The following is a 115,343-nucleotide window of genomic DNA, read 5'->3' on the forward strand; positions in this document are numbered from 1 at the left end:
AACCTTACTTTTAATCTCGTATCTGCGTTTGTTCCACAGAAAGCATCTACTACATAGATCTTTTTTGCATCAGAAAGTTGGTTCAGCACTAAATCTTTACAAGATTTAAAGATTTCCAGCGTAGTTGGTAAGTTAACTTTACCATCCCAGAAAATTGTTTCTCTTGTAACATCATCCTGAACTATATATCTATCTTTAGGTGAACGACCCGTGAAAATTCCTGTTTTTACCGATACCGCACCAGATTCCGTAAGCTCTGCTTTTTCAAACCCTTGATTTTCAGGAGAAACTTCAGCCTGATACAATTCTTCATACGAAGGATTATATATTACCTGATAGTCTCCTTTAATCCCTAATTTTTCTAAATCTTGGATGATTTTAGCGTTTTTCATTTTACTTATATTTTTCTATTTCTTTTTTTGTTCAACAAAATTAATATTAATTAATTGTTAAAAGTGGTCTAAATATAATGATATAAGTCAGAATGGCAAATAAAAAAACGAGTTTATAAAAAACTGCAAATCAGTTAATTAAATCAGAATACTCAAAAATTGTGTGAAAACCTTTTCCCCAAAAATAGTCCTTAAAGCCCTCAAATTTTGAGCTCATTACAAAATCTCCACCCCAAGCGCCTAAACTTTTGATAAATACCGGACAATCAGCGAAAAACCTCGCTTTAACTGTCGGAATTTCAAGAAAATTGGAGATTCTTTGCTCATGAATCAACATTAGTTCAGAAAAATTTTCCAATTCGCTACATAGTAAAATATTTCTTGTAAGATCCGAAAATTCATCGACCAGTTTTTGGGACTTTGTTTTTGACTTGTAAAGACTGATTCCTTCACGGCTATCCTGCTTCTGATTTAAGTGGATAAAAATTAGTTCATTTTTGAAAGGGGGATCAAAGTCCACCTTTTCATATTTAACCTCAGGAACGCTCTGAAAAATGATGGCAGATTTCTCTTTTGCTACCGCAATATCATAACCACTACCTCCCAAGCTTATCTTATTTAAATAGAAAGGATCAACTTCAGCCCATTCCGCAAGATTGTTCATTAAAGTAGAACTGCTACCCAAACCATAATCTGCCGGAAACTGAAGATTGGTTGTTAAGTGATAAGTAAAATTGTTTTTGAATTTAATAGTAGAAAGTGCCTGAACGTTCTTTAATGTTTTCAAGATAAATTCAGCACTTGAAGGAATATTGGTTTCCAGGATCTGCCAGTTTTGATAATCTATGACAGCTTTTAACCAAAGTTTATTTTGATGATAGGCTTCCCAGCATATAAGGGATTTTTCATCATTTTTTTCTTTAAAAGAAAACTCTTGTCCCAGCTTGGTAGGTACCGCTAAGACAAGAGCTCCGTCCATCGCGAAATATTCTGAAGTCAGCATTAGCTTCCCTGGTGAAAATATCTCGCCCATGATTTTTTTATTAGATTAGATTGCAGAAGCTACGTCCACAGAACCATCAATCTTCTTGATCAACCCTTGTAACGTTTTCCCCGGTCCAACTTCTACGAAATTAGTTGCACCGTCTTTAATCATATTCTGAACTGACTGCGTCCATTTTACAGGACCTGTTAATTGAGCAATCAGATTTTTTTTAATTTCATCCGGATCAGAAACTGAAGTAGTCGTAATATTCTGATACACAGGAATAGTAGCTTTTCTGAATTTTGTCTGTTCAATAGCAGCAGCCAATCTTTCTTGTGCGGGTTGCATCAATGGAGAATGGAATGCTCCGTTTACAGGTAACAACAATGCTCTTTTTGCTCCTGCTTCTTTTAATTTTACGCAAGCTTCTTCAACAGCAACTGTTTCTCCAGAAATTACCAATTGTCCGGGACAGTTGTAATTGGCAGGAACTACAATTCCACTAATCTGTGCGCAGATTTCTTCAACTTTAGCATCTTCCAATCCTAAAATCGCCGCCATAGAACTTGGATTCGCATCACAAGCTGCCTGCATCGCTTTTGCTCTTTCAGAAACCAATTTCAAGCCATCGTCAAAAGATAAAACTCCATTGGCAACCAACGCTGAAAATTCTCCTAAAGAATGCCCTGCAACCATTTCAGCCCCAAGACCGTTTACTGCTTTAAGTGCAGCTACTGAATGTATAAAAATTGAAGGTTGAGTAACCTCAGTTTTTTTAAGATCTTCATCTGTTCCATTAAACATAATAGAAAGAATGTCGAACCCTAAAATTTCATTGGCAGATTCCATCAAGTCCTTAATGTCTTTTCGAGAATCATACAATTCTTTTCCCATTCCTACGAACTGAGAACCCTGCCCAGGAAATACAAGTGCTTTCATGTATTGATTTAAAATATTTTGCAAATATAAGTATAATTAAGAATACCTTTAAGTGAATTAAATCATTTAAGGAACCAACCTAATAACTCTGTACCCAGTATTTACATAAGCTCCATTGGCTTTTGATTTTACAAACTCAAATTTGGTAGCCAGCTGGGTCTGTACTTTATTCATTTGTCTGAAGATCTCTCCTTTTCTGTTTTCTCTTGTCAACATATCATTTACAACATCAAATCCTATTACTGCATATTTTGGAGGTGTCTTACAATATTTGCTTTTGTATGCTGCTAAAATTTCTTTTTCAAAACTACCTTCTGCATTGATTTTTCTATCCATAAGGTAAACTAAGTTTGCCTGACTAAGCTCATCTACTTTTTTCTCAAAAACAGGAGCATAATACATACTGAACGCTTTTATTCCCTGCACATCTTTGGAAAGAGAAATCACTTTATTAGCAAAAGCTTCTCCCACATCATTGCTATCATTAGCCAAAACAGCAATCACAGGAGCAGACTGCCCCGTCATCATATTCTGATCTAACTGAATTTCGGAAGCAGAATTAACGATAATTACATTTGGTTTCTTAAGCGCTTTTTCTAAACCGCTCTTGATATAGTTTGCATTCGTTTTTTTAGCGTCTGCGACAATGTAAATCTTTTGATCAGAGTAAGAAGCTCTTACTTCATCCACAATTTTATCGGCATAGGTCTGATCGTTTGTTTCTACAATAATCAGGTTGCTATAGTTATATAATTCCGGAGAGTTGGCAAAAGGAGCAACAATCGGAATTTTTTGATTTTTTGTAAAATCTAAAACGTCTACGACATTCGATTTGAAGAATGGTCCAATAATCAAATCTGTATTATCAGGATTGATTTGTGTCAAAGAGTTTCTGAAAGTTCCTTCGTTACCGGAGTCCACAATTTTAATTTCTAGCTTCTGACCGTTTCTCGCGTTTCTTTCGATGGCTAATTTAGCTCCTGTCAAGAAGTCCATTGCCATAGACCTGTACTGGGTTTCGTTTGTACTATATCCAAAAGGAAGCATTAAAACAACGCTTAAAGCATCCCCATTTTTCTTTACATAAGCAGGATCCTGTTTTTTAATTTTCAAAACCATTCCTGCTTTTAAACCATGTGATAAATCAGGATTCAAAGCGATTAGTTCATCAATAGAGATTCCAAACTTATTGACAATAGAAAAGACAGTATCGCCCTGCTGAACGGTATAAGTAACAAAATCATCGCCCGCAACAGCTTCTGAAGTTGCAACAGTTCCACTTTCTGAATCCATTTTCTCTTTTGAGCTAACAGGTTCAGAAGTTATAGCTGTGTTTGTTTTTTTAACAATAATTTTTTCTCCAGGTTTCAGTCCTCTTTCTTCTAATCCCGGGTTTAAAGCAAATAATTCTTTTTGAGAAATATTGAATTGTTTTGAGACTCTGTAATAATTATCTTTTGCTTGTATAACATATTCCCCGTCTGCAATGGTATCGGAATCGGCAGATTTTTCAACAGCTTTAGGAGCTGCCACAGCAACTTGCGACTCACTTCCTCCGTATTTTTTGATGTTTGCAAGAGGTAAAGTGATTTCATCCCCAATCTTCATATGGGAATCAAGATCGGGATTAAGTGCTCTAAGATCAGTTTCGGAAATATGATATTGTTTTGTAATTCCGTAAATCGTTTGTTTAGGCTGTAAAATAATTTTCCCGGATTGAGAAGAAGTATTTGTTTTTGGCTTTTCAGCAACAGTTGTTTTAGAAGCTGAAGTTGTTCCGGATTTTACCGTTAAAACATCACCAATTGCCAGTTTCCCTTCTTTAAATTTAGGGTTCAGTTTAAGTAATTCATCAACAGTGAGCCCGTATCTTTTAGCAATATTGTAAGGAGTATCACCTTTTACAACGGTGTGTGATTTCTGAGCAGATGCTCCCAAAACCATACATATACTGGATAAAATAAAAAACCTCTTTATCATAATAGATCGTTATATTTACAAAAATACTTCTTTAAAATTAAATGGCAACAATAATCAATTTGGATTCCTGAACCACCATTTCTTCTAAACAAGTTTCAAGCCATGAATACCCGAAGTCAGCAAAAAATACACTAAAGTTATACACTCTTTCCTGCCAATTCTTGGAAGGATGCACATCCAGAAACAGATTTTCCAATCTTTCCAGCAATTCGCTTTGTTTAATTTTTTCTGCGTGAAGAAGGCGCTTTTTCATTCGGGCAAATGATTTCAGCTGTCTTACTTCTTCGGCTTTCACCATATTTCCAAAAGATTTTTCGGTGGTTTCCGCCACAGCTTTCAGTTCAGAAAAATTGTTCATTAATAGACTTTCTTTTTCGTCTAAAAGTTTTAAGATGCTATTATCCTCAACTATTTTATGATTGATAATTGTTGTAAAATTCTCAAAAAAATCTTCTATTCTAAGATTCAGCTTCTGAATTTTCCCTAATGTTTTCTCCTTTAAAAACAACATGGAATTTCTCGGAATCAGCACCGGGAAGGGAATATTTATTTTTTTGAAATAATCTTTAAGTTCCAGCCAATACATAATCTCGGCGTTCCCTCCAATATAAGCCAGATTGGGTAAAACACATTCCTGATACACCGGACGCATCAAAGCATTCGGACTGAATTTTTCAGGTGCATTTTCCAATTCATTTAAGATTTCTTCTTCTGTAAACGAGATATTTTTATCTACAATGAAATAGTTATTTCCGTCAAAATCAATTCTGTCTCTTGTTTCTGAAAGATAGAAGAGATTGATCTCACGAGGGTTTACTTGCACTTTTCCATATTTCTCAGTCAGAAAATCCACTTTTTCTTTTGAAATCTTATTCAAACTGAAATTAAGAAGCTCATCTTTGAAAATACCTTTAACCTGTTTTTTGAGTTCTCTTGAATCTCCATCCAAGATCAACAAACCGAATTCAGAGAACAATCTGTTGACTAAAATTCTAATAGCCTCCGTCAATGTATTTCCTGCTTTATAAGACTCTTTCAGCATCAAAATCAGTTCGGTTCCAAAAATAGAATCTTTGAATTCTTTTTCAAATTCGGAAATGAAATGCGTATCATGAATATGGATTCTTCCTACAGCACCTCCTGATTTTTCATTGGTCTCATAATAATTAGACTCAGTTTTAAAATGGTTGATCTCCGCAAAATCATGATCTTCCGAAGCCATCCAATAGACCGGAACAAAATTAAAATCAGGGAAATTTTCTTTTAAATAAGTACAGGTTTTAATTGTTTGTAAAATTTTATATACAAAAAACGCAGGTCCTGAAAAAAGGTTCAATTGATGCCCCGTCGTAATCGTAAATGTATTGGGCTGTTTTAAGCTTTCCAAATGTTCTTTCTGTTTTGAGGAAAGTACAACATCTGAAAGCTGATTTTCTAAAGCATTACATAAAATAATTCTTTGTTCTGAAGAGAACGCATCCTGCTTGACATGAATCTGATTTCTAAAATGATCTATAGAAAATGTATTTTCTTCAAATCCCTCAATTTTCTGATTCAAAAAGTCTTTTACTAACTGAGGAATGCTTTGTATATCTTGAAATGATATTTTATTAATAGTTTTCAACTTTGGTGTAAATTTTAGTTGAACAAATACCACACGATTCCAATATTTAACCTAAAATCATAGGTCGGATAGTGTGGAAATGCATATGCTTTGTTGTGGGAAAGGAGTGTTCCTACCTGCTGTCCTTCTATGAAAAAGAACATTTTTTTAACCTTCATATTAAAGTAGGCATCAATCATAGGTTGTCCTCCGATTGAAAAAGAATTTGCCGTAGGTAAAATATATTCGTTAAGTATCGGAAAATATTCTCTTGATGCGAATTTTGAGAAGTAATAGGCTTTTATCCCCATCTGAACTTCCGCAGCATTCTTAAATGCTTTTGCCTGATAAAATAAATTAGCTCTTCCAATAAAACTTGGCATAGGTAGAAGATCCTTATTAGTCAGTGCATTTTGGAACTGCAATCTTGTGTTCAAATGAAATTTACCATAACTGAAAGTAGCATCCCCTCCGATCTGAGAAATATTCAATGAGCTATTGCTTTGCTGAGGCTTTGCGCCGCTGTCAAAATAGGTATAATTATCTATTCTGAAATAATTAACAAACAATTCTGTTTTGAACCATTTCAAATTAATATTCCCTCCAATCTCTGTCACGGTTTGATTTTTAGCATCCTGGAGATAATAATTGAATTTTTTATACACAGAAGTATTCATCAGATAATTGAAAGAAGGATATACACTCTGGAAATTTACTTTAGCATTGACAAAGTAATCTTTTACCGGTTCAAATTTCAAATTATTTGTTGTTTTAAGATAAGTTCCGAATTGGCTTCCATTAGAAAACTCAAGGAATGAATTCAACTGGATTTTATCTAACAATTTAATCTGTAAATTTCCAACGGCTCCAATCCTGTTCTCTTTAAGCTCATTGGGAATCACCAAATCTGTCAGCGAAATTTCTGAAGCTCCAAATTTTAACATCTGATACCGGACTCCCGCATCAAGCTTGAATTTTTCATTATCAAAAACCAAACTGAACGTATTACTAAAGTTATCCGAATATTTTTTTGAAACATAGAGCGCTCCGGTCACAATTTCTGCAGGAAGGCTATACCAATAAGATTCTAAGCTTGTCTGTCCGTAGTAATATTTATTCCCTTCATGAGAAAGAGTATGCCTTATTTTAAACGGAAATTTTTCCGAATTGAAAGGTGTTAACTGATGAGTCAAGTAATATCTTCTATAGGAGAATTGAGAGCTTGAAGTTCCCAGATTAACCTGAACATTCTGTCTGTTGCTTGAATTGCTGTCACCATTTTGAAAAACACTGTCAATCGCAATTCCACCGTTTTCCTGATTGTTCACATTCTGGTGCAGATAGTGAGCAAACAATTCATAGTTTCCTTTTTTAGAAACATAATGCCCTGAAAATAATGTATTGTTATTTGCCGCTAAAGAATTTCTATAAAGCCCTTGAGAACGAAGCCCCATATATTCTAATGCAAAATTAAATCTCTTGCCTATATTTTGAGTATAAGTAGATTTCAAAGCTGCTCCATTTTTCATTGCATTATGATAAACAAATGTTGCAGTCGGTGTTTTCACGTCATAATAGTGAATATCTTCAACTCCTAAAATTCCATAGGATTTATTTGAGGGAAGTAAGGTTAGATTTTGTTCAGCATTTACCTCATGTGACAATGGATTGAATCCAGATCCTATATTTGCAAGCTGAGCCTTTCCAAAGTTATCTCTGTTATTATACTGTGAAAAAATATTTGTTTTATCAACCGTCAATACCGTATCAAAAATCTTCTTTTCACCATATTGCTTTTGATATAGATAATCATTAATGGTAGGCTTGAATATTTTTAAGGAGTCTTTCTTCCCTGAATCTATGATTAAAGAGTCTCCCTCCTTTTGAGGAGTCAGGCTTTTATCTTTATTATTAACTATTTGGGCCTGAGCTGTAAAGCTTAGAAAGAGTATGATAAGAAATATGTATTTCATTTATTGCTTTTGTGTAGCAAAAATAAGAAATAATGGGGAATAAAAAACCCCGTCTTTCGACGGGGTTCTTATTTTTAATTATTAGAATTATTAGTTACCAGTGAATACTTCTGTAGCTGGTTGGCCACCATTGTAATGTCCAACAAGTGTACCAGCAGCATTTCTAACATGCCAATATACTTTCAAAGTTAATACTCTTGTACAAGGATTAAAAGTTGAAGCCGGTCCAGTACTCGGATCACTAGCATAAGCCATTTGACCTGCAGCTGGCGCATAACCAGTTGGTTGTAATGGAATAGAAACTTGGTAAGTAACCGGATCATAATTTACTTTTAAATCACTACCATCGTCCATATATCCCTTAATAATAAACTGATTAGTTGATCCTGAACTGAAGTTCTGTACCTGATAAGTTGAACCAGCAGGAGCCATCCAATAAGCAACAGAATTAGTAAATAATCCAGTACCAATAAAATTACTAATAGGACAAGTTAAAGACATTCTTACAGTAAGCTTATTGCTAAAAACAGCACTAGGTAGTGTCGGAGATTGTACTTTGAAGACAGCAAATTTAGGAGATTCTGTCATTTTAGGAGTTAAAACTCTTATTGTAAACTGTCCATTTGCAGATCCAGAAGCTAACGTACTTGTATTATTATTAAGTATCTGAAAATCAACACCTTCAACTGCTGTTGAATTAGCCTGATCTAACACAAGCTTTACTTGGTGATCACCACTAACAACATGTGTTGTACCATAATCAATCTTAGCGTCTGCATAAGGGGTACCCGCTGTTGCAAGTATTTCTTGAGTGTCTACTTGAAAGTGTACATAGGAATCACCTTCATAGTAAGGCTGTTCAGCTTCACATGAATATGCTACCATAAGTAATGAAGCACATCCTAAGAATATATTAAATAACTTTTTCATAATGAAGTTTTAAAAATTTAAATTAATAACCAGGATTCTGCTGAATAGCAGAGTTAACATTTGTTTCGCTAGTTGGAATTGGCAACGCCCACTTATAACTAGTTAGAGGCAGATTTGAAGGGTTACCTGCTGGGTAATTTGCGGTCGCAGATTGATAATCTGCCGGATTTCTATCTATTCCTGAGTTTGCTAATGTTCCTAATCTTTTTAAATCTATGAAACGATATCCTTCAAAAGCAAATTCTATTCTTCTCTCATCAAGAATTGCTTTCCATGCAGCTTGTGCATTAGCAAAAACCGGCAAAGTCTGTGCAGTACTATATCTAGAATCTCTCAATGCTTTTAAAGCTGTTGCAGCACCTACCAAATCACCTGCAGCCGTTCTAGCTTCAGCTCTGATTAGATACATTTCTGCCAACCTCATTACTTTAACATCATTGTTATTAGCATTTGAAGCAGTTGAAGCCCAAGGAGCAGCACCTGCTGTCAATGTTCCACCGTGCTTATTGATTAGCAATCTATCTGAATTTCTAACATCAGCTGCCGTAGCATAATTTGGATCGATTGTAGAATTTGGATTCACTAATGTTCTATAACGTGTATCTGAAGTGTTCAATTTATTAAACAACGCTCTACTTATCTCATACCAAGGAGCTCCTGCTACAGAAGGCGAACCATTATACCAAGCATTATGAAGGTTGCTCGCTTGAGCATTTTGTGTATTTGTTCTCTTTAACTTAAAAATAACTTCTACATTACTAGCATTAGATTCAGTAAGGAAAACTGATGGATAAGTTGCATATGTTGATAAAGACAACCCAGAAGTACTGATAACTGTATTAGCCCATGTTTCTGCATTTGTATAATCACCTGCATAAGTATAAGCTCTCGCTTTTAATCCTTGTGCAAATGTTTTACTAGCATAAATATTAGAAAAAGCTGCTGCAGGTAAGCCATTATACAACGTAATAGCTTGATCTAAATCATTGTGAATAAATGAATAAAACTCTGCGTTAGTATTTCTAGGATAATCATTATCATCAATACCATAAATTTTATTTGAAATAATACCAGCAAGGGCTGACGGGTTTTTCATATCCGTAGTAAAATAAGATAAGATTCTCAAATGACAGTAAGCTCTTAAAGTTAAAGCTTCCGCCTTTATTTTATTGATCTTATTAATATCAGCCGTTGTTGTTGGTTTCAATTTAGTTGCTAGATCTAATACTCGATTAGTTCTTGCGATAGTAAAATAATTTACAGCCCAAAGATTATCAGGGGCAGTTGCCTGAGGAGTCATGAAAAACACATAGTCATCATTAATACCCTGCCCTCCATTTTCAAAACCAATACCCACTTCATCAGTAAAAATAGAAACAAATTCAGACTCACTTCTGCTTGTTAATCCATTATATGTATTGTTTAAGAATAATTGTAAATCATCTGCAGTTTGGATTGCTGTTTCCTCAGTTAAAGCACCAGGTGCATAAGTTTCCATCAATTCTTCGCTACACGAAGTCGCAGTTAATCCTAAAACTGCTATTGCTATATAAAATATCTTTTTCATTAGTTAAATTTTAATAATTAGAATTTAATATCAAACCCTAGTGTATAAATTCTTGGTGATGGATACCTTCCCTGATCAGAACCAATATTACTCTCCGCATCAAATCCTTTCCATTTAGACCAAGTTACAAGGTTTTCTGCCTGCAATGTAATAGAAAGAGAATTTACGAAAGTATTTTTAATCAATGATTTAGGAACATTATATCCAACTTGTACATTTCGAAGTCTTAAATAAGATCCGTCAACCAAGAACCTATCAGATAAACCGTCATAGTTAATATTCTGAGCTTTTAAAGAAGGAATATTAGTATTTGTGTTTGTCGGAGTCCAAGCATTTAATAAATCTGCGCTCACATTGAAGCTACCTAAGTTAGACGGATCCATTACAGAAGCCCAGTCATAATCGTATCTGTAAACTTTAGCTACATAAGTAAATGTTGTATTTACAAACCATCCTTTATAATCTAAGTCAAAACCGAAACCACCTTGGAATTTAGGATTGAATCCATATTTCAGTGGTTTTAAATCTGCAGTAGTTGGAGTCTCTGTAGGATTTCCGTTTGCATCTTCAAATAGAAGGTTACCATTGGATTGATTTACGCCTAAGTAATGATAAACATATGGAGCTTGATAAAGTTGTCCGTTCACACTATATTGCATTGGTATAGTACCATCAATCAAAGGTTCACTTGGTAAGTTGTAAACTCTTTCTTTATTCATTGCCCCGTTTCCTCTCAAGGTAAGAGTCAAATTACTGTTCTTAATTACATCATAAGCAAAGTTAATTTCAATACCATTATTTTTCAAATCAATAGGAGAGTTCATGTTAACAGCTCCAGTACCAATTAAATAACTTTGTGGCCAAGGATAGAAAATCTCTACACCTTTCTTTTCATATACATCGAAAGTACCTCTTAATCTTCTTTTGAACAATTCAAAATCTACCCCGGCATTCCATTGTTTAGTAGTTTCCCAGTGCAAATCAGGATATCCTAAGCTGATACCTAAAGCTTGAGTACCATTATAGCTATTAGATCCTGTTACATAAGAGTTTAAATATGCTTTTGGGTTAAGCCCTGCGAAAATTGTTCCATCTACAATTCTTTGGTTACCCGCCGTACCATAAGATCCTCTAATTTTAAGAATATTTACCCATTCAATATTCTTCATAAAGTTCTCTTCATTAATATTCCATCTTGCTCCAACAGACCAGAAAGTCCCCCATCTATTGTCTTTACTGAAACGGCTGGTTGCATCTCTTCTAACATTGGCTACAACTCCGTATTTAGATTTGTAATCATAGTCTAAGTTAGCAAAGTATGAATACATATTTAGTCTAGACTGACCTGCACTCACGTTAGGAACATTATAATTATCTCCGGCTACAAAAGCAGGGTAACCTGTCCCAGTTCCTGGAACCCACACTTTAGGATTTAAACCATTTTGAGTAAAACTTGTTGTTTTAATCATATAGTTATTGTATTCATATCCTCCTAAAACATCAATTTTGTGATCTCCTATTCTCTTAGAATAACTTAATTGATATAAGTTGTTAAAGTTAAATTGTCTTGAAGTAGACATGGTTTCCCAACCAATCCAAGTTTGATTAGAGGCTTTAAAATATACTGAATTCCAAGCATCTGGTGTTTGATAAGAATTCCCATCTAAAGATAACAACTGTGCATTAGCCCTCATTGTCGCTGTTAACTCATCTGTTATTTTATAATTTGCCTCAGAAGTTAAATCTAATCTTAAATCATCTGTTGCAGATTTATAAGTTCTTTCTTTATCCATCAAGAATAAAGGAGTATTAACTAAATTAGCAGAAATTCCCCCACCTGACACATAATCATTAGGTGAAATATAAGGAGCCCCTCTCAAACCACCAATAACTAAGTTTTGATTTACACCTCCTGTACCTAAGCTAGAAGCCTGAGTATTTCTAGAAAGACCAGCATAAACACCTACTCTATAAGTAAATTTATTATTATTTGTCTTACCATTTACATTGGTTCTTAAAGAGAATCTTTTTAAACCTGTCGTAGAAAGTACTCCTTGCTGCTCTAAATAACCAACATTTGTATATGAACTAAGGTTTTGACCACCTGTTGTTATTCCAAAATCATGACTTTGTAGTAAAGAAGGATTAAAGAAATAGTCTAACCAATTAGTATTAACATTAAAGTTTGCAATTTCATCATAAGTCATTCCAACTCCTTTACCAGCACTTGCCATTTTTTCTAAAGTAAGCAACTGCTTTGCATCAGCCATATTATATCTATTATTCTGCAAAGTTGAAACTCCAATCTGCGAACGATAGTTAAACACTGTTTTAGAAGCGAAACCGCCTCCTTTTGTTCTGATCACAATAACACCATTAGCACCTCTGTTACCATACATAGCTGTAGCAGAAGCATCTTTCAAAACCTCCATACTTTCCACATCATTTGGGTTCAAAGATCTAAAGCTATCGGCATTTGTCGGGAATCCATCAATAACGTATAATGGATCTGTATTACCATTAATTGTACTGAATCCTCTGATTACAACCGTTGGCTTCGCTCCCGGCTGACCACTTCCTGTTGAAATATTAACACCTGCCAACTGACCTTGCGCAATGTTCATCAAGTTCGAGTTTGGACGATTATTAATTTTCTCACTCTCAATTTTTGCAGTTGAAATAACAGCCTGTTTCTTAGTTGTAGATTTCAAACCAACAACAACAACCTCTTCGATGTCTTTTACATCAGCTGTATCTTTCTTACGGCGACCGTTTTCCTGTGCAAGTAAAGAAGCACTCCCTAAAAAGAAAAGAACCCCTGTGCTCAGTAACTTTAATTTAACATTCATATTAACAAATTTTAATATTATTTTGCTGCAAATATGTTAAAAAATATTAACACCACCAAAATTTTTTTAATTAGCTTTCATTTTTTTATAAAGCTATTCTTATTTTAATATATATTCTGAATATTTATTAATACTTTTTCAATATAAACCCACAGATTTCTACAACAGATAACATTCATTTTTTAATAATCTAAGGATAATATCAATTAAAAAAACAAATACAAATTCACAATTATTAAAAAAAATCTTTTTTTTATAAATACAAAGTTAATCAATGTTGATTAATTTTGTATTTTTGACAAATTTTTTTATGCAATGAAAAATAAATACTATTTATTATTAGGATTATTAATTCTACCTACGCTTTTTAGTGCTCAAACAGTTGAGGAAAGAAAAAAAATTGCTTCTTTTTCTAATAAATCAATAAATGAAAGTTTAGTAAACGAACTTAATAAAGAATACAAAGCTGCGAAAATAAGAGTTGAAAACTATCTTCACTCTAATCCTAATGTAAAAAAGAAAAATTTCATAGGTTTAGATAACGCAACGATGATAGAACTTATGGATGTAAGCCCTAACGGAGATTTAATATATGCAAAAACTCACAATCAGGGAGCGGCTATAACTGCCAGAGCAAACAAATTATATTCTGGAGGTGGACTAGGGATTAACATACAAGGACAAAACATGATTGCCGGTGAATGGGACGGAGGCAGTGCAAGGTTTAGTCATCAAGAATTCCTTGTAAATGGCTTCAGCAAGATCAACATATTAGATGGTGCAAGCGGAGCCGATCATGCCACCCATGTTGCTGGAACTATTGCCGCACAAGGAATTAATCCTTTAGTTAGAGGAGTTGCCTTTAATTCAAGCATCAACTCATACGACTGGAATAATGATTTATCTGAGATGACAACTGAAGCATCAACGGGTCTACTTACTTCTAACCACTCTTATGGCTTTGGATCTTTAAGTTCACAATGGTTCTATGGAGCATACGATAGTAGGGCAAGACAAATTGATATTATCTGTTCCAGCAATCCATATTATTTGCCTGTTTTTTCCGCTGGGAATGATCGGAATGAAACTACAGCTCCGGGCTCAACTCAAATCTCAGCAAAAGGAGGCTATGACATGATATTTGGTCATGGAAATGCAAAAAATATTATAACAGTTGCCGCAGTTAATCAGGTTACAACATACACTGATCCTTCAAGCGTAGTTATGTCAAGTTTTAGTAGTTGGGGACCTTCAGATGACGGCAGAATAAAGCCCGATATCTCAATGAAGGGAGTATCTGTGAGATCTACTCTTAATACTTCCGATACAGCAACTGGAATCATGAGTGGTACATCAATGGCATCTCCTGGAATTACAGGTGTCGTTTTGCTACTGCAGCAATATTACAATCAGTTGTATACTGGTTATATGAAAGCTGCGACAGCAAAGGGTCTCATTTTACACACTGCAGATGAAGCCGGAACAGATATAGGACCCGATTATTCATTTGGATGGGGACTTGTAAATGCCGAAAAAGCTGCGATTGCTATTAGAGATAAGAATAATACTTCAGGAAGTAAAAGTATTATAGAAGAGCTTACTCTTCAAAATGGAGGAACATACACTAAGACAATTACCGCAAGTGGAAGCAATCCTTTAAAAGTATCAATTTCTTGGACTGACCCTGCTTCACCTACATGGAACACCGGAACCAATGACCCTTCAACAAATTATTTAGTTAACGACTTAGATGTAAAAGTTGTCCAAAACAGCTTAACTTTCTATCCTTGGAAGTTACAAGGTATGTCATCTCCTTTTAGCCCTGCAACTAATACAGGAACAAATAATGTTGACAATTTCGAAAGAGTTGATGTTGACAACCCTGTTGGAAGCTACACTATTATTGTTACCCACAAAGGCACGTTAACCGGAGGGAGCCAAAATTTCAGTTTAATTACAACTTCAGATACTCTTTCCACGTTATCTACAAATGAGGTTGCGACCACTAATGATAAAAAAGTTGAATTTTATCCTAACCCAGCGAAAGATTACATCTATATCAATGAAAAAGATGCAGATTTGTTGATTAACATTTATGATGCATCCGGAAAGCTTGCCTTAACCTCCAAACTAACTGACAACAAAATAAATGTTACCACACTTGTGAAAGGAAACTACATTGCCAACTTTATTACTAAAAAGGGAGAAATTAAAACTTTTAAATTTATTAAAGAGTAAGAAATTAAATTCCTGAATGAATATGTATAAAAAGCTGCCCAATTAATGAGGCAGCTTTTTTAATTTTCAGGGTTTAGCACTTCTATATTTTTTATTATTTTGCTGATATATACATTGCGCTTCTTATTATTGAAACTTTTACCAAGCTTTTTTATTTCTTTTTTTAAGAATGATAAATCCCACTCAATTAAAAGTTTAACTTTCTTTCTCTTGTCATAAGGATTTATTATTAGGAAAACTGTTTTTGAAACATAACCTTTAGAAGTAGAAATATTTTTAGACTTTATAATTTTAAGAGGTCTCAACCAGCAATAAAAATCAGAAAAGGATTTATTTACAAAAATTGTTTTATTAAGATTTTGTAAAATATAAATATAAGGTTCTGTATCCTCATCAATCAACTTAGATCTGAAGTGTGTTACAAAAAACTCTCCATTGTTTTCTGCTTTTAGAGACTTTATGTAATATTTTTGATATTCTTTTGAAACATCATTATTAAGCTCATATAATTCATTTAGCCTATTAATCACCTCATTCTTATAAAAGCTAATATTATCCCATATTATGGTAATTTTATAATTACTTTTAATTGATCCAGAAAAATAGAATTGCGTAGCATAATTACAGCCACTTCTTTGAGTATAAAGAATTTTCGGCGGTAATTGATTCATTTCATGTAATAATTTAGAAAAAGGCTGATTGAGATAGAGGTTTTTATTCATCTCAAATTGCTTTATGTAATTGAGAGTATCTAGTTGAGCCAATACCTTTAGGTGTACTAATACAAGCATACAAAGGAGTATTTTATATAATATTTTCATTTATAAAATTTATGTTTTTTTCGATTTTACATCTTTAGAAGAAGAATTACTAAATAATTGAGGTAATAGTTCCTGAGATTATATACAGAGTATTAGGATTTTCTCCTCCTCCCGTGCTTCCACCGCCGCCGCCTCATGTTCCCTGATCATGATACGTCATTGATTTCTAAACACATTGTGATTACAATATATAGCAGTGTACCTGCTACTCTCATTGTAAATCAAGCAGCTTCAGTAGTTATAGAAATTAAATAATAACCTCGGAAAGACGTTTATTTACTGTTTTACTAAATGAATGAGTTGTTCATAAGGAATCGTAGGTTGAAAATTTATAGGACATTTTCCTTCTATTGTAGTATCATTATCTGGAATCATTATAATAGTCATTTGATCGGGTGTTGTAGGCTGTATTCTTAAATAGACGTCTCCATATTCTGCACACCCTATACTTGGACCATGGAAATATACTATATATGCCTTTAAGTCTGGTTGAAAATTTGTTCCAAAAAAATGAGTTTTATCATCATCTGCTTCTGCAAAACTATTATAAATAATATTTCCATTAGAATCTGTGATTCTAAGTCTTCCGATTAATCTATCATCTTTAATATCCTTACCTACATTTTCTTTTTTAATAAATTTAAACTCATAGTTTTTTCCATTTAAGTTTCCTTGCCAAGTTCCTACATATTTGTTAAGAGAATTATTTATATCTTTTACATAGGTAAAATTTGGGCAAGGAAAAGGAGGATTTTCCTGCATGCATTGGGCTGCGGTTTCTAAAGAAACTGTTTGAGATTTACAAGAAACTGTAAATAAAATAAATAGTCAATAAATAATATTTCAGAATAAATATATTAGTTCGGGCAGTTGATTTCATCAGTATCTGTTTTAGTTGCATTTAATTTTATTTCTGTAGTTGTTCCATTAGTATTAGTTCTGTATAAAGATATTCCTTTCAAATTCATTTTTTCGTCTATAAATTTAAGAAATCCAAACTCTCTTGCCTTTACATTTTCGTTGCGATATTTCATAAAATCAACAAAAAGATCTTTGTATGTTTCTGTTTGAGCGTCAGTAAAAGTTTTTATCTGATATTGATTTCCTGTAAAACGAATCTGATAATTTCCTAGACTGGAAACCATTACTCCATATACATTGTTCAATGGTTGTCCTGTAGTTTGAGCATTTTTCACTAAGTCCATAAAATATGCTATATCAGCCGGGGAAAACATTTTAATACCATTCTTATCTCTTTCATAGCCTTGGGCGTCAAGAAATTTATAATTATTAACATGGGTATGGATAAATCCTTTGATGTAAGTATTTGTCTCCACATTTGGTAAACTAAGTGTGTTAGCATTATTAGTTGCACCTGCATTATCTTTATAAATATAATCACCACTCCATTTTTGGATGTAACCTGTTTCTTTTTTAAGATTGGTTTTGCCTTCTAAATCTGTAATCTTGTTTTTGAACTCGATATCAGCTCTTTGCAATTTAATCTGTTCACACAAATCATTTTTAGGGGGCAAGTTTGGCAGACTCGGCAAACCGATAGGACAGCCGTTTTCATCGGTAAAGCCAGATTCAGGATTACTCGGGATTATAGAAGTATCACAAGGCGGATCATAAGGATTTTCTCCTCCTCCCGTGCTTCCACCGCCTCCTCCTCCGGTTCCCGGATCAATAGGAGTAATGATGTCATCATTTTGTTCCAGACAGGTCGTAGTGACAATGGTATACAATATAGGAGGCGTTCCTTGCTCCAGCCCGTTATAGATAGGACAGCTTTCATAACCGTGTTACGCCGTTGGGTTCCGTTACACCATCGATATTGTAGCCAAATTATTCTAATGTGAACGATAGACCTTTATATCCTTCACTATTTTATTACCATAATAATTTTTCTCATCATTAGTAAAAAAGAAACCGTTTTTATTCTCATAATAATCCGTCTCTGACACAGGTAAAGGAGTTTGCCATACAATAACTAATATTATATTACTCGAAAATGATTCATCCATTTCGCAGAATTTAAATCTTGAAAAAGGTATTATACTTTTATTTTTAAAACTCATTCCTCCCCACACAGACTTTGGTTGTATTTGTACCATATTATTTAATAGTTTGGAAAATGGTTGATTAATATACTCAACTTTATTAGCCTCAAATTGTTTTAAATAATTCAAAGTGTCCAACTGGGCAGAGATTTCCAAGCTTATCAAAAAAAATGAGCAAAAAAATATTTTATATAGTGTTTTCATTTTTCATTTTATTTAAAGGTTACAGTTTTCCGTTCTATTATAAATTTTCTTTTTTGGATTGTTTGAATCTTGTTGTTCTTCCACAAATATAGGCTTAAAGTCTCCGTTAGGATCTTTTTTGCTTAATCCTACTCCTGAGTTATACTTTTTCAAGATATATGCCATTGCCAATTCAAATGATTCATTTTTGGATTTCCCATCTTCTTCTTAAAATAATCAGAAACATCATAAAAGCTATCTCCTATAACATTTCCATATACCCAACTTCCATATTGATTATCAGTATATTCATTTTCGGGATAAGTAGTAGCAAAACTTTTGAATTGATTTGATCTATAATGCTATAAACATAATCATTTCCATCATAGCTTATTGTATAATATAAAGTAAATTCGCTATTGGTATCGTTAGCTTTCATGAAAGAATAAATATCAGTCGCAGAAGGAGGAGCCGCACCTCCCGGACTATGAGTATGTACTCCTGCTTTTACTGTAAAATAAGAACTTTTTGCCACAATATTTGTTTGTGTACCGGAAAAGTCTTCAAATATAGGAGTTACCTGCTCTATTCCATTTACATCTATGCCAAGAGAAAAAGATTTTTCATTTACATTGGTTGCGATTCCCGTTTTAACTTCAACAATCCTATCATTTGCTTTAGTCTTAGAAAGAAATTCCTTTGCCTTTATATTATTCTCCAAAATTTTATCACAAGGTTTAACTTTTGGATCAGGTAAATTCGGAATGGTAGGTGTCCCGATAAGACAGCCGTTTTCATCGGTAAAACCAGATTCCGGATTACTCGGGATTATAGAAGTATCACAAGGCGGATCATGAGGATTTTCTCCTCCTCCCGTGCTTCCACCACTACCTCCACCTGTTCCCGGATCAATAGGAGTAATGATGTCATCATTTTGTTCCAGGCAGGTCGTGGTTACAATGGATAGGAATTATTGAGATATTACTTCCTAAAACATAAATAGACGATTGTAATTTACACGAAATCATAACAAATAAAAGTGATAATAAGATTTTTCATCTTATCATTATTGTTTTATTAACTCAATATCTGTTGGTACTCTAACATCAGTAGCAGGATTTAAAGACATACCTGGAATACCTTGTGCTGGTACAATACCGGTTACTTTTAAATCCCAATGAAGTTTCTCAATACCGTTTTGATTAGAGTAAGTCAGAATAATTTTACTATGAATCCTTGGTCTTTCTGGGTCTTTAAAATATAATGTTACTTTATTTGTATTCCCTTCCCACAAAGTAAATCCAAAAATTCTTGATTTTTTCCCAGTAAAATTAGATGTATTGGTATTTACAACAGTATTTCCATTTATAGTATAAATATAATTACCTTGTAATTCATCAACATAATAATCTATAATTTTTACCATTTCTGCTTTATTGAGTATAATGGTAAATATTTTTCCGTTTTTATTATATGTCCATGTTCCTACAAATTTATTTAAAACATTATCGGTGTCTTTTAGATAACTGTTTTCGGGACTATTGACAGGGCTTTGCCCTAAAGTGTAAATAGGAGATTGTGATTTGCAGGAAATCATAACAAATAAAAATAAGAGTATAATAAGATTTTTCATCTTATCATTATTGTTTTATTAACTCAATATCTGTTGGTACTCTAATGTCAGTAGCGGGGTTTAAAGACATACCTGGAATACCTTGTGCTGGTACAATACCTTTCACTTTTAATTCCCAATGAAGTTTCTCAACTCCACCTTGGTTAGAGTATGTTAGGTCAACTTCACAGGAAACTCTTGGTCTTTCTGGGTCATAAAAAAGCGAACTTACTTTATCTAGATTATTTTCCCACAACCAAGCTCCTGATATTTTTGATTTATTAATAGGGTAATTACTTGTATCAACAATCGTTAAAGAACCATTTGTATATATGTAGTACCCTTTTAACATATCTTTGTAGTATCCATTCAGATCAGCTTTATATTTTTGAAGGGTTATAGTAAAGGTTTTTCCATTATTCTCATACTTCCAAGTACCTGAAAATTTATTCAAGATATTGTTTGTATCTTTTATATAAGCATTATTCGGAAGATTTGTAGGACTTTCTCCTAAAGTATAAATAGGCGATTGTGATTTACAGGAAATCATAACAAATAAAAATAAGAGTATAATAAGATTTTTCATAGTTTCAAATTTAATTAATTACACGGAATTGTATTTACCATATCTGTAATGGAATTATAAGTAAGCCTACTCCAACTGCCTAGGTCCTTATTTGCCTTATAAAGACCTATGCCGTGAGTGGGTAATGCTTTTGAAACTTGCTTAATGACATCATCATAAACAATATTTCCTTTTTTCTTAAGATCCCCATAAAATTTATTATATAATTCTTCTTCTTCCTCACCCCATATTTTATAGGTTTGAGTCAGAAATAAGTTTGGATCTTCCACTACCATTGCAAAAACTCCTGCTTTGGAGATTACCATCATCGTCAGCTTGTCTAAAGATTTGCCATTATATGACCTCCATTGATAAATGGCGGCAAAAGTTTTCAGATCATCAAAGCTGAATACTGGAAGCATATCCGAGCCTTCAAAGTGAGTGTGTAAAAACCCTGTAGTTTCACCCGTTTCTGAGACGGGAACATTAATATAGGTGTTTCCGGGACTTCCGTCTTTCGGAATTAACTGGCTTTGTCCTTGCCCATTGTCTTCAATAAGTGCTCCTTTTTCGTAATTTAATGCTAGATTTTCATCAGTATTAAGATTATCAATTTTATCTTTTAACCCTGTAGTGTTATTTGTAATATTCTTTATCTTCTCACACGGATTGTTTTTAGGATTCGGTAAATTCGGAATGGTAGGTGTACCGATAGGACAGCCGTTTTCATCGGTAAAGCCAGATTCTGGGTTACTCGGGATCATAGAAGTATCACAAGGTGGGTCATGAGGATTTTCTCCTCCTCCCGTGCTTCCACCACCGCCTCCTCCGCTTCCCGGATCATGATATCGTCATTGATTTCTAAATACATTGTGATTACAATGATATAGCAATGTACATGCGCACCCTCGTTGTAAATCGAGCAGCTTCAGTAGTTATAGAAATTGAATAATAACCTCGGAAAAACGTTTATTTTACTGTTTTACTAAATGAATAAGTTGTTCATAAGGAATTGTAGGTTGAAAATTTATAGGACATTTTCCTTCTTCGACAATATCATTATCAGGAAGCATCAGAATAGTCATTTGCAAAGGTGTCGAAGGCTGTATTCTTAAATAAACGTATCCATATTCTGCACAACCTACACTGTTGCCCACAAAATACATTTTATAAGCTTTTAAGTCAGACTGGAAATTAATTCCTTTAAACTTAGTTTTTAGATCATCTTGCTCATTAGAGGTATCATAAGTTATATTCCCATTAGAATCTGATACCTTTAATCTTCCTACTAAAAAATCCCAATTAACATCAAATCCTCCTACATTTTCTTTTTTAATGAAGTTAAATTCATAAGTTTTTCCATTCAAATCTCCCTTCCATATTCCTATATATTTATTTAATGAATTATTGACATCTTTTATATAGGTTGTACTTTGAGGAATACTGCCTGTTTGCTGCTCATAGATTACAGCTTGTTCCAAAGAAATAATCTGAGATTTACAAGAAATCATTGGAAATAAAAATATAATAAGAATTAAAAATACATTTTTCATAATAGTTGTTATTTACTGCGGACAATTTGTATCAATTTTATCGGTTTTATCATCATTTAATCTGATTTCTGTTGTGGTTCCATCAGAATTCATTTTATACAATGTTATACCCTTTAAGTTCATATATTCATCAATAAATTTAAGAAATTTCAATTCTAAACTCATTTTTTTATTTTTAGAAATAAAATCAATAAAAGGATTTTTATATGCTTCTTTTTGGGCGTCAGTAAAAGTTTTTATCTGGTATTGATTTCCTGTAAAACGAATCTGATAATTTCCAAGACTGGAAACCATTACTCCATATACATTGTTCAATGGTTGTCCCGTAGTTTGGGCATTTTTCACTAAGTCCATAAAATATGCTATATCAGCCGGCGAAAACATTTTAATACCATTCATATCTGTTTCATAGCCTTGAGCGTCTAAAAATTTATAATTATTAACATGGGTATGGATAAATCCTTTGATATAAGTATTTGTTGCCACACTTGGTAAACTAAGTGTGTTAGCATTATTAGTTGCACCTGCATTATCTTTATAAATATAATCACCACTCCATTTTTGGATATAACCTGTTTCTTTTTTAAGATTGGTTTTGCCTTCTAAATCTGTAATCTTGTTTTTGAACTCGATATCAGCTCTTTGCAATTTAATCTGTTCACACAAATCATTTTTAGGAGGCAAGTTTGGCAGACTCGGCAAACCAATAGGACAGCCGTTTTCATCGGTAAAACCAGATTCAGGATTACTCGGGATTATAGAAGTATCACAAGGCGGATCATAAGGATTTTCTCCTCCTCCCGTGCTTCCACCGCCTCCTCCTCCGGTTCCCGGATCAATAGGAGTAATGATATCATCATTTTGTTCCAGGCAGGTCGTGGTGACAATAGTATATAATATAGGAGGAGTACCTTGCTCCAGCCCGTTATAGATAGGGCAGCTTTCATAATTGGAACCGTTGTGCTGCTGGGTTCCGCTACAGGGAGCCCAATACGATTCTGTTTTTGTGGAGCATACCAGTCTTGCCAATTGACCGCTGCCGTTAAATGTTCCGTTTACCAGTTCCGTTACCTGGGTTTTTCCTTTTGTATCAACCATTAAACCTGCTTTCAGCCGTTCTTTTTCAGTGGAAGTAAGGGTATAAGTAATCAGCAATTCTCTGTAGCTGCCATCAGGAAGCGGAGATAACAGAAGGTTTTCCAAAGGGGCATCTTCGGGTGCATCATCTCTTTTGATGTGGAAAGTATAGGTGTGGTAATTGGGTCCGTTCTCAATATAAATGACATCATCGGTATCTATGGAAACCCCGTTTCCGTAATTAATGATCTTTCCGTTTACATTTACTTTAGAAAACGCCCTGATTCCTGCCTTCGCCTTTTCCAGCTCAAGTAAGATCTTAGTTTTGTGCTTACTGGCATCCAATGAAATCCTTTTTGTGGTAAGATGAAATGTGGGACTGTCGCTATACGTTTCATTTTCGGAGAACTGGTCTGTCCTGCAGGAGCAGATCATAAAAATTGCCATAAGGTTCAGGCAAAGCCGCACCAGTAATTTGTTCCTCATTCTATTGTGTCTTTAAGGTTAAAAATATAAAAAATTTATTACTCTACAAATATGTGACAAATATTGGAAGAACAGACGGAAGAAAATTACTGGTTTCCGTATTATTTTACTAAAAGAAAAAATATGTACTTTTGGAAAAAATACAGCACGCCATGACATTAGGTGATAAACTGAAGAAAGCGAGAATCGGCAAAAATTTTACGCAGGAATATCTTGCTGAGATGCTGAATGTTTCGCAGAAAACATACTCCAATTTTGAAAACGACAAAAGCAAACCCGATTTTCAGCAGGTAGAAGAAATTGCTAAAGCCCTGGAAGTAAGCGTACTTGACTTTTTAAGTGGAGATAATATTACAATTAATAGTACAAACGGTGATCATAGCGGTTTTATATATCAAAATCAATTTCCTGAAAAGCTGGTTGAGCAATATGAGGAGCGTATTAAAGAGCTGAAAGATCAGATACAGGAGCTAAAAGAAGAATTGAAAAGGATAAGGGAATAAAAAGATACGGACGTTCCAGAGAAAACGTCCGTATCTTTTACTTAAAGCGTCCGTATTTTTTTAGCAAAACGTACGTACGTTTTTTATAACTGCAGAAACAGGCTCCCATAAAGGTCTTTTTTTATTGTTTTCTTATCAATATTTTTTTATAATTTAGTTCTGTAATAAAATATTGTTTAACACAAATACCGAAAAAAAAATGCCTATCACATTCAATGTGGTTCCCAAGAAGAACCCACAGCAACCCGACAATCCCCTTAAATATTATGCCAATATCGTAGGTGAAGGAAAAACCACTCTTGCAGATCTTGCCAAATACGCAGCTACCGTTTCCACCGTATCAAAAGCCGACATCCTCGCCGTACTCGAAAGCACATTTTCTAAAATAGCCGATGATGTAGCCGACGGAAAGATCGTCTACGTAGGTGAATATTTCACCTTACAGGCAGGAGGCTCCAGTGAAGGAAAGGACACCCCTGACGAAGTGAGCGCATCAAGCATTAAAAGCGTAAAAACCATTTTCCGACCAGGGAAAATGATCAAAGATGCACTGAAGCTAGCCACTTATAAAAAGAAGGAATAAACTTTAAATATTCTGTTTATACGGAATAAAATGAATGCCGGCAACGGCCAGGCAACAATCACTCTGGATATAAAAAACTCCGCCCGCATCTTTGATGCGGGCGGAGCTTATATATAAATTAAATTATTTCAATTTTTTCTTCACTGCAACCTCTTCATACACCTCAAGAATATCCCCTTGTTCAATATCATTATATCCTTTCAGGTTCAATCCACATTCGTATCCTTTGGTCACTTCTTTTACGTCATCTTTGAAACGTTTCAAACTTTCCAGCTCTCCGTCAAACTTCACGATACCATCTCTCAATAAACGAACTTTAGAATTTCTGGTAACTTTTCCTGTAAGAACCATACATCCTGCAATAGTTCCCACTTTAGAAATCTTGAATACCTCACGGATTTCAACATTACCGATTACCTGCTCCTGAATTTCAGGAGAAAGCATTCCTTCCATCGCTTCTTTTACTTCATCGATCGCTTTATAGATTACAGAATATGTTCTGATTTCAATTTCTTCACGATCTGCAAGCTCTTTAGCATTTGCACCCGCTCTTACGTTAAATCCGATGATGATCGCATCTGATGCAGCAGCTAAGTTGATATCAGATTCCGTGATCTGTCCAACACCTGAGTGAAGGATATTCACGCTGATTTCTTCTGTTGAAAGTCTTTGCAACTGATCAGAAAGGGCTTCTACAGAACCATCCACGTCTCCTTTAAGGATAATATTCAATTCTTTAAATTCACCTAAAGCAATACGTCTACCCAATTCTTCAAGTGTAGTATGCTTCTTCGTTCTGATCGAAAGTTCTCTCTGAAGCTGTTCTCTCTTATTTGCGATTGCTTTACCTTCACTTTCATCAGCGTAAACACGGAATTTATCACCCGCTGTTGGAGCTCCGTCCAATCCTAAAATGGTTGCCGGAATAGAAGGACCTGCTTCCGCAAGATTTTTCCCTCTTTCATCAAGCAAAGCTTTTACCTTACCATGATTTTTTCCTGCCACAACATAATCTCCTACTCTTAATGTTCCGGTTTGAACCAACATTGTTGCAACATACCCTCTTCCTTTATCCAATGAAGCTTCAATAACAACTCCGTTGGCAGCACGATCCGGATTAGCTTTCAATTCTAGCATTTCAGCCTGAAGTAAAACTTTTTCCAGTAATATATCTACATTGTTACCGAATTTAGCAGAAATTTCCTGAGCCTGAACATTTCCTCCCCATTCTTCCACTAAGATATTCATCCCTGAAAGTTGCTGACGGATATTGTCCGGATTTGCATTAGGCTTATCAACTTTGTTGATTGCAATAATCATCGGAACACCTGCAGCCTGTGCGTGAGAAATCGCTTCTTTAGTCTGAGGCATCACATCATCATCGGCAGCAATTACGATAATTGCAATATCTGTAACCTGTGCCCCTCTAGCTCTCATCGCCGTAAAGGCTTCGTGACCAGGAGTATCTAAGAATGTAATTCTTTGTCCGTTCTCCAGTTTCACATTGTACGCTCCGATGTGCTGAGTGATACCTCCGGATTCACCTGCAATCACGTTGGTTTTTCTGATGTAGTCAAGTAACGAAGTCTTACCGTGGTCAACGTGTCCCATTACCGTAACAATAGGTGCTCTAGGCAATAAGCTTTCTTCAGTATCAACATCTTCCTCTGAGTCTGTATCTTCAAGATCCGCATCTGAGAATTCAATTTTATATCCAAATTCATCTGCTACCAATAATAAGGTATCAGCTTCAAGTCTCTGGTTCATGGTAACCATAACGCCTAAAGAGAAACAAGCAGAAATTACTTCTGTCGGAGAAACATTCATTAAGCTCGCCAATTCACCAACCGTGATGAATTCCGTAACTTTTAATGTTCTGTCTTGTGCATCAAGCTCTTGCTGACGCTCATCCTGTTCTCTACGGAAGTTTCTTTTATCTTTTCTGTGTTTAGCAGATTTAGATTTCCCTCCTTTATTGGTTAGCTTTTCAAGAGTTTCCTTGATTTGGTTTTTAACTTGTTCATCTGTCAATTCAACAGGCATAGTTCTTTGACCAGGTCTGTTGTTTTGCCCTCCTCTGTTAAATCCTCCTCTGTTTCCACCCTGTCCTCCTTGACCTTGCGGACGGTTTCCTTGATTATTGTTTCCAAAGCGGTTTCCACCCTGACCTCCCTGACCTTGTGGACGATTTCCCTGACCACCTTGCCCTTGAGGACGGTTTCCTTGATTATTATTCCCATGAGGGCGGTTTCCTTGACTTCCTCCCTGGTTGTTATTATTACCGCCTTGCTGATTGTTACCACCTTGCTGGTTATTATTATTCCCGCCAGGTTTCTCAATTCTTTTTCTTTTCTTTTTAGCTCCAGGACCTGTTTTTGGCGCAAATTGAGTTAAGTCGATTTTTTCACCAACAATTTTAGGTCCGTCCAGTTTTTGGTAAACCGTTTCAATTTTTTGAGGCTCCTGATTTTCTTCTTCAGCTGCTTTCGGTTCTTCTTTCACCTCAACAACTTTTTTCGGAGCTTCTTTTACAACAGGCTTAGGAGTTTCCTTCACCTCTGCAACCGGTTTTTCTTCAACAGCTTTTTCTTCTACTTTTTTCTCCTCCACTTTTAGCTTATCTTTTTTTACCGGTCTGTTTCTAGATTCAATTTGTGATAAATCGATTTTATCTAAAACTTTAAACTCTTGTTTTTCAGGAGCAGCTTTTACTTCCGGCTCTTCAACAACAGCTTCTTGTTTCTTTTCTTCCACTGTTGCTATAGGAGCAACCGGAGCTTCTTCCACTTCAGGTTTCGTAGGCTCTAGATCTATTTTACCTAAAATTTTAGTTTCTGGTTTGTTAGCTTTAGCTCTTATTACTTCAGGGGTTTTCTTCTCTTCAATTTCCAGCTTCTCTTCCGGAACTTTAGTGATCACCACCTCATGGGAAGCCTTACGCTGTTCACCGTCTTTGGCAAACTCAGCCTCCAATGCAGAATATGCCGCTTCTTCCAATTGAGCGTTAGGATTGCTTTCAACTTCAATACCCTTTGATTGTAAAAACTCTACTAATCTGGACATCGAAATGTTGAATTCCTTAACCGCTTTATTTAATCTAATTTTTGGCATTTATTATTTTTACTGTTTTTTTAATTCTTAAAATTAAAGTATTTCTTTTTTACTGTTTATTAAAATTTATTTACAAAATCTTAATCTTCGAATTCTTCTCTAAGAATACGCTTCACATCTTCAATTGTTTCTTCTTCAAGATCTACCATATTCAGAAGACTCTCAGTATCTTTATCCAACACCGATTTAGCAGTTGTAAGACCTACTTTCTTAAATTCATCCAAAATCCACTGCTCGATATCGTCATTAAATTCTTTCAATTCAACATCGTCATCTTCACTAGACTCTCTGTATACATCGATTTCGTATCCTGACAACCAAGAAGCCAGTCTGATATTCTGACCTTGTTTTCCAATTACTTTAGAAATCTCTTCAACAGGAGTATAAACTAATGCATAATTTGCCTCCTCATTGATGTCAATTTTATTGATGGTAACATTTCCTAAAGCTCTTTTCACCAAAATCTCAGGGTTTTTAGACCACTGGATTACATCGATGTTCTCATTTTTCAACTCTCTTACAACCCCATGAATTCTTGATCCTTTCACACCCACACATGCTCCTACCGGATCGATTCTGTCATCATAAGCATCCACTGCAATTTTCGCCTTTTCTCCAGGAATTCTCACTACTTTTTTCAGCATAATGGTTCCGTCCTGGATTTCAGGAATTTCCAGCTCCAATAATTTCTCTAGGAATTTTGGTGCAGTTCTGGAAATAATAATCTGCGGTTTTGACCCTTTAAAATCTACTGTTTCTACAATAGCTCTGATATTTTCACCTTTTTTAAAGAAATCAGAAGGGATTTGATTTTCTTTAGGAAGGATAAACTCATTTCCTTCATCATCCAAAAGAATTACGTGCTTGTGACGGATGTGGTGAATCTCTCCTACCACAATCTCTCCAATCTTATCTCTGAATTGCTCATAAAGCATTGCATTGTTGTGCTCCTGAAGTTTTGTTGCCAAAATCTGCTTTAGGGTAAGAATATTTCTTCTTCCCAACTGTGCTACAGGAATTTCCATCGTAAAATCTTCACCTACTTCAAAAGTAGGGTCAATTTTCTTTGCCTCAGAGATCTCGATTTCAAGATCATCATCTTCAGACATTTCGTCTTCAACAATTGTTTTGTTCAAAAATATCTGAAAATCTCCTTTATCAGGGTTTACAATCACATCAAAATGATCATCAGAATCATATCTTTTTCTCAAAAGAGTCTTAAGAGAATCTTCAATAATTGCCATCAGATCGATCTTACTGATCCCTTTTTCGTCTTTAAAATCACCAAAGGATTCAATCAACGCTATATTATCCATTTATCTTTTTTTCTTATTTAAAATTTAATTACTACTAAAGCTTTTTTAATCTCAGAGTAAGGAATTTCTTTTTCCTCCTCTACATCTACCTTTCCTTTACCAATATCTTTCGGTTTACGGTAACGCAACACCAAAGTGATTTTTTCTTCATCTACTTTTGCCAGCTCACCTTCAATTTTAGAAGAGTCATTTAATAATACTTCAATCTCTCTTCCGATATTTTTTGTGAATTGTCGTGGTGTCACCAACGGCTCGCTCAAACCAGCAGACATTACCTGCAAGCTAAAGTCGTGTTCCTCACGATCCATATTAAATTCTATGGCGCGGCTTGCATCCAGGCAATCCTGAAGAGAAACTCCATTATCCCCATCTAAAATCACCGTAATATCATCTCCTGCAGAAATTTTTAAATCTATCAGAAACAAATCCTTTCTGGTTTCAAGGAAATTGTTTAATAATTCTTCAATTCTTTTTCTAAACTCCATAACATTTTTATGATTTACTGTACGAAAAAAGGCTTTCGTTAGAAGCCTTCCCATTGTTTTTTCCGTAAATCTTCTGCAAATATAAGACATTTTTACTAAAAATACAAATTAGTCTAGTAATCAGATGGATAAGTTTTCTCACTAACGAACCAAAAAGCAAATCGTAATTATCGGAAACTGTGAAAGTATTTTTAGTATTTTTGTCCTGAATTATTAAAAACATATACTTTGAATATTACAATAGTAGGAACAGGATATGTAGGTCTGGTAACAGGAACTACACTTGCAGAATTGGGAAATTCGGTTTACTGTGTTGATATTGATGAAAAAAAAGTGGAGGGAATGAAAAACGGTATCGTTCCCATCTATGAACCGAACCTTGAGGAAATGTTCCTTAGAAATATACAGGCAGAACGTCTGTTTTTCACGACCGATTTAAAAGAGGCTTTAGATAAAAGTGAAGTCATTTATCTTGCTTTACCTACTCCTCCCGGCGGAGACGGCTCTGCAGACCTGTCTTACGTATTACAGGTTGCCAATTCTATCGGCGAGATGATGACCGAATACAAAGTAATTGTAAATAAAAGTACGGTTCCTGTAGGAACTGCAGATAGAGTAAGAAATGTTATTGCCTCAAAAACCAATCTTCCTTTTGATGTTGTTTCTAATCCTGAATTTTTACGTGAAGGCTTTGCTGTTGAAGATTCGATGAATCCTGCCAGAGTAGTCGTGGGATCCAGCTCGGAAAAGGCTAAAGAAATCATGGCAAAAATTTACCAGCCCTTTACCAACACCGGAATTCCAATTATATTCATGGATGAAAAATCATCTGAACTTACAAAATACGCAGCGAATTCATTTTTAGCAGTAAAAATTACTTTTATGAATGAAATTGCTAATTATTGTGAAAAAGTAGGTGCCGATGTTGATAAAGTTCGTCTCGGAATGGGAAGTGATGACAGAATTGGGCACAGATTCCTATTCCCTGGAATCGGATACGGAGGCAGCTGTTTTCCGAAAGATGTAAAAGCATTAATTAAATCCGGAAAGGAAGAGGATTTTAACTTTCAGATTCTTGAAGCGACAGAAAATGTTAACATTTCACAGAAAGTAATTTTAGTTTCCGAGATCGAAAAATATTTTGGCGGAAATATTGAGGGCAAAACCATTGCTTTATGGGGTCTTGCTTTTAAAGCGAATACAGATGACATCAGAGAAGCTTCTTCGTTAGACAATATTGAATTATTACTAAAAAAGGGGGCAAAAATTGTTGCCTACGATTCTATCGCTGAAAAAAATGTACAGAAAGTACTGGGCAATAAAATTGAATATGCAAAAACCATGTACGAAGCGCTTGAAAATGCAGATGCATTATTCATTGCGACAGAATGGCCGGAGTTTAAAAACCCCAATTTTAAACTGATGGGTGAGAAAATGAAAAATAAGATTATTTTCGACGGAAGAAATATGTATCCATTGGAGGTTCCTGCACAGAATGGATTTTATTATAAAAGTATAGGAAGAAAAACGATAAAACCTTAGTCGTTAATCTTACAGCAACTTTAACCAATAAACCAACACAAATGAATCCTAAAATAGCAGTTCTTGTTCCCTGCTACAATGAAGCTTTAACCATTGAAAAAGTGGTTAAGGACTTTCAGCATTATATTCCGGAAGCCGAAATATTTGTTTACGACAACAATTCAAAGGACGCCACTGTAGAAATTGCTACAAAAGCAGGTGCTATTGTTGGAAATGAGAAAAAACAAGGAAAGGCAAATGTTGTTTTCAGAATGTTCAGGGAAATTGATGCCGATCTTTATATTATGATAGATGGTGATGATACCTATCCTGTGGAATGCATTCGTGATATGGTCAATCAGTTTATTGAAAACAAATGCGACATGCTTGTCGGAGACCGGCTTTCCAACAAGAGTTATAAAAAAGAAAACAAAAGAGCTTTTCATAACTTCGGAAATAATTTAGTGCGAAACCTCATCAACATTTTCTTCGGTTCCGAATTGAGGGATATTCTTTCCGGTTACAGGATTTTCTCAAGAAAATTTGTCAAAAATTACGCAAGTTCCATTAAAGGATTTGAGCTGGAAACCGATCTTTCCATCTATGCCCTACATTATGGACTTACCATTGAAGAGTATTCCATCAATTATCGTGACAGACCAGAAGGAAGTGTTTCAAAGCTGAATACATTTACTGACGGGTTTAAAGTCATCAAGCTTTTTTTCAATCTTGTAAGACTTTATAAACCACTTTTATTTTTTGGAATGGTTTCTATTATTCTTTTTGTTTTAGGAATTCTTTTTATGATTATTCCGATCAGGGAGTATTTTGAATATCAATATGTTTATAAGGTTCCTACGTTAATTTTTTCAATCATGCTTATTATCGTTTCCATACTTTCTCTTGCCACCGGGCTGATTTTGGATAACATCAGTATTATTGATAAAAAGAATTTCAAAGTGCGGTATAATAACACCAACTAACATGAAAAAGGCGTTCTGGTTTTCATTTTTCACAATGCTTTTCTTTTTGAACACTCAGTTCAATACATTTCACCTGATTCCTGAAGAAAAATTTGAGTATAGTAAACTTGAAGAATCAGAGACTCTTGTGATTGGAAAAATCATGAATTCCGAACACGGAAAGATCATGGATGATGGAGGATTTACCGGAACCTATTATTTCAAAGGCAGCGGAAACGGAAGATCAGTCGTTGGAAAACAGGTTTATGAAAAGTATATCAGAAACGAAATTCCTGAGAAAACGGCTTATGATCCGTATAAAACACAAATTGGAGGCCAGGCAATTCTGTACAGCTTATTTGATAGAGCTTTCGGACTTGATAATGCTTTAAATCTTGATCTTTTCAGAATATTTAATTCTCTTTCATTGAGTATTTTACTCACTCTATTTCTTTATTGGATCAGTCAAAAATTTAATTTTAGAGTCTCAGTTATTACATTTTTACTTCTTTTGCCTAATTACTGGCTGTTTTTATATGGAAAAAGCAGCTGGTGGTGCAACTGGGTATATTTTCTTCCTTTTGTATATAGCTTACTGTTTTTCGAAAAGAATAAAAATCCGAGCTTTAAAAAATATATTTTCTCTCTTTCATTCCTTTTCTTTTTAAAATTTTGGTTTACCGGATTCGAATTCATTACCGTTTTTTTGATCAACTCTTCAATCCCATATATTTATTACCATTTTGAAAACAAAATTTCATTTTACTGGAATTTCATTTGGAGACATTTTATCATTTTAACGATTCCATTACTGCTTAACATCAGCTTTTTACTCTACCAGTTTTATCTTCTTACCGGAAGTGTTCAAGACGGAATTTATCATCTTAAAAATGCTTTTACCAGGAGATCTAGCAGTGAATATTTTTACGAACCCAACCAGCATCATTTAATTTTGCTAAAGAAATTTCACTTAGATATTATTACGCGCTATTTAGGCAACTCTTTCGTTAACGAAGATTTTACACTTATAAAAATACCTTTTGCTGTGATTCTATTGACAGGAATTATATGTTCAGTTTATTTATCCCTGAAAAGAATTGACAGAAAACTGGTTTTTACGACATGGTTTTCTATTTTAGCACCTTTCAGTTGGTTTATTTTATTTCAACAGCATGCACATATTCATAAACATATAGATTTTTTTATTTGGTATTGCCCTTTTCTTATTTTGGTAATACTTTTAATATCTTTGACAGTAAATTCCTTTTTGAAAACATCAAAATGAAAAATATTATTATTACCGGCGGAGCCGGATTCATTGGCTCTCACGTTGTAAGAGAATTTGTAAAGAATAATCCTGAGACAACGATTATTAACCTTGATGCTCTTACCTATGCGGGAAACCTTGAAAATCTGAAAGATATTGAGAACGAGCCCAACTATGTTTTCGAAAAAGCAGATATTACAAAACCAGAAGAATTAAGAGCGATCTTTGAAAAATACAATCCTGATGCGGTGGTTCATTTAGCTGCCGAAAGCCATGTAGACAGAAGCATCACAGATCCAATGGCATTTATTAATACCAATGTAAACGGAACAGCAAATCTGCTGAATCTTTGTAAAGAATTCTGGACATTGAATCCCGAGCACACTCACGGAAGATTTCCTGATGAAAAAAGAACGAACCTTTTTTATCATGTTTCAACAGATGAAGTATATGGAAGTTTAGGAGAAACAGGGTTTTTCTTAGAAACTACACCTTACGATCCACAATCTCCTTATTCTGCATCCAAGGCTGCTTCAGATCATTTGGTAAGAGCCTATGGAAACACATATGGAATGCCGTTTATCGTTTCCAACTGTTCCAATAATTACGGACCAAATCATTTCCCTGAAAAATTAATTCCTCTCTGTATTTCAAATATTATTAATGAAAAGCCGCTTCCAATATACGGAGACGGAAAATATACAAGAGACTGGTTATTTGTCATCGATCACGCCAAAGCAATCCATCAGATTTTTAATGAAGCTAAAACCGGGGAAACTTACAATATCGGAGGATTCAACGAATGGCAGAATATTGACTTGGTGAAAGAACTCATTAAGCAGATGGATGAAAAACTAGGTAAACCGGTTGGTTATTCTGAAAAGTTAATTACTTATGTAAAAGACAGACCCGGACATGATAAACGCTATGCCATCGATGCTACCAAACTGAATAAAGATTTAGGTTGGAAACCGTCTGTAACTTTCGAAGAAGGATTAGGAAAAACGATCGACTGGTTCCTAGAAAACCAGGAATGGCTGGAGAATGTAACGAGCGGAGATTATCAAAACTATTACGAAAAACAATATAATTAATTCAAAATCACAAAAAGATTAGATGAAAGGAATTATTTTAGCAGGTGGTTCAGGAACGAGATTATATCCTCTTACCATCGCCGTAAGCAAGCAACTGATGCCGGTTTATGATAAACCCATGATCTATTATCCGCTGTCCACATTGCTTCTGGCAGGAATTAAAGATATTTTGATCATCACCACGCCTCATGATCAGGCAGGATTTATCAAGCTTTTAGGAGATGGCTCACAAATCGGGTGCAATATAGAATATGTGGTTCAGCCCAGCCCTGATGGTCTTGCTCAAGCCTTCATCTTAGGAGATCAATTCATTGGGAATGATCCTGCAGCACTGGTTCTGGGTGATAATATTTTCTACGGATCAGAAATGGGAACTCTGTTAAAAAATAAAACGAATCCCGATGGTGGTGTTGTTTTCGCCTACCACGTCTCGGATCCTGAAAGATATGGCGTTGTAGAATTTGATGAAGATTTTAAAGCAGTTTCCATTGAAGAAAAACCATTACAGCCAAAATCCAATTACGCAGTTCCGGGATTATATTTTTACGATAATGACGTAGTTGAAATTGCAAAAAATATTAAACCATCTGCAAGAGGAGAGCTGGAGATTACAGACATCAACAATGTTTATCTTCAAAAAGGAAAGCTTGAAGTAGGAGTTCTGGACAGAGGAACAGCTTGGCTGGATACAGGAACTTTTGACTCACTTCATGATGCTTCAGAATTTGTAAGCGTTATTGAGAAAAGACAAGGCTTTAAGATCGGATGTATTGAAGAAATTGCATGGAGAAACAAATTCATCAATGATGAAAAACTCCTTGAAACCGCTACTAAATATGGCAAAAGCGGATATGGAGAATATCTTAAAAACTTAATAAAAAAGTAACTTACAATTTAAAATATTGTTAAACTATCGGCTATAGATCGGTAGTTTTTTTGTTATCCCAACAAATATTAATACCTTAGTTCTTGCTTTTTTATTTATTGTAACAAAGTATTGAATCATTAAAAAACACACAGATGGATCAACCACAAAAGTGGACGGAAACAATAGAAGATAAACATTCTTTATTTGACTTAAAATTAAAGGAAGTCTGGAAATATAAGGATCTTGTATATATGTTTGTGAAAAGAGATTTCGTCTCAAGCTTCAAGCAAACAATCTTAGGGCCTGTCTGGTTTTTTATTAACCCTATTTTAACCACTATTGTTTATTTAATTGTCTTTGGAAGAATTGCAAAGCTTCCTACAGATGGCTCCCCTCCTCTTTTATTCTATCTGGCAGGGGTAACTCTTTGGAATTATTTTTCCTCTGCTTTAACAGGAACTTCTTACACTTTTGCAGGAAATGCAGGAATTTTCGGTAAAGTTTATTTTCCGAGACTCGTTACTCCTATTTCTATCGTCATTTCAAACTTGATGCGTTTTGGAGTCCAAATGTTTTTATTCGTAATTGTATGGGGTTATTATTTATCGAAGGGAGAAATACATCCTCATTGGTGGTGGATTTTAATTACTCCTTTCCTTATCTTTTTAATGGCTGTATTTGCTTTAGGAACAGGAATGATATTTTCATCTCTTACCACGAAATATAAAGACCTGAATATGATTTTAGGATTTGGTGTAAGCCTGTATATGTATGCAACCCCAGTTATTTATCCAGCTTCATCACTGACAGGAATATTCAAAAAAATATCATATTATAATCCTCTTACAGGTATTTTCGAATGTTTTAAATATTCTTGGATTGGGGTTGGAGATTTCTCTCCGTTAATGCTGGGAATCAGCACCATTATAATTTTTGTTATCTTTATGATAGGTCTTGTCATCTTTAATAAAGTTGAAAAAACATTTATGGACACTGTTTAATGAAGACAATTTGAAGTTTTTAACACTATAGAAGTAATATAAATGCTAGCTTTAAAAGCAGAAAACATATCAAAGCAATATCGTCTTGGCCAAGTGGGAACCGGGACGCTCTCTCATGACCTTAACCGGTTTTGGCATACAATAAGGGGTAAAGAAGACCCTTACCTAAAGATAGGCGAAACCAATGACAGATCTGTAAAGGGCAGCTCAGATTATGTTTGGTCCTTACGGGATATTAATTTCGAGATTGAACAGGGAGATGCGGTAGGAATTATCGGAAGAAACGGCGCCGGGAAATCAACCCTCCTAAAATTATTAAGTAAAGTAACTAAACCTACTACTGGAAAGATATACACCAACGGAAGAATTGCGTCTCTTTTAGAAGTGGGAACGGGCTTTCACCCTGAAATGACGGGCCGTGAAAATGTTTTTTTGAACGGAGCGATCCTGGGAATGACCCGCAAAGAAATTACCAGAAAATTTGATGAAATTGTAGACTTTTCCGGAGTAGAAAGATATATTGATACTCCTGTAAAAAGATATTCATCAGGAATGTATGTCCGTTTAGCATTTGCTGTTGCAGCCCATCTAGAATCTGAAATTCTTATTGTAGACGAAGTTTTAGCGGTTGGTGATGCCGAATTTCAGAAAAAATGTCTTGGGAAAATGGGTGACGTAAGTAAAGGTGAAGGAAGAACTATTTTATTTGTAAGTCATAATATGCTGGCAATAAAAAAATTATGCAACAAAGGTATTCTTTTAGAAAAGGGTTTATTAAAGCATTCGGCAGAAATTAATGATGTTATAAGCATTTATACTCACAATGCTGAAAGTGAAGAAATAATTCCGAATTCAAATAAGGAAATTTATTTGAAGGACTTTAAAAGCTATGCTAAAAACGACAGAGAAAGCAATTTACAAACTACTCAAAATGGAATTTTAGAATTCCACATTCATTCGCATAAAAATATAAAGAATATAAACATTGGGATTGGTTTTAATGATGATTTAGGCAACCGTTTATTCACTCCATTTTCTGCACACTTTCAGAAGAATTTCGATTTAGAAACAGGCGAAAATATAATTTATTGTGAAATTGAAAATTTCCCTTTAAAATCTGGAAAATATACTTGCGAAATTTATATTGGTGATCGTTCTCAGGTATTCGATTATTATGATAAAGGCTTACAAGTTAATGTAAAAGATAATTACACTATAGAAAAGCCTGATTATTCTCAGGGATATTTTATAGTGAATCAAAATTGGACAAATGAAAGAAAATAATCTAGAAGAAGAATTATTTTGTACAAATTTCGAGCTCAGAAACCTTTCTGACTTATTGGTTTATGGCAAAGCTGAAAGATGGGTATATGGCTTTATGCTTAAAAGGTATGAAGACGAACATCTAAACCGTTATTTGTATGCCCTGCAATATACTTCCCAAAAAAAAGTTTTGGATATAGCTTGTGGTTGTGGATATGGTACATTTTTAATGGCAGAAAAGGGAGCGGAATCTGTTATCGGGGTTGATTTAAGTGAGGACGCTATACGATATGGAAACCACAGATATGCCCGTCAAAACTTAAAAAGGTTTGTTGCTGATGCTACAACATTTAATCATGACTATTTATTTGATATCATTGTAAGCTTTGAAACGATAGAGCATATTCCTGATTATTCAGGTTTTATTGAAAACTTATACCGTAACTTATCTGATAACGGAACCCTACTGATTTCAACTCCAATTACCAAAACAACGACTACTTCTCCCCAAAACCCCTATCATATGATTGAGTGGAACTTCTATGATTTCCAAAATTTGTTTAAAGACAAATTTGATATTGTAGAAATAATGATTCAGGAAGTACTAATTCAGGAAGAAAGTAAAAGGAAAGAATACAACATAAAAAACAGAATTTTAAATCGGATATCAAAAGAAAATTTAAAAACCATTAAAGGTAAAAGTATTGAAAAATTTACTGGCCAGTACAACATGAACCAATGCAAAGAAGGATATCAGATTTTAGTGCTCAAAAAAAAGCCAAAACAATAAAAAATATTCAAAATATATTGTGAATAAACTCGCCATCGTTATACCATATTATAAAATTGATTTCTTTGAGGACACGATAAAATCTGTAGTCGCTCAAAGCAATAAAAATTTTACACTGTATATAGGAAACGATGCAAGTCCTGATAATCCCTTACCCATTATAGAAAAATACGCTTCAGATTTATCTTATTTTTATTTTGACTATACAGAAAATCTTGGAGGGAAAAACTTAGCATTGCAATGGGAAAGAATTTTAGACAATATACAAGAAGAATGGTTTCAGATCTTGGGAGATGATGATATCATTGCTGAAAACTTTGTTGAAGAATTTTACAACAATCTTTCGCAAATTGAAGAAAAAAAAGCGTCAGTGGTAAAATTTTCTCACCAGTGGATTGATGAAGATGATCAGCTTATTAAAGATTTCGAATATCCGTTTACGGAAATTGCGCCTCAGGATTTTTTTTTAAAGAAATACCATGATGAAATAAAAAGCAGTCTTTCTGAAAACATTTTTAAAACAACCATTTACAGAAAATATAAATTTGAGAAGATTCCTTTAGCATGGGGAAGTGATGATTTTGCAATTTTGGCTTTTGCTAACAATCGTAATATTATTTACCTAAAAAATGCAAAAGTACAAGTAAGAATAAGTACAAAATCAATTTCCGGATCTAACGAATATAATCGACTAAAAGACCAGGCATTGCATCAGATGAAAGCCATTATTATCACTAAATATTCTAATTTCTTTTCATTTGACTTCATCAATAAGACCATTCAGCAATACATCTCTCAAAGTTATCAGAAAGGTGACCGCTTCTATTATCCTGTAATTTTTTATTATCTTAAACATTTCAAAATCATCAACTTCTTAAAAGCTTTAAAAAAAGCGTATTATATTTATAAAAAGCATGCCTGAAATTTCCATCATAGTTCCATGTTACAATCAAGCGCAATATTTGGATGAATGCTTGCAATCTGTACTCAATCAGACTTATCAGGATTGGGAATGTATTATTGTAGATGATGGTTCTCCCGATAATACGGAAAAAATTGTTGAGAAATGGATTGAAAAAGATTCCAGGCTTATATATATAAAAAAAGAAAACGGAGGTGTTTCATCTGCAAGAAATTCCGGTATTGAAAAAGCTAACGGAAAATGGATTCTTCCGCTAGATGGTGATGATAAAATTAATCCCTTGCTTTTAGAATTAGCCTCAAAAGAATTTGAGTCCAATCCTGATATTATCTATTGTAATGCAGAGTTTTTCGGAGAAAAGTCTGGAGAAGTCTATCTTGAAGATTTTAACCCTACCACCTTGATTTTCGAAAACCAATTACTTTGTACCGCTTTTTATAAAAAAGAAGATTGGAAAAAAGTTGGTGGGTATGATGAAAATATGCATTTAGGCTATGAAGATTGGGAATTCTGGATCGGATTAACCCAGCTCAAAGGAGACTCCCTGAATGTTAGAAAAGTCCAATATACCGGGCTTTTTTACAGAATAAAAAAACAGTCCAGAAATACAGAAGCCGTACAGAATATAAATAATTTGAAACTAAGATTTTATATTTTCGAAAAACATAAGCAGTTCTATTTTGAAAATCTGGAAAACTATAAGAAAATTGCACTGGAAAATAAAAGATTGAACCGTAGAATTGAATATCTTGAAAAGCATCTTAACAGCAAAAGGGTTCAAATCATCAATAAAATTTTAAGTATTTTTAAATTCTAGATCAAAAATAAAGTGAATCATTCAAAAAAAATCCTTGTTATTTCTCATGAAGCTTCTTTATCGGGTGCTCCCATTTTACTGTTAAGCATTCTGAAAAAACTTACAGAAGAACGGGCACACTACAAAATTGACGTTTTACTCATCAGAAGCGGGCAGCTTTATGAAGATTTTGCCAAAATTTCAGATAATAAAATAATTGTTGCATCCTATTACAACCAGTCTTTTTCGTTTGTAAAGAGAAACCTGAAAAAATTCCAGTCCACTTTTTTTCCGAAACCTCAAACAAAAGAAGAGCAAATCAGGGAAATAACAAAACGGCTTCTTCAAAACAATTATAATTTAGTATATGCCAATACTGCTGAGACACTAATTTGGACACTTCCTTTTTATGAAAGAAAAATACCCACCATTGTTGCAATTCACGAGTTGGCTTTTGGTATAGAAAGTGCTTATTCAGTTGAGTTTATAAAGAAAAATATTTCAAAGGTTTCAAAAATAATCGCAGGATCCAGCTCTGTAAAAGAAAATTTAGTTCAGAAATATGGTGCTGATTCTGAAAAAATTGAAGTTATTCATTCATTTGTTGACGAAAAAATTCAGATACAAAAAAGCGAACAGATCCTAAAACAGGAATTGGGGATTTCCAAAGATGAAGTTGTTCTGGGCATTGCAAGTTCACAGGAACTCAGAAAAGGTACAGAACTAGTCCCTCTTCTCGTAAAAAAGATCTCAGAAAAAACAAATAAAGATTTCAAATTTATTAACCTTGGAGGCTCATCTCAAACCGGACCTGTAAAGTGTTCAAAACTTGATGCCGAAAAATTGGGTGTATCTGACAAAATTATCTATATAGATCATAATAAAACCGCTAATGATTATATCAATATTTTTGATATTTTCATTTTACTTTCCAGGGAAGATCCTTTTCCGTTAGTAATGCTTACCGCTGCAAAGCTGGCAAAATCTATTGTCGCATTTGAAAAAAGTGGTGGTGCAGAAGAGTTTTTAGCCAACAATAACGGAGTCCTTTGCCCTTATCTTGATCTTGATGAAATGGCTTCCAAAATTGTTGATTTAATGGAATCCAGAGAATTAAGAGAAGCTTACGGCAATAAAATTAATACAAGATTACAAAATGATTTTTCGGAGACAAAACTTCAGGAGAGCATATTCAGTTTAATTGACCAATTGATTTAAATCTATGATTTCAATAATAGTTTCGTCATATCAGGAAAATGATTTCAGCAGGTTTTCAAAAAGCGTGCACGAAACTATCGGAATTCCGGATTTTGAAATCATTAAAGTCTGGAATCCTAATTTAATGAGCATCACAGAAGCCTATAATTTAGGAGCAGAGAAATCGAAATATGAAATTCTATTGTTCATTCATGAAGACATTGTTTTTCATACCGAAAATTGGGGAGAAAAGCTAATACATCATTTAAACAATCCAGAAGTTGGCGTTATTGGCGTTGCGGGATCATCATATGTTCCAGTTGCTCCTTCCAGTTGGACAGTTTCAAAAGAATATAATGTTGTAAATATCTTACAAAGTGATAAAAAAAATCCGATAATAGAACACTTACAATCTGTTCATCAACAAATGACAAAAGTATACACTATTGACGGAGTTTTTATGGCGATTACTAAAAAGAACTTTAATACAATTAAATTCAATGAAGAGATAAATGGATTTCACGGCTATGATCTTGATTTCAGCTTAAGAACCGCAAAAACATTTCAAAATTATATCGTAAACGATATTCTTGTCCAACACTTTTCAAAAGGCAACCGTGATAAAAAATGGCTGGATGCTAATATTAAAATTAAAGAAAAAATAGGCAGTAATTTTCCTCATCAAAAAAACTCCGAAACAGAAAAAAATATTTTTCTTTCCTTTCTCTATCAATACTTTATTTATTACCCGGTAAATTCAAAAAATATTTTTTTTACTATGAAATTTTTTCCTTTTAAACACCTTACATTTCAGGATAAGGTTTTAATTTTAAAGAAATATTTTAATTATATTAGATTTTCATCTGAAATTAATAAAAAAACACAATGATTGTAGGAAACGGACTTATTGCAAAATCTTTAAAAAATATAGACTCGGAAAACATTCTGTTCTTTGCTTCAGGAGTATCCAACTCACTGGAAACAAAAGATATTGAGTTTCAAAGGGAGTTTAATCTTCTTAAAAAAAACATTGAACAGTTTCCGGATATGCTTTTGATTTATTTTTCAACATTAAGCATCAATGACAGATCGAAAGCGGACAGCTTATATGTACAACACAAGAAGAAAATTGAAGGGTATATTCAAGATCACTCAAAACAATTCAGTATTCTCAGGATTGGAAATATTGTAGGAACAGGAGGAAACCCTAATACATTATTCAATTATCTTAAACATCAGATTGCTCAAAATTCAGAATTTGTGTTGCACACGAAAGCAAGAAGGCTTTTAGTAGACATCGAAGATATTTCGGAGTTTATAAGAGTATCCAATCATAGTATTCAAAATAAAATTGTTGATTTTTCGTATCCTTACCATTATGATTTAAAAGAAATTATAATGGCTATTGAAAATATAATCAAGCAAAAAGCTTCCTATAAAGAAATCGAAGATGGTGATTTTTATAAAATTGATTTTGAGGATCATGTAAAAGATTTTTTTACAGAAAAAGATGCTTCCATCTATTTAAAAAAATTAGCAGAAAAATATATTTAAATGCCAAGGATATACGTCATAGTCGTCACCTATAATGCCATGAAATGGGCAGAAAAATGTTTTAGCAGTCTTAAATCATCTTCTGCGCCTGTTACATGCATCGTTATTGATAATGGCTCAACAGACGGGACACAACATTTCATTCAGACTCATTTTCCTGAGATAGATTTCATCCAATCCGAAAAAAATTTAGGATTTGGAAAGGCCAATAATATCGGAATAGAAAAGGCATATAAAAACGGAGCGGATTTTTTCTACCTGATGAATCAGGACGCCTGGATTTATCCCGATAGCATTGAAAAATTACTGAAAGCCTATGAAACCCATCCCAATCAAAAAGAAATAGGTATTTTAAGTCCTATGCATCTGGATGGGAGCGAACAACTTCTCGATATTTTTTTAGATAAGTATATTGCCCATAATTTTGAAAAAAACCGATTAATTTCTGATCTGTATTTTCAAAAGTTAAAGCCCTTTTACGAAATGAATTTCGTGAATGCTGCCCATTGGCTTATTCCCAGAAGCACAATTGAAACAGTGGGAGGATTCAATCCTTACTTTTTCCATTATGGGGAAGACACAGAATATGTAAACAGAGTTCATTTCCATCAAAAGAAAATTCTTCTTATCCCCGACAGCAAAGTCGTTCATGACGGAAAACAGAACCTAAAAAAAGTAGATCCTAAAATATATGAGAATCTTAGTATCGAAACTAAAATGATCAATCCTAATCTTCCCAATGCTATCGCTTTTGAAAAAAAATCTTTGCGGAAAAGCATTCTCAAAAACCTTTTAGCAGGGAATACATCCGAATATAAAATATTACTAGAAAAATACCGGAAGGTTTCAAAAGAAGAGAAAAAGCTCTCAGCAATTAGAAATCAGGTACAACAAATTGGTTTGACTTTTCTAAATACCTAAATTTGATATACAGCAACCAAAGAATGATTTATTTATACCTATAAAAGAATCGCAATCTGTTCTAGTGTGAGAAAACAATTTGTTTAAAGAAGAAATAAAAATATGTGTGGAATAGCTGGAATCGTTACCCAAAATGCAAAAAATTACTCTGAAGCCATTCAGAAAATGACGGATGCTATTGCGCATCGCGGTCCGGATTCTGCCCACCATGAATATTTTGAAAATATTGCTTTAGGTCATCGAAGATTATCCATCATCGACCTTTCAGAAAATGGTAAACAGCCAATGTTTTCCAATTCAAAAAATGAATGTATTGTTTTAAATGGTGAAATTTACGGCTATCAGTCCATCAAAAAACAATATGGTGAATATCCTTACCAAGGGGGCTCCGATACGGAAGTGATTCTCGCCATGTATCAAAGAAAAAAGGAGCATCTGATTCATGACCTTCCCGGAATGTTTGCTTTTTCTATTTGGGACGATGAAAGGCAACAACTTTTCTGTGCTCGAGACCGATTTGGCGAAAAACCATTTTATTATGCTCATGGTAGAAATGGAGAATTTATTTTTGCCTCCGAAATCAAAGCCATTCTTGCAAGTGGGCTTGTAGAGCCTAAACTCAATCAGGAAGCACTCTCCCACTATCTTCAATATGGTTATGTAAGTACGTATCAAAGTATTTACAGCAATATATTTTCACTTCCTCCTGCTCATCAGTTAATTTGGAAAGAAGGAGAAATCAACGTTTCAAGATACTATAGCCTTCCGAAAAAAGACCGTGTTTTAAGTCTTTCAGAAGCTAAAGAAGAATTTACTTACCTATTGAAATCCGCTATTGAAAAACAGCTTATTGCTGATGTTGAAGTCGGAAGCTTTCTGAGCGGAGGTCTTGATTCTTCTTCTGTTGTAGCCATGGTAAATGAGTTTTTACCTCATCAAACAACCATCAGCTTCGGATATGATCATGAAGACAGTGAACTTAAATACGCAAAAGAAATTGCAGAAAAATATAATACCCAGCATATTGAAGTTCACGAGAAGAAAGAAGATCTGGTTTCAGGAATTCTGAAAATAGCTCCTTTTCTGGATGAACCTTTCGCCGACCGTTCCTGTGTTCCGCATTTTGAGATCTGTAAAAGTGCAAGAAAAAACCTGAAAGTGGTTCTTTCCGGAGATGTAGGTGACGAATTGTTTGGTGGCTATAGTTTTTATAGGGTGGAATATGAAATGAAAAAACATTTCAGCTATCAGAATCTTTTGGCTCAGTTTGGTTTAAAATTGTATCAGAACATCCGGCAAATCTCTTACATTTCACAAAAAAATATTCAATACGATTCTATTTTGGATTTTCATCAGAATGAAGTCAGGAATTTCTTTGATAGCAACGAAAGAGCTTCTTTAGGAATTACTCAAAATTATCAGCAGCCTTACAGTTTTGATGCGGATAAAAATTCCCTGAATGATATTATGCGTACCGATTTAGGAAAGTTTGTCCCGGGAAATATGCTGGTAAAATCGGACCGTATGGCAATGGCCAATTCTTTGGAAGTCAGAACTCCGTTTTTAGACATTGACTTTGCAGAATTCTGTATTCAACTTCCGGATCAGCTTAAAATAAATTCTGAGAACGATAAAATCATTTTAAGAGAATCGATGGAATCTTACTGGACGGAAACCATCAGAAACAGAAACAAACAAGGTTTTGGACTTGGGATAGGAAACTGGTTTAAAGAAGAAAGCTTACTCAAATTCTCTGATGAATTATTAAGAGACAAAAATCAAAAGATTTTTGATTATATCGATTTTAAGGCGGCACAAAAGTTTCTGGACAAAGGCCAAAAACACTGGAATCTACTGCAATTGGCTTTATGGGCAAATCATCATTCTAAATTCTTATAAGATGGCGCTTAACGTATCAGTCATTATTCCTGTTTACAATGCAGCACAGTTTTTAGAAAAATCTGTACAATCTGCCCTACAGTTCGAGGAAGTAAGAGAAATCCTGTTAATAGAAGATGCATCTACAGATCAGTCTCTTTCGATCTGCAAAAAACTTATCACCGAAGATTCCCGTATAAAACTGTATCAACATCCTGACAAAGGAAACCATGGAGCCGGTGCCACCAGAAATCTGGGCCTTCAAAAAGCCCAAAGTGACTTCATTTCCTTTTTGGATGCTGATGATTACTATCTTCCCAATAGATTTGATGCTGAGAAAATCCTATTTAATGATTCCAATATTGAGGGAGTTTTCGGCGCAATTGGTGTAGAATATTTAAGTGAAAAAGGAAGGGAAGAATTTCAGGATAAATTTAAAAATACAACGCTTACTACCGTTAATTATCATGCTGAAGGAGAAAAAGTTTTTAAAGGGCTTTTAGGTTTAACAGCTAAACCTTTCGGAACATTTTTCCATTTGAACACATTAACCATAATAAAATCAGCTCTTCAAAAACATGATTTGAGGTTCAACGAAAAACTTCGTGTACATCAGGATTCGGATTTTATTATAAAGCTGGCTTACTTATGTCATTTAAAATCTGGAATTATTGATAAAGCCATAGCAATACGGGGAGTGCATGACGACAACAGGATTACCAAAATAAAACCTTATTCGAAAAAGTTTTATCAAAACAATCTCCTTCTCCAACAGTCATTGTATGAATGGAGTACTATTGTAAAGCTTAAGCCTGAATATTCGAAAAGAATACATTTAAATTACCTCAGCTTCACAATTGCCAATAAAAAACGTTTTAATAAATACTTTTCCTATTTTATCAATTGTATGAAGTATCCTGAATTATTAAAAACAAGATACCGTTTTCATGCCTTAATGACCCCCAAAATATAAATAAACTATATATTTACAGATATAGAATAAAATGAAAATCTCCGTAATCATACCTGTTTATAATGCCGAAAACTATGTTACACAAGCTGTAGAGTCCGCTTTGCAGTTTGATGAGGTTTTTGAAGTGATTCTTGTTGAGGATAAATCTCCGGATAACGCTCTTGAAGTTTGCCGAAATCTGGAAAACAAATATGAAAGAGTAAAGCTCTTCCAGCATCCTGACAAAGAAAACCACGGAGCGGGAGCAAGCAGAAACCTGGGTATTGAAAAAGCAACAGGAGATTTTATTGCTTTTCTTGATGCAGATGATTATTATCTTCCCAATAGATTCGATGCTGAAAAAAAGCTGTTTGAGAATCAGGAAGTCGATGCGGTTTACGGTGCTTTGGGAGTACATTATTATTCCGAAAAAGCAAAAGAGCAGTATGAACCGCTTTTTGGCGATCGTTTAACGACGGTTTATAAAAAACATGATCCTGAAGATGTATTTCCGGGACTGCTTAATATGAAGGGAAGCTTTGGGCTTTTCAGTATTGACGGTCTTACCATTAGAAGAAAGCCGCTGCTTGAAAAAATACAGCCTGTTTTTAAAACTCATCTAAGGCTACACCAAGACACAGAATTCTTATTAAGAAGCTCCTATTATCTTAGATTTCATCCCGGAATTTTGGATAAAGCTATTGCCATGAGAGGTGTGCATGAAAGTAACAGAATCACACAGGTTGATTCCAACAAAAAAAAGCCTTCGATAACCAGGGTCATGCTTTGGAAAGAAGTCAATAAATGGGCAGAAAGTGAGCCTGCAATTCCTAAAGACATTAAAATACACATTAAAAGAACGCATAGAAGTTGGGAAATAGCCAATTCTTCTGTCGGAAAAAAATGGGGAATGATCTTAAAATATCTAATTACCGACTACAAAAGCATCAGATCAGGTCTTTATAATATTAATTTTAGAAATAATTTATTTTAAAATATATGGAAAATAACTGGGCAGAATTCTGGAACAAAAAACAAGACGGCTTTGACAATATTATGCAGCATACTACTGCTTATTTTCAAAAAAACTATATCAGGATTTTCCCTCTTGAGCAAAATGATGTTCTGCTGGATTACGGATGCGGTCCCGGTTATTTTTTAGAAAAATGTACTTCTTATAAGAACAACTTTGCAGGAGTAGACATTTCGAAAAACTATATCCGGTTTTCTAAAGAAAAGTTTAATTCATATCCCAACTTCAGCTTTTATCTTATAGAGGATTCCAATAATTTTTCAACGATTCAACATGTTATTTCTGAAAAAAAAGTGAACAAAATAGTATGCTTAAGTGTTCTGCAATATTTTTCCGATGAAAAAGCGGCAGAAAATTTCCTCGACATGATCTTCAGTTCGGGAAAGATCCATGCTACATTTGGTGATGTAATTCCGAAAAACAACAGTATTATAAAAGACACTTTCTATGTATTTATGGGAGCTCTTAAAAACGGTTTTATCATCAGTTATGTTTCTTTTATTTTGAAAACATTATTTTCCGATTACCTGAAAAAGGATAAAGCACCACTCTTGCAATTTGACAAAGATTTTTTTATCAATTATGCTAAAAAGAATAATCTTAACATCTCTTTACTGAATTTATCAATCCCTAAAACCCGTTTTACGGTTGTTCTGAGCAATAAAGATTAAACCCAGTATTTACTTTTATAAATATTCTTTAAATTTTGGATTAAAAAGCACCGCTCTTGCAATTTGACAAAAATTTTTTTATCAATTATGCTAAAAAGAATAATCTTAACATTTCTTTACTGAATTTATCAATCCCTAAAACCCGTTTTACGGTTGTTCTGAGCAATAAAGATTAAACCCAGTATTTACTTTTATAAATATTCTTTAAATTTTGGATTAAAACAAAGTTCAAATTCCTGTGTTCTGTAGGGAGAATTTAGAAAATCAATGAAACGGAAATCCATGTTTTTCTCATCTCTGTCAAGCTCTATAAGGCTTGGGTGAAGCATTATTTCCACTTCTTCGTCATGAGAATTCTCCAAGTAGGAAAATAGATTTTCAGCATTTATTTCGCAGGTATTCAAGATGCTGTAAAATTTAATCTTTTTAGTGTCAGAATTAAACCGACTTAAAAACCTAAGTAAAAAAAGCTTAATATAGTTGGCTTTACTTGCCGTTTTACCATTATATTTAAAACTTTCTCCAAAATCTTCATTGATTTCCCTGATTCTCGGAATATGATATTTTTCTGCCAGCTTCCGAACAATTTTATTAATGGATGGAATGATGTGAATATGCTCGTGGCCGTCAATATGAGAAATTGTAATTCCTTTATTCTGAATAGCTAAAATCTGATATTCAATTTCTTTTTCAATGTGGGTTAAGACTTTATTGGACTTAAACCGAAATAACAAATTCACAAAACCATTTTTAAAACCGCCATTTTTTGCCAACATATTATCCTTGTACAAAGCTTTTCCGCAAGTAAGATTCACATGAACACCAATCTTTAGATCCGGACATTTCTTGATTACATTTTCTAGGGCATCCTCAAAATAGGCTTCATTGGCCATTAAGCTGGCGTGACTTAGAAATCCTTCCAAATGGGCTTTTTTTATGGCTTCGTTGACTCCTTTTGTGAAACCTAAATCATCTGCATTAATAATGAGCTTACTTTTCATTTTTCTTCGACAATTCTTTTAGATGGAACTTTGTTTTTATAATCATTTCAGGTCTGGTGTCCTTTAGTGGATCATTATCGATATAATCAGATCCGTTTTCCAGGAGAAACCGTCTATTCATGTTAAAATGATTGAATGTGTCGGAGAAATAGTCAAATCCTTGCTCCAAAACAACCGTATCCGTTTTTTTGCTTTTCAAATCAATTTCATTAAATACAGTTTCAGCATTTTCATGGGCATTATAACAAATAAAACAACCTGCAGAAAAGAATAAAACAAGGCAGAGAGACAAAAAAGATGAAAGTATGCTTTCTGTTTTTTTATTTTTAATTCTTTCCAATAAAGAAAATAAAAGATAGCCAATACAAATGATCCACAGTGTATTGGTAAAGAATATAAGCCTTAAACCGATCATAGGAGAATAGGCTACAATCGGAAGTGTAATAATTCCCATTGCAAAAAATAACAGAAGTCTGATTTTCTCCTTTCTTACTATATTTAGTTTTTTATAAAAAAGAAAAAAGAAAATACTTATCAGAGTTGCCACCGAAAGTTCCGGAAGATAATATCTGTACATCATCAGTACAGCCTTAAACTGTTGTATGTATTGCGTAAGGTGGAATATAGAACTTCCGCTCTCTAATTTAGAATATCTTTCCGCATTGGCCGGTGCAAAATACAGCAGCATATATCCAATAATTAAAGACACGTAATAAACAGTAATTTCTATTGAAGGCCATTTTTTTTTCTTTAAAGCTTTATATAAAAATCCTAAAAAAGTAAAGCTAATCAAGACCGGTGGAATGTGTTCGTTTCCCATTCCGGTAAAAATTCCTAAAACAAAAGTCAATATCAGAAATAAAAAGGATCTTTTATCTTTTAAAATATCATTGCCATACACAAAATACTCCATCATCACATAGATATACCACAAATAAAATGGCATGATGAAAGTGTAGTTACCTCCGAAAGGAGTATAAAAAAACATTTCGCCAAAGAACTTGATGAGAACTACGAAGATAAAAACGATGAGCAATACTCTTCTCATACTGTCGGAATCTTTAAAGCTCGGAGGTTTTCTGAATAATAAAAGATACAGCATATAGAAGAAACTGTTGAACGTTATCAACCCATACATCATTTTCAGAAACATGCTTCTCGAAACGAAATTGGTAATCCATTGCCCAACTCTTGGGTTGATATGCAGGTAAGAATTAAAACATTCCTCAAATCGCTGTGGAATCGTCATATCAAACAGATAATAGAACTCATCCCTGGTTCTCGGATAATAAAAAAGACAGAATAGACAGGCTATATTGATGAAAATATAAACTATCTGTGGTAAAATATTCTTTGTCATTTCTTTTTAATTACATCATTAAAATACAATGGCCTGTTTTTTACCTGAATATGAATTCTTCCTATATATTCTCCTATTACTCCCAAAAACAAGATGGTTAAAGAACTAAAAAAAACGGTAATGCAAAGAAGTGTAAGAAAACCCGTTCTGGGCTCGTTATTGGTAAAATTGATATATACTGAAATCGTTAAAAATATAAATGAAAACACACAGCCCAGAAATCCAATAAACGAAGCAATTCTCAACGGCTTCACAGAAAACTGGATAACACTGTCTATAGCCAATTTATAAAGGTTGAAAAAATTATAATTCGATTTCCCGGTAAATCTTTTCGGGGCTTCAAAATCTATAATCTTTGCATTTGTCAATCCTATAAGAGAAAGCATTCCCCTAAACATTCGGTCGTGTTCATTCAGGCTGCTCATCCAAAGAACATACTTCTTATCCAACAGTCTGAAATCGGGCATATTTCTGGGTATTTTAACATCTGAAATACCATTCAGGATCCAGTAATACAGATTTCCCATCATTTTATACCGAAATCCTTTATCCAGATTATCTGTACGTCTGGTAAGGATCAAAGAATCTCCTGCTAGCCACAGCTGTATCAATTCTGCTGCTACTTCCGGAGGGTGCTGCATATCTGCATCCATAAAAAGAACAGCATATTCCTCTTCCAAATTCTGTTCAGCAGCATAGTTCATTCCGGCTGTCATTGCCAGTTCATGTCCAAAATTTTTGGACTGATTAATAATCGTAATATTTTGATATATTTTTTGAAGATCCAGTAATTTTACAAGAGTCTGATCTTTTGATCCATCATTTACGAAAACCAACTCATAAGAACAATTTTGAATAACCTTCAAATTTTCTTCCAGAGACTGGGTCAATATTCCTACATTGCCCTCTTCATTGTAAGTTGAAATAATGATGTAAACTTTTTTCATAAAAAAGATTTAGAATCTGTCTAAAAATATAAAATATCGCAGTATAAAAATACAATAAAAAGAAAAAGACTGGCAGAAATTTAGAATTTTATCAATATAAAATCTTTAATCTGATCGTAAATTCTATGAAGCTCAGGACGCCTTTCTGAACTTTCGTAAAAATTCTCTCGCCGGACTTTCTATTAACTGATAAAACAATGCTGAGCTTAAAAGCAGAGCAACCATGTAAATTCCAAATAGGGCATCAATATCAAAAATGTACTTCTTCCAGACCAATTGTCTCAGAATATACAGAACAGGAATATGCGTAATGTAAATAGCATAGCTTATTTCTCCTAGATATTCTAAAGGCTTTAAAGAAAATATCTTTGTTAAAAGCCCATTATTTCTCGAAATCAAAAGAATGAGAGGAATAAACAACACACCCATTAATCCGTTATGGAAATACAACGGAACAAATATCAGGCACAATAAAATTCCTATAAAAATGAGACTTATTGACAGATCAAAATCTTTTTGCTTGTGATTTTTAATGAAAAATAATCCTGCAAGATTTCCTATCAGAAACTCATTGATATGAAGTAACGGGAAATAGGTAATAAAATCATGACTTTCAGTATGTGGACCTTTGTAAAAGCCCGATTTCATATATAAATTCGAAAAAATCTGTGTGACAATCCAGATAAGAATAGTAATCACCCAGATGCTTTTATTCTTTTTTGAATATAAATAATTATAAAGAAAAGGAAACAGCAGATAAAACAAAAATTCAACAGAGATCGACCAGCCCGGAAAGTTCAGAACCATTGCTTTACCCGGAATCCAGCTCTGTAACCCTAAAAGATATAGAAGAATATCCGTAAACAGAAATTTTTCTTCGCGCGTAAACCAAAGAAGCAGTAAACCAACCACATACAAAGGATAAATTCTTGCAAATCTGTTCCGGTAATAATCTCCGTAGCCAATTTTTTCTTTTTTATGATACGCGATGATCATAATAAAACCGGAAAGGATGAAAAAATAACTTACGCCCACATTCGCTCTCAAAAAAACTTCGGAGAGATAGGGTATCTTATAGAGAAATACATCTTTATTGAAATGCGAGATTACAATTGCCAATGCGGCAACAAATCGCGTAAAAGTAATCTGAGTAATTTTCAAAAACCTGATCTTATTTTATAAAAACACCCACATATTTTCCTTCAAACTCCACCACCGTAGTATTTATCTTATTCTTTTCACAGAAATCCTGATAAGCAGAGTTGTCACCAATATCATCACTCATGAAAACACCCCCTTTTCTTAAATTACGGTAAAGCTCCTGATAAGCCCATATTCTTCCGTCATAGCTTTTATCAGAATCATAGTGAACCACGTCAAAACCAGAAGTTTCGGCAAAGATTTTAGGCAGAGATTCTTTATCGGCAAAACGGAAAAGCTTCCAGTTAGCTTTAAGGTTTTCAGGAACTACGTAGCCTACATACTGATCGCCATTCTGACCAAGATAAGGCATATCTGAACTGTAAAGTGTTCCGTTTCTCTTTCTTAATGAAAGTAAAGCAGCCAATGAAGACCAGCCGTAAGCAACACCTGTTTCCACCACATGCTGAGCATTTGAAAACTCGCAGGCATAATAGATCAGTTCCAAAGCTCCTGCTCCACCCATTTTGATAGGACATTCCTTTTCTTTTTCTCCTGCCTGTTTCAAAACATCTTGAAATTCATGGTTGAATGATTCGGAATTTACTTCGAAAAGCTTATGAATTGCCTCTTCCTGAGAAACAGCTTTTGAAGCAGCCCAGGAATTTGTTTTTTCCTTTCCTTTGAAAGCATTATTCCTGTTGATCGTATTTTTCAGAATCTTCCTCCCAAGTTCCGGATAAAGATCAGGTCTTTTTAAATAACCTATAAACGTTTTTAGAACCCTTGTTATTTCGCTCACTGTGTCTGCTTTAAGAGAACAAAAATAAAGATTTTCATTCAATTGCCTATTTTAAAGAATAATTATATTTTTGAATTAATCTTTTCATCAAACTATTAGTCTCCGAATGAAATTCTCAATCCTTATAGCCAATTACAATAACGGGAAATATTTCAAAAGCTGTTATGATTCCATTATTGCTCAAAGTTTTAAAGACTGGGAGGTCATCATTGTGGATGACGCTTCCACGGATAACTCATTAGAGCTGATTAAGAATTTAATCGATGACGACTCAAGGTTTAAGTTACTTATTAACTCACAAAACGAAGGCTGCGGCTTTACGAAAAGAAAATGCATGGAATATGCTGCAGGGAAATATTGTGGTTTCTTAGATCCGGATGACGCTTTATTTTCTAATGCGCTCCAGGATTCAGTAACCTATCTGGAAAAAAGTAAATACATAGCCACCTATTCCAAATTAACATTTTGTGATGAAAATTTAAATATTACAGAAGATTATGCTAAGATAAGGCAAATAGATAATAAGAAGGATTTTTTCAATTCTCCGATACAGGTCCATCATTTTTTTGCATTCAAAAGAGAAGCGTATCTAAAAACAGAAGGCATTGATCCTTCATTAAAAAGTGCGGTGGATCAGGATTTATATTTAAAGCTTCTGGAGCATGGAAACGCCAAATATTTGCCCGTCCGAATGTATAAATACCGTCAACATTCTCAAGGAATTTCTCAGTCCTCCTCAAAAGAAAAAGCAAAAGAATCATTTGCCAAAGTAATTTTCAATACGATGAAAAGAAGAGGCTTACAATCTCTTCACGGTAAAACAATTCCGGCCGAATATAATAATGCAAAAGAAATTTTTGATCTTCTGGAATACCAGAATTCAATTTCTTACCGCTTACAAAAAAAACTCAGAATATTCGTTCAACAATTATTCAGCTAAGATGAAAAAAGAAAAAATAAAAGTGCTTTTCAGACACCGTTCTATGGAAATGGGAGGGGTAGAAAAAGTAATCCTGAGTATGTTGAACAATCTCGATCAGGAAAAATTTGAGATGACAGTTTGTTTGAATATCAACCAGGGAGAATTGCGCAATGAGTTTCCGAGCCATGTAAGAAAAGTATATCTAGAAGATGGAAAAGAAGATCTTTCTAAAAATCCATTGATACAAAAAATTCAGCTTGCAAAAAGAAAATACAGACTTCAAAGAGCTCAGAATAATCCTAAGATAGCAGATCAGCTACTGAATGAAAATTTTGATGTGGAAATTGCTCCAACCTATGCAGCTTTTTCATCAGTCTTAAATTCTGTCAATAAAAATTCAAAAAAAATTGGTTGGTTCCATTCCGATATTACCTTACCCAAACTTCAGCCTTTAGTTCCTGATATTTTAAAACAGATTCCACAGTTTGATTATTTTATTTTTGGTTCTCAACAAACTCGGGATATTTTAATGGAGACCTATCCTGATCTTAAACTTCCGGAAAACCAAGTGATCTTAAACGCGATCCCGATTGAAGAACTGAAAGAAAAAGCAAAAGCTTTCCAACCCGAATTCCCTGAAAAACCCGTTTTTGTTTCCGTAGCCAGATTGCATAGCAGAAAAGGGTTTCATAAATTAATGGATGCTCACGTAAAACTACTGAAAGCTGGATTTGACCATCATATCATCGTCATTGGTGATGGCGAAGAAAAAGAAAATCTGAAAAAGCAGGCACAGGAATTAGGTGTTACCGAAAGTTTTCAATTATTAGGTTCATTGCTCAATCCGTATCCTTATGTAAAAAATGCTGATTTTTTCATTCTCCCTTCCGAATCTGAAAGCTGGCCATTAATTATCGCCGATTCATTAATTCTTCAAAAGCCCATCATTTCAACCAATGTAGGAGGAATTCCTGAAATGATAACTCACGAAAAAACCGGGCACCTCATCAATTATGAAACGGAAGAAATGTATGAAGCCATGAAGAGATTTCTTACAGAACCGGAATATGTTTCAACAATTAAAGAAAATCTGAAAGACATCGAAAAACAATTTGACAATCAAAAGATTTTTGATGCGGTTGAAAATATCATTACTAACTTAGTAAAAAAATAAAAAAATGCTTTTTATTTACCGCCTGATTCTTAAAATTCACACCTCTTATCATCGGATGATACAAAACGTGTATCTGAAAGTCTGTATTGCTAAAGGATTAAAAGTAGGAAAAAACGTACGCTTTGTAGAGGTCCCCGAATTCGGAACCGAACCTTTTCTGATTGAAATTGGTGATGAAACTACGTTCTCCAACAATGTAAGGTTTGTGAATCATGATGGCGGACAAAATGCCCTTCACTTTTTTGAAAAATATAAAGATGTAAGAACCTTCGGAAGAATAAAAATTGGTAAGCAATGCCTGATTGGAGCCGATACGATCATCATGCCTGGTGTAGAAATGCAGGATAATTGTGTTTTGGGAGCAGGTTCCATTCTAACCTCATCAATGCCTAAAGGAAGTGTTTTTGCGGGCGTTCCGGCAAAGTTTATCTGTACCATAGAAGAGTATGGCGATAAATTATTAGCCAATAACGTGATGTACCCAAGAGAGCTTGAACTTGTACGTCCTCAATTGGAAGCTTACATAAAGAAGCACCTTCCTCACACTTACAAACCGGTAAAATAAATGACAGAAAAGAAAAAAATACTGATTCGAATCGGTTCTCTGCGACATGGTGGAGCTGAAAAAGTATTGGTTACTTTTCTTAAAAATCTTCCGGAAACCAAATACGAAATAGATCTTCTTCTTAATTTATATTCTGGAAAATATCTCAGCGAAGTTCCTTCTTGGGTTAATATCTTATATCTAAACAAAGGCGAGATGATCACCACGAACCGGATTCAGGATATCCCTCGAAAAATATACCGGGTACTTTATCAAAATGTCTTAAAAAGATTTCCTAAACTTCTTTATAACGGAAAACTAAATGGTAAAAAATATGATATTGAATTTGCCGCCATTCATGGCATGCGCGATGAGATTTTAAATTCACCATTAAAAAATTCTAAAAAAATAGTTTGGATACACAATGATCTTTCAGAGGTAAAAGGCTACACCAATGATGAAATCAGAAAGTTTTTTGGCTTTGATAAGATCATGGTGATTTCAGAAAAAATTAAAGCAACATTTCTCAATCAGGCACAAAGTGAAGCAGAAAGACAGAAAGTAGAAAAAATATATAATCCTTTAGATACTGAAGAAATTTTAGCCAAAGCCGAGCAACCTGTTCTTAACTACAACTTTGACATAACTTGTCCTACGTTTATTTCAGTAGGAACCGTTTTTCCGCAAAAAGGTTTTGACAGATTGCTGAAAGTTCACAAAAGACTTCTTGATGAAGGTTTCCAACATAAAATTCTCATCGTAGGCGACGGTTATGATTTTGAAAATATCAAAAAATTAAAATCAGAATTAGGAGTTGACAACACTGCTACAATGCTTGGGTTTACAGATAATCCGTATCCCCATTTTAAACATTCGGATTTTTACATTTTAAGTTCGAGATATGAAGGGTTTCCTACGGTTCTTTTTGAAGCGATTACCCTGAAAAAGAAAATAATCGCCACAGAAGTTTCCGGAGCAGCCGAAATGCTGAATGGCGGAGAGATTGGACTGATTGTTGAAAATTCAGAAGAAGGCATCTATAACGGAATGAAAAAGGCACTTGAAAGCCCCGAATATTTTACTACCTATTCGGAAAATTTGAAAGAATATGTAATGCCGTTCGGCTTACAGAACTCTGTAGATTCCATAATGAATATTATCGACAGTTTATAAATCATTTTTCTTTTATCTTTGCTCTAATGTCAAACTATTCAACCATACAGAAAGATTTTTATCGTGAGAGCGGAAAATGGCTTTCCACTTTTAAAATATGGGCAAAATGCATCAATCCTAACCTGCATTTCATCTACATTTTGAGAAAAAATCAGCAATTGGGGAAAGTTCCTGTTATAGGATTTTTCTGGAGAATGACTTTGAGACATTTCCAGATTAAATATGGGTTCCAGATTTATCCGGAAACTCAGATCGGAGAAGGTTTTTATTTGGGACATTGGGGAAGTCTGGTGATCAATCCGAAAACCATAATTGGCAGAAACTGCAATATTGCACAAGGTGTCACTATCGGACAGCAAAACAGGGGTAAAAATGAAGGCTCCCCCGAAATAGGCAATGAAGTCTGGATTGGCCCAAATGCCGTAATTGTCGGGAATATAAAAATTGGAAATAATGTTCTAATAGCTCCCAATTCGTATGTAAATTTTAATGTTCCTTCCGATTCTGTTGTAAGCGGAAATCCGGCCCAGATTTATCCTAATGAAAAGGCTACAGATGGGTATATTAATCATAAAGTTTGAGTAAACTCTTATCAAATTACATTTAACAGCATCTTTACTGTATCTTATTTTTTCAAGTATTTAATTTTTTATCGTAATTTTATGCTACGTTTTTGATTATTTCAATCATAGTAGGCGGTGTTAATACTTTGTTTATTATTAATTGAACATGATTTTAAGCATATTTTAATATTAAACTTTGTTAAAACCATTTGCTTTTTCTACAAAAATTATATTTTTGCATAATTATTGATTCAATCTATTGAATTTGAAAATAATTTAAACGAAATAAATAATTATTCACTTTTAAATTTTATTTTATGTCACAATCATACGACGTTATTTTCGAAAACAACAGAAAATGGGTAGAATCTAAAGTTGCAGAAAACCCTGAGTTCTTTCATGAGCTTGCAAAAACTCAGAATCCGGAGTTCCTTTATATTGGATGTTCGGACAGTAGAGTGACTGCAGAGGAAGTAATGGGAATGAAACCGGGAGAAGTATTTGTGACCAGAAATATTGCCAATGTTGTCAATACGTTGGATATGAGTTCTACAGCGGTTATTCAATACGCAGTAGAGCATCTTAAAGTGAATCATATCATTGTGTGCGGACATTATAACTGCGGAGGTGTAAAAGCAGCAATGTCACCTCAGGATTTAGGACTAATGAATCCTTGGCTGAGAACCATACGTGATGTGTACAGATTGCACCAAGCAGAGCTGGATTCTATTGAAGATGAAAAGAAACGTTATGACAGGCTTGTAGAACTTAATGTTCAGGAACAGTGCATCAACGTGATTAAGATGGCCTGTGTACAGGAAAGGTATATCTTGGAAGAATATCCTATTGTTCACGGCTGGGTTTTTGACCTTAGAACCGGAAAAATTATTGATTTGGAGATTGATTTTGAAAAAATCTTAAAAGACATTCAAAAAATCTATAATCTTACGGATTCGGACTGGGTGATGAGCCGAAAGAAAAAGTAATATTTTTCTAAAAAACAATGAAATGAAACTTTGGAGTATTATTACATTAATGGTCTTCTTGAACTTTACAGCACTACCGAGTATTGCTGCAGTTTTTAATTGGGACCTGCTCCAAACCAACGTTATAGTGAATGAAGAAGAGCCTCATTCTTCCTCATCTTCCTTTGTAGTTTACGAAAAAGCACTTCCAAAACCTTTGGACGTCTTTGATTATCTAAGATTTTTTGAACCTGATTTAAAAGGTAAATCATTCGTACTGATTGATGATGACTTTCATCTTTCACCACTTCTTACTCTATTTTCTCCGCCTCCGGAAGCTTAATTTTTATCAAATACGTTTTTTATTGTCTTCATACCTGTTTTGGGTATTGAATCGATATGTACTTCAAAAATTAAATTTCCAAACTTTTTATAACTGATTAATCACAGCCAATCAGCTATAGCTATACATTTTCATATCATGAAAAACACATCTTTAATAGGAGGAATAAAGGAGAATTTCCCTTCAGGACTCGTTGTATTTTTAGTGGCACTTCCTTTATGTTTAGGAATTGCCTTAGCATCAGGTGCTCCGCCTTTATCAGGAATTATTGCCGGAATTGTAGGCGGATTAGTGGTTGGATCCCTGAGTAATTCCAATATTTCCGTATCCGGACCTGCAGCAGGTTTAACGGCAATTGTTTTAACTGCAATTACTGATTTAGGTGCATTTGAATTATTTCTTTGTGCGGGAATCATTGCCGGTCTCATTCAGTTGGTTTTAGGGTTTGTGAGAGCAGGAAGTATCTCCAATTACTTTCCCAATAACGTGATTGAAGGAATGCTTGCTGCCATAGGAATCATCATTATCTTAAAACAAATTCCACATGCACTGGGGTTTGATAAGGATTATGAAGGACACGAATCTATCTTTGACAATGGTTTAAATTTAAATTATTTCACTGAATTATTTGGAGCTATTCATCCCGGAGCTATTATTGTGACTCTGGTTTCAATTGCCATTCTTTTGGCTTGGGATAAAATACCTGTTTTAAAAAGAATGAAAATGCTTCCTGGAGCTTTAGTTGCTGTTGTCGCGGGTATTTTGTTGAACGAAGCTTTCAAAATGACCGGAAGTTCATTGGCAATTAGCCCTAAACATCTGGTTGTACTGCCTGTTCCGCAATCATTTGAGGATATTAAAAACCTTGTCACAATGCCTGATTTTGCAGGATTTTCAAATCCTAAAGTATGGATTGTAGGAGCTACCATTGCTATTGTTGCTTCTATTGAAACCCTACTTTGTATTGAAGCATCTGACCGATTGGATAAACAAAGAAGAATTACAGATACCAACCTTGAATTAAAAGCTCAGGGTATTGGAAATTTAGTCAGTTCACTTATCGGCGGGCTTCCGATGACTTCAGTCGTGGTAAGAAGTTCTGCCAATGCCAACGCAGGTGCAACTTCAAAAATTTCCGCAATCATTCATGGAGTTTTATTGTTAATTTGTGTACTTTCAATTCCTATGATTCTGAATTTAATTCCGTTAGCGACATTAGCAGCGGTGTTAATTTTAGTAGGATATAAACTTGCAAAACCTGCTACATTTAAGCATTTCTGGCATTTAGGGAAATTCCAGTTCATTCCTTTCGTTGCAACGGTAATTGCTGTAGTTGCCACAGATCTTTTGAAAGGGGTAGGAATAGGTTTGGCAATTTCAATTTTCTATATTCTTCAGGGAAACATGAAAAGAGCATACTATTTGAGCCGGGAAAAGCTGAATGACGCAGACGGAATCAATATTAAATTAGCAGAGGAAGTATCTTTTCTAAACAAAGCAGCTATTAAGAAGACATTAAAAAACATTAAACCTAAATCTAATGTGATTATTGATGCACGAGGAACTTCATATATCGCCACTGATGTTCTGGAAATGATCCAGGATTTTGCGAATATCCGTGCCAAAGAAGAAGACATCAATGTTGAGCTTTTAGGTTTTAAAACATCATACAGAGATTATGAGAACAGCCAGGATTCTCATGTTTTAATTACACACACAAGGGCGATGTAGCTCACAAATTATTATTTTAAATTTTAAATATTACATTCATTATATGAAAGCACATACATACGAAACACAGTCAACAATTACTCCTGAAAAAGCATTAGAATTTTTAAAGGAAGGAAATCAAAGATTCGTCAATAATTTAAAGGCCAACAGAGATCTTTTGGAACAGGTAAATGCGACCCGTGAAGGGCAATGGCCTTTTGCCGTTGTTTTAAGCTGTATCGACAGCCGTACTTCTGCAGAGCTTATCTTTGACCAAGGACTGGGAGATATTTTCAGTATTAGGATTGCCGGTAATTTTGTCAATCAGGATATTTTAGGTTCCATGGAGTTTGGCTGTAACGTGGCAGGATCGAAGCTTATTGTTGTTTTGGGACACACGAAATGTGGTGCCTTAAAAGGAGGATTAGACGCTGCACAGATCGAAGGATTAGGAATGGATAATCTTAACCACCTGATCAATCATTTTGACCCGATCATTAGAGAAGTAATTGAAGAAGGAGAAGAAAGATCTTCAAAAAACAGTTCACTTCTGGAAAGATTAAACCAACAAAATGTAAGAAGTGCTATTGAGGATATCCGTAAACAAAGCTCTACGTTGAAAAACCTTGAAAAAGAAGGTAAGATTAAAATCGTTGGGGCAAATTACGATGTAGAAACCGGTGCCGTAACCTGGTTATAATTTATAAAAATGCTTTAAAAATTTCGGCGGGGAGCTTTGCTCCCCGCCGAAATTTTATTTTCCATTAAAAGCTGACATTGTATTGTTGATTCCCGCAAAAACAAATGAAAGACAGGCTTTAGCGAACTTTTCAATTCTCTCCGGAAGTTTTTCAGCTTCAGACTCGTTCCAGGTTCCCAATACATAATCTACCTGCTTTCCTTCAGAAAATTCTGCTGAAATCCCAAAACGAAGTCTCGCATAATTTTGTGTCTGCAGTACTTCGATGATGTTCTTTAATCCATTATGTCCCGCATCAGATCCTTTGCCTTTCAGCCTTAAAGTTCCAAAAGGAAGAGCCAGATCATCTGTTACAATGAGAACATTCTCCAAAGGAATGTTTTCTTTCTGCATCCAGTACCTCACGGCATTCCCTGAAAGATTCATATAGGTATCCGGTTTTAAAAGCAATACTCTCCTTCCTTTGTATTTACCGTCAGCCAGCCAGCCAAAATTACTCGTATTGAATGGAACTTCAAGAGTTTCTGCAATTTTTTCAACAATTTTAAATCCTATATTATGACGTGTATTTTCATATTCAGACCCTTTGTTTCCAAGTCCGACAATTAAATATTTCATTTAAAAATTTTTACAAAATTAAGAGATAAAAAATAAAAAACTCAATCCTGAAGAGAATTGAGCTTTTTAAATACAGTTATTTTTTTATTTTACAAAGGCTTATAAATATAATATCTACCATACCCTTTCGTCAAATAAGTCTGCTGATCATATGTGAAGTTTGTAGAGGTAACTACTGGAGCAGGAACCGGTACATTTAAATCTGTAAAAGATACTCTGGACGGGTTGTTTGGAGACAACATAAGGCATCTGCTATCATTAAGCGATGTAGATAATATATATGAAATTTTATATGCAGTAGGTAATAAAGTATACGGACTTATTCTATCATCATAGTTCAAGAATCCGAATTCATATTTAACCGTTATAGGATCATTCACACCTGCTGTAATAGTTCCAAACCCTTTTTCAACTTTAGATATGTTGTCACCTAAATAAGTATACTTAGCTTCAGAATATGCAGTATATTCAAAAGGAGTTCCTGATACCTCTAAACCTGTTTTCATTGTAATCGTTTCAAGTTTTGCTGTAGATGCATTATATTTCAGAGTATATACTGATTTCGTTTGCTTATCTAAAACCTGAGCTGGAGGAGTTCCTGTCAATTTATAAATATTTCTGTTTTCCGTAATTGATTCCAATCTACCAGAAGCACCATAAGTGAACAATTGCGTATAAGTAACCTTACCCGGATCAAGAGTCCCGTTATTATCCAAATCTAAGAACCCGTCAAAAGTGATTTTACTAATTCTGTCACCACTATATGCAATATCAGTAATGGATGCGCCATTATTCACTTTAGTTAAAAGTAGCCCCGTATAATGATAATCAGCAACGGTAGCAAAATCCGTGATCTCCTGATGTAATGCTCTGGCTCCATTTAGACCAGTATTTGTATTAATGTCTACAAGAGGATCTCCATTTTCATCAGCTAAATCTTTACATGAATGGATAGAGGAAATACCTGCTACAAGTAAAATAAAGTAGAAAAGTCGCTTCATTTCTTAAAAGGATTATTTATTTTTCCACAAATATAATTTTTTTTTGCATAAAAATTACATTTTTATTTATTTTCTCACAAAAACGGCAACAATAAAAACCTTAAAACAAGGTAATTAGTATTTTTCTATACTTTCAAAATGGCTTTTAATAAAAGATTAACCTCATCCACATTTCTCACTTTATCTTTCCTCATCATAAGATGATTCCCCTCTTTTCCTGTTTTCTCTTTCAGCTGCGCCTCTGCAGGATTTTGAGTGAGATAAGTAATGATATGCCTGAATTTATCCGTCTGGTAAAATTTATCCTGCGGATTGCTAGGGAAATACCCTAGGAATACTCCATTCTTCATAACAATTTTTTCAAATCCTATTTCCGCAGCCAACCATTTTAAACTTACACTTTTCAATAAATTGACAGCTTCTTTTGGCAGGTTTCCGAAACGGTCTATCAATTCGGACTCAAGCTTTATCAGATTTTCTTCACTATCTATTTCGGCAAGCTTCTGATAAAGCAATAATCTCTCCTCTGTATTTGAGATATACCAATCCGGCAGCATCAATTCAAGATCCGTATCAATATTTACATCCTTTGTAGATTTAAATAGCTTATTTCGGTCTTCTTCGTTTTCAAAAAGATTTTCAAATTCCTGATCGTCTTTTAACTCCTCTAAAGCTTCCTGCATTAATTTCTGATAGGTTTCAAATCCCATTTCGTTAATAAACCCACTTTGTTCTGCTCCCAACAAATCTCCTGCGCCGCGAATTTCCAAATCCTTCATCGCAATCTGGAAGCCACTTCCCAAATCAGAAAACTGTTCTATCGCTTCCAAACGTTTTCTCGCATCAGAAGTCATCATATCATAGGGAGGCGTAATCAAATAACAGAAAGCTTTTCTGTTGCTACGTCCTACACGGCCTCTCATCTGGTGAAGATCTGCCATTCCGAAACGTTGAGCATCATTAATGAAAATCGTATTCGCATTCGGAACGTCAACTCCACTTTCTACAATCGTCGTGGAAACCAGAACATCATATTTCCCTTCCATGAAGTCCAGCACATTTTTTTCCAGCTGCTTTCCTTCCATTTGTCCATGGCCGGTAATTACTCTCGCATCAGGAACCAGTCTTTGAATCAATCCTGCAATATCTTTAAGGTTTTCAATTCTGTTATTGATAAAATAGACCTGTCCGTCGCGCTGTAATTCATACGAAACGGCATCACGAAGAATTTCTTCATTAAATCCTATCAACTGGGTATCTACTGGCTGTCTGTTCGGCGGCGGCGTTTTGATTACCGACAAATCTCTTGCTGCCATTAAAGAAAACTGCAAAGTCCTCGGAATCGGCGTTGCTGTAAGTGTTAAAGTATCAACATCAGCTTTCAGAGTTTTCAGTTTATCTTTTACGGAAACCCCGAATTTATGTTCTTCATCAATAATTAACAGTCCTAAATCTTTAAATTTCACGGAACTGCTTGCCAATTGATGTGTCCCTATGATAATATCAACCTTTCCGTTTTTTAAGTCTTCCAACGTTTCAGATTTTTGCTTTGCCGTTCTGAAGCGATTGATATAGGCCACATTTACCGGAAAATCTTTTAACCTTTCTTTAAAGCTTCTGTAATGCTGGAAAGCCAAAATAGTTGTTGGCACCAAGACCGCCACCTGTTTTCCGTCTGTTGCCGCTTTGAACGCTGCACGAATCGCCACTTCCGTTTTACCGAAACCAACATCTCCACATACAAGACGATCCATCACCGTATCGGCTTCCATATCTTTCTTCACATCAATGGTAGCTTTTTCCTGATCCGGAGTATCTTCGTAAAGGAAACTCGCCTCCAGTTCATTTTGCAGATAAGAATCAGGCGTGTAGGCAAAACCTTTTGCGGATTTTCTTTGGGCATATAATTTTATCAGGTCAAATGCAAGTTGTTTTACCCTTGCCTTTGTTTTTTGCTTTAAAGATTTCCAAGTTGGCGTTCCAAGCTTGCTTAAAACAATTTCACGGCCTTCAGGACCGTTGTATTTTGAGATTTTATGGAGCGAATGGATGCTTACATATAATAAATCGCCATTTTTATAAGTTAATTTAAAGCATTCCTGAATTTTTCCATCGTTATTCACCTTCACCAATCCCATGAACTTTCCGATTCCATGATCAATATGAGCAATATAATCTCCTATTTTCAACGACATCAGATCTTTCAAGGTCAGCTGCTCTGATTTGGCGAATGTATTTTTTGCCTTATATCTTTGGTATCGGTCGAAAATCTGGTGATCCGTATACACTAAAATCTTATGGTCATTATCCACAAAACCTTCATGAAGTTCTGACTTAAAACTTTTAAAAGGAAGCTGATGTTCCAGTTCCTCAAAAATAGATTCTAATCTTTCTTTCTGCTTTTCAGTGGAGAAAGAAATCCAGGTATCAAAACCTGCATTCTGTTTTTCTTCAAGATCCTCAATTAATAATTCAAAATTTTTATGGAAAGTCGGCTGTGCGGTCTGGTCGATTTTCATTTCTGTTAATTCGATCAGTCCTTCAATAGAAGCACTTCCGAAATCAACGGTTTTAAACTTTTTATAATCAAATAAAAATTCCTGATCAGAAATGAATAATTCCTGAGGTATTCTGTGAGCAATATCTTTATTTAAGGTATCATATTTTACCAACGATTTTTCGTAGAATGTTTTCAGCTTCTGCATTCCGATAACCCCGTTTTTAGAAATCACGAAGCTTTCTTTTGGCAATAACTGAAGTAGTGAAACCCTGCTTCCTGTCACCGTAAAATTCATGTTCGAAACCAATTGAAAATCATTCACTTTTTCTACTGAAAGCTGGGTTTCTATATCAAACGTTTTTATGCTTTCCACCTCATTTCCAAAGAAAGTGATACGATACGGTTTTTCATTTGAGAACGAAAACACATCAACAATTCCTCCTCTCACGGAAAACTCTCCAGGTTCGGAAACGAAATCTGCCTGCTGAAAGTTATAATGATTCAACAGCTCATCTACAAAATCAAAATCAAGCTGGTCACCTACTTTAATATGATGTGAAATTGCCTTAAAATCTTCCTTCTTTAAAACTTTTTCAGATAAAGCTCCCGAATAAGCTACAATCACTTTCGGAGCTTTGCTGGAAGTAATTTTATTGATCACTTCTGTTCTTAATACCAAATTGGCATTTTGCGTCTTTTCAATCTGATACGGTTCAAGATGTGTTGCAGGAAAGTACAAAACCTTATCTTTTCCCAACAGATCTTCCATTTCCGTATTGGCATACAAAGCGTCTTCCTTATCATCTACTAAATACAAAATATGTTTTTTATAAGTAAGGAAAAGCTCAGCTACAAAAATTGAAACCGAAGATCCTGCGTTTCCTTTTACAGAAATATGTTGGTTATTTTCTAACTGAATAAAAATTTCCTTTCCAAATTCATTTTTAAGCAAATCGGGAAGAAATTTTTCGCTGATGGTTTTTAATTGCATAAAATAATATGGTATAAACGACAAAAGCGATTTCGGGAGTTTTCCGAAACCGTTTGATCTTCACAAAGATAAGGATAAATATTTTTCATAAAAGAGTTGAACATTATTTAAAAACCAATCCTTTTTAATAAAAAATACGCAAATCATAACATTTTATTAAAAGTTTTAAATGATGTTAAAAAATATTAAATTATTATTACACGGCATACGATTTGGGGTTTTATACTTACCAAACCTTAAAGAAATAGTATTATGAAAAATTTAATCAAAATCCTAGGAGCTTTTATGCTATTGTTTTTTGCTGTCACGGCAATTTCATCATGCAGCGATGATGACGACCCTGTAAATAATGACTTCTTTGCGGGTACTTACAAAGGTAGTATTTCTTATAATGACGGAGGATCTACCAATATCAGTACCAATAGCGGAAGTGTTTTTGTAACAAAAATTGCAAGCGGAACGAAATATAATTTTGCTTTTTCAGACAGCATCCCCGATCTCAACGGAATTGAATTTGAGCAGAAAGGCGATCATACCCTTGTCATGATTGGCTCCACTGCAACATCATATATAAGAATTGACAATAACGAATTGAAGATTCTATTCATGAAAGATGGTAAAACCTGGACCGCAAATTGTACACGATAAACCAACTATTCATATGTTTGACCCGTGTCGCCTGTATAGGCGACACGGGTTTTATTTTTTTTAGTAATTTCAAAATTATTACTATAACTGTACGTTTACTGGATTAAGATTTTTTTAATCTGTAATAAACTTTAGTTAAGTTTATTAAAACTCTTTTTTCAGCCCGCTTTTTGCATAACTTTGGATAAGAAAAACAAACAAAATCATCACTATGAAAAAATTTTTTACCGCAATGTCATTAGCTTTAGGACTTGGACTTGCAACCGCTCAACAAACCGCTCCCGCAACATCTACAACCACTCATCATGTTGCTAAAACAACAAAAACGGCTACTAAAGAGGTAAAAGCAGTAAAACCTGCTACAAAAACAGCAACAGCAGCAAAGCCTGCTACCGCACCTGCCGTAAAAATGAAAAAAGACGGCACTCCGGATAAAAGATATAAGGAAAACAAACACCTTAAAGCGGACGGCACTCCAGACAAAAGGTATAAAGAAAACAAATAAACTCAACATATAGTTGTTATTTTCATAATCAAATTTCGAAGAACCGATGTACACTCATTCATCGGTTTTTTTATTGCTTATTTTCTCAAAATGCCTGCAAATTCTTCAGTTATTTATAAATTTGAGCCATGTTAAATTTCCTAAAGAAAAGTGCGGCATTGATTTGGGCTAAAAAGCACGTTCAAAAAGCTGAAGAATTTAAGAAAAATGCAGAGAAAAACCAAGAATCCCTGCTTTTATCTCTCGTGAATACAGCCAAAAAAACTCTTTTTGGAAGAGAGCATGATTTTGAAAACATCACCTCTGTAAAAGACTTTCAGGAAAAAGTTCCTGTCGCTGATTATGAAGATCTTAAACCCTATATCGAGAGAGTAAAGAAAGGACAGGCCAATATCTTATGGACAGACACCCCCGAATATTTTGCAAAAACTTCAGGAACAACGTCCGGCTCAAAATATATCCCTATTTCGAAAGACGGAATGCCATTCCAAATTAAAGGAGCTCAAAGTGCACTTTTTCATTATATCGCTAAAAAAAACAATGCTGATTTTGTAAAAGGAAAAATGATCTTTTTACAGGGAAGCCCAGAACTGGAAGAAAATTTCGGAATAAAAACCGGCCGGCTTTCAGGGATCGTCGCTCATCACATTCCAAATTACCTGCAGAAAAACAGACTACCAAGCTGGGAAACCAACATTATGGAAGACTGGGAAGCAAAAGTTGACCAAATCGTTAAAGAGACCGAAAAAGAAAACATGACGCTGATTTCCGGAATTCCACCCTGGCTGATTATGTATTTTGAAAAATTGACTGAAAAACACGGAAAAAAAATCAAACAAATTTTTCCTAATCTTCAGCTCATTGTAACGGGAGGTGTAAATTTCGAGCCTTATCGTGATAAAATGGAAGAGCTATTGGGCGGAAAAGTAGATATCGTCCAGACATTTCCGGCATCGGAAGGTTTTTTTGCATTTCAGGATGACTATACCAAAGAAGGACTATTGCTTTTAACTAATCACGGAATTTTCTATGAATTTATTCCACTGGAAGAATATGGAAAACCCAATGCTAAAAGATTGACTTTAAAAGAGATTGAGCTTAATAAAGATTATGCATTGATTTTAACAACAAATTCAGGTTTGTGGGCATATTCTATAGGTGATGTTGTAAGGTTTATTGATAAAAATCCACACAGAATTCTGGTAAGTGGAAGGACCAAACATTTCACCTCTGCTTTTGGAGAACACGTCATTGCATTTGAGGTAGAAGAAGCCATAAAGGCAACTTTAGAAAAATTCCCGGCACAGATTACCGAATTCCACCTTGCTCCACAAGTAAATCCCACAGAAGGACTTCCCTATCACGAATGGTTTATTGAATTTGAAAAAGAGCCTGAAAATCTTGAAGCATTTAAAAATGAACTAGATGATCAGCTCAGAAAGCGAAATACATATTATGATGATTTAGTTTCCGGAAATATTCTTCAGAGGCTGCATATATCAAAACTTACCAAAAATGCGTTTACTGAATATGCAAAGTCACAAGGTAAACTTGGCGGACAAAATAAAATCCCCAGACTTGCCAATGACAGAAAAATTGCAGATTTATTGGAAATTTATAAACTTTAAACACATTTTTTCAATTCCGAAAACGTATATTCGAAAAAAATTATAAATTTGAAAAACTAAAAAATATAATGAAAGCATCTGTACTTTTAAAATCATCTTTATTGACGTCTTTATTTGTAATTTCATCTTGTGCGACTACAAAGTACACAGATGATATTGCCAAAAACAATTATTCTAACCTTGAAGCAGGAAGAATGTATACCGTAATGATGAAAGACGGATCAAAAAATCAAAAAATACTTTTCCGTAATGTAGATGGCAACAATCTTATTGGTACGGCAGGAAAAAAAGACAGTACAGAAGTGATCATTCCTAAGGCTAATGTTGCCGCTGTAAGAGATATCAGAAAAGCAAGAACAGCAGCCGGCGCAGTAGTAATCGGAGCTGCAGGAGTTGCTGCTTTGGTAATCAGTGCTTCAAGAGCAGATAACTAAAATAGATTTTATCTTTCAAGTGGTATTTGATTTATCATTTGGATTTATAATAGAGAAATAGGCCTGAATGAATATTTAGGCCTATTTTTGTGCATGATTTCTTTTACTCCCTTAAAAACTTTACAAAATACCGAATTCAGAAATCTTCTTGCCGGAAGATTTTTTATTGTTTTAGCGTTCAGGATGCTTGCTACTTTATTAGGCTGGTGGGTGTACCAGCTTACAAAAGATCCTTTTTCTATAGGGCTAATCGGTCTTTCAGAAGTAATTCCGGCAGTAAGCTGCGCCCTTTATGCAGGACATGTAATCGATATGAATGAAAAGAAAAAGCTCCTGCTGATCTGTAATTATGCTTATGTTTTTTTAATTGGGCTTTTATTAATTCCCGCTTTTCTCAATGTAAGAATGCATTTCAACGGCCATCAGATCACTTATTTTATTTATACCGTTATTTTTTTCACAGGAATTGCAAGAGCTTTTATTGGTCCTATTGTTCCTTCCATGATTCCTAAGATCGTTCAAAAGGAAAGCCTTCCACATGCGATCACCTTGAACCAGGCCACCTTTCTTATCTCTTCGGTATGCGGACATGCATGCGGAGGATTTCTGATTGGCTTTTTCGGTGTAAAGTGGACCCTACTCGTTATTATTGGACTTATTATCCTGGCTTCTTTATTTTTCTGGCAGCTTAAGAAACAATATTCTGAATACAAAAAAGAATCTGTAAATGTCATAGAAAGTATGAGGGAAGGTATTTCTTATATTTTCAAAACCAGAGAAATCTTAGGTGCTTTATGCCTTGATATGTTTGCTGTTCTTTTTGGAGGTGCTGTTGCTATGATCCCTGTATTTGCGACAGACATCCTTAAGGTAGGTGCAGAAGGATTTGGACTTTTAAATGCAGCTTCCGACATAGGATCAATGTGCATTATCACCATTTTATCCATTGTTCCGCTGAGAAAAAACCAAGGAAAAATTCTGTTAGCAGTGGTTGCTGGATTTGGCTTATGTATCATAGGATTTGGGTTGTCCAAGCTTTACTGGTTATCATTCCTGTTCCTAGTAGCAAGCGGCATGCTTGATGGAATTTCTGTAGTAATCAGAGGAACTATTGTACAGTTAAAAACGCCTGATCATATCCGGGGAAGAGTGCTTAGTGTAAATTCTATTTTCATCATGTCCAGTAATGAAATGGGGCAGTTTGAAAGTGGTCTTACGGCTAAGCTTCTTGGTGTGGTAAAGTCTGTAGTTTTTGGAGGAAGCATGACCATTCTGATTGCACTGCTGGTAGGAAGTACAAATTCCAAACTAAGAAAGATGCAATATTAATTATCATTTTAAGGACAGTTTATTTAAACCAACATAAAATTTAGTATTTTAAGTATTTTTAACAAAACTCTCTCTTATTTGATAAAATATTTTTACATTTGTCATTACTTTTTTAATTTTCTTATCAAAAAAAAATTTTAAAATGAAAAAACTACTACTCTTTTCCATTTTATTCCTTTATCAAATATATTATTCGCAATCAGATTGTGTTTCATCTATACCTGTCTGCGGAAATTCAGATCTTTCTTATACACCTACTGGTTCAGGAAACACGCAAGAACTTCCGATCCCTGCCGGAGAAAACTTATGCCTTAAAGGCGGCGAACACTTTTCTGTTTGGTACGCCTTTACCATTGCAACTTCGGGAACTTTAACTTTCACAATCAACCCCAACGTATTTACGGATGATTATGACTTTGCAGTATACGGTCCTAATTTACCGTGTAGTTCAATAAGTGGAGCCAGCCCTATACGATGTAATTACTCAGGAGCTGATGGACCTACAGGCTTGACTACAACACTAACAGGCACTGCTACAGATGCAGCTTGGAGTGCTTACATGGATGTTGTAGCAGGGCAAACTTATTATTTACTTGTTGACAACTTTTTAAGTTCTGCTAATGGATTCTCTTTAACATGGGGAGGAACCGCAACATTAACTTCAGCATTCAACAATCCTGCAATAACTCCAAACCCTTTTATAACTCCGGGTGTACCTAATGCAATCGATCCAACAGCACCTAACGAAATTCTGAAGTGCGTTCTACCAACCATGTTCGATTTCAGCACATTAACAACCGGAATCTTAAACGGAAATACTAATTTCACTATTACCTATCACAATAATCCAAATGATGCGATTACCGGACAAAATCCAATAACAACTCCTATTATGGTAGATGCGGTAACTGTTTATTATTACCGATTAAAATATACTGATCCTACTAACCCTACAAATCCTATCAACGGATGTTTCCAAACAGGGAAATTCAAATTTAAACAAGGGAATATTACGGCAAGTAATGTTACTATTTATGCATGTAATAACAATAATGTAGGCACAGGATCGTTTAATTTAACTACAGCACCCGTTTATTCAGGTACCGCTACAAAAAAATACTATCCAACCCTGAATGATCTCAATGCAGGAACTAATGAAATTACAACACCTGCCAATTATATTTCTACACAGAAAAAAGTATATGTAAAAATAACTACTAATGACGGATGTAGTACTACTGCAGAAATCACATTGACCTTCTATCCTCTTGTTGTGGTAAATGATGCTACTATTGAATCTTGTTTTATTGAAGAAAACATAACAACTGCTTCATTCGATCTTACATCAGCAAATGTATCAACACTTACGAATCCTCAGAAAAAGTTCTATGCAACCTTAGCAAATGCTATCAGCGGAACTAATGAAATCTTCACTCCGACCAACTACATTTCTACGAATGGAGTTGCTTATGTAAGAGTGTACAGTCCAGATCAATGTTATTCAATTGCTAAACTTACACTTGTGGTTTTGCCTCCTGTAAAATCCGCAGTTTTAAAAGATAAAACAATCTGTATGGAAGACAGAACCACTTTGGATGCTGGTCCTGGATTTGTAAGCTATGAATGGAGCACAGGTGCTACGACTCAGACTATACAAGGTGTTCCTGTGGGAGCTTATTGGGTAAAATTACAAACCGGAAAATGTTTTACTCTTCAAAAAGTAAACGTATATCCTTCTGATCAGCCTGTAATTACTAACATTGACATTACAAACAATACAATTACGGTAACAGCCAATGGTGGAACCGCTCCTTACAAATACTCATTAGATGGTATTAAATGGCAGGATTCTAATGTATTCACAGGGCTTCCAAGAGGGGAAAATAAAATATATGTAAAAGATGCTTTTGACTGTAATCCTGTTGAAGTTCAGGTAACTGTTCCGAATCTTCTGAATGCCATTACACCAAACGGAGATAACGTAAATGATTATATCGACTACAGCGCATTGGCATATAAGAAAAACTTAGTATTCATTGTTTATGACAGATATGGAAACAAGCTGTACGAAGCAGGCAAAATCAGAGATTACAAATGGGACGGAACAGCATCAGGAAAGAAAATCCTTACAGGAACTTACTGGTATTCTATCTCTTGGAATGAAAATGACAAAAACAATACACAGACCAAATACAGCGGATGGGTATTGGTAAAAAACAGAGAATAAATAATTAAATTTTTAATAAAAAAATCACTTCTTCCGGGAGTGATTTTTTTTATGCACCAAAAAAAAGCCTTTCAGTACTAATAATTTAAACTTATTAACATTAAAATCTTAATTACTATTTTTTTATTACTTTTCAAAAAAACTATCTTTGCATATTATGGCGCAGAAAGAAACATTATCATCTCTTACCCACGGAAACTTTGCGAAAGAGCTGTCAATTGCAGATGGAAAAATGCCTCCTAATGCAGTAGATTTTGAAAGATTGGTTATAGGTACTTTTTTGATTGATAAAAAAGGACTTGACCACTCAATTGATCTACTTACACCAGAAGTATTTTATGATCCGAGACATCAGGTAATTTTTTCTACCATTTTAAAACTTTATGAAGGTAACCAGCCTGTTGACTTGATGACCATTATTCAGGATCTCAAAAAAGAGGAAAAACTGAATCAGGCAGGAGGAGATCATTATATTATTGATCTTACGATGGGAGTAAGTTCTTCCGCCCATATCGAATATCATGTCCGAGTTATTCTCGAAAAATATATTTTAAGAAGTTTAATTAACGTTTCAGCGAACGTTATTGAATCTTCATACAGAGAGTCAACAGACGTTTTTGAACTTCTGGATAAAGCAGAACAATCTTTTTTTGAAATTACAAACGGAACCATCAAAAAAGGATTCGATACAGCCAACTCATTGGTAAAACAGGCTATCGACACCATTAAGTCATTAAAAGACAAACAGGGTCTTTCAGGTGTTCCTTCAGGATTTCGTGATGTAGATAAGGAAACCGGAGGATGGCAAAATTCCGACCTCATTATTATTGCAGCACGTCCCGCAATGGGGAAAACCGCATTCCTTCTTTCAATGGCAAGAAATATTGCAGTAGGACATAAAATTCCTATGGCACTGTTCTCTCTGGAGATGGCTTCAGTACAGCTTATCACCAGAATGATCGCCTCTGAAACGAGAATTTCTTCAGAAAAACTAAGAAAGGGGACCTTAGATGATGAAGAATGGCAAAGACTGTTCTCCAATGTATCTGAGCTCGAAAACGCCCCTCTGTATATTGATGAAACACCTTCCCTTTCCATCTTTGACTTCCGTGCAAAATGCCGAAGACTGGTAATGCAGCACGGGGTAAGATTGATCATGGTCGACTACCTTCAGCTGATGACAGCAGGAGGCGGCGGAAAAGGAACAGGAAACCGTGAACAGGAAATTTCCATGATTTCTCGTTCATTAAAAGCTATTGCTAAAGAATTAAATGTTCCGGTAATTGCACTTTCACAGCTATCGCGAAGTGTGGAAACCCGTCCCGGCAAAAGACCTCAGCTTTCAGATTTGAGGGAATCTGGAGCGATTGAACAGGATGCGGATATTGTATCTTTCATCTTCAGACCGGAATATTATAAAATTACGGTTTGGGATAACGATGAAGAAGGGCAGGAAACCTCAACAGAAAACCAGGCAGAGCTTATCATTGCAAAGCACAGAAACGGGGCAACTGCAGATGTGAGGCTATCTTTCCTGAAGCACTTTGCTAAATTCGGGGACATCGAAGCTGCTTTTGATGGCGGAAGCGGAGGGTATCCTTCCGGTTTTGGACAAAATGAACCAAGCGGTTTTGATAAAATTAAGACAACAATTCAGCCAGGTGCAGCGTTTGATCTGCCGAATAATTCTCAGGTTTCAGGATCTTCTATGAATGATTTTGATGACGATGATGATTTTCCTTTTTAAGATTTAGATTATAAGATTTGAGAATCGAAATATATACCGACGGAGCTTGTAGCGGAAATCCCGGAAAAGGAGGATATGGAATTCTTATGCGTGTCCCGGAAAAAAAGTATCAGAAAACATTCTCTAAAGGCTTTAGAAAAACAACCAATAACAGAATGGAACTTTTGGCTGTCATTACCGCTCTCGAAAAATTAAAATCTCCGGAAAACGATATCCATATATATACAGACAGCAAATATGTAGCCGATGCAGTGAATCAAAACTGGATATCGGGATGGATAAAAAGAGGATGGAAAAACGTAAAAAATCCGGATCTTTGGAAGAAATTTGTTGAATTATACAACCTTCACCAGCCCAAAATGCATTGGATAAAAGGTCATGCAGGCCATTTTGAAAATGAACTATGTGACAAACTCGCTGTGGCCGCTGCCAACTCAAGCTCCCTGGAAATTGACACTTACTTTGAAAATCTCGATAATAACAGTCTTTTTTAGTTTTTAATTAAAATAATTACAAATAAAAACGAGTTCATTTTTCCTTCCCATTTTTATGATTTATTGATAAATAAATAGCATTTAGGAGAAGATTAACAGAAAATATACATTATATCAGCAAGATTTAATATATTTACACGTTTAACTAAATCTCCTCTTACATGAATAAAATTTTATTATCTTATTTAACGATAATCTTATTTTGTATTTCCGGAAACCTCCTCTCCCAGACCTATCAGCTAGCAGGAAATCCGGTAAATACTACTGGTTGGACACTCGTCTCTCCCGCTGTTGTAAATACTGATTTTGTACAACTGACTCCTGACACTAATAACCAATCTGGTTCTATCCGACTAAATGACCCCATCAACTTAAAATATTGTGACAAATGGAGGGTAGAATTTGACTTCAGAATGGATTCTAATCAAACCTATAATGGGGATGGTATTGCATTTTGGTATCTGGCAAATCCACCTATAGCAAGTGTATTAGGTTCCGGAATCGGAGTTTCTCAAAATGCGGTTGGTTTCATTGTTGGTTTTGATACGTTTAACAACTCTACAGGAAGTTCGGGTATGAGCAAAGTCCATGTCGCCTATGGATTGGTGCAAAATACTACCGATACCAATAACGTAGAGTTTTTTAACACCCCGGGAAGTTCTTTTCATTCGGCAGACCTTAATGCAACTCAGCCGTTTCAAGGAACAACATATAAGCATGTGGAAGTTAGCAGCCAGGTAGACCCCGCAAATCCCGCAAACTGGATTGTAAAGATAATGCTTGACGGAACAGTAATCTGTAATCAATCTTTTGCTCCTTCTGGTGCAGCAGCAGCGATGACTGTAGGGTATTTTGGATTTTCAGCTTCTACAGGAGGCGCTAGATCCCGACATTCCATTAAAAACGTAAAAGTTTATATGGATAAAGTTGCCCTAAACAAAACAACAGTTACAGATACATTCTGTCCCAATCCAAGTACTGGTTTCGCAACGGTAAATCTTACCTCTTACAATAGCCAGTTTGTAACAACACCTAGCAATTATACATTTACTTATATTGCAAACGGAACCACTGTTACCAACCCTACTAACTTTCAGTTCAATACCAATACAACTGTAAATGTAATCGTAAGAGATAATTCTGCAATTCTTTGTGATAATCCTGATGGAAAAATACAGCTTACTCTATCTCCATTTACGGCCAATAATGTTACCATAAGCGAATGTAACAACAACAATGCAACGACGGCCACATTCAACCTAAATAACGCACCTGTAACAGGTGTACCCGGTGTTGTAAAAAAATATTACCGGACATTAGCAGACTTAACCGCCGGTATCAATGAAATCACCACTCCAAACGCTTATGTTTCTGCGCCTGGTAAAGTATATGTAAAAGTCACTACTCCGCAGGGTTGTACAGGAAATGCTGAAATCACGTTAAGTTTCCTTCCTTTACCTGTTTCTAATGACGCATCAATACAGTCTTGTTTCATTGAAGATAATCCTACTGCAGCTTTATTTAATTTAGATACCGCCAATGTATCTACAGAAACAGGAATAACAAAAAAATATTATACAACTTCAGCTGATGCTTTAGCTGACACCAACCCAATTCCAAATCCAACAAACTATATCTCTTCAAACGGAGAAGTGTACGTAAGGATAAAAGGTGCAAATTCTTGTTATATTATTAAAAAAATAAAATTAATTGTCTTAGCTCCTGTAACATCTTCCGTACTGAAAGACAAGACAATATGCATTGATGATAAAACAACATTAGATGCAGGTCCCGGGTTTGCGACTTACGAATGGAGCACAGGAGAAACAACCCAGTCTATTCAGAATGTACCTGTAGGAATCTACTGGGTAAAACTGAAAACAGGAAATTGTATTACAAAACAAGTAGTAAGAGTAATTGCTGCTGCGGATCCTGTAATTACAAGTTTAGATATTACCAATAATACAATCACTGTAAACGTATCCGGAGGGCGTGCTCCATATCAGTATTCTTTGGATGGTATCAAATGGCAGGATTCCAATGTATTTACAGGACTTCCGAGAGGAGAAAATAAAGTCTTTGTAAAAGATTTTTACAATTGTGAGCCGACTCAGATACAGGTAACTGTTCCTAATCTAATCAACGCCATTACTCCAAATGGAGATAATATCAATGATTTTATAGATTACAGCGCTTTAGCATACAAGAAAAATTTAAGTTTTGTAGTGTATGACAGATATGGCAACAAAAAATTTGAAGCAGATAAAACAAGAAACTACAAATGGGACGGAACTTCAGGCGGTAAAAAAATAACCACAGGAACTTACTGGTACACCATATCTTGGAATGAAAATGACAAAAATAATACTCAAACAAAGTACAGCGGATGGGTATTGGTAAAAAACAGAGAATAAAGAATTAGGATTTTTTGGGGGCGCTTATATGCAGGCGCCTCCCTTTATTCTCAAAATAATTTAATTTCCCCCAACAATATATATAGTATTTACAAAATGAAAAAAATTCTACTTTTAGGCCTTTTAGCCTTTCTTTTAATAATTCCGTTAAAAATATCTGCACAAACCTACCAGCTTTCAGGAAACCCTGTAAATACAACAGGCTGGACAATGGTAGGTCCTACTACGGTAAATACAGATTTTATCCAGCTCACTCCCGATCTTAATGATCAATCAGGATCTATAAGACTAAATGATCCCATCAATTTAAAATACTGTGACAAGTGGAGAGTGGAGTTTGATTTCAGAATGGATTCTCCTCAAAGTTACAACGGAGACGGTATTGCATTTTGGTATCTTGCGAATCCACCTGTTGCAAGTATACTAGGTTCAGGACTTGGAGTTTCACAAAATGCCGTTGGTTTTATCGTTGGTTTTGACACCTACAATAATACAACCACAGCTCAGATGAGTAAGGTACACGTAGCATACGGACAGGTTGCCAATACAACAGACAGCAACAATGTTGAATACTTCAATACACCGGGAAGTTCATTTCACTCTCCGGATCTCAACCCTACCCAAAACTTTAGAGGGAGCACCTATAAACATGTTGAAGTAACCGGTCAGGTAGATCCTGCCGCTCCCGCCAACTGGATTGTAAAAGTAACGCTTGATGGAACAGTAATCTGTAATCAGTCTTTTGCTCCGGCAGGCACTGCCGCTGCAATGACAGTCGGGTATTTTGGGTTTTCAGCCTCTACAGGAGGTGCAAGAGAAAGACATTCTATTAAAAATGTAAAAGTATATGTGGATAAAATCCCATTGTTGGCAACTACCATTACTAAAACTATTTGTCCAGACTCTACAGGAACTTCTACTATTGATTTAACTACCCTGAATTCTCAGTTTACAGCAACTCCGGCCAACTATACTTTTGCATACTATGTTACAGGAAGCGGAACTCCTATTGCAAACCCTACGCATTTCCAGTATAGTGCAACAACAAGCATTTCTGTAGTTATAAAGGATCCTACCTCAGTATTATGTGACAATAATGATGCGAAAATCACCTTAAACGTTGCACCTACAGTAAGTGTTACCAACGCTATTCTAAGATCTTGTTTCCGCCCGGAAAATACCGCCACAGGACTATTCAACCTAACAACAGCACCAATAACCACTACTTCGGGGGTCACTAAAAAATATTACCCTTCATTAACCGATGCACAAAACGGAACAAACGAAATTTTAAATCCTGATCAGTATATTGCTCCAAACGGCGTAGTATATGTAACAGTAACCAATATTTATGAATGTTCTGAAATCGCAAAAATTACGCTGGAAGTATTCCCTCCTACTCACTCAACTGTTTTGAAGGATAAAATTATTTGCTTTGAAGATAAAACAACATTAGATGCAGGACCAAACTTTGACGGATACAAATGGAGCACCGGAGCAACAACACAATCGATATCTGATGTTACAGTAGGTACATATTGGGTACAATTAAAGACAGGAGAATGCTGGACTACGCAAACCGTAAAAGTTTATCCTTCCGAACAGCCCGTAGTTTCAAGCATTGATATCGCTACCAATACCGTTACGGTTTACGTAACCGGAGGAACTGCTCCGTATAAATATTCTATGGATAACATCAGCTGGCAGGATTCAAACGTTTTCACAAATATTACAAGAGGTGATCATACAGTATATGTGAAGGATGCCTATGATTGTGAACCCGTAGTAATCAATATTGTTGTTCCTAACCTAATCAACGTTATTACACCAAATGGAGACGGGGTAAATGACATTATCGATTATTCCGCATTGGCAAACAAGCAAAACCTGGTGTTTAGTGTATTTGACAGATACGGAACAAAAATCCATCAAGGGGATAAATCCAATAACTACAAATGGAACGGAACTACTGCCGGAAGAAAAGTCCCTACAGGAAGCTACTGGTATTCTGTAACATGGAATGAAAATGACAAAAAAAGCACTCCTATTAAATATTCCGGATGGATATTGGTGAAAAATAGAGAGTAACAAACATTACCATAAATTTTAATAAGGATTATTTCAAATTGAAGTAATCCTTATTTTTTTGTATTAAAACCCTTTTTCTCACCTTCAATTATTAAATTTGTAAGATGAATTATTTAGAGGCTTTAAGCAGAAGATATTCTGTGAAAAAATTTAATTCCGAAATTATCCCTCAGGAAACACTACATAATATTCTTGAGTCGGGAAAACTATCGGCAAGCTCTCTTGGTCTTCAGCCTTACGAAATCCTTGTGGTGGAAAGTAACGAAATGAAGCAAAAATTAATTCCGGCATTTTATAATCCATCCCAGATTTCCACATGCTCTCATTTAATTGTTATTATTTCAAAAAAAATGGTGGATGACAATTATATCAACGGATATTTCCGACACATATCCAAAGTAAGAGAAACGCCACTGGAAAAACTGGACCTTTTTAAAAACAGCATTAACCAACATATTAATCAAAAAACACAAGATGAAATTTTCAATTGGGCAGAAAAACAGTCTTATATCGTACTGGCCAACTTAATGTATGCGGCAGCAATCGAAAATATAGATACTTGTCCTATGGAAGGTTTTCGCCAGGAACTCATCGAAGAAATTTTAGAGATAAATCCTGAAACCGAAAAAGTAACCGTCACCCTCGCTTTAGGTTACCGTTCGGAAGAAGATCATTTCCAGCACATGAAAAAAGTAAGAAAACCAAACGAAAAATTGTTTAAATTTATTTAATTATTTAGACAATTGTCTTAAACTAAGGATATGATAAAAGCGGATGTATTAGTAATCGGTTCCGGAATCTCGGGACTTTCTTATGCCATAAAGGTTTCTGAACAGTTTCCTGACACCAAAATAATCATCGTAACAAAATCTGACGAAGATGAAAGCAACACCAAATATGCACAAGGAGGCCTTGCTGTAGTTACAGACTTCCAAAAAGACAACTTTCAAAAACATATTGAAGACACCATGCGTGCAGGAGATGGCGAAAACAAACGCGATGTAGTAGAAATGGTAGTTACCGAAGCCCCGAAAAGATTCAGTGAAATTGTAGAATGGGGAGCAAATTTCGATATGAAAAACGGAAAATTTGCTTTAGGAAGAGAAGGAGGACATACAGAAAACCGAATCGTACATCATAAAGACATCACTGGTTTTGAGATTGAAAGGGCCCTTCTGGAAACCGCCAATAAAAGTGAAAATATCGAAATCCTTGATCATCACTACGTAATCGATATTATCACTCAGCACCATGTTCCCGGAAAAGAGCTCAACGAGGGCGACATTCATTGTTACGGAGCTTATATCTTAGATGAGAAATCTAAAAAAATCAAAAAAATAACTTCAAAAATAACTTTGGTTGCTACCGGAGGAGCAGGTCATGTTTATAAAAATACAACCAATCCTACCATTGCAACAGGAGACGGAATCGCTTTTGTAGCAAGAGCTAAAGGAAAAGTTTCCAATATGCAGTACTATCAGTTTCATCCGACGGCCTTATACAGCAAAATAGACGGAATGCTGTTTCTAATTTCCGAAGCTGTACGTGGAGACGGAGCAAAACTGAGAACAAAAAGAGGTGAAAAATTCATGCACAAATATGATGAACGTGAAGAACTTGCATCAAGAGATATTGTTGCCAGAGCGATTGATGCTGAAATGAAAATCACCGGAGATGAATATGTAGGATTGGACTGCAAGGAAATGGACCATGAAAAATTCTTAGAACATTTCCCGAATATTTATAAAAAATGTAAAGACGAAGGAATTGATCCCTTCACTCAATTAATTCCCGTGGTTCCGGCTTGTCATTACTTAATGGGTGGAATTGAGGTGGACAGAGACGGCCAATCTTCTATCCGAAATCTTTTTGCAGTAGGAGAATGTACTAATTCCGGTCTTCATGGTGCCAACAGATTAGCTTCAAATTCTTTACTGGAAGGCTTGGTGTTCGGACACAGTGCCGCTATGAAAACCGTTGAGCTATTACACGAAAACAATTTTAACTTTGATGATCTAAAAGCTGTCCCGGAATGGAATGAAGAAGGCATGAAAATCATGGATGAGATGGTAATCATTTCATACTTAAGAAAGCAGCTTCAGGAAATGATGAGCGATCTGGTGGGTATTGTAAGAAGTAACCGTCGTCTGAATATGGCACTGCAAAAACATCAGGAAATAGCCGCTGCAGTAGATGAGATCTATCACTACTCTATTCTTTCCCCTCAACTATCTGAATTGAGAAATCTAACCACTGTTGCTCACCTTATCATTACACAATCTATGGAAATGAAGGAAAACAAAGGAGCATTTTATAATAAAGATTTAGCTTAAAAAGCATATACAATGAAAAGACCAGCATACGTTACAGATAAAGTTTTAAAACAATTCATCAAAAATGCTCTGGAAGAAGACATTCAGGATGGCGACCACTCTACCCTTTCTACCATTCCAAAAGATCTGCAGCAGAGTGCAAAACTTCTGGTAAAACAAGACTGTATTTTGGCAGGCGTGGAATTGGCTGAAATTATTTTTAAAACCTTCGATAAAAACTTAAAAGTTGAAACTTTTGTTAAAGACGGCGATGCTGTAAAAGTAGGTGAAGTCGCTTTTATTGTCACAGGAAGTGCCCGATCTATCCTTTCCACCGAAAGGCTCGTTCTGAACTGTATGCAAAGAATGAGCGGAATTGCAACACTTACTCACGACTGGGATTCCAGATTGGTCGGAACTAAAACCAAGCTTTTAGACACAAGAAAAACAACTCCAAACTTCAGAGTTTGTGAAAAATGGGCAGTTGCTATCGGCGGAGGAACCAATCACAGGTACGGACTTTACGATATGATTATGTTAAAAGATAATCACATTGATTACAATGGCAGTATTACGAATGCCGTAAAAATGGCTAAAGATTATATCAAAAAAAATAAAAAGAAGCTTAAAATAGAAGTTGAAACCAGAAATCTTGCGGAAGTTCAGGAAGCGATCAATGCAAAAGTCGACAGAATCATGCTTGACAATATGGATATTGCAACTATGAAGCAGGCAGTACAGCTTATTAATGGCTCTTGCGAATCTGAAGCTTCGGGCGGAATCACCCGTGACCAACTTAAAGAAATTGCTTCTACAGGGGTAACCTATATTTCAGCCGGTGCCCTTACTCACTCTGCAGACAATATGGATTTGAGCCTCAAAGCCGTGAAATAGCATTGAATTTTTAACAAAAATCAAGTCAGTTTGTTACCAATTAAACAATATGATTTTTTTCATACTATGCATAGCATAAAATATAAACAACTGAAAATCAATCAAATAATAATTATTAAGATTGAATAAAAATTAATAGTTAGTTAATAATAGTTAAAAAAAAAATACCGATTTTTGCATAAAATTTAAATCTAACTATTACTAACGATTATGAAATTAATCAACAAATCGATGCTAACTGCGATAATTACATTATCTACAGCGAGTATTTATTACGCTCAACAAACTCAAGACACTGTCAAAACAAGGTCTAAAGACATTGAAGAGGTAATCCTAAGAGGTGTTACGGATATCGCTAAAGATAGAAAAACACCAGTTGCAGTATCTACCATTAAAGCTGCACAAATTCTTGAAAGACAAGGGAACCAAGAGCTTGTTGAATTATTAAACACAACGCCGTCTGTATATGCTACAAAAGGCGGAGGTGGGTTTGGAGACTCTCAAATTTCGATACGTGGGTTTGAGAGTAAAAACATTGCTGTAATGGTAAATGGTATGCCTGTTAATGACATGGAAGGTGGTACTGTATACATGTCTAACTGGACAGGTTTATCAGATGTTACAAGCACAATGCAGGTACAAAGAGGTTTAGGATCTTCAAAATTAGCTATTGCTTCCGTTGGGGGTACATTAAACTTCCTAACTCGTTCTGCAGATATGAAACAAGGAGGTGTTGTAAGATTAGGTATTGGAAATAATGATTACTTAAAAACATCATTTGCTTACAATACTGGTAAATCTCAAAACGGGTGGTCTTCTTCATTCTTACTAGCAAGACAAGCCGGAGGTACCTATATTGAAAATACAGATTACGAATCATATACTTATTTCTTTGCATTAGGTTACCAGCCAAGCGAAAAGCACAATCTTCAATTCATGATCACGTCTTCTCCACAATGGCATGATCAAAGATCTTATGCACCAACTATTGCAAACTTCATCAAATTCAACCCTGATCATGACGGGACACCATACAGACAATACAATTCTGACTTTGGATACCGTACTGACGAAAACGGAAGAAGAGTAGCGATTGCTAATGCAATGAATTATTACGCTAAACCAGTAATGATGTTGAACTGGGACTGGACGATCAGCAATAAATCTAAATTAAGTACAGTAGCCTATATGTCTAACGGACGTGGTGGTGGAGCAAGAAACCTTGGTGCTGTTGGAGGAAAGGGAATGTCTTCTTTCTACGACAACGAAGGACATTATAATTATGATGCAATTTTTGCAGCAAACGCAGCTGTAAACCCTACATCAAATATCGCGGGGAACACATTGGTCCGTACTTCTAGTGTGAATTCACATAACTGGTATGGTATTTTAATGAACTTCCAGCACAAAATCAATGATAACTGGAACTTCTCGGTTGGTACCGACGACAGATATTATTATGGATACCACTACCAAGTACTTTCTGATTTATATGGAGCAAAAGGATATACAGATGCTGCTAACAAAAACCTTCCTACCGGAAACATTCTTCGTAATGTGTACGATTACAAAAAGCTGACATGGAATCCTTTTGGAGGATCAAATGCTCCAATGGAAGACAGAGCTTCTTTCAGTAATGACGGTGAAGTACTATGGTACAGTGGTTTCGGGCAAGTAGAATATTCTAATGATAAATTATCTGCTTTCTTGCAAGGTTCAGTTTCTAATCAGGGGTATCAGAGAATTGATGATTTTATAAAGCCAGGGTCTACACAACAAGGACAAACCATTGACAGAAAGACTGGTTTTAAAAATCTTTTTGGTTACAACATTAAAGGAGGAGCAAACTATAATATAGATGATAACAGTAACGTTTTTGCAAATATCGGTTATTATAGTAAACAACCTTTAATGAACGCTGTATATCCAAGTAATCAACAAGTAGTAAACCCTAATTTAACAAATGAGAAAATTTTCTCAGCTGAACTAGGATACGGATTTAAAACAGCTAACTTCAATGCTAAAGTTAACTTATATAGAACTGAATGGAAAGACAGATTCTATAGAAGAGGAGGAATAGCTAATATTGATGGAAACGGAAACAATGGTTACTCAGAAATCAGTGGCATTACACAGCTTCACCAAGGAGTAGAAGTTGAAGCAACATATGTACTAAACAAATATGTTGAATTCAATGGGATGTTCTCTTGGGGAGATTACCAGTACAAAGGAAATGCAACGGGAGCTAACTTCCTAGATGACAATACACCAGTTGCGATTAATGGAAATAATACTTCAATATTATACTTAGACAAAGTAAAAGTAGGAGGTAGTAGTAACAACAGTATCCCACAAACAACAGCATCATTGGGTACTACGATTACTCCAGTTAAAGATTTAAAAGTATATGGTACTTGGCAATATACTGGAAAAATATATTCAACACTTAATGTTGCTGATTTCCTTAAGCCAGGGAATACTGCTCTACAATTACCAGACTTCAATCTATTTAATGTAGGTGCTTCTTACAAAATCAGATTAAGAAACCAAAATCAGTATTTTACTATTGGCGCGAATGTTTATAACTTGTTTGATACAACTTATATCCAGGATGGTGCAACAAACATTAAATCAACTGATGCACCAGCTAAATTGGCAGACGGTTCAAACAATACCGCTAAGAAAACATATGAAGAGTTGGGTTATATGTATAAAGGTATTGCTGATGCAAACAGAGTATACTTCGGATTCGGAAGAACATGGTCTACTACGTTATCATTCAACTTCTAATACTATCTTAGATTTTAAAATACTAAATCCCAGCTTATCGCTGGGATTTTTGTTATATTTGTATTCGAAAAAAACAGAAAAAACAAAATATGGATTTTTACAAGATTTTGCTTAATGCCCACAAAGGATTTGGGTACTTAGAATTGCTTTTGGTAACATTATTTGTGATTGCTCTTTTAGCGACTATGTTCGGATTCAGTGGAAAAGTGAACAAGTTTTTAAAGAAAACAACTCTTTTCACTATGATTTTCTTCCACATCCAATTTTTATTGGGAATCATTATGCTGATTACCAATTTTACTAAAGGGCTTAATATGGGAGAAGTTATGAAAAATGCGGCTTTAAGATTCCAGTATGTAGAACATCCATTTTCAATGTTAATCGCTGCTGTTTTAATGACAATCGTCAATAAAAAAGTAAAATCTAATGATACGATTTCTCTGGGAGTTGTTATTATGGGATTGATCGCGGTCGGCTTATTTGCATTCGCGTTCCCTTGGACAAGAGTCTTTGGGGCATAAATATATTAACTTAAATAATTTTTAATCATTAAAATGAAAGTAGCTGTAGTAGGTTCAACAGGAATGGTTGGACAAGTTATGCTGAAAGTTCTTGAGGAAAGGAACTTCCCTATCACCGAATTAATTCCGGTAGCATCGGAAAGATCTATTGGTAAAAAGGTGAAGTATAAACAGGGAGAATTTACGATTGTAAGCATGAAAGACGCTATAGCTGCCAAACCGGATATTGCAATCTTCTCTGCAGGTGGTGGTACTTCTCTGGAATTCGCGCCTCTTTTCGCTGAAGCAGGAACAACCGTTATTGATAATTCTTCGGCATGGAGAATGGATCCTGATAAAAAATTAGTCGTTCCCGAGATCAATGCAGATGTATTGACGAGAGAAGATAAAATTATAGCAAATCCGAACTGTTCAACTATTCAGTTAGTAATGGTTTTAGGACCTTTGAACAAAAAATATGATTTAAAAAGAGTAATCGTTTCTACTTACCAATCTGTTACAGGAACGGGTAAAGCAGCTGTTGACCAACTAAACGGGGAAATCAGCGGAGACGATTCTATTGCAAAAGTATATCCTTATCAGATTTTCAAAAATGCATTGCCACATTGCGATGTTTTTGCAGATGATGATTACACTAAAGAAGAAATTAAATTAATGAAAGAACCTAAGAAAATTTTAGGGGATGATACATTTAATTTAACAGCGACTGCAGTAAGAGTTCCTGTACAGGGAGGACACTCAGAAAGCGTAAACATCGAATTTGAAAATGAATTCGACCTTGATGAAGTAAGAAAAATCCTATCTGAAACCCCCGGAGTTGTGGTAGTGGATAACGTAAAGAATAACGAATATCCGATGCCTCTTTACTCGGAAGGAAAAGACGAAGTTTTCGTCGGAAGGATAAGACGGGATCTTTCACAGCCAAAGACCCTGAATCTATGGATTGTGGCAGACAACCTGCGAAAAGGAGCCGCTACCAACGCAGTACAAATCGCAGAATATCTTGTAGCAAACAACTTAGTATAAACTAACAAAATAAAAAAGAGTCTCAGAATTGAGATTCTTTTTTTTATCAAACCTATGAACGTTCAGAAAACTACAAATACAGATAAAATAGGCTTTCAGAAGCTCATTGCAGCTTTTGGCATTATTCTTTTCATTGGAAAAATTATTGCCTGGAAACTGACTAAATCAGATGCTGTTTTTTCAGACGCTATGGAAAGCATTGTCAATATCATCAGTGCTTTTATGGGGCTCTATTCTTTATATCTTGCCGCCAAACCCAAAGACGAAGACCATCCTTACGGCCACGGAAAGGTAGAATTTGTCACCTCCGGAATTGAAGGAGCTCTTATTGCCATTGCCGGAGTAATCATTATCTATGAAGGAATCAACAGTTTAATTGTCGGAAAAGTTTTAAATAAATTAGACTGGGGAATATTCATCATTGCTGCAACCGCACTGATCAATTATCTATTAGGATATATTTCTATTAAAAAAGGAAAAAGGGAAAATTCACTGGTGCTTATATCATCCGGGAAGCATTTACAATCCGACACTATTACAACATTGGGAGTTGTGCTGAGTTTAATCGTAGTTTACTTCACAAAAATCTACTGGATAGATTCTGTTGTTGCCCTTATTTTTGGAGCTTATATCATTGTTGTCGGCTACAAAATTGTCCGTAAATCTTTAAGCGGAATTATGGACGAACAGGACCCTGATTTACTCAACCAGATCATTACCGTACTTGAAGAAAACAGAAGAACAGAATGGATCGACGTTCATAACATGAAAATCCAACAATTTGGTTCATCCCTTCATATGGATGCCCATATAACCCTTCCCTGGTACTATAGCCTTCGTAAAGCACACAGTGAAATGGAAAAAGTGATCATTCTTTTAGCCCAAAACACTAAGCGAAGCGTAGAATTTAATTTTCATATGGACGATTGTAAACCCATCTCCTGCCCTATTTGCCAGATCGAAGATTGTCCGGTCCGTGAAAAAGATTTTATAAAAAGAGTGGAATGGACCCCGGAGAATGTAACCAGTATTGAAAAACATACAGCCAGGTAATCAGTTTTTCAGTACCATTTGTTTTCTATAATAAAATAACGGAACTATCAACAGCAGAACCAAAGGCTGAATCACAAACCTTCTTATATAAAAGGAAAAGAGATATCCTATTTCGAACTGTGTGTAAATGCAATATAAATAAATAGGAAAAGTGATTGCAAAAACAATAGCAATTAGCACAGCTCCCTGAATTGTCCATTCTGTATTTTTAAATAAACACTGAATAATTAAACTGGAAAACAAAAGATTTAAAACAAATCGGAAAATATGCCCCAAGATTAATTTCCCCCAATCAAAAGAGGGAAAATCTATATTTTTAACAGCTTCGTGAAAATAAGTAAGAAAAGGGTCATAGAATAATTTGTCTTCAAGCATTCTCACGCTTATAAGACCAAAAATTCCGATTACAACCAAAAACCAGCTAAGAATTTTCATTTTTTAAGGCAAAACATTTAATCCAGACCAACCAAAGCACAACGACAGTACCATATATAACTGCAGGAAATACATAATCGTGAAACATTTTACTATAACCGGGATGATCCGAAACGACAATATTTAATCCCGTAATCCTCAAAACGTTCATTACATACAAGATAATTAACCCTGCAAATACAAAAACGAACGTTTTAATCCCTTTATAGAATGCGAAAATAAAAGAAACAAAGAGAATCATTACCGAAATAGCATTGCAGCCTTCAACCATTCTCGTGACATAATTTTCTTTTACGTAAAACCATACCTGCTCCTGTTTTACATCATCATATAACATCGTAGGATAGCCCAATACATTCTGAACAAGCCTCACCTGTTCTGCAACCATTCGCGAAAAAGGATCAAGACCGGCCTCTTTAAAGCTATTTAGGTAAAACTGATAGACGAATAACAACACCAGATAAATGATGATGAAACGTAATAAAATGCTTAATACTGGCCTGAAATCCTTTAGCATATTGCAAAGATAAAAATTAGACTGTAATTTAGTATATTTGTTTCATATTATGATTTCTGAAAAAGCAAAACGATTTTTTGAAAATTATCTTGGTGAAAAATCTTCTGAATTCGTCTCCTTGGCTCAAAGCGGTTCTTCAAGGGTAAATTTCTGGGCTCAATCCGACAACCAAAAATACATCATCACTTACAACGAAAATATTCAGGAGAATGAAAGTTTTTTTTATTATTCTGAAATTTTCTCAGCTTTACATCTGAATACTCCCGCTATTTTAAGTATTTCTGAAGATAGGAAAATATACGTTCAGGAATTTTTAGGACAAAATACTCTTTCTGAAATTATAGCTGAAGAAGGTTTATCTGAACATGTAAAATCTTTGGTACAACAGACTTTAGAGAAGCTTTATCAATTACAAATTTTGACTCAAGATAAAATAGATTACAGCAAAACTTTTGAATATGAACAATATGATGAGCTCCCTGTAATTCATGATTTATATTATTTTAAAAATTTTGTTGCTGATGTTCTTGAGTTGGAATACCATAAATCTAATCTTTTAAAAGAATTCAAGAAAATTGCCTCACTCATCGAAAGTCTGGAGCCTAAAGGAATTATGATAAGAGATTTTCAGGCAAGAAATATTATGGTGAATGAAAACAATGAAGTTTCATTTATCGATTATCAGTCGGCAATGAAAGGTCCATTGATATATGATGTTATTTCTTTTCTGTTTCAGGCAAAAGCAAACTTTCCTGAAGATTTTAAAAATGACATGCTCGATTTTTACATTCAACAATTTGAAAGTAAAGATGTTCAAATTCAACTAAAAAAGTCGGTGAAGCCGATTCAGATGATGCGGTTTTTGCAGGTTTTAGGAGCTTATGGTTTCCGTGGCCTGATTCAGAAGAAACAACATTTTATCGCAAGTATTGAAAGAGGTATTGAGAATATCACAGAATTTGCTGAAAGTTGGGATAATATGCAAGAATATCCGGAACTTAAAAACTTAATTTTACAACTAAGCACGGAGAAGACTGAAGCTAAAATTGAAGAGATTTTAAAATAAGTTTGAATTAGAAAAGCAATATCAACCATTAAGGCATTAAGATTATTAAGTTTTAAAAATGAATATGCATACAAAAAAATACGTAACACAATTATCCTACGAGATTATTGGTTTTGCAATTAAAGTGCATAAAAATCTTGGCCCAGGTTTATTGGAAGGTATATATGAAGAATGCTTAAAATTTGAATTAGAGAGGAGTGGTTATAATGTCAGGCAGCAAGTTTATGCGCCAATAGTTTATGATAGCTTATTGCTAGAAACCAACCTTCGTGTTGATTTGTTAGTCAATGATCTAGTTATTGTAGAGCTAAAAACGGTAAATGAATTGTTACCTGTTCACCAATCACAACTATTAACTTACATGAAAATTTTAGAAAAACCACAAGGATTACTAATTAATTTTTTCACAGAAAACATAACAAAATCTATGAAACCTTTGGTAAATGAATATTTTAATCTTTTACCAGAATAACACATCTTAATTATCTTAATGCCTTAATGGTAAAATTTGATTAAACTTTAATTATTAAAATATAAATGCTACACATCGACATCCACAGTTTTTCATACAAAAAAGGAGGAATTCCAAAAGATGATTCAGGAAACGGAGGCGGTTTTACCTTCGATTGCCGCGGAATTCTGAATCCCGGAAGAATTGAAGAATATAAAAGCCAAACCGGAAATGATATTGGCGTTCAGGAATACCTAGAAACAAAAACTGAAATGCCCCAATTTTTAGAATTAGTCAAATCGCTGATCTCCATTACTATCGACAATTATATTGAACGTGGTTTTGAGAACCTGCAGATTAATTTCGGATGCACCGGGGGACAACACAGATCTGTATATTCCGCAATAAAAATTGTTCATTTCATCGAAGAAAAATATGGTGAAAAAGTTGAGGTCAGTCTTCACCATGACGAACAACATCAACTTAATTATAAGTAATGAGTAATGTGCAATAAGTAATATTTTTTAACCTCATTATTTATATAGCTTACCAACAATTACTCATTACTAATCACTCATTACCCATAAAATATGAAAGCTCTCATTTTCGCAGCAGGAAAAGGAACAAGATTAAAGCCCTTCACCGATCATCATCCGAAAGCACTGGTAAAGGTGAACGGAATTCCGCTTTTGGAAAGAAATATTAATTATCTTAAAGGCTTTGGAATACAGGATTTTGTCATCAATATTCATCATTTCGGAAATCAGATTGTTGATTTTCTTAGAATGAATGATAATTTCGGCTGCCATATTGAAATATCTGATGAATCTGAAGAACTGTTAGAAACCGGGGGCGGGTTGGTTTTTGCAAGAAAATTCCTGGATCATGGAGAAGATTTTCTGATCATGAATGCGGATATTTTAACCAACATCAATATCGATGCACTGGTGACTTACCATAAAAAGATAAAAGATTTTGCTACTTTAGCAGTTTCAGATCGGGAAAGCTCCAGAAAATTGCTTTTTAATGATGAAATGGTATTAAGAGGATGGCTTAATGTGCAAACCGGAGAACAAAGGCTCGCTGAATTTAATAAAGGGTTTAAGGCATTAGCTTTTAGTGGCGTTCATTGTATAAACCCAAGCATTTTTGATAAAATAAAAAGAACCGGCAAATTTTCTGTAATGGAAGAGTATTTGGATCTTATGCATACGGAGCATATACATGGCTTTTTGCATGACAGCCTTTTGATTGATGTGGGAAGACCCGAATCCGTAACAGAAGCCGAAAAACATTTTAAATAATTGCCATGGAAATGAATGAAAGAGATGAAAGTCTGGTAAATCTGGAATTTGATATTAATGAAACTAAATTACACAACAGTTTAAAACAAAAAAAATGGGATGAAACCATTACGAAAGACAGCTGGATGGTCTTTAAAGTAATGGCTGAATTTGTAGACGGCTACGAAAAACTGGCTAAAATAGGACCTTGTGTATCTATCTTTGGTTCGGCAAGATTAAAGCCGGAGAGCAAGTATTATCAGATGGCAGTAGATATTGCTGAAAAGATTACCAAAATAGGTTTCGGAATCATTACCGGAGGCGGACCTGGGATTATGGAAGCAGGAAATAAAGGCTCTTTTAATGCTAAAGGCATATCTATTGGCCTCAATATTGATCTCCCTTTCGAACAGCATTTCAATCCTTATATCAACAAATCGTACTCCATGAATTTCGATTACTTCTTTGTAAGAAAAGTAATGTTTGTAAAATATTCTCAGGGATTCGTAGTGATGCCGGGTGGATTCGGGACCTTGGATGAGCTTACGGAAGCCTTAACCCTGATTCAGACTAAAAAAATAGGAAGATTCCCGATTGTATTAGTGGGAACGGAATTTTGGAGCGGATTATTAGATTGGTTCAAGGCAACACTTTTAAAAGAAGGAATGATTTCTGAAGGCGACCTGGATCTCTACAGGGTTGTAGATACGGCGGACGAAGCGGTCGCACATATCAAAGCTTTCTACGATAAGTATTCTGTAAACGTAAATTTCTAATTGGCATATTATTTGTGACTTATACCAAAAAAGGATGATTGTAAATCTATTATTTAAGATGAAAAAATTTTTATATATATCGGGGATTTTAACATTTTTTGTGTTAATGAGTTTTATGTATGTAGAGTTTTTCTCTTCAATGACAAAAGTGGATTATATTGAAGGAAGCAAGACATTGAAGTTTACTACAAAAATGAATACGAATCATATTTCAGATGCTATTAAAATAAACCCTAATACCGCTGGATTTGAAGCTGAAGTAAAAAAGTATGTAAATAATAATTTTGATGTGTACGTCAATGGCTCTCCTAAAACAATAACTTTTACAGGAAGTCAGGTAAGTGGAGAAACTGTATGGGTTTATTTTGAAGCTGGAGGAATTTCGGATATCGGCAATTTAAAAATAAAAAATACGATACTTTTAAGTGCTTTTCCAAAGCAAATAAACCTAGTTACCATTGCTTATAAAGGAAAACAGAAGAACATGAATTTCCAGAGAGGAAAAGAAGTGAATGAAGTTTCCTTTTAAAAAGATAATTTAAACAAAAACCACTGCAGTTGCAGTGGTTTTTGTTTTTCCTTCTATGTGGCTTACATCCATTCTATCTGTAAGAATTAATTGTCTCCCTTACTTCAAATTCAATATCGCTTTTATCGTACTGAAACGGTATTTTTTGCAGACACCATCCTTCCCAATATACTTGATCTTTATCTGAAAGATGATATTTTTCAAGAGAGTCTGTAACATCAAATCTGTCTAATATTAAAAATCCATTTTTAACATTGGTTGAATCATAAGCGACCAAATACTTGTGTCCGGAAATAAAATTACCACGCTGATGTCCTTCTCTACGGTCATCGTTCCATACAAATACATAATCATAGCCTGTACATAATCATAGCCTGATTTATTCAACTGTGAGGATATTTTTCCGACTGTATATTTAGTATGCCTTAATATTCTAATTTTTAGGCCTCCGATAATACAAATATTTGAATGCAATAATAAACAATCCAAGAATTATAAAATAGGTAGATATAGTTCCTAAATAATTTCTCATATTTTTACTTTAATATTAATCAAATATAGTAGTGTCAATTAAATAAAAAAACGGCAACCCAATTGAGTTTGCCGTTTTTATTAATGTTGTTTATTATTAATTACAAACCTTTAACTTTGAAATCATCCACTTCCCATGTAGCTGCTGCTGACGTAGTAGAGGTATATTTAAATGCTATTCTTATATTTTTACCTAAGAAAGCACTTAAGTTTATGTTTCCTGAACTTGCCCAATCTCCAAAAGCCGCCGTATTGGTATCCAGTGTAGCCGGAAGCAATGTCCATGTTGTTGTAGAAGGTGTTCCTGTATAATTATCCGTCGCATATACCTGTAAAGCATTTCCTGCATATCTTACGTCTGTGGTAAATGAAACAAATGCTTTTGTTTTTCCGACCAAGCTTACTTCTTTAGAAATCAGCCAATCTTCATTAGCATTATTTCCTGAAGCAAAACCGTTCATCATAGCATAATTATTTCCGGAATTCCCTTGATTAGAAACCGTCCATACCTGTGCTCCTGTTACATTTACGGCCGTCCAGTTTACCAAACCAGAAGAGAAATCATCTCCATAAATTGTTGATAAAGGAACATATGTACTTCCGTCACATCTCGGGTTGTTTAAATTTGCATTGATCTGATATGGAATCCAAAGTTGGTAAGTCCCATTAAATGCACTTAAAATAGCATAAACATCACCTTTTCCTCCCGATACATCTTTTCCTGCAAATGTTGCAAAATTACTTGTTCTTAAAACAATTGTTTTTCCAGTACAATCAGTTAATGTTCTGTTTGTTGCACTAGTACCAGAAGCATAAGGCTTATATAAATCTGCATCGATAAACTGTACTTCTTTTAACTTAATCCATCTTCCTACATCAGCATTTGTAAGCTGAGATATTGTTCTTTCAGAAGGTAATACATCTCTTATCGGAGCATTTCCATCGAAAACACTCTTGTAAATATCTCCTTCCTCAATACCTCCAAAATTAGCACCTCCATTATATAATCCACCTAGCTGTATTTCTCCGCTTACGTTGCTTACATAAAGATTCTTTAATTTGATATAGATATCTTTTCCTACTCTGAAACGGTTGTCCTGGTAAAGATTTGTCTTATTAATATTAAATCTAAGACCTCCTGTAGCATCTTCAATATAAAGATATTTGTACAGGTTTCCTGTTTCATCATTAGCAGTTACCTGAGCTTTTACATAGAAGTCTCCCGTAATCTGATTCCAGTTACCTGATGTATAAAGTTTTTTCACATCGGCAATCGTTTTTTGAGTCAGCCCCGTATCGCTAAACTTACAAGGATCTGCTGCGATTCCATCCAGACGAGGGAACTTATTCATCTCAAGATCAGAAACTCTGTTGATGTATAATTGATAAGTCGAATTATATTTGCTGTAAATCCCTACAAACTTACCATTCCCTGAAGGCATTATTTGGTTCGCAAAAGAAGCATAACCACTGTTTCTTACAATTCTAGCCGTTGTAGTACTGTTATCTCTAATCACTCTATCTACTGTTGTAGCGTCCGGTGCATAGTTCATACATAAAATTTTGCTGTCAAACTCGGCATTGTTTACCTGGATCAGACATCCGATGTATTTATCGTTTGCAGTAACCATTTGCGCAAGTGTCATTACTTTAGGAACAATAGTTGCTTTTACGCTACAGTCTCTATAAATGTGAGCTGGAACATATTTTTCCGGAATTCTTGTCCCTGCATCCGTAATCATTCCCAACTGCACAACGTTTCCATATGTAGAAAGGGCAAGACCTTTCAGTTCGATATATACTTTAGCACCTTGAGGAAATTTAGTATATGTACTTACCATATCCACACTTACCGTTAACCCTTCTGTAGGATTGGTAGGATCATCCTGAATATAAATGGTTTTATAGATATTTCCTGTTTCGTCAGTTGAAGATACATATCCTTCAACATAGGCGTTGTCAGTAATGGCCTGGCTTTGTGGTTTTAATTTTAAATCGTGTAACGTCCATTTTGTGAATCCATTTGCTGAATTTTCATAATAGCTTGCGTTTCTACACTGATAATCATCTAGGTTAGGAGCGTCATATTTGTCATCGTGCACACAACCTGTAATGAATAAGGCGGCAGTTATAACAACGAAAATATATTTTAAAATTGAATTATATTTTTTCATAATATTTTTTTAGAATCTTAAATAAACGTTAGTAAAGAAAGTGATTCCTTTGTCATACCAAAGTTTTGGACTAAAATAAGGTCTTGCTCTTTGAGAATCTGCAAGTGCATCATCAAAGTTTACATTTCTACCTTGTTCAAAACCACCGGTTACATAATTTCTGTTGTTTAGAATATTATTTACAGAAATACTAATTCCCATTCTATATTTTCCGAAAACGAAAGATTTTCCGGCATTCGCATTTAACATAAACTGATCGTCAAACTTCTGTTGAGCCGTCAGTTGCTTTACAAGTTCTGGAGTAGCCGCTTCAATAGGATTCCCTCCTGCATCTGTGTAGAAATAAGGCGTTTTATTCAATGCAGAAATATCAACATACTGATCCATCAGATAATTGGCGGAAGCTCCAACCCACCAATATTTTGGAGAGTTATATTTTAATCCGAAAGAGAATGCTTTTTGAGGAGTCCCGGCAACTTTATAATTTTTAACCTGTGCTTTTCCTCTCCAAAAATCTTCACCTCTAAAACGATTAATATCATCAAACGTAGAAACATCAGCATCGCTTGTGTATTTGTACTCTCCAACACTTGCAGCTCCAATTGCATTTAAGGTAGGAAGTATTTTTACATCAAAACCAAGCTCTGCTCCTATGTACCTTTTGTTTACGTTACTCATCGCTTCGTTTACCAAAGTACTCAAAGCAGTTCCAGAACCACTTTGTACATCGGCATAGTATCTAGAGATTTCTGTAGCATTGCTGATTGTTGTATAGAATCCTGAAAGTCTTAATTTTAAGATCTGACCTCTCATGATATAACTCAAATCATTTGAATTAATGACTTGGTTTCTAACTCCTGGAGTTAAGAAATCTACAGTTCTCGGGTTAATATAGATTTCATTAAATGTTGGTGCTAAACTGAAAAACGCTCCATCGTAAACAATAAAGTTTTTTCCATTGATTTTATAAGTGATTTTTGCTTTAATCCCTGCATCCAAAGCATCATAAACCGCACTTTTTCCTTTAGAGTTATTCTGGAATCTGTAACTTCTGTAGTTTCCTTCTCTGTAAGATTCTGAATAAGAAGAAAAAATAGATGCCACTACATTCCATTTGTTGAAATCAACCTCTGATGAAACATTCAATGAGTAATGGTTTTTGGTAAGCAGATAAGAATACTGAGTTCTGTCTCCTTCTTTTGCCTGTATATTCGGATCATCAATATTGTAGCTTACATCTCCGTCAAAAGCATTTTGATTGTAAGCAAAGTTTGCACCTAGCAAATCTTTTACTCTTCTGAAGTTATCAGACCTTAGATTCTGATAATTGAAGTTGATATTTAATTTCCAGTTATCTTTTAATCTTGTATCAAAGTGAGAAGCAAAGTTGAATGTTTGGTCTTTGTTAACGTCTTCTACGACTGAATAAACCGCTCCTCTATCTGATCCATCCGGATTTTTAAGATTAAGACGGTTGGCGCTATACAAATCATTCCAATTGATCTGAGACTGAGCTCTAAACTCATCCTCTGTTAAAAGACCATATCCAGGAAGTTTTCTATAATAAGTCGGATTCGGATCCGCAGCATGGAACCAGTCTAGTCTGCTTCTTGCATCGCTTCCGAACTGATAAGAAACAGTATTGATCCAGTTAGAGTTTTTACCGATTTTTAAATAATCAGTCAGCATAAAGACCGGTTCAAATACGTGTCTGATTCTTGAGTTTCTCTTCTCTCCATCTTGCCATCCCCAGTATGAATTATAGTTTTTTCCCATAATATCATATACTTCTTGGGTATTCGGAGAGTTAGAAGCTCTGTAAGTTGGAGAGCCAAAACCAGTTAAGTTGATGGAATGTCTATCACTGAACTGTTTCTCAATTGATCCAAAGTATGCATAAGCATCTTGGTATACACCGTCTATAATAGCTCTGTCTCCCCATCTTCTGCTTCCAGAGAAAGTAAATGCCCAACCTTTTTTAGATAAACCTGAAGAATAAGTTGCCAAAGCTCTGTTCAAATAACTTCTATTAGTAAATGAATAGGCTAATGAGGTTTGTTTTCTGTAGCTGGAAGCTCTTGTATTATAGTAAACAACACCTCCCAGGTTACCAAAAGTATATTCTGAAGGGGTAATATTATCTACGTTCTCGTATGGATATCTTGTTACATCATTTAAACCACCCCAATTACTGAAATCAATTCTTCCGTCGTCATTTTTAGACATAGGAATTCCATTGAAAAACACATCCTCAAATCTGTTGTCTACACCTCTTGGTCTAAACCAGTATGCTCCTAATTCAAAAGCAGATACATTCTGAAATGCATCTCTCCCCGAACTTAAAAGACCTACTGTAGGTTGCATTGCAGAACCTCCGTCTTCAGTATCACTTGCAGAATCATCAACAACAACCACACCAGCATCTGATGAACCTACATTGTTACTAAGTGTTATAACACCTAGATTCTTTCTTTTCTCATCGGCAGTTACATCAAACTCTATAATTTTAGATTCAAAATTTGGTTTCGTAACCGTAATAAGATAATGACCCGGCTTTAGATCTACAAATTGGAAATATCCAATTTTATCCGCAGTTACATCATTTACGGACTGTGCAAGATCCACTTCTGCTCTCTCCAAAGGTTTACCTTCCTGATCCTTAACGTACGCAAAAACAGTAGTTTGTGCAAAGTAATAAGACGCAGGCAATAAAGTAAACAAAGAGATTAGGGATAGTTTTTTTATCATATATAAACTTTTTTAACTCCTTCTTTAATTAAGGGGCAACAAATTTAGAACTATTTTCATTAACTCAAACATTTTTAATAATTTATTCTATTAATTTTTCTTAACCTATGATTATTATCCTAAAAATATCACCTTTTTACAATTAATTACAAAAAAATATTTATTAATTTTTTTTAATCTTTTTTCTTATATAAAATTAGTACTTTTACCCCCTCATTTTTTTAAAAATACTAAGAATATGAAAAAATATTTAATCCTTATTGCCATTTTTTGTTTCGGATTTACGTTTTCTCAGCAGAAACAAGTAAAAAGAGCCGCTATTGGATTTTTGAATGTTGAAAACCTTTGGGACACCATCCCTTCTGCTGATTATATCAACGGAACTCTAGCTGTTTCTAATCCTGCATTTCACAGAAGTGTTCCATTAGATTCGTTAAAGTTTTTAGAAACTACTGAAGATTATAAGGGAGAATGGAGTGATGATCTTCTAATTGGTAAAAAAGTAATCCGTAAGCAAATCTTAGCAGACGATTTTACAGCCAACAGTCCTAAAAGATGGGGAACAAAGTTTTATAATCAGAAGTTAGCAAATGAAGCGAAAGTCATCTCGGAATTAGGAAGACAGTATACCAATGACAACCCTGCAATCTGTGGACTTATTGAAGTAGAAAACAGACAAGTAGTTGAAGATTTGATAAAACAACCTGCTTTAGCCAGAAGCAATTATGGTATTGTGCACTTTAATTCTTATGATGCCAGAGGGATTGATGTGGCTATTATTTATCAGAAAGGAAGATTTTCTGTACAGAATTCGTATAAAAAAGAAATCAAAATTTTTGATGAAGATGGAAAAAGAGAATACACCCGTGATATTGTAGTGGCTATAGGATTATTGGATGGTGAAAAAGTCGGGATCTTTATGAATCACTGGCCATCCAGAAGAGGAGGAGAGGCTATTTCCCAAGCTAAAAGAAATGCCGCTGCAACTACTTTAAAAAATGAAATGGATAAAGTAACAGCCGAAAATCCGGGCATCAAATTATTCTCAATGGGAGATTACAATGACGATCCGGTAAGTCCAAGTTTGAAAAAATATTTAAATGCAGTAGGAGATCCAAGTGAGCTTTCAGATAAATATCCTTACTATAATTTAATGTACAAATTATATAAAGCCGGAGTCGCTTCTCTAGCTTACAGAGATGCTCCTAACTTATTTGATCAGATTATTATTTCTAAGAATTTGTATTCAACAGAAAAAATAACCCCTACTTATTCTATTTATAAAGCAGAAATTTATGCTCCGTCTTATTTAGTTAATAAGGAAGGACAGTGGAAAGGCTATCCTTTACGTTCTTGGGACGGAGACAGATTTACCGGAGGATACAGCGACCACTTCCCAGCGGTCTCAATAGTTCAGAAAGAATATATAAAAAAATAAATTCAAGATAAGCACTCATTTTGAGTGCTTTTTTTATGTAAATTTATATATATGAAAAATATAATTTTACTTATAATTATTTCACTTTTACCCTTCAGTTGTATAGCGCAAACTGAAACTAGAAATAATAAAGAAAAATCCGAGATGAAACCTTCAAAAAATGAAGATGGAGAATGGGATCTAACTGTATTAGACACTCAATTTGACTATTTTTTAAATGCGGTTGCGAAACCGATAAGCCAATATTCAGAATCTTATTTGAAAACAAAAAATACTTTTTTAGTTAACGAATGGAATTCCTATTACTATTCAGGAAAATACAGAAATATTATCGAATCGTCTATTGATTATGATCCGAAAGAAAATTACGGAATTAAATTTGAATACAAACTCTACCAGGTTTTTGCTTATGTCAGCTGGAAATATAAACTTCGGATGAACGGACTTTCCGGAGCCGATGTTATTAGATAGCAAAAAAGGTTCAGAATAATTCTGAACCTTTTTTGCTATAATAATAAGCAATTATTTGTTGAATAACTCCTCAACCTTATCCCAGTTTACTACAGAGAAAAATGCTGCTACATAGTCAGGTCTCCTGTTTTGGTAGTTTAAGTAGTAAGCATGTTCCCAAACGTCAAGTCCTAAAACTGGAGTTCCTTTTACGTCTGCAACAGGCATTAAAGGATTATCTTGGTTCGGAGTTGAAGAAACAGAAACTGAGCCGTCAGAATTTTTTATCAACCAAGCCCATCCTGAACCGAATCTTGTTTTAGCAGCATCAGAAAAGTCAGTTTTGAATTTTTCAAAACCTCCGTAAGCTTCTATAGCAGCTTTTACATTGCCTACAGGCTCATTACTTCCACCCGGAGTCAGAATTTCCCAGAATAAAGAGTGGTTGAAGTGACCTCCACCATTATTTCTTACCGCTGGTTTATCAGTACCTGTTTGGCAGACCTCTTCTATTGTTTTTCCTTCCAGATCAGTACCTTTGATTGCATTATTTAAATTGTCGATATATGCTTGGTGGTGCTTTGTATGGTGGATTTCCATAGTTCTTGCATCGATAGTCGGTTCTAATGCATCATAAGCATATCCTAGTTTTGGTAATTCAAATGACATAATTTTATTTTTTAATGTTATTAACCCAAATTTAGCCATAATTTAACCTATATTCAAAAAATGAAGATTACTTTAATAAATCTTTAACATTGATATATTGATTTAGAACGAATTAATTTTAAATAAATATTTACTGTCACAAAAACATCTTTAAATTTGTGATCATGAACACCAGAACAACTTGTATTCTCACCATACTTTTAATAAGCAGTTGCAAAATTTTGCAAGCACAATCCAAACCTGCAGATAGCATAATCCTGCCTCCTCTGCATTACACCAACACCTTTTATCAATTGAAAGAGGATGTGGAAAATTTTCAGTCAATCTCAATAGATATAGAAGTGAAAAATTATATCCCTAAAAATTATTATTTCTACATTGCGCCCTTGAATCTTGAATTCAACGAAATCCCTATCTATTCAGGTCTACAAACCAAAGGAGACGGGATTGATTTTAAAACTAATCAACAGGAAAACTCCATTCCATTTAACGGTATCTTTTCCAGATGGAATGAAAGAAATAAAAACGCTTTAAAAACTACTGGATATTATATAAGTTCTGACACAGAAGGAGATTTCATCAGTGTAAGGAACCCCATTGGATGGAATAAAGGAAATTATAGAATAACGATCAAAAAAGATGGCTACGTACCGGGTACATCTATTCAAAATGTTGATATTGATAAAACCTATTTCAGCTGGGGAAAGTACGAGCATACCTGGCTAACAATGACTGTTGAAGATTTGAAATCTCATACCATAACAACCATAGGGTCTCTCGCATTTCCGGGAAAGAAAATAAGGATGAATAAAAATATACTATCATTTTTAGAGCAGTACAGATATACCATTGATTTCGCTGAAAAACCAAGATTCAAAGAAGATTCAGACTATCTTTATTATAAAGATATTCCTTATATTAAAATAATTCAAAAAAATATACTGATCAACGGAAACCCTGTTACTTTTGAAAAGGTAAAAACACTTCATAATAATACTGTGCATTCTGAACAGGAAACTATAAAGAAAACATTTCCTATACTTTCAACAGATCAGTTTACTGCAAAAAACAATGAACTAATTCTCGAAACAGGAATTTTAAATCCGAATAAAAAATAAAAAAGCACAAACCTTCTAAGGTTTGTGCTTTTTCTTAACAATATTAAATTAATTTACTTATTCATAGACATTAGGAATTCCTCATTGTTCAGAGTTCCTTTGATATTTTTATCCACAAATTCCATAGCCTCTATAGGATTCATTTCAGAAAGATATTTTCTTAAAATCCACATTCTCTGAGAAGTTACTTCATCCAAAAGAAGGTCATCTCTACGGGTACTGGATGCTACTAAATCTATGGCAGGATAAATTCTTCTGTTTGCAATTTTTCTGTCTAGCTGAAGTTCCATGTTACCCGTTCCTTTGAATTCTTCAAAGATTACTTCATCCATTTTAGAACCTGTATCAATAAGTGCTGTTGCGATAATTGTTAAAGATCCGCCTCCTTCAATCTTTCTTGCAGCCCCAAAGAATCTTTTCGGCTTATGAAGAGCGTTGGCATCAACCCCTCCTGATAATACTTTACCTGAAGCAGGTGTAACCGTATTATAAGCTCTTGCCAATCTTGTAATTGAATCTAATAAAATAACTACATCATGACCGCATTCTACCATTCTTTGTGCCTTAGCAAGAACTAAATTGGCAACTTTTACGTGTTTATCTGCCGCTTCATCAAATGTAGAGGCAATTACTTCTGCATTTACACTTCTTTCCATATCGGTAACTTCTTCCGGACGTTCGTCAATCAGAAGAACCATCATATATACCTCAGGATGATTAGCCGCAATAGAATTGGCAATATCTTTCAGCAACATTGTTTTACCCGTTTTTGGCTGGGCAACAATCATTGCTCTTTGTCCTTTCCCAATTGGAGCAAACAAATCAACAATTCTTGTAGAAATTGTGGATCCGCTTCCTGCCAGATTAAATTTTTCTTCAGGGAAAAGAGGTGTTAAATATTCAAAAGCAACACGGTCTTTAATAAAAGCAAGATCACGTCCGTTAACTTCAGTAGGCCTTAATAAAGAAAAATATTTTTCGCCTTCTTTTGGTAACCTTACAATACCTTTTACAGTATCTCCTGTCTTTAATCCGAAATTTCTGATCTGTGCAGTAGAAACATACACATCATCCGGAGAAGAGATATAACTAAAGTCTGAGGAACGTAAAAAACCATAATTATCCGGTAAGATTTCTAAAACTCCTTCAATACTTACCATTCCATCAAAGTTGAACTCCTTCTTCGGTTCCTGGTGTTGATGTTCATCATTTCTTTCAGAATGCTGCTGATGTTGCTTATTCTGATTTTGATGTTGATTATGGTGTTGTTGATTTTTATGCTGGTTTCCGTTGTTTTGCGGATGATTTTGACCTTTTTGAGGTCTAGCCTGATGTTGAGGAGAAGCCGGCTTTTCGTCTGCGGAAGCAGTTTCTGGAGATTCTGTATTGTTTGAAACTTCTGTTTTTTCCTGGGGATTTTCAGAGTTGCCTGCATTAGCGGAAGGAACGCGTTTCCTTTTCTTCTTAGCATTCGCTGCAGGAGCAGATTCATTAGGAGTATCTTCAGTATTAATTTCTATTTTTGGTTCCTCTTTTACTGGTTCCTCTACAGCAATTTCTTTTTCTTCTGCCTTTTCTTCAATCTGCGGCTTTGCTTCTGCTTTAGGTTTTGGAGCGGCTTTTTTAGGAGCTGCTTTTTTTGCTGGAGCCTTTACTGCTTTCTCTACAGGAGGTTCCTCAGTAGTCATGCTACTTTCTGTGGCGTTGAAATAATCTTTAGCAACTTTAGGGTTGGAAGCCTGAAAGTCAAGAATCGCAAAGATTTTATCATTCTCATTGCTGTTTCTTGCAACTTTAACGCCTAAATCTTTTAAGATTTTAGTCAAGTCCGTTACGGATTTTGACCTTAACGTTTCAATGTTAAACATATTTAATGTAAAAATGTAATTAATTGTGAGTAAGAAAAGTAAGTCCGGTGACTGTTGTTTTCAAGTACATTCGTATAATGCAAATCTACACTTATTTTTGAATTGTGCAAAATTTATATTATTTTTGCCTAGAATTTAATATTCAATGCTACAAAGAATACAGACTATATGGACTTTTTTAGCAGTTTTGGCTGCTGTGTTTCTGTTCGTTACAGGGCAAGATGTTATCATTTCTGACAGTTTCCCTGTACTTAATATTGCCTGTATTGTACTTGTTTTGGTCGGATTGCTGAGTGTATTCAGCTTTAAAAATAGAAAAAGACAGATTTTGCTGAATACGATCAGCATCATTATAAACGCTTTGTTGATTGGTATATTGATTTACTGGTTACTAAAATTATCCGGAGGAGTTCATTTTCCTGAGAAGGGTATTGAGCCAATTTTTCCATTGATCGCGATGATCTGTTTGTTTATTGCAAATATTTACATCAAGAAAGATGACAGGCTCGTAAAATCTGTAGACAGGCTTCGATAACCTTACAACGATTTTTTGAGTGAGAACAGCTTCTTTTTAGGAGCTGTTTTTTTATAGATATTCCCACAGATTACTCAAATTTCACAGATTATTGTGCCTATTTTTCTTTTAAAAATTTATAATATCATGAGATAAGTATTTGTGAAATCTGTGCAATTTGTGAGAAAGGAAAATTCAGATGCAACATTTTTATTAAACTTGCGACAGATTATTTAGTAAATCTAAAACAATGAAAAAACTAACCTATCTTACATTCTCACTTTTCTCTATATTTTCTTTCGCACAAGAAGTTTCCAGGGAAAGAATCAACACCGTTCTGGCTACATTGGCTTCAGATGAAATGAAAGGTCGTGAAATCGGAACCCAGGAAAATGAAAACGCAGCCAATTACATAGCCAAACTCTTCAAAGAAAACAATCTGGAATATTGCACCGGAAATTCTTACCTGGTTCCATTTAATTATAAAGGAAAAACAGTCTATAATGTTTGCGGAGTAAAAAAGGGGAAGACAGATAAATACCTTGGTTTTTCAGGGCATTTTGATCATATAGGAACCAGCAATAAAAGCGGGGATAATATCTACAACGGAGCCGATGACGATGCAAGCGGAATTACTACATTGGTAGGAATTTCCGATTATTTTAAAAATGAAAAGCCTGAGTTTTCCATGGTGTTTATGGCTTTTAATGGGGAAGAAAAAGGAATGCTTGGCTCCAGAGCAATTTCCGAAGATAAAGCATTAGACAAAATTTATAACAATATGACCGCTCTTTTCAATTTTGAAATGGTGGCTACAGAATCCCAGTTCGGGAAAAATGCATTATTCATGACAGGTGACGAGTTCTCCGATCTTGATGAGCTATTCAATAAAAATGCAGTGAATGGCTTAAAGATTCATCCTGATCCATATGCTTCGGAACAATTATTTTACAGATCAGACAACGTAAATTTTGTGAAAAAGAAAATTATTGCTCATTCTTTTTCAACGGTTGATATGACGAAAGCTTCTCATTATCATAATGAAAGTGACGATCTCCATGTGGTTGACTTTGAGAATCTGACTCAAATTATCAATAATCTTGGTAAAACTTTAAAGAAGATAAATCCCCAAAATTTTAATCCGAAATATAACGACAAAGTAAATTTCAATTAGAAACGTCTTATCGTTTAAATTATGTAATTTTGCTATCCAATTTTTTCATTGAATGAATAAGTATCAAAAAATTTTAAAATTCGCAAGACCACACCAGAAATACATTTATGGAAGTTTATTTTTCAATTTGTTGTATTCTGTATTCCAAATTGCTTCTTTAGGAACAATTTTGCCGGTTTTGGGAATGCTTTTCGGAACCATTGAGGCTAAAAAATATAGCCATCCACCTGTTTATTCGGGAAAAATTTTAGACTTTTTTTCTTACATAAAAGAATATGCCAATTACTATGTACAAACATTGGTTACTGACTATGGAGCGCTTAAGGTACTGGCTTGGCTGTGTATCATCACTGCTTTTATGTTTTTACTGAGAAATCTTTTCAGATATTTGGGTTCATTTTTACTGATCAATTATCGTGTAGGAGTTACCAAAGACCTTCGTGGAGCTATGTACAGAAAGATTCTTTCTTTGCCGGTTTCTTTTTTTACAGAAAGCAGAAAAGGAGATTTAATGTCGCGTATGTCAAACGACGTGGGTGAAGTAGAAGGAAATATTTTGGGAAGTCTGGTAGAATTGATCAATGCACCATTTATGTTGATCAGTACATTGGTAACACTATTCTTCCTGAGTACAGAAATGACACTTTTCTCACTGTTGGTATTACCCGTAATGGGAACCATGATTGCCTTAATCGGGAAAAGTTTAAAAAAGGATTCTCATGAAGCTCAAAACGAAATGGGAACCATTTTCTCTATTGTAGATGAAACATTGAAGTCCACAAAAGTAATTAAGATCTTCAGTGCAGAAAAAATAATGGACAACCGATTCATGCAGTCTATGCAAAGATGGATCAACAGCTCCATAAGATTGGGAAGAAAAAAGGAGCTTGCATCGCCAATGAGTGAGTTTCTAGGCTCAGTGACATTCTTAATTATCGCTTGGTATGGTGGGAAACAAATTATCGTAGAACAAAGCATTTCTCCTGCAGATTTCCTTGTATTTCTGGGTATTTTCTTCCAAATTTTACCTCCTGTTAAAAGTTTATCCCAGTCAATCTCCAATGTTCAGAAAGGAGAAGCATCTCTTGAAAGAGTTTTAGAAATCCTTGATGCAGATGTAAAAATTGATGAGGTAGCAGAACCTGTTGCAATTTCTACCCTGAATAATGCTATTGAATTTAATAATATTGGGTTCTATTACGATAAAGACCATACCATTCTTAAAAACTTCTCATTAAGTATTCCGAAAGGAAAAACCGTTGCGCTTGTTGGACAAAGTGGTAGTGGAAAAACAACCATTGCGAACCTTTTAGCCAGATTTTATGATGTTTCCGAAGGCGAAATTTTAATTGACGGAGTTAATATTAAACATTTAAAACTAAAAGAATACCGCAAGTTATTAGGAATGGTAACTCAAGAGTCCGTTTTATTCAACGATACTGTTTATAATAACATTTTGATGGGTAAACCTGATGCGACAAGAGAAGAGGTAATTGCAGCCGCGAAAATCGCCAATGCAGACTCATTCATCACCAATCTTCCTGATGGATATGATTCCAATATCGGAGACGACGGCGGAAAACTTTCCGGAGGTCAGAAACAAAGGGTTTCTATTGCGAGAGCCGTATTGAAAAATCCACCGATTATGATTCTGGATGAAGCCACTTCAGCATTGGATACAGAATCCGAAAGATTTGTTCAGGATGCGTTGGAAAAAATGATGGAAAACCGAACATCCTTAGTCATTGCTCACCGTCTCTCAACAATTCAGAAAGCGGACTGGATCGTGGTAATGGAAAAAGGTGATATTATGGAACAGGGAACTCATCACGATCTTATTGCCAAAAGAGGAGTGTATCACAAATTGGTTGAGCTTCAAAACTTTGATTAAAAATATTTAAATCATTTTAAAAATGAATCCTATACAAGAGTACTTCTACAGAATCGATGAGCCTGAAAGAAGTACTCTTCTTTTTTTACGCAAAAAGATCCTCGAATCTGATCCAGACAATATCACGGAAACATTAAGCTTTGGATTGCCGTTTTTTAAGTATAAAAAGAAAATGCTGTGCTATTTGTATTATAGCAAAAAACACAAGAAGCATTATATAAGTTTCTATCATGGGGACAAACTAAATCATCCTTTACTCCTACAGGAGGGCAGAAAGAGGTTTAAAATCCTTTTAATCGATGGGAATGAAGATTTGCCTTTAGATTTTATTTTAGGCTTAATTAATGAAGTAAAGCAATACATCAAATAAAATAAGAGAACCCCAATGGATTCTCTTATTTTATTTGACAGATATTAGATTATTTCTTAATGATCTTATGTTTAAATTGGGTTCCTCCTTCCAACGTAATATCCAGCAAATATGTCCCGGCAGAATACGGAGTCATATCCACCTTAGAATCTTTTACCTCATTTAATTTTCTTCCGTCTAAAGAATAGACAAGAATATTCTTCACTTTTTTATCCGATCTTATGTTTACAAAATCTGCAGTAGGATTAGGATAAATTGACACATCTATGGTAGAAACATCTTTCACAGACAAAAGCTGATTATTGCTTTGCATATAAATAGAAAGAACTATCCTTCCATCCTGTCCGTAAAAAACAGCAGTCGGAACTTCATACTTTAGTACATGACTTCCAGCAGTAAGCGTAGGAGATGTAAAACTTCTGATTGGTACGGAATCTCCGGGACACCAGTTATTCCAAGAAGTCCACCAAGCCGTAGTTTTTACAGATGTTCCGTATATTCCATTTCCTTGCGTGTTGTACATTCGGTACGGTTCACAGGATTTTCCACCCGGAGTAAAAGTTAGAACCTGGGCATTATCTAATGAAACCTGATTTTGCCTTCTTACATATTCCTCTCCATTGGTATTGGCTCCATGGGGTGTGGAAATTATGAAAAACTTAGCGTTATCCGTGCTTTGGTTTACATTAAAATTAACCAACCTTACTGTTTCTCCGGCTTGGTCCGTATTATTATAATTATTCAACTCATTGGAGTCTAATAGCGGAAGCAGATTATTATACGAAGTAGTAACTGAAGGATCATTATACGTTACAAAATTCAGAGTGCCCTCAAAAACATCATTTCTCCCCGAACAGCCTACTACCTGGGTATTGGCTGCATAAGGAACTCCAAAAACATCAAGCTCCACATAAATATCATACGTATTTCGTAAAGTTACATTACTGAACACCGCATACAGATTATCTACTTCATAAGTGTACGGAACTGTAGTTGGAGAAATATTTTTATTCATGAAAGGAGTAATATACCTCCCTATTTCAAATCTTTTCACTCCTGTATCACTCAATGTATAAGTTGCCTGATTTTTGGGAACTAAGGCAATATGTACACCTCCTATTCGGTCATAATTATCGCAGAGCGCTCCGATATTTACATTCATCTGAATTTTATTCTGAAAAGAATTCAGTTCAGTATCACTTAGTTTTCTGGCATATCTGTAATTCGCCAATCGAATTGTATTTGCCGGAACCGGATTGGAAACATTTGCAGCATATCCGTCGTAAAAAACAACCTGTGAAAAGACATTTATAGTAGTCTGTGCTGCCATTTTAAAAAAGCCGGCAAAGAGCATTAAAGGAAATAGAATTTTTTTCATTCAAACCTAAATTTTATGATTTTGCAACAAAAATACAATTTTGAATAAAAATAAACAAGGTTAAACATTTAAATATATTAAAAAATATAATTCGTTGAAATATAATTTACATTTTAATAAATCAAACTTATTTAAACAAAAAAGACCGCTTCTTCCGAAACAGTCTTTTTTAATATTTTGATAAATCTTAATCTTTTAGTTTGGCGATCACATCTAAACCTCCTTTAGTAATATCACCTATCTTGCAGATGATTTCAGTATCCAGAGGCAGGAAAACGTCCATTCTTGAACCGAATTTGATAAACCCAAACTCATGTCCTGCTTTTGCTGCATCTCCTTCATTACAATAGAAAACAATTCTTCTCGCTACATATCCTGCAATTTGTCTGAAAACCACTTTATGGTTTGTTAAAGTTTCGACAGCAACTGTTGTTCTTTCGTTTTCTGTGGAAGATTTCTCGTGCCAGGCTACCAGATACTTTCCAGGATGATATTTCTTGTAAATTACGTTTCCTGATACAGGATATCTACAAATATGAACATTTAGCGGAGACATGAAGATAGAAACCTGAATTGCTTTTCCCTTAATAAATTCATCTTCGTCCACTTCTTTGATCATCACCACCTTACCGTCAACCGGCGCTATCACATTTTCTCTGTGATCTAAAATGTTACGATCAGGAACCCGGAAAAACCAAAATACCAAACTATATATTACCAACAAAGGCAGAATAATAAGTAACGACCAGATTTTAAGGAAATAAATAGCTAATACGCCTAATATGACGAACAATATGGTAGCTACTGTAATTGTTCCTTTCGACTCTTTGTGTAATTTCATGAGATTATATAAATAAATTTAGCTAAAATAAAGTACAAATATACGACAGGAACACAGATTAAAAAACTATCCAGCCTATCTAATACTCCACCATGCCCCGGAATGATATTTCCACTGTCTTTTACACCGAAATTTCTCTTCAGCTGACTTTCCACCAAATCTCCCAATGGAGCGAATGCAGCCACCAAAAAACCTACGATCATCCAGTTCCCCCGAAGATCAGGATGATAATGTTCTATAAAATAAGATAAAACCAATGTCAGTACTACTCCACCAATATAGCCTTCCCATGTTTTTTTAGGAGAGATTTTAGGAGCCATTTTATGTTTTCCGAAAAATTTCCCGGTTAGGTAAGCAAAAGTATCGCTGCTCCATATCAAAATAAAAAGAAATAGCACTTCTAAAGAAAATGTATCGTCGTAAGAGGTAAATTTCGGAAGTCCCAATGCGAAAGAGAAAGGGAGAGCTATATAGATCACTGTAAAAATCAGTTTTCCGCTGTCATAGTATAATTCACTTGAAAACTTAAATAAGGTAACCACAGCGATTAAAATTAGAACAATCGCCAATATTTCGCTTAATCTGAAATCAAAAAAGAAACCATAGTTAAAATATCGCTTAGAAAAGAGATAAAAGATAAATGCAATAAGAGGCAGCACCACCCATTTTTCATATCCGTTGCCAAACTGCATAATTTTTACGCATTCCCAGGTTCCTACAAGCATTAAAAATGTAATCAGTCCGTAATAAAGATATTGTTGTTTAACCAAATCCGGAGAAATAGAATTAATCAGTTTCGCTCCCAATGGAGTAACACATAAAACAATAATTGCAACATATACAATTCCGGAAAGGGTTCGTTGAATAAGGTTTTTGTCCAAAATTTAAAATTTAGAAAGTTGATGCTTAATCTTCAAGCAGCAATAAAAACAACTTCGTATTAGAATTAGAAGAAGTGTCCATTTTTGATTGATTACCGCTGATTGAAGTCAGATTTTTGATGTTACCATTTCTTTTGATCTTTCCCATCGCATCATTGAGGTTATTTACTATCTGAGAAACATTTGCGATGATGATAATTTTGCTTGGTAACCTTGAAGAGTGATAATGAAGAATATTATTATGGGACAGCATTATTCTCCCGTCGTAAGCAATAAGATATTCGCAGGTAATAAAAGCACAGTCGTTAGAAGATTCCAGATCCGGAGTATAAGGAGCCTTTACAACATTTAAAAAATTCTGAAGCTCTTTATCCCAGCAAAAAAGATTGGTAATCCCCTCTATTTTAATGATTTGATTTAAAGTCTGTAACGCTTCTCCTTCATCTGCACAATAATTAAAAAAACCTCCCGAATGCGTAAACAATTGCGCAAACTTATAATCAAGATCCGCATTTTTCAACGAATCTCCAAGTTTCTCCAGGCTCTGTTTATCCTCTTCCTCAGGCTGGTTGGTAAGTTTGCTTACAATCTTCTTGAATAAATTCAACTTAATCTATTTTTAGTCAACTTTATACAAAAATAGAAAATAAATCATAATAGATTCCAAAAATATGGTTATAAATATGAAAAAACCTGACAATTTAGAGTTGCCAGGTTTAAACTTATTTATTTTTTAAGATTTTATAGTTGAGAAGAGCTTTCAGGAGCCTGAATTTCGCTTTCCTCTTCTTTATCTTTAATTTCTATTTCTTCTGTATTTTCTTTCCCATTAGGAATAGTATTTGTTACAGGCTTTTCCGTTAATTCCGGGTCCCAAGCTCTTTTTCCGAATACTTCTTCTAAATCTTCACGGAAAATTACTTCTTTTTCCAACAGTTTGTTTGCCAAAGCATCCAGTTTATCTTTATTTTCAGTCAGAATCTGAACCGCTCTGTCATATTGATTTTCGATAATTGCTTTAATTTCAATATCGATTTTTTTCGCCGTTTCTTCAGAATAAGGTTTTCCGAAAGAATATTCAGACTGGCCTGAACTGTCATAATAAGAAATATTACCGATGTTCGGACTCAAACCATAAATCGTAACCATTGCCTGAGCTCTCTTCGTAACACTTTCCAGGTCAGAAAGCGCCCCTGTAGAGATATTGTTAAAAATAACCTGTTCTGCAGCTCTACCTCCTAATGTTGCACACATTTCGTCCAGCATTTGCTCGGTTGTTGTCAATTGTCTTTCTTCAGGCAAATACCAAGCCGCCCCTAATGAACGTCCTCTCGGCACAATTGTTACTTTCAACAATGGTGAAGCATGCTCAACCAACCATGAAATAGTAGCGTGACCAGCTTCGTGATAAGCCACTCTCTTTTTTTCTGATGGCTTAATGGCTTTATTTTTCTTTTCAAGACCTCCAATAATTCTGTCTACAGCATCAAGGAAATCCTGTTTCGTTACCGAAGTATGATTATTTCTTGCAGCAATTAATGCTGCCTCATTACAAACATTTGCAATATCCGCTCCACTGAATCCAGGTGTTTGCTTTGCCAAGAATTCTCTGTCTACATTATCATCAAGCTTGATTTTTTTCAAGTGAACATCAAAAATCTGTCTTCTTTCATGCAGTTCCGGAAGGTCTACATAAATGGAACGGTCAAAACGACCTGCTCTCATTAAAGCTTTATCCAAAATATCCGCTCTGTTGGTTGCAGCCATTACGATAACATTCGTATCGGTTCCGAAACCATCCATTTCAGTCAATAACTGGTTCAATGTATTTTCTCTTTCGTCGTTTCCGCCTGAGAAATTGTTTTTACCTCTTGCACGACCAATTGCATCAATCTCATCAATGAAAATAATAGCAGGAGATTTTGCCTTAGCCTGAGCAAATAAATCTCTTACTCTCGAAGCTCCTACCCCTACAAACATTTCTACGAAATCTGAACCTGAAAGCGAGAAGAAAGGTACTTTAGCTTCACCGGCAACCGCTTTTGCCAATAAAGTTTTACCCGTTCCCGGAGGCCCTACTAAAAGTACACCTTTAGGAATTTTACCTCCTAATTTTGTGTATTTTTCAGCATTTTTCAAGAAATCTACCACTTCCTGTACTTCTTCTTTCGCCCCTTCTAATCCCGCAACATCCTTGAACGTTACCTGTATTCTTTCTTTTTCGTCAAAAAGCTTAGCTTTAGATTTCCCGATAGAGAAAATTTGCCCTCCAGGTCCACCTCCGCTTCCCATTTTTCTGAAAAGGAAGAAATAAAATATTCCTAAGATTGTAATCCAGATTAATGCCTGAACAAGAATTTCCATCATTGGATTTTTTCCTGTTCCGTAGTCTTTTGTAGTTGCTAAAGCCGGATTAGCAGCTTTTACCTGATCAAATTTTTGTAAAAAAAGCTGAAGATCTCCATATTTAACCGTAAAATCAGCTTTCGGAGCTACTGAAAAGGCAGCAAGAGGATCATTTTCTTTTGATTTGTCCACCGTTGCTGTTTTCGCCGCTTTTGTAAGGAATACATCCGCTCTTTCAGTATCTTTATAAATTATAATGTTCTGAACTTTTCCCGCCTGCATTTCTCTGAAGAAAGCATCTTCATCCATAGATTTTGCACCGTCTCCTCCTAAAAAATTGGAGCCAACGAATAACAAAAGAGCAATGATTATTATTGGAAAAAACCAGTTAAATCCCTTATTGTTCATTTATACTTTTTAAAATTTAAAATTCATTCTCAATTTTTGTGATTTTGGCATCTCCCCAAAGTTCCTCAATATCATAGTACTCACGTACTTGTTTTTGGAAAATGTGAACCACCACAGAAACGTAGTCTACCAAAACCCACATTGCATTTTCTGTACCTTCTACATGCCATGGTCTTTCTTTAAGCTCGTTTCTTACTTTTTTCTCAACACTTCCTGCCAAAGCAGCAACCTGTGTATTCGAGTTTCCGCTACATATCACAAATGTCTCAGCTACAGAGTTTTCGATATTGGAAAGATCAAAGATCATAATATCTTCACCCTTTACATCCTGGATAGCCTCAACGATTTTATCTAATAATTCTTGTTTTTCTGCTGTTTTATTCATTAAAAAATACTATAATCTGCAAATTTATTGTTTT

Annotated in this window: 103 protein-coding genes (1 of these 103 only partly in view); 60 read left to right on the top strand and 43 right to left on the bottom strand. The window is 34.8% G+C overall.

Features of this window, described 5'->3' with window-relative positions:
* The 9 genes from pckA to CLV73_RS12670 all read right to left on the bottom strand — a co-directional run.
* Window positions 1-392, bottom strand: the beginning of a protein-coding gene (gene pckA / locus CLV73_RS12630) for a phosphoenolpyruvate carboxykinase (ATP) (protein ID WP_100377243.1). It extends 1,228 nt beyond the left edge of the window; 392 of the gene's 1,620 nt are visible here — the first part of the coding sequence; it begins with the start codon at window positions 390-392; its stop codon lies beyond the left edge, outside the window.
* Between the two features lie 130 nt (window positions 393-522).
* The gene (locus tag CLV73_RS12635; protein WP_100377244.1) at window positions 523-1,425 is read right to left on the bottom strand and encodes a GYDIA family GHMP kinase; all 903 of its coding nucleotides are present in this window, start codon (window positions 1,423-1,425) and stop codon (window positions 523-525) included.
* Window positions 1,426-1,440: 15 nt separating this feature from the next.
* Window positions 1,441-2,316, bottom strand: a complete 876-nt coding sequence (fabD, locus tag CLV73_RS12640; protein ID WP_100377245.1) for an ACP S-malonyltransferase — start codon at window positions 2,314-2,316, stop codon at window positions 1,441-1,443.
* Window positions 2,317-2,382: 66 nt separating this feature from the next.
* Entirely contained in the window at window positions 2,383-4,296 is a 1,914-nt protein-coding gene (locus tag CLV73_RS12645; protein ID WP_169925765.1) for a LysM peptidoglycan-binding domain-containing protein, read from the bottom strand.
* A gap of 37 nt (window positions 4,297-4,333) precedes the next feature.
* A complete protein-coding gene (bshC, locus tag CLV73_RS12650; RefSeq protein WP_100377247.1) occupies window positions 4,334-5,920 on the bottom strand; it encodes a bacillithiol biosynthesis cysteine-adding enzyme BshC in 1,587 nt (528 codons plus the stop codon).
* 14 nt (window positions 5,921-5,934) lie between these two features.
* Entirely contained in the window at window positions 5,935-7,872 is a 1,938-nt protein-coding gene (locus tag CLV73_RS12655) for a putative porin (RefSeq protein ID WP_100377248.1), read from the bottom strand.
* A 90-nt stretch (window positions 7,873-7,962) separates the two neighbouring features.
* Window positions 7,963-8,802 (bottom strand): hypothetical protein, encoded by an 840-nt coding sequence (locus tag CLV73_RS12660; RefSeq protein ID WP_100377249.1) that lies wholly within the window; start codon window positions 8,800-8,802, stop codon window positions 7,963-7,965.
* 22 nt (window positions 8,803-8,824) lie between these two features.
* Window positions 8,825-10,369, bottom strand: a complete 1,545-nt coding sequence (locus CLV73_RS12665) for a RagB/SusD family nutrient uptake outer membrane protein (RefSeq protein ID WP_100377250.1) — start codon at window positions 10,367-10,369, stop codon at window positions 8,825-8,827.
* 17 nt (window positions 10,370-10,386) lie between these two features.
* A complete protein-coding gene (locus CLV73_RS12670; protein ID WP_100377251.1) occupies window positions 10,387-13,218 on the bottom strand; it encodes a SusC/RagA family TonB-linked outer membrane protein in 2,832 nt (943 codons plus the stop codon).
* 549 nt (window positions 13,219-13,767) lie between these two features.
* On the opposite strand from CLV73_RS12670, the gene CLV73_RS12675 reads away from it, so the two are divergent.
* A complete protein-coding gene (locus CLV73_RS12675; protein ID WP_169925766.1) occupies window positions 13,768-15,456 on the top strand; it encodes a S8 family serine peptidase in 1,689 nt (562 codons plus the stop codon).
* A 59-nt stretch (window positions 15,457-15,515) separates the two neighbouring features.
* Here the strand turns inward: CLV73_RS12675 and CLV73_RS12680 are convergent, their stop codons facing one another.
* The 11 genes from CLV73_RS12680 to CLV73_RS12725 form a co-directional block, all read right to left on the bottom strand.
* Window positions 15,516-16,277 (bottom strand): hypothetical protein, encoded by a 762-nt coding sequence (locus CLV73_RS12680; protein ID WP_157798788.1) that lies wholly within the window; start codon window positions 16,275-16,277, stop codon window positions 15,516-15,518.
* A gap of 276 nt (window positions 16,278-16,553) precedes the next feature.
* Window positions 16,554-17,099, bottom strand: a complete 546-nt coding sequence (locus CLV73_RS12685; protein ID WP_317044630.1) for a DUF6705 family protein — start codon at window positions 17,097-17,099, stop codon at window positions 16,554-16,556.
* 35 nt (window positions 17,100-17,134) lie between these two features.
* Window positions 17,135-18,025, bottom strand: a complete 891-nt coding sequence (locus CLV73_RS12690) for a hypothetical protein (RefSeq protein WP_100377255.1) — start codon at window positions 18,023-18,025, stop codon at window positions 17,135-17,137.
* A 105-nt stretch (window positions 18,026-18,130) separates the two neighbouring features.
* Complete coding sequence (locus CLV73_RS12695) at window positions 18,131-18,544, bottom strand: hypothetical protein (protein WP_157798789.1); 414 nt, start codon at window positions 18,542-18,544, stop codon at window positions 18,131-18,133.
* Window positions 18,545-18,556: 12 nt separating this feature from the next.
* Complete coding sequence (locus tag CLV73_RS18930; RefSeq protein ID WP_157798790.1) at window positions 18,557-18,697, bottom strand: hypothetical protein; 141 nt, start codon at window positions 18,695-18,697, stop codon at window positions 18,557-18,559.
* An 88-nt stretch (window positions 18,698-18,785) separates the two neighbouring features.
* The gene (locus CLV73_RS12700) at window positions 18,786-19,244 is read right to left on the bottom strand and encodes a hypothetical protein (RefSeq protein ID WP_100377257.1); all 459 of its coding nucleotides are present in this window, start codon (window positions 19,242-19,244) and stop codon (window positions 18,786-18,788) included.
* 345 nt (window positions 19,245-19,589) lie between these two features.
* On the bottom strand, window positions 19,590-20,156 hold the full coding sequence (locus CLV73_RS12705; RefSeq protein ID WP_157798791.1) for a DUF6705 family protein: 567 nt from the start codon (window positions 20,154-20,156) through the stop codon (window positions 19,590-19,592).
* Between the two features lie 7 nt (window positions 20,157-20,163).
* Window positions 20,164-20,721: a DUF6705 family protein gene (locus CLV73_RS12710; RefSeq protein WP_100377259.1), complete on the bottom strand. Its 558-nt coding sequence runs from the start codon at window positions 20,719-20,721 to the stop codon at window positions 20,164-20,166.
* A gap of 14 nt (window positions 20,722-20,735) precedes the next feature.
* Entirely contained in the window at window positions 20,736-21,464 is a 729-nt protein-coding gene (locus CLV73_RS12715) for a hypothetical protein (RefSeq protein WP_100377260.1), read from the bottom strand.
* A 210-nt stretch (window positions 21,465-21,674) separates the two neighbouring features.
* Window positions 21,675-22,253, bottom strand: coding sequence for a DUF6705 family protein (locus CLV73_RS12720; RefSeq protein WP_100377261.1), 579 nt, complete (start codon window positions 22,251-22,253; stop codon window positions 21,675-21,677).
* A gap of 12 nt (window positions 22,254-22,265) precedes the next feature.
* Window positions 22,266-23,816 (bottom strand): hypothetical protein, encoded by a 1,551-nt coding sequence (locus CLV73_RS12725; protein ID WP_157798792.1) that lies wholly within the window; start codon window positions 23,814-23,816, stop codon window positions 22,266-22,268.
* 131 nt (window positions 23,817-23,947) lie between these two features.
* On the opposite strand from CLV73_RS12725, the gene CLV73_RS12730 reads away from it, so the two are divergent.
* Window positions 23,948-24,319, top strand: a complete 372-nt coding sequence (locus CLV73_RS12730; protein WP_228424365.1) for a helix-turn-helix domain-containing protein — start codon at window positions 23,948-23,950, stop codon at window positions 24,317-24,319.
* Window positions 24,320-24,491: 172 nt separating this feature from the next.
* Entirely contained in the window at window positions 24,492-24,902 is a 411-nt protein-coding gene (locus CLV73_RS12735; protein ID WP_228424367.1) for an HU family DNA-binding protein, read from the top strand.
* A 123-nt stretch (window positions 24,903-25,025) separates the two neighbouring features.
* On the opposite strand, the gene infB is transcribed toward CLV73_RS12735, so the two are convergent.
* From infB to rimP, 3 genes are all read right to left on the bottom strand, one after another.
* Window positions 25,026-28,013, bottom strand: coding sequence for a translation initiation factor IF-2 (gene infB / locus CLV73_RS12740; protein WP_100377264.1), 2,988 nt, complete (start codon window positions 28,011-28,013; stop codon window positions 25,026-25,028).
* A gap of 80 nt (window positions 28,014-28,093) precedes the next feature.
* Window positions 28,094-29,329, bottom strand: coding sequence for a transcription termination factor NusA (gene nusA / locus CLV73_RS12745; RefSeq protein ID WP_100377265.1), 1,236 nt, complete (start codon window positions 29,327-29,329; stop codon window positions 28,094-28,096).
* Between the two features lie 17 nt (window positions 29,330-29,346).
* Window positions 29,347-29,814, bottom strand: a complete 468-nt coding sequence (gene rimP / locus CLV73_RS12750) for a ribosome assembly cofactor RimP (protein WP_100377859.1) — start codon at window positions 29,812-29,814, stop codon at window positions 29,347-29,349.
* Window positions 29,815-30,042: 228 nt separating this feature from the next.
* On the opposite strand from rimP, the gene CLV73_RS12755 reads away from it, so the two are divergent.
* From CLV73_RS12755 to CLV73_RS12840, 18 genes are all read left to right on the top strand, one after another.
* On the top strand, window positions 30,043-31,356 hold the full coding sequence (locus CLV73_RS12755) for a UDP-glucose dehydrogenase family protein (protein WP_100377266.1): 1,314 nt from the start codon (window positions 30,043-30,045) through the stop codon (window positions 31,354-31,356).
* A gap of 41 nt (window positions 31,357-31,397) precedes the next feature.
* Window positions 31,398-32,318 carry a glycosyltransferase family 2 protein gene (locus tag CLV73_RS12760; RefSeq protein ID WP_100377267.1) on the top strand — a complete coding sequence of 307 codons (921 nt, stop codon included), beginning with the start codon at window positions 31,398-31,400 and terminating at the stop codon, window positions 32,316-32,318.
* Window position 32,319: 1 nt separating this feature from the next.
* A complete protein-coding gene (locus CLV73_RS12765; RefSeq protein WP_100377268.1) occupies window positions 32,320-33,582 on the top strand; it encodes a hypothetical protein in 1,263 nt (420 codons plus the stop codon).
* The gene (gene rfbB, locus CLV73_RS12770; RefSeq protein WP_100377269.1) at window positions 33,579-34,658 is read left to right on the top strand and encodes a dTDP-glucose 4,6-dehydratase; all 1,080 of its coding nucleotides are present in this window, start codon (window positions 33,579-33,581) and stop codon (window positions 34,656-34,658) included. The genes CLV73_RS12765 and rfbB overlap by 4 nt, the downstream gene beginning before the upstream one ends.
* Before the next feature lie 22 nt (window positions 34,659-34,680).
* A complete protein-coding gene (gene rfbA, locus CLV73_RS12775; RefSeq protein ID WP_100377270.1) occupies window positions 34,681-35,544 on the top strand; it encodes a glucose-1-phosphate thymidylyltransferase RfbA in 864 nt (287 codons plus the stop codon).
* Window positions 35,545-35,678: 134 nt separating this feature from the next.
* Entirely contained in the window at window positions 35,679-36,527 is an 849-nt protein-coding gene (locus CLV73_RS12780) for an ABC transporter permease (protein WP_100377271.1), read from the top strand.
* 42 nt (window positions 36,528-36,569) lie between these two features.
* Entirely contained in the window at window positions 36,570-37,811 is a 1,242-nt protein-coding gene (locus CLV73_RS12785; RefSeq protein WP_100377272.1) for an ABC transporter ATP-binding protein, read from the top strand.
* Complete coding sequence (locus CLV73_RS12790; protein ID WP_100377273.1) at window positions 37,798-38,580, top strand: class I SAM-dependent methyltransferase; 783 nt, start codon at window positions 37,798-37,800, stop codon at window positions 38,578-38,580. The genes CLV73_RS12785 and CLV73_RS12790 overlap by 14 nt, the downstream gene beginning before the upstream one ends.
* A gap of 19 nt (window positions 38,581-38,599) precedes the next feature.
* Window positions 38,600-39,502, top strand: coding sequence for a glycosyltransferase family 2 protein (locus tag CLV73_RS12795; protein WP_157798793.1), 903 nt, complete (start codon window positions 38,600-38,602; stop codon window positions 39,500-39,502).
* Complete coding sequence (locus CLV73_RS12800; protein ID WP_100377275.1) at window positions 39,495-40,319, top strand: glycosyltransferase family 2 protein; 825 nt, start codon at window positions 39,495-39,497, stop codon at window positions 40,317-40,319. Before CLV73_RS12795 ends, CLV73_RS12800 begins: the two co-directional genes overlap by 8 nt.
* Window positions 40,320-40,331: 12 nt before the next feature.
* Window positions 40,332-41,516: a glycosyltransferase family 4 protein gene (locus CLV73_RS12805; RefSeq protein ID WP_100377276.1), complete on the top strand. Its 1,185-nt coding sequence runs from the start codon at window positions 40,332-40,334 to the stop codon at window positions 41,514-41,516.
* 4 nt (window positions 41,517-41,520) lie between these two features.
* Window positions 41,521-42,384: a glycosyltransferase gene (locus CLV73_RS12810; protein ID WP_100377277.1), complete on the top strand. Its 864-nt coding sequence runs from the start codon at window positions 41,521-41,523 to the stop codon at window positions 42,382-42,384.
* Entirely contained in the window at window positions 42,381-43,049 is a 669-nt protein-coding gene (locus tag CLV73_RS12815; protein WP_100377278.1) for an NAD-dependent epimerase/dehydratase family protein, read from the top strand. Before CLV73_RS12810 ends, CLV73_RS12815 begins: the two co-directional genes overlap by 4 nt.
* Window positions 43,050-43,970, top strand: a complete 921-nt coding sequence (locus CLV73_RS12820; protein ID WP_100377279.1) for a glycosyltransferase family 2 protein — start codon at window positions 43,050-43,052, stop codon at window positions 43,968-43,970.
* Window positions 43,971-44,072: 102 nt separating this feature from the next.
* A complete protein-coding gene (gene asnB, locus CLV73_RS12825; protein WP_100377280.1) occupies window positions 44,073-45,869 on the top strand; it encodes an asparagine synthase (glutamine-hydrolyzing) in 1,797 nt (598 codons plus the stop codon).
* A 1-nt stretch (window position 45,870) separates the two neighbouring features.
* The gene (locus tag CLV73_RS12830; RefSeq protein WP_100377281.1) at window positions 45,871-46,821 is read left to right on the top strand and encodes a glycosyltransferase family 2 protein; all 951 of its coding nucleotides are present in this window, start codon (window positions 45,871-45,873) and stop codon (window positions 46,819-46,821) included.
* 31 nt (window positions 46,822-46,852) lie between these two features.
* Window positions 46,853-47,794 carry a glycosyltransferase family 2 protein gene (locus CLV73_RS12835; protein ID WP_100377282.1) on the top strand — a complete coding sequence of 314 codons (942 nt, stop codon included), beginning with the start codon at window positions 46,853-46,855 and terminating at the stop codon, window positions 47,792-47,794.
* A 5-nt stretch (window positions 47,795-47,799) separates the two neighbouring features.
* A complete protein-coding gene (locus CLV73_RS12840; protein WP_100377283.1) occupies window positions 47,800-48,504 on the top strand; it encodes a methyltransferase domain-containing protein in 705 nt (234 codons plus the stop codon).
* A gap of 191 nt (window positions 48,505-48,695) precedes the next feature.
* Here the strand turns inward: CLV73_RS12840 and CLV73_RS12845 are convergent, their stop codons facing one another.
* From CLV73_RS12845 to CLV73_RS12865, 5 genes are all read right to left on the bottom strand, one after another.
* The gene (locus tag CLV73_RS12845; protein WP_100377284.1) at window positions 48,696-49,505 is read right to left on the bottom strand and encodes a carbohydrate deacetylase; all 810 of its coding nucleotides are present in this window, start codon (window positions 49,503-49,505) and stop codon (window positions 48,696-48,698) included.
* Window positions 49,495-50,865, bottom strand: coding sequence for a DUF6056 family protein (locus tag CLV73_RS12850; protein ID WP_100377285.1), 1,371 nt, complete (start codon window positions 50,863-50,865; stop codon window positions 49,495-49,497). Before CLV73_RS12850 ends, CLV73_RS12845 begins: the two co-directional genes overlap by 11 nt.
* Window positions 50,862-51,812 (bottom strand): glycosyltransferase family 2 protein, encoded by a 951-nt coding sequence (locus tag CLV73_RS12855; RefSeq protein ID WP_100377286.1) that lies wholly within the window; start codon window positions 51,810-51,812, stop codon window positions 50,862-50,864. The genes CLV73_RS12850 and CLV73_RS12855 overlap by 4 nt, the downstream gene beginning before the upstream one ends.
* 132 nt (window positions 51,813-51,944) lie before the next feature.
* Window positions 51,945-52,973: an acyltransferase family protein gene (locus CLV73_RS12860; RefSeq protein ID WP_157798794.1), complete on the bottom strand. Its 1,029-nt coding sequence runs from the start codon at window positions 52,971-52,973 to the stop codon at window positions 51,945-51,947.
* A gap of 10 nt (window positions 52,974-52,983) precedes the next feature.
* On the bottom strand, window positions 52,984-53,754 hold the full coding sequence (locus CLV73_RS12865) for a class I SAM-dependent methyltransferase (RefSeq protein ID WP_100377860.1): 771 nt from the start codon (window positions 53,752-53,754) through the stop codon (window positions 52,984-52,986).
* Window positions 53,755-53,860: 106 nt separating this feature from the next.
* On the opposite strand from CLV73_RS12865, the gene CLV73_RS12870 reads away from it, so the two are divergent.
* From CLV73_RS12870 to CLV73_RS12910, 9 genes are all read left to right on the top strand, one after another.
* Entirely contained in the window at window positions 53,861-54,694 is an 834-nt protein-coding gene (locus CLV73_RS12870; protein WP_100377288.1) for a glycosyltransferase family 2 protein, read from the top strand.
* A gap of 1 nt (window position 54,695) precedes the next feature.
* Window positions 54,696-55,850 (top strand): glycosyltransferase, encoded by a 1,155-nt coding sequence (locus CLV73_RS12875; protein WP_100377289.1) that lies wholly within the window; start codon window positions 54,696-54,698, stop codon window positions 55,848-55,850.
* Window positions 55,851-55,854: 4 nt separating this feature from the next.
* A complete protein-coding gene (locus CLV73_RS12880; RefSeq protein WP_100377290.1) occupies window positions 55,855-56,415 on the top strand; it encodes an acyltransferase in 561 nt (186 codons plus the stop codon).
* Window positions 56,416-57,567: a glycosyltransferase gene (locus tag CLV73_RS12885; RefSeq protein WP_100377291.1), complete on the top strand. Its 1,152-nt coding sequence runs from the start codon at window positions 56,416-56,418 to the stop codon at window positions 57,565-57,567. It abuts the gene before it with no gap.
* 26 nt (window positions 57,568-57,593) lie between these two features.
* Window positions 57,594-58,148 (top strand): serine acetyltransferase, encoded by a 555-nt coding sequence (locus tag CLV73_RS12890; protein ID WP_100377292.1) that lies wholly within the window; start codon window positions 57,594-57,596, stop codon window positions 58,146-58,148.
* A 299-nt stretch (window positions 58,149-58,447) separates the two neighbouring features.
* Window positions 58,448-59,116, top strand: a complete 669-nt coding sequence (locus tag CLV73_RS12895) for a carbonic anhydrase (RefSeq protein WP_100377293.1) — start codon at window positions 58,448-58,450, stop codon at window positions 59,114-59,116.
* A 22-nt stretch (window positions 59,117-59,138) separates the two neighbouring features.
* Complete coding sequence (locus tag CLV73_RS12900) at window positions 59,139-59,438, top strand: hypothetical protein (RefSeq protein ID WP_100377294.1); 300 nt, start codon at window positions 59,139-59,141, stop codon at window positions 59,436-59,438.
* 138 nt (window positions 59,439-59,576) lie between these two features.
* A complete protein-coding gene (locus CLV73_RS12905; protein ID WP_100377295.1) occupies window positions 59,577-61,169 on the top strand; it encodes a SulP family inorganic anion transporter in 1,593 nt (530 codons plus the stop codon).
* 43 nt (window positions 61,170-61,212) lie between these two features.
* Entirely contained in the window at window positions 61,213-61,848 is a 636-nt protein-coding gene (locus CLV73_RS12910) for a carbonic anhydrase (RefSeq protein WP_100377296.1), read from the top strand.
* 54 nt (window positions 61,849-61,902) lie between these two features.
* On the opposite strand, the gene pth is transcribed toward CLV73_RS12910, so the two are convergent.
* The 3 genes from pth to mfd all read right to left on the bottom strand — a co-directional run bounded on the left by pth (window position 61,903) and on the right by mfd (window position 66,958).
* On the bottom strand, window positions 61,903-62,466 hold the full coding sequence (gene pth, locus CLV73_RS12915) for an aminoacyl-tRNA hydrolase (RefSeq protein WP_100377297.1): 564 nt from the start codon (window positions 62,464-62,466) through the stop codon (window positions 61,903-61,905).
* A gap of 89 nt (window positions 62,467-62,555) precedes the next feature.
* On the bottom strand, window positions 62,556-63,467 hold the full coding sequence (locus tag CLV73_RS12920; RefSeq protein WP_100377298.1) for a hypothetical protein: 912 nt from the start codon (window positions 63,465-63,467) through the stop codon (window positions 62,556-62,558).
* Window positions 63,468-63,592: 125 nt separating this feature from the next.
* The gene (gene mfd / locus CLV73_RS12925; protein WP_100377299.1) at window positions 63,593-66,958 is read right to left on the bottom strand and encodes a transcription-repair coupling factor; all 3,366 of its coding nucleotides are present in this window, start codon (window positions 66,956-66,958) and stop codon (window positions 63,593-63,595) included.
* A 252-nt stretch (window positions 66,959-67,210) separates the two neighbouring features.
* Here mfd and CLV73_RS12930 point away from each other — a divergent pair, with 252 nt between their 5' ends.
* From CLV73_RS12930 to CLV73_RS13010, 17 genes are all read left to right on the top strand, one after another.
* On the top strand, window positions 67,211-67,606 hold the full coding sequence (locus CLV73_RS12930) for a hypothetical protein (protein WP_100377300.1): 396 nt from the start codon (window positions 67,211-67,213) through the stop codon (window positions 67,604-67,606).
* A 211-nt stretch (window positions 67,607-67,817) separates the two neighbouring features.
* Window positions 67,818-68,111: a hypothetical protein gene (locus CLV73_RS12935; protein WP_100377301.1), complete on the top strand. Its 294-nt coding sequence runs from the start codon at window positions 67,818-67,820 to the stop codon at window positions 68,109-68,111.
* 128 nt (window positions 68,112-68,239) lie between these two features.
* Window positions 68,240-69,739: a GH3 auxin-responsive promoter family protein gene (locus tag CLV73_RS12940; protein ID WP_100377302.1), complete on the top strand. Its 1,500-nt coding sequence runs from the start codon at window positions 68,240-68,242 to the stop codon at window positions 69,737-69,739.
* Between the two features lie 68 nt (window positions 69,740-69,807).
* Entirely contained in the window at window positions 69,808-70,173 is a 366-nt protein-coding gene (locus CLV73_RS12945; protein ID WP_100377303.1) for a hypothetical protein, read from the top strand.
* A 93-nt stretch (window positions 70,174-70,266) separates the two neighbouring features.
* Window positions 70,267-71,502: an MFS transporter gene (locus CLV73_RS12950; protein WP_100377304.1), complete on the top strand. Its 1,236-nt coding sequence runs from the start codon at window positions 70,267-70,269 to the stop codon at window positions 71,500-71,502.
* A 142-nt stretch (window positions 71,503-71,644) separates the two neighbouring features.
* Entirely contained in the window at window positions 71,645-73,729 is a 2,085-nt protein-coding gene (locus tag CLV73_RS12955; protein WP_100377305.1) for a T9SS type B sorting domain-containing protein, read from the top strand.
* Window positions 73,730-73,886: 157 nt separating this feature from the next.
* Window positions 73,887-75,476 (top strand): replicative DNA helicase, encoded by a 1,590-nt coding sequence (dnaB, locus tag CLV73_RS12960; protein WP_100377306.1) that lies wholly within the window; start codon window positions 73,887-73,889, stop codon window positions 75,474-75,476.
* A gap of 17 nt (window positions 75,477-75,493) precedes the next feature.
* On the top strand, window positions 75,494-75,970 hold the full coding sequence (gene rnhA, locus CLV73_RS12965; protein WP_100377307.1) for a ribonuclease HI: 477 nt from the start codon (window positions 75,494-75,496) through the stop codon (window positions 75,968-75,970).
* 161 nt (window positions 75,971-76,131) lie between these two features.
* Window positions 76,132-78,384, top strand: coding sequence for a T9SS type B sorting domain-containing protein (locus tag CLV73_RS12970; RefSeq protein WP_100377308.1), 2,253 nt, complete (start codon window positions 76,132-76,134; stop codon window positions 78,382-78,384).
* Window positions 78,385-78,480: 96 nt separating this feature from the next.
* Window positions 78,481-80,472 (top strand): T9SS type B sorting domain-containing protein, encoded by a 1,992-nt coding sequence (locus tag CLV73_RS12975; protein ID WP_100377309.1) that lies wholly within the window; start codon window positions 78,481-78,483, stop codon window positions 80,470-80,472.
* Window positions 80,473-80,576: 104 nt separating this feature from the next.
* A complete protein-coding gene (locus tag CLV73_RS12980; protein ID WP_100377310.1) occupies window positions 80,577-81,203 on the top strand; it encodes an NAD(P)H-dependent oxidoreductase in 627 nt (208 codons plus the stop codon).
* Window positions 81,204-81,233: 30 nt separating this feature from the next.
* Window positions 81,234-82,805 (top strand): L-aspartate oxidase, encoded by a 1,572-nt coding sequence (nadB, locus tag CLV73_RS12985; RefSeq protein ID WP_100377311.1) that lies wholly within the window; start codon window positions 81,234-81,236, stop codon window positions 82,803-82,805.
* Between the two features lie 12 nt (window positions 82,806-82,817).
* The gene (gene nadC, locus CLV73_RS12990) at window positions 82,818-83,678 is read left to right on the top strand and encodes a carboxylating nicotinate-nucleotide diphosphorylase (protein ID WP_100377312.1); all 861 of its coding nucleotides are present in this window, start codon (window positions 82,818-82,820) and stop codon (window positions 83,676-83,678) included.
* A gap of 210 nt (window positions 83,679-83,888) precedes the next feature.
* Window positions 83,889-86,468 (top strand): TonB-dependent receptor, encoded by a 2,580-nt coding sequence (locus CLV73_RS12995; protein WP_100377313.1) that lies wholly within the window; start codon window positions 83,889-83,891, stop codon window positions 86,466-86,468.
* 89 nt (window positions 86,469-86,557) lie between these two features.
* Entirely contained in the window at window positions 86,558-86,989 is a 432-nt protein-coding gene (locus CLV73_RS13000; RefSeq protein WP_100377314.1) for a hypothetical protein, read from the top strand.
* Between the two features lie 33 nt (window positions 86,990-87,022).
* Window positions 87,023-88,015 (top strand): aspartate-semialdehyde dehydrogenase, encoded by a 993-nt coding sequence (locus CLV73_RS13005; protein WP_100377315.1) that lies wholly within the window; start codon window positions 87,023-87,025, stop codon window positions 88,013-88,015.
* Between the two features lie 54 nt (window positions 88,016-88,069).
* The gene (locus CLV73_RS13010) at window positions 88,070-89,068 is read left to right on the top strand and encodes a cation diffusion facilitator family transporter (RefSeq protein WP_100377316.1); all 999 of its coding nucleotides are present in this window, start codon (window positions 88,070-88,072) and stop codon (window positions 89,066-89,068) included.
* On the opposite strand, the gene CLV73_RS13015 is transcribed toward CLV73_RS13010, so the two are convergent.
* Both CLV73_RS13015 and xrtF read right to left on the bottom strand, forming a co-directional pair.
* Window positions 89,069-89,503: an exosortase F system-associated membrane protein gene (locus CLV73_RS13015; protein ID WP_100377317.1), complete on the bottom strand. Its 435-nt coding sequence runs from the start codon at window positions 89,501-89,503 to the stop codon at window positions 89,069-89,071. It abuts the gene before it with no gap.
* Window positions 89,490-90,020 (bottom strand): exosortase family protein XrtF, encoded by a 531-nt coding sequence (gene xrtF, locus CLV73_RS13020; RefSeq protein WP_100377318.1) that lies wholly within the window; start codon window positions 90,018-90,020, stop codon window positions 89,490-89,492. The genes CLV73_RS13015 and xrtF overlap by 14 nt, the downstream gene beginning before the upstream one ends.
* 49 nt (window positions 90,021-90,069) lie before the next feature.
* Here xrtF and CLV73_RS13025 point away from each other — a divergent pair, with 49 nt between their 5' ends.
* The 6 genes from CLV73_RS13025 (at window position 90,070) to CLV73_RS13050 (ending at window position 94,125) form a co-directional block, all read left to right on the top strand.
* Window positions 90,070-91,086: an aminoglycoside phosphotransferase family protein gene (locus tag CLV73_RS13025; protein ID WP_100377319.1), complete on the top strand. Its 1,017-nt coding sequence runs from the start codon at window positions 90,070-90,072 to the stop codon at window positions 91,084-91,086.
* Between the two features lie 64 nt (window positions 91,087-91,150).
* Window positions 91,151-91,558: a GxxExxY protein gene (locus CLV73_RS13030; protein WP_100377861.1), complete on the top strand. Its 408-nt coding sequence runs from the start codon at window positions 91,151-91,153 to the stop codon at window positions 91,556-91,558.
* A gap of 65 nt (window positions 91,559-91,623) precedes the next feature.
* The gene (locus CLV73_RS13035; RefSeq protein WP_100377320.1) at window positions 91,624-92,034 is read left to right on the top strand and encodes a RapZ C-terminal domain-containing protein; all 411 of its coding nucleotides are present in this window, start codon (window positions 91,624-91,626) and stop codon (window positions 92,032-92,034) included.
* A gap of 93 nt (window positions 92,035-92,127) precedes the next feature.
* A complete protein-coding gene (locus CLV73_RS13040; RefSeq protein ID WP_100377321.1) occupies window positions 92,128-92,841 on the top strand; it encodes a nucleotidyltransferase family protein in 714 nt (237 codons plus the stop codon).
* Between the two features lie 5 nt (window positions 92,842-92,846).
* Window positions 92,847-93,596: an LOG family protein gene (locus CLV73_RS13045; protein WP_100377322.1), complete on the top strand. Its 750-nt coding sequence runs from the start codon at window positions 92,847-92,849 to the stop codon at window positions 93,594-93,596.
* 58 nt (window positions 93,597-93,654) lie between these two features.
* A complete protein-coding gene (locus CLV73_RS13050; RefSeq protein ID WP_228424369.1) occupies window positions 93,655-94,125 on the top strand; it encodes a DUF6702 family protein in 471 nt (156 codons plus the stop codon).
* Window positions 94,126-94,757: 632 nt separating this feature from the next.
* Here the strand turns inward: CLV73_RS13050 and CLV73_RS13060 are convergent.
* Both CLV73_RS13060 and CLV73_RS13065 read right to left on the bottom strand, forming a co-directional pair.
* Window positions 94,758-96,830, bottom strand: a complete 2,073-nt coding sequence (locus CLV73_RS13060) for a DUF5689 domain-containing protein (protein WP_100377325.1) — start codon at window positions 96,828-96,830, stop codon at window positions 94,758-94,760.
* A 9-nt stretch (window positions 96,831-96,839) separates the two neighbouring features.
* Window positions 96,840-99,578, bottom strand: coding sequence for a TonB-dependent receptor (locus CLV73_RS13065; protein WP_100377326.1), 2,739 nt, complete (start codon window positions 99,576-99,578; stop codon window positions 96,840-96,842).
* A 238-nt stretch (window positions 99,579-99,816) separates the two neighbouring features.
* Between CLV73_RS13065 and CLV73_RS13070 the strand changes: the two genes are divergently transcribed.
* Together CLV73_RS13070 and CLV73_RS13075 are read left to right on the top strand one after the other, a co-directional pair.
* Complete coding sequence (locus CLV73_RS13070) at window positions 99,817-101,016, top strand: endonuclease/exonuclease/phosphatase family protein (protein WP_100377327.1); 1,200 nt, start codon at window positions 99,817-99,819, stop codon at window positions 101,014-101,016.
* A 51-nt stretch (window positions 101,017-101,067) separates the two neighbouring features.
* The gene (locus CLV73_RS13075) at window positions 101,068-101,487 is read left to right on the top strand and encodes a DUF6146 family protein (protein WP_100377328.1); all 420 of its coding nucleotides are present in this window, start codon (window positions 101,068-101,070) and stop codon (window positions 101,485-101,487) included.
* A gap of 51 nt (window positions 101,488-101,538) precedes the next feature.
* Here the strand turns inward: CLV73_RS13075 and CLV73_RS13080 are convergent, their stop codons facing one another.
* Window positions 101,539-102,135 carry a superoxide dismutase gene (locus tag CLV73_RS13080; RefSeq protein WP_100377862.1) on the bottom strand — a complete coding sequence of 199 codons (597 nt, stop codon included), beginning with the start codon at window positions 102,133-102,135 and terminating at the stop codon, window positions 101,539-101,541.
* A gap of 164 nt (window positions 102,136-102,299) precedes the next feature.
* On the opposite strand from CLV73_RS13080, the gene CLV73_RS13085 reads away from it, so the two are divergent.
* On the top strand, window positions 102,300-103,253 hold the full coding sequence (locus tag CLV73_RS13085) for a hypothetical protein (RefSeq protein WP_100377329.1): 954 nt from the start codon (window positions 102,300-102,302) through the stop codon (window positions 103,251-103,253).
* 53 nt (window positions 103,254-103,306) lie between these two features.
* Here CLV73_RS13085 and rho read toward each other — a convergent pair whose 3' ends face one another.
* Window positions 103,307-105,121 (bottom strand): transcription termination factor Rho, encoded by a 1,815-nt coding sequence (rho, locus tag CLV73_RS13090; protein ID WP_100377330.1) that lies wholly within the window; start codon window positions 105,119-105,121, stop codon window positions 103,307-103,309.
* 145 nt (window positions 105,122-105,266) lie between these two features.
* Between rho and CLV73_RS13095 the strand changes: the two genes are divergently transcribed.
* The 4 genes from CLV73_RS13095 (at window position 105,267) to CLV73_RS13110 (ending at window position 109,070) form a co-directional block, all read left to right on the top strand.
* Window positions 105,267-105,656, top strand: coding sequence for a DUF4293 family protein (locus CLV73_RS13095; protein WP_100377331.1), 390 nt, complete (start codon window positions 105,267-105,269; stop codon window positions 105,654-105,656).
* A 229-nt stretch (window positions 105,657-105,885) separates the two neighbouring features.
* Window positions 105,886-106,809 carry a M28 family peptidase gene (locus CLV73_RS13100; RefSeq protein WP_100377332.1) on the top strand — a complete coding sequence of 308 codons (924 nt, stop codon included), beginning with the start codon at window positions 105,886-105,888 and terminating at the stop codon, window positions 106,807-106,809.
* A 52-nt stretch (window positions 106,810-106,861) separates the two neighbouring features.
* Entirely contained in the window at window positions 106,862-108,700 is a 1,839-nt protein-coding gene (locus tag CLV73_RS13105; RefSeq protein WP_100377333.1) for an ABC transporter ATP-binding protein, read from the top strand.
* 22 nt (window positions 108,701-108,722) lie between these two features.
* Window positions 108,723-109,070: a DUF1801 domain-containing protein gene (locus CLV73_RS13110; protein ID WP_100377334.1), complete on the top strand. Its 348-nt coding sequence runs from the start codon at window positions 108,723-108,725 to the stop codon at window positions 109,068-109,070.
* A 49-nt stretch (window positions 109,071-109,119) separates the two neighbouring features.
* Here the strand turns inward: CLV73_RS13110 and CLV73_RS13115 are convergent, their stop codons facing one another.
* The 6 genes from CLV73_RS13115 to rsfS form a co-directional block, all read right to left on the bottom strand.
* Window positions 109,120-110,448 (bottom strand): peptide-N-glycosidase F-related protein, encoded by a 1,329-nt coding sequence (locus CLV73_RS13115; protein WP_100377335.1) that lies wholly within the window; start codon window positions 110,446-110,448, stop codon window positions 109,120-109,122.
* Window positions 110,449-110,635: 187 nt separating this feature from the next.
* Window positions 110,636-111,289 carry a phosphatidylserine decarboxylase family protein gene (locus tag CLV73_RS13120; protein ID WP_100377336.1) on the bottom strand — a complete coding sequence of 218 codons (654 nt, stop codon included), beginning with the start codon at window positions 111,287-111,289 and terminating at the stop codon, window positions 110,636-110,638.
* Window positions 111,286-112,170, bottom strand: a complete 885-nt coding sequence (locus CLV73_RS13125; protein ID WP_100377337.1) for a phosphatidate cytidylyltransferase — start codon at window positions 112,168-112,170, stop codon at window positions 111,286-111,288. The genes CLV73_RS13120 and CLV73_RS13125 overlap by 4 nt, the downstream gene beginning before the upstream one ends.
* A gap of 25 nt (window positions 112,171-112,195) precedes the next feature.
* On the bottom strand, window positions 112,196-112,777 hold the full coding sequence (locus tag CLV73_RS13130; protein ID WP_185116775.1) for an LUD domain-containing protein: 582 nt from the start codon (window positions 112,775-112,777) through the stop codon (window positions 112,196-112,198).
* A 134-nt stretch (window positions 112,778-112,911) separates the two neighbouring features.
* Window positions 112,912-114,924 carry an ATP-dependent zinc metalloprotease FtsH gene (gene ftsH / locus CLV73_RS13135; protein ID WP_100377339.1) on the bottom strand — a complete coding sequence of 671 codons (2,013 nt, stop codon included), beginning with the start codon at window positions 114,922-114,924 and terminating at the stop codon, window positions 112,912-112,914.
* 16 nt (window positions 114,925-114,940) lie between these two features.
* Entirely contained in the window at window positions 114,941-115,309 is a 369-nt protein-coding gene (rsfS, locus tag CLV73_RS13140) for a ribosome silencing factor (protein WP_100377340.1), read from the bottom strand.
* Between the last annotated feature and the right edge of the window lie 34 nt (window positions 115,310-115,343).

The sequence above is a fragment of the Chryseobacterium geocarposphaerae genome, assembly GCF_002797535.1.
GTDB lineage: Bacteria > Bacteroidota > Bacteroidia > Flavobacteriales > Weeksellaceae > Chryseobacterium > Chryseobacterium geocarposphaerae.

What these genes read in the sequence shown, in the direction of transcription:
- CLV73_RS12635 (WP_100377244.1), bottom strand. Translation starts at nt 1,425, where the DNA reads ATGGGCGAGATATTTTCACCAGGGAAGCTAATGCTGACTTCAGAATAT.
- fabD (WP_100377245.1), bottom strand. Translation starts at nt 2,316, where the DNA reads ATGAAAGCACTTGTATTTCCTGGGCAGGGTTCTCAGTTCGTAGGAATG.
- CLV73_RS12645 (WP_169925765.1), bottom strand. Translation starts at nt 4,296, where the DNA reads ATGATAAAGAGGTTTTTTATTTTATCCAGTATATGTATGGTTTTGGGA.
- CLV73_RS12655 (WP_100377248.1), bottom strand. Translation starts at nt 7,872, where the DNA reads ATGAAATACATATTTCTTATCATACTCTTTCTAAGCTTTACAGCTCAG.
- CLV73_RS12660 (WP_100377249.1), bottom strand. Translation starts at nt 8,802, where the DNA reads ATGAAAAAGTTATTTAATATATTCTTAGGATGTGCTTCATTACTTATG.
- CLV73_RS12665 (WP_100377250.1), bottom strand. Translation starts at nt 10,369, where the DNA reads ATGAAAAAGATATTTTATATAGCAATAGCAGTTTTAGGATTAACTGCG.
- CLV73_RS12670 (WP_100377251.1), bottom strand. Translation starts at nt 13,218, where the DNA reads ATGAATGTTAAATTAAAGTTACTGAGCACAGGGGTTCTTTTCTTTTTA.
- CLV73_RS12675 (WP_169925766.1), top strand. Translation starts at nt 13,768, where the DNA reads ATGATAGAACTTATGGATGTAAGCCCTAACGGAGATTTAATATATGCA.
- CLV73_RS12680 (WP_157798788.1), bottom strand. Translation starts at nt 16,277, where the DNA reads ATGAAAATATTATATAAAATACTCCTTTGTATGCTTGTATTAGTACAC.
- CLV73_RS12695 (WP_157798789.1), bottom strand. Translation starts at nt 18,544, where the DNA reads ATGAAAACACTATATAAAATATTTTTTTGCTCATTTTTTTTGATAAGC.
- CLV73_RS12705 (WP_157798791.1), bottom strand. Translation starts at nt 20,156, where the DNA reads ATGAAAAATCTTATTATACTCTTATTTTTATTTGTTATGATTTCCTGC.
- CLV73_RS12710 (WP_100377259.1), bottom strand. Translation starts at nt 20,721, where the DNA reads ATGAAAAATCTTATTATACTCTTATTTTTATTTGTTATGATTTCCTGT.
- CLV73_RS12715 (WP_100377260.1), bottom strand. Translation starts at nt 21,464, where the DNA reads ATGATCCCGAGTAACCCAGAATCTGGCTTTACCGATGAAAACGGCTGT.
- CLV73_RS12720 (WP_100377261.1), bottom strand. Translation starts at nt 22,253, where the DNA reads ATGAAAAATGTATTTTTAATTCTTATTATATTTTTATTTCCAATGATT.
- CLV73_RS12725 (WP_157798792.1), bottom strand. Translation starts at nt 23,816, where the DNA reads ATGAGGAACAAATTACTGGTGCGGCTTTGCCTGAACCTTATGGCAATT.
- infB (WP_100377264.1), bottom strand. Translation starts at nt 28,013, where the DNA reads ATGCCAAAAATTAGATTAAATAAAGCGGTTAAGGAATTCAACATTTCG.
- nusA (WP_100377265.1), bottom strand. Translation starts at nt 29,329, where the DNA reads ATGGATAATATAGCGTTGATTGAATCCTTTGGTGATTTTAAAGACGAA.
- rimP (WP_100377859.1), bottom strand. Translation starts at nt 29,814, where the DNA reads ATGGAGTTTAGAAAAAGAATTGAAGAATTATTAAACAATTTCCTTGAA.
- CLV73_RS12760 (WP_100377267.1), top strand. Translation starts at nt 31,398, where the DNA reads ATGAATCCTAAAATAGCAGTTCTTGTTCCCTGCTACAATGAAGCTTTA.
- CLV73_RS12765 (WP_100377268.1), top strand. Translation starts at nt 32,320, where the DNA reads ATGAAAAAGGCGTTCTGGTTTTCATTTTTCACAATGCTTTTCTTTTTG.
- rfbB (WP_100377269.1), top strand. Translation starts at nt 33,579, where the DNA reads ATGAAAAATATTATTATTACCGGCGGAGCCGGATTCATTGGCTCTCAC.
- rfbA (WP_100377270.1), top strand. Translation starts at nt 34,681, where the DNA reads ATGAAAGGAATTATTTTAGCAGGTGGTTCAGGAACGAGATTATATCCT.
- CLV73_RS12780 (WP_100377271.1), top strand. Translation starts at nt 35,679, where the DNA reads ATGGATCAACCACAAAAGTGGACGGAAACAATAGAAGATAAACATTCT.
- CLV73_RS12785 (WP_100377272.1), top strand. Translation starts at nt 36,570, where the DNA reads ATGCTAGCTTTAAAAGCAGAAAACATATCAAAGCAATATCGTCTTGGC.
- CLV73_RS12790 (WP_100377273.1), top strand. Translation starts at nt 37,798, where the DNA reads ATGAAAGAAAATAATCTAGAAGAAGAATTATTTTGTACAAATTTCGAG.
- CLV73_RS12800 (WP_100377275.1), top strand. Translation starts at nt 39,495, where the DNA reads ATGCCTGAAATTTCCATCATAGTTCCATGTTACAATCAAGCGCAATAT.
- CLV73_RS12810 (WP_100377277.1), top strand. Translation starts at nt 41,521, where the DNA reads ATGATTTCAATAATAGTTTCGTCATATCAGGAAAATGATTTCAGCAGG.
- CLV73_RS12815 (WP_100377278.1), top strand. Translation starts at nt 42,381, where the DNA reads ATGATTGTAGGAAACGGACTTATTGCAAAATCTTTAAAAAATATAGAC.
- CLV73_RS12820 (WP_100377279.1), top strand. Translation starts at nt 43,050, where the DNA reads ATGCCAAGGATATACGTCATAGTCGTCACCTATAATGCCATGAAATGG.
- asnB (WP_100377280.1), top strand. Translation starts at nt 44,073, where the DNA reads ATGTGTGGAATAGCTGGAATCGTTACCCAAAATGCAAAAAATTACTCT.
- CLV73_RS12830 (WP_100377281.1), top strand. Translation starts at nt 45,871, where the DNA reads ATGGCGCTTAACGTATCAGTCATTATTCCTGTTTACAATGCAGCACAG.
- CLV73_RS12835 (WP_100377282.1), top strand. Translation starts at nt 46,853, where the DNA reads ATGAAAATCTCCGTAATCATACCTGTTTATAATGCCGAAAACTATGTT.
- CLV73_RS12840 (WP_100377283.1), top strand. Translation starts at nt 47,800, where the DNA reads ATGGAAAATAACTGGGCAGAATTCTGGAACAAAAAACAAGACGGCTTT.
- CLV73_RS12845 (WP_100377284.1), bottom strand. Translation starts at nt 49,505, where the DNA reads ATGAAAAGTAAGCTCATTATTAATGCAGATGATTTAGGTTTCACAAAA.
- CLV73_RS12850 (WP_100377285.1), bottom strand. Translation starts at nt 50,865, where the DNA reads ATGACAAAGAATATTTTACCACAGATAGTTTATATTTTCATCAATATA.
- CLV73_RS12855 (WP_100377286.1), bottom strand. Translation starts at nt 51,812, where the DNA reads ATGAAAAAAGTTTACATCATTATTTCAACTTACAATGAAGAGGGCAAT.
- CLV73_RS12870 (WP_100377288.1), top strand. Translation starts at nt 53,861, where the DNA reads ATGAAATTCTCAATCCTTATAGCCAATTACAATAACGGGAAATATTTC.
- CLV73_RS12875 (WP_100377289.1), top strand. Translation starts at nt 54,696, where the DNA reads ATGAAAAAAGAAAAAATAAAAGTGCTTTTCAGACACCGTTCTATGGAA.
- CLV73_RS12880 (WP_100377290.1), top strand. Translation starts at nt 55,855, where the DNA reads ATGCTTTTTATTTACCGCCTGATTCTTAAAATTCACACCTCTTATCAT.
- CLV73_RS12885 (WP_100377291.1), top strand. Translation starts at nt 56,416, where the DNA reads ATGACAGAAAAGAAAAAAATACTGATTCGAATCGGTTCTCTGCGACAT.
- CLV73_RS12890 (WP_100377292.1), top strand. Translation starts at nt 57,594, where the DNA reads ATGTCAAACTATTCAACCATACAGAAAGATTTTTATCGTGAGAGCGGA.
- CLV73_RS12895 (WP_100377293.1), top strand. Translation starts at nt 58,448, where the DNA reads ATGTCACAATCATACGACGTTATTTTCGAAAACAACAGAAAATGGGTA.
- CLV73_RS12900 (WP_100377294.1), top strand. Translation starts at nt 59,139, where the DNA reads ATGAAACTTTGGAGTATTATTACATTAATGGTCTTCTTGAACTTTACA.
- CLV73_RS12905 (WP_100377295.1), top strand. Translation starts at nt 59,577, where the DNA reads ATGAAAAACACATCTTTAATAGGAGGAATAAAGGAGAATTTCCCTTCA.
- CLV73_RS12910 (WP_100377296.1), top strand. Translation starts at nt 61,213, where the DNA reads ATGAAAGCACATACATACGAAACACAGTCAACAATTACTCCTGAAAAA.
- pth (WP_100377297.1), bottom strand. Translation starts at nt 62,466, where the DNA reads ATGAAATATTTAATTGTCGGACTTGGAAACAAAGGGTCTGAATATGAA.
- CLV73_RS12920 (WP_100377298.1), bottom strand. Translation starts at nt 63,467, where the DNA reads ATGAAGCGACTTTTCTACTTTATTTTACTTGTAGCAGGTATTTCCTCT.
- mfd (WP_100377299.1), bottom strand. Translation starts at nt 66,958, where the DNA reads ATGCAATTAAAAACCATCAGCGAAAAATTTCTTCCCGATTTGCTTAAA.
- CLV73_RS12930 (WP_100377300.1), top strand. Translation starts at nt 67,211, where the DNA reads ATGAAAAATTTAATCAAAATCCTAGGAGCTTTTATGCTATTGTTTTTT.
- CLV73_RS12935 (WP_100377301.1), top strand. Translation starts at nt 67,818, where the DNA reads ATGAAAAAATTTTTTACCGCAATGTCATTAGCTTTAGGACTTGGACTT.
- CLV73_RS12940 (WP_100377302.1), top strand. Translation starts at nt 68,240, where the DNA reads ATGTTAAATTTCCTAAAGAAAAGTGCGGCATTGATTTGGGCTAAAAAG.
- CLV73_RS12945 (WP_100377303.1), top strand. Translation starts at nt 69,808, where the DNA reads ATGAAAGCATCTGTACTTTTAAAATCATCTTTATTGACGTCTTTATTT.
- CLV73_RS12950 (WP_100377304.1), top strand. Translation starts at nt 70,267, where the DNA reads ATGATTTCTTTTACTCCCTTAAAAACTTTACAAAATACCGAATTCAGA.
- CLV73_RS12955 (WP_100377305.1), top strand. Translation starts at nt 71,645, where the DNA reads ATGAAAAAACTACTACTCTTTTCCATTTTATTCCTTTATCAAATATAT.
- dnaB (WP_100377306.1), top strand. Translation starts at nt 73,887, where the DNA reads ATGGCGCAGAAAGAAACATTATCATCTCTTACCCACGGAAACTTTGCG.
- CLV73_RS12970 (WP_100377308.1), top strand. Translation starts at nt 76,132, where the DNA reads ATGAATAAAATTTTATTATCTTATTTAACGATAATCTTATTTTGTATT.
- CLV73_RS12975 (WP_100377309.1), top strand. Translation starts at nt 78,481, where the DNA reads ATGAAAAAAATTCTACTTTTAGGCCTTTTAGCCTTTCTTTTAATAATT.
- CLV73_RS12980 (WP_100377310.1), top strand. Translation starts at nt 80,577, where the DNA reads ATGAATTATTTAGAGGCTTTAAGCAGAAGATATTCTGTGAAAAAATTT.
- nadB (WP_100377311.1), top strand. Translation starts at nt 81,234, where the DNA reads ATGATAAAAGCGGATGTATTAGTAATCGGTTCCGGAATCTCGGGACTT.
- nadC (WP_100377312.1), top strand. Translation starts at nt 82,818, where the DNA reads ATGAAAAGACCAGCATACGTTACAGATAAAGTTTTAAAACAATTCATC.
- CLV73_RS12995 (WP_100377313.1), top strand. Translation starts at nt 83,889, where the DNA reads ATGAAATTAATCAACAAATCGATGCTAACTGCGATAATTACATTATCT.
- CLV73_RS13000 (WP_100377314.1), top strand. Translation starts at nt 86,558, where the DNA reads ATGGATTTTTACAAGATTTTGCTTAATGCCCACAAAGGATTTGGGTAC.
- CLV73_RS13005 (WP_100377315.1), top strand. Translation starts at nt 87,023, where the DNA reads ATGAAAGTAGCTGTAGTAGGTTCAACAGGAATGGTTGGACAAGTTATG.
- CLV73_RS13010 (WP_100377316.1), top strand. Translation starts at nt 88,070, where the DNA reads ATGAACGTTCAGAAAACTACAAATACAGATAAAATAGGCTTTCAGAAG.
- CLV73_RS13015 (WP_100377317.1), bottom strand. Translation starts at nt 89,503, where the DNA reads ATGAAAATTCTTAGCTGGTTTTTGGTTGTAATCGGAATTTTTGGTCTT.
- xrtF (WP_100377318.1), bottom strand. Translation starts at nt 90,020, where the DNA reads ATGCTAAAGGATTTCAGGCCAGTATTAAGCATTTTATTACGTTTCATC.
- CLV73_RS13025 (WP_100377319.1), top strand. Translation starts at nt 90,070, where the DNA reads ATGATTTCTGAAAAAGCAAAACGATTTTTTGAAAATTATCTTGGTGAA.
- CLV73_RS13030 (WP_100377861.1), top strand. Translation starts at nt 91,151, where the DNA reads ATGCATACAAAAAAATACGTAACACAATTATCCTACGAGATTATTGGT.
- CLV73_RS13035 (WP_100377320.1), top strand. Translation starts at nt 91,624, where the DNA reads ATGCTACACATCGACATCCACAGTTTTTCATACAAAAAAGGAGGAATT.
- CLV73_RS13040 (WP_100377321.1), top strand. Translation starts at nt 92,128, where the DNA reads ATGAAAGCTCTCATTTTCGCAGCAGGAAAAGGAACAAGATTAAAGCCC.
- CLV73_RS13045 (WP_100377322.1), top strand. Translation starts at nt 92,847, where the DNA reads ATGGAAATGAATGAAAGAGATGAAAGTCTGGTAAATCTGGAATTTGAT.
- CLV73_RS13050 (WP_228424369.1), top strand. Translation starts at nt 93,655, where the DNA reads ATGAAAAAATTTTTATATATATCGGGGATTTTAACATTTTTTGTGTTA.
- CLV73_RS13060 (WP_100377325.1), bottom strand. Translation starts at nt 96,830, where the DNA reads ATGAAAAAATATAATTCAATTTTAAAATATATTTTCGTTGTTATAACT.
- CLV73_RS13065 (WP_100377326.1), bottom strand. Translation starts at nt 99,578, where the DNA reads ATGATAAAAAAACTATCCCTAATCTCTTTGTTTACTTTATTGCCTGCG.
- CLV73_RS13070 (WP_100377327.1), top strand. Translation starts at nt 99,817, where the DNA reads ATGAAAAAATATTTAATCCTTATTGCCATTTTTTGTTTCGGATTTACG.
- CLV73_RS13075 (WP_100377328.1), top strand. Translation starts at nt 101,068, where the DNA reads ATGAAAAATATAATTTTACTTATAATTATTTCACTTTTACCCTTCAGT.
- CLV73_RS13080 (WP_100377862.1), bottom strand. Translation starts at nt 102,135, where the DNA reads ATGTCATTTGAATTACCAAAACTAGGATATGCTTATGATGCATTAGAA.
- CLV73_RS13085 (WP_100377329.1), top strand. Translation starts at nt 102,300, where the DNA reads ATGAACACCAGAACAACTTGTATTCTCACCATACTTTTAATAAGCAGT.
- rho (WP_100377330.1), bottom strand. Translation starts at nt 105,121, where the DNA reads ATGTTTAACATTGAAACGTTAAGGTCAAAATCCGTAACGGACTTGACT.
- CLV73_RS13095 (WP_100377331.1), top strand. Translation starts at nt 105,267, where the DNA reads ATGCTACAAAGAATACAGACTATATGGACTTTTTTAGCAGTTTTGGCT.
- CLV73_RS13100 (WP_100377332.1), top strand. Translation starts at nt 105,886, where the DNA reads ATGAAAAAACTAACCTATCTTACATTCTCACTTTTCTCTATATTTTCT.
- CLV73_RS13105 (WP_100377333.1), top strand. Translation starts at nt 106,862, where the DNA reads ATGAATAAGTATCAAAAAATTTTAAAATTCGCAAGACCACACCAGAAA.
- CLV73_RS13110 (WP_100377334.1), top strand. Translation starts at nt 108,723, where the DNA reads ATGAATCCTATACAAGAGTACTTCTACAGAATCGATGAGCCTGAAAGA.
- CLV73_RS13115 (WP_100377335.1), bottom strand. Translation starts at nt 110,448, where the DNA reads ATGAAAAAAATTCTATTTCCTTTAATGCTCTTTGCCGGCTTTTTTAAA.
- CLV73_RS13120 (WP_100377336.1), bottom strand. Translation starts at nt 111,289, where the DNA reads ATGAAATTACACAAAGAGTCGAAAGGAACAATTACAGTAGCTACCATA.
- ftsH (WP_100377339.1), bottom strand. Translation starts at nt 114,924, where the DNA reads ATGAACAATAAGGGATTTAACTGGTTTTTTCCAATAATAATCATTGCT.
- rsfS (WP_100377340.1), bottom strand. Translation starts at nt 115,309, where the DNA reads ATGAATAAAACAGCAGAAAAACAAGAATTATTAGATAAAATCGTTGAG.